Origin of the sequence: Streptomyces marianii, assembly GCF_005795905.1 — a bacterium.
Taxonomy (GTDB): Bacteria; Actinomycetota; Actinomycetes; order Streptomycetales; family Streptomycetaceae; genus Streptomyces; species Streptomyces marianii.
Window position 1 is genome coordinate 2541117 of sequence record NZ_VAWE01000001.1, and the last position, 115343, is coordinate 2656459.

Genomic DNA, 115343 nt, shown 5'->3' on the forward strand with positions numbered 1-115343 from the left:
CTCGCGTACGGGAAGTAGGCGATGGGAATGCCGCCCAGCAGCGTGAATAGACCCGCCCAGAAGGGCCGCTGTCCCCGCCAGTCGCGGAACTGCCGCTTCAGGACGCGGACAAAGTGTTCATTCTGCCCCGGTGACTCGGCGCTCATGGAAAGCTCCCTGGAACTGGCTTGCTGGAGAAAGAGGGAGGCGGGCGGACGCGGCTGCCTCGGGCATCCCCGCCCGCCCGCACTGACCCAAAGGTCAGTAGCACTCGACGCCGGAGCCGGCGCCCTTGTGCAGGCGCATACTCAGACCGCTCAGCTTGAAGGTGCCCGCCGTGGTGGCCCACGCCTTCTGCTTGACGCCGGTAAGCTTGACCTCCTCGGCCTGCTGAGCGAACCCGTTCTGCATGATGGTCGTGTCCTTGACCGCCGGGCCCTTGCCGATGCCGTCGTCGTCCGTGTGCTTGGCCGCGACGCCGATGTCGATGTTCTTGAACTCGGCGTCGGCGTCGAGCTCGGTGACATCGAGGTACAGGTTGGTCGCCTCGACGGCTTCCTTGCCCCCACCGGCGTTGAGCTTCAGGGTGATCTTGCCGAGGAGCGGCACGTCGGTGACCACCGACTGGCACATGCCTCGGATCGACGCGTTCTTGAACGACGAGATGGCCACCGGGTGGAGGACCTTCTCGTCACCCTTGGCGACGTCCTTGTAGCCCATGTCGACGCCGCCGTACTGGGCGAAGCCCCGACCGGTCAGCGAGTCGGTCGAGACCTTGAACTCCTGGCCCGACACCGCGAACGAAGCCGCCAGCGCGCCCTGGGCCAGGCCCACGCCGATCGCGGCCGTCGCGGCCACGGACGGCACCATGACGACGGCGAACCGCTTCCATCTGGTCCCACCACGAACCTGGGACATAATTTTCCTCCTTCTCGGACGTACATCTCCGGCGCGGACGTCAAGTCCGCCCTGGGATGGGAGAAGTGCTACGTCCTCGGGAAGGAGAGCGCCGTGCCTCAGGCGCGAGCCGCGTCCGAATCACCGGCGATCACCCCCGAGCGACAACCACTGGCCACGCCTTCGCGCAACCTCGATGGACAGGCCCTGCCGGCGGGGCAGGAACCCCCCTGTCCACGGCCGGCGCCTCTGCCGCCGGCCGGCTCGGTGGGGACCCAGACCGCGGTACGCGGCTGGCTGCCGGGCTGGTGCGGTGAATGGACCGAGCGTCGCCGATCGTGGTGCATTAAGCGCCGGGGCACAAGGGGGTTCGTTACTCGCTAGTAACGGACCGATAACCACGCCACGACGGGGCGATGTCGCCCGGCGACACAGGGTGCCTCAGCCGGGCGCGCCAGACAGGTGGATTGCCGCCGAAAAGCGGACAGAAGAACGCGGTTGATTTACTGCGAGTAACAGCGGCCGCGTTTACCAAGTTTTGGTAAAGCGCGGCCGCCGTTTGTCACTGTGTCGCCAAACCGGCGCGCACGCCCGACACTCCGGGCGGTGGCCCCCACCTCAGGGCGCCGCCCGGAACGGGGGCGCCGGAAACCGGTCTCCTCGACGTCAGAAGAGGACCCTCGCAAGTGCCGTGCGCGCCGCCGTCACCCGCGGGTCGTCCGGACCGATCACCTCGAACAGCTCCAGCAGCCGCAGCCGGGCGGCGTCGCGGTCCTCGCCCGCCGTGCGGCGCACGGTCTCGACGAGCCGGCCGAAGGCGTCCTGCACATGGCCCCCGGCGAGATCCAGGTCCGCCGCGGCGATCTGCGCCGGTACGTCCTCCGGACGGTCGGCGGCCTCCTGGCGCACCTTCTGCGGATCCATCTCCCGCACCCGGGAGAGCAGTTCCGCCTGCGCGAGGCCGAGCTTGGCCTCGGAGTTCGCGGGGTCGTCGGAGAGGATGTTCCGGTATGCCCGGATGGCACCGCCGAGGTCGCCGGCGTCGAGCGCGTCGACCGCGGCCTCGAGCACCGCGTCGTGCGGGCCGGGAGCGGGCGCGGCGACGGCCGCGGGCTCGTCGGCCTCCGCGTCGACGGTCAGACCGGTGAGACCGAAGCGCTGCTCGCCGACCTGGATCAGCTGGTCGAGTGTCTCTCGGATCTGGGGCTCCGGGGCCAGGCCCTGGAAGAGCGGCAGCGCCTGGCCGGCGACCACCGCGAAGACGGCCGGGATCCCCTGGATCCCGAACTGCTGCATCAGCATCTGGTTGGCTTCGACGTCGATCTTGGCGAGCACGAAGCGGCCGTTGTACTCGCCTGCCAGCCGCTCCAGCACCGGGCTCAGCTGCTTGCAGGGCTCGCACCACTCGGCCCAGAAGTCGAGGACGACCGGGACCTCCGCCGAACGCTGGAGAACGTCCCGCTCGAAGCCCGCCTCGTCGACGTCGATCACCAGGGCGGACGGGGGCACCGCACCGCCGCCGCCCTGCCGGGCGGCCTCCGCGCGCGTCTGCTCGGCCTTGGCCTTGGCCTCACCGGCCGCCTTCACCGCGGCGAGGTCGACGACGCCGCTCATGGACATGTTCCTAGGCTGCATGAGTACATCCTCCCCCCTCGGCGCGCGCGAGTGAAAAATCCGGAGCGCCGGGCCTGTGCACCGGTCGTGCGTACCGGCCCCGCGCGCCCGCGCCGGGTCCCCACCCGGCGCCGGCGACTGTCGCTTTCGCTACGAGTCGTAGCGTAACTCGTCCGGAGGGGAGCCGGGGCGCGTCCCCCGGTGAAGTGGCTCACAGCGATCCACCTACTGGCCGGTATGGTCGCCTCCATGTGCAGTCACCGTCGCCGGGCCGCGCCCCGCACCGGCCGTCCCCGCAGCGCCGAGGCGGACGCCGCCATCCTCGACGCCACCAGGGCGGCACTGGTGGAGCTGGGATGGTCGAAGCTGACGCTCGGCGACGTGGCGACCCGGGCCGGGGTGGCGAAGACGACGGTGTACCGGCGCTGGGCGGGCAAGAGCGAGCTGGTGGTGGACGCGGTCGCGGAGCTCTTCGACGAGTTGGAGCTGCCCGACCGGGGCAGCCTGGCCGCGGACATCGAGGGCGTGGTGTTGCAGTTCGCCACGCTGCTGGAACGGCCCGAGGCCAGGACGGCGCTGATGGCCGTGGTGGCGGAGTCGACGACCGACGAGCCGCTGCGCGAGCGGATCAGGGTGTCGATCGTGGACCGGCAGAAACGGCTGGTTCTGGAGGGTCGTGCCCGGGCACAGGCGCGCGGCGAGCTCCCGGAGGAGACCGACCCGGCGGCGGCCGCCCGCACCGCCGATCTGATCTTCGACGTGATCGCGGGCGCGGTCGTGCACCGGGCGCTGGTGAGCTGCGAACCCGTCGACGAGGACTGGGTCCGCCGCTTCACCGCGGTGCTGCTGGGCGGACTGGGGGCGGCGGAGTCCTGACCGGCGGCCCGCGCCACGGGCGGGCGGGATGGCTGCCGGTCGTCGGCGGTCGAGGTGGCCGCACAAGGCGGGCCGTCGACCGCCCGCCGCCGGCAGTCGGGGTGACAGCCCGCCACCGGCCGTGGAGGAGCGCTCGCCACCGCCGACCTCACCGCCACGGACCTCACCACCGCCGACCTCACCGCCACGGACCTCACCACCGCCGACCTCACCGCCACGGACCTCACCGCGCGGAACCACGGACCGGACGCCCCCGAGGTCCCGCCGCGTACCCCCGACCGGCCGGCCCGCTCCGGAGCCTCACCGAAGCCGGTGCCGTGCCTCCACCCGGGGACGTAGGCGCCGAGCCCGGGTCTACAGGGCGAAGACGCGGCGTGCGTTGCCGGACAGGAACAACTCGCGTGCTTCCTCGTCGAGTTCCAGCCGGTCCAGGTGCTCCAGGGCTTGGGCGGGGGTGATCATCGGGTAGTTCGTGCCGAAGAGGACCTTGCGGCGGCCCCGGCCGCGCAGGTAGTCCACGAGTTCGGCCGGGTAGCGGCGGGCGGTGTAGGCGCTGGTGTCGATGTAGACGTTCTCGTGTTTGTCCGCGACCGCGATCATCTCCGTCGTCCACGGGTAGCCGATGTGCCCGCAGACGATGGTCAACTCCGGGAAGTCCAGCGCCACCTGATCGACGTAGGGGATCGGCCGCCCGGTCTCCGACGGTTTGAGCGGACCGGTGTGCCCGACCTGGGTGCAGAAGGGGACGCCGAGTTCGACGCATGCCGCGTAGAGCGGGTAGTACAGCCGGTCGGTGGGCGGCAGCTCCCACAGCCACGGCACCACGCGCAGGGCCACGAACCCCAGCTCCCGAACCGCCCGCCGCAGCTCGCGCACCGCCGCCATGGGCCGGGCCAGGTCGGCGCCCGCCACCCCGCGCAGCCGTCCGCCCGCCGCGGCGACGAACCCGGCGACCTCGTCGTTGTCGATCAGCGCACCCTGCGGCCCGTACCAGGCAGCGGCCAGACCGATCTCCACGTCCGCCGCTTCCAGCGCGGCCACCGTCAGCTCCACCGGCAGCGCCTCCTCCAGGAGTCCGAGCCCGGTCCACCTCCGCAAGGACTCGAACATCTCGTGGTTGGAGTGGCGCAACGTCGGATGCTGCATCCAGGCATCGATGACCGGCACGGTTCTGGCCCCTCCTCCGAGCCGCTGTGGCGAGCAGACCCCAGCGGCTAAGCGATCGCTTACCCGGACTCTAGCGGGAACCCGGCCGGTGGACTACCCGACAGTAGGGATGTGCCGGTACCGGCCGGCCGGGCCCTGCGGGAGCCCGCGGCCTGCCCCGCACTCATTCCCCCGTGGGCGACTCGCGTTCCTCCGTCCCCGCACCGCGACCTTCCCGTCACGGCCCTGCGGAGGCGGCCGCGGCCGGACCGTAAACCCGGCGACGCCCTCCAGCGTCACCGACCGCCCCGTCCGGCCCCGACCTCCCGCAGACGAACCAGTCCTTCGACGCCCGGCCCCGGCTCAGAAGCCGGGGGGCTCGGTGTACGTGCCCCACTCGTCCCGCAGTACGTTGCAGATCTCGCCGAGGGTGGCCTCGGCACGGACGGCGTCCAGCATCGGCTCGATCATGTTCGAGCCGTCGCGGGCGGCGGCCAGCATCCTCTCCAGCGACGCCTTGACCCGGGCGTCGTCGCGACGGGCCTTGCGGTCGCCCAGGATGCGGACCTGCTCCCACTCGACCTCGTGGCTGACGCGGAGGATCTCCAGGTCGCCGGTGACGGAGCCGTGGTGGACGTTGACGCCGACGACCCGCTTGTCGCCCTTCTCCAGCGACTGCTGGTAGCGGAAGGCCGACTCGGCGATCTCGCCGGTGAACCAGCCGTCCTCGATTCCGCGCAGGATGCCGGAGGTGATGGGCCCGATGGGGTGCTTCCCGTCCGGGTGGGCGCGCAGTCCGCGCTCCTTGATCTGGTCGAAGATCTTCTCGGCGTCCGCCTCGATACGGTCGGTGAGCTGCTCCACGTACCAGGCGCCGCCCAGCGGGTCTGCCACGTTGGCGACGCCCGTCTCCTCCATCAGCACCTGCTGCGTGCGCAGGGCGATCTCGGCGGCCTGCTCCGACGGCAGCGCCAGCGTCTCGTCCAGGGCGTTGGTGTGCAGCGAGTTCGTGCCGCCGAGGACGGCCGCGAGGGCCTCGACGGCCGTGCGCACGACGTTGTTGTACGGCTGCTGGGCGGTCAGCGAGACACCGGCCGTCTGGGTGTGGAACCGCAGCCACTGCGCCTTGTCGGTCTTCGCCCCGTAGACCTCCTTCATCCAACGGGCCCAGATGCGGCGGGCCGCGCGGAACTTGGCGATCTCCTCGAAGAAGTCCAGGTGCGCGTCGAAGAAGAAGGACAGTCCGGGCGCGAAGACGTCCACGTCCAGTCCGCGGCTGAGGCCGAGTTCGACGTACCCGAAGCCGTCGGCGAGCGTGTACGCGAGCTCCTGCGCTGCCGTCGCCCCCGCCTCGCGGATGTGGTAGCCGGAGACGGAGAGCGGCTTGTACGCCGGGATGTCGCGGGCGCAGTACTCCATCAGGTCGCCGATGAGGCGCAGATGGGGCTCCGGCTCGAACAGCCACTCCTTCTGGGCGATGTACTCCTTGAAGATGTCGGTCTGGAGCGTGCCGTTCAGGACGCCCGGGTCGACACCCTGCCGCTCGGCGGCGACGAGGTACATGCAGAAGGCGGGGACGGCGGGTCCGCTGATCGTCATCGAGGTGGTGACGTCGCCGAGCGGGATGTCCTTGAAGAGGACGTCCATGTCGGCGGCGGAGTCGATGGCGACACCGCAGTGGCCGACCTCGCCGAGGGACCGCGGGTCGTCGGAGTCGCGCCCCATCAGCGTCGGCATGTCGAAGGCGACGCTGAGCCCGCCGCCACCGGCGGCCAGGATCATCTTGTACCGCTCGTTGGTCTGCTCGGCGTTGCCGAAGCCGGCGAACTGGCGGATGGTCCAGGTGCGGCCGCGGTAGCCCGTCGGGTACAGACCGCGCGTGAACGGGTACTCGCCCGGCCATCCGATCCGCTCGAAGCCGTCGTAGGTGTCGCCGGGCCGGGGCCCGTAGACCGGCTCGACCGGATCACCGGAGAGCGTGGTGAAGTCGGCGTTCCGCTTCTTCGCGGAGTCGTACCGGGCCTGCCAGCGGCGGCGGCCCTCCTCGATGGCGTCAGCGTCCATACCCACGAATTTACTAGGACGTCCTAGTAAATGTCGATGGCAGACCGCCGTACGCGTGCGTACGGCGGGGTGACTACGCCTTGACGGCCACCGGCTCCGACTCGCTGACCAGCGGCGCTACCGAGCGTGTGACATTGCGCTCGACGAAGAAGGCGACGAAGGGGATCGTCCCGGAGAGCAGCACCCACAGCAGCCTGCCGAACGGCCACTTGGCCTTGGAGCCGAGGTCGAAGGCGAAGACCAGGTAGACGATGTAGAGGACGCCGTGCGCCTGGGAGACGGCGAAGGTGATGTCCTCACCCGTGTCGAAACCGTACTTGAACACCATGGAGGTGCACAGCACGAGCAGCATGACGGCGGTGACGTAGGCCATCACCCGGTAACGGGTCAGGACGCTCTTCTTCATGGCGATGAGGGTAACGGTCCGCTTTGGGCGATCTTCGGGTGGGTCGGCCCCGGGCCGAGGCGGCCCGGCACACGTCCGCCGGGGCCGGTCAGCCCTCGTCGAAGTCGTGCGCCGCGACCCTCAGCGGCCGCAGCAGCGCGAAGATCTCCGCGCACTCCTCGGAGTCGTAGGCGCCGAGCCCGAAGTCCATCTCCATGAGGTCCCGGGTGGCCGCCTCGACGACCTCGCGCCCCTTGTCCGTGATGGAGGCCAGCGTGCCGCGGCCGTCGTTGGGGTTGGGCCGCTTGGCGACCAGACCGGATCTCACCAGGCGGTCCACGGTGTTCGTGACGGAGGTCGGGTGGACCATCAGCCGCTCACCGATCTTGGACATCGGCAGCTCCCCGGCCTTGGAGAAGGTGAGCAGCACCAGCGCCTCGTACCGGGCGAAGGTCAGCCCGTACGGCTTGACCACGGCGTCGACCTCGGCGAGCAGGATCTGGTGGGCCCGCATGATCGAGGTGATCGCGGCCATCGAGGGCACGGGGCCCCAGCGCTGCTGCCAGAGCTCGTCGGCTCGGGCGATGGGGTCGAAGGGAAGGCTGAGCGGCTTCGGCACGGCATCGACCTTACCCACTGGTCACATGCTGGTCAGCCCTGTCTCGCACTTCGGTCGTCCCCCGCCCGCGACCAGTCCGCCTCCCGCCGCGCGGCCCGCCGCGGCCGGCGCCGTGCGGCGGGCGGCGGCGGGCGCGGCGGGAGGCGGGCGGCGGCGGGCGCGGCGGGAGGCGGGCGGCGGCGGGGGGCGGGCTGGGCACCGGGGGCGACACGGTCCCGGCCGTTCGAACGGAGACCGCGTCCGAGCGGGTGGGACGGTGCCGGTCAGGCGGACAGGTGGCGTTCCACGGTCTCGACCTTGCCCGTCAGACCGTCCGTGACGCCCGGCCTGACGTCGGCCTTGAGGACGAGGGAGACGCGCGGGGCGCGTGCCTCGACCGCGGCGACGGCGCGCCTGACGACGTCCATCACCTCGTCCCACTCACCTTCGACCGAGGTGAACATCGCATCCGTGCGGTTCGGCAGTCCGGACTCGCGGACGACGCGGACCGCGTCGGCGACGTACTCGCCGACGTCCTCGCCCACGCCGAGCGGGGTGACGGAGAAGGCGACGATCACGCGTTCACCGTGCCCTCACGGCGGGCGCGGGAGGCGATGACCGCGTCCGCGGCGGCGCGCTTGAGCTTGCGGTCGGCGAAGAAGCCGCCGAACGGGACCACCGACAGGACGAAGTAGACCGCGGCCGTCCTGACGTCCCACTTGGTGCGGTTCCAGGCGTCCAGCCAGAAGAGCACGTACAGGATGAAGAGGACGCCGTGGATCGCGCCCATGACCGGGACCGCGTTGAACTCCGTCGTGCGCTTGAGTACCGAGCAGACGAGCAGGAGCAGGAAGGACACGGCCTCGGGACCGGAGACGAGCCGGAGGCGGTGGAGGGCGGAGGCGGTCTTGATGTCCACGGCGGGCACCTTCGGGGGAGGGGGCGATGGTCTTGTGAACGGACGCACAAGCGTAGCCATTCTGGCACCGCGTTTTCCCCGCCCTTTACCCGGGTGGCCTCGGGGTCGGGTCAGGGTCGTGTTCACTCCCGGGGGCCTGTCCGAACACGCGGCCCGCCCAGTACCTTCACCCCGTGGCAATGTTCCGACTTCAAGGCAGCAAAGTGCTCGCCGTCGACATGACCGGGGACTCCGTCAAGGCGAAGAACGGGTCCATGGTCGCGTACGACGGCCACATGGACTTCAAGAAACTGTCCGGCGGCGGTGAGGGCATCCGCGGCATGGTGACCCGCCGCCTCACCGGCGAGCAGATGACCATGATGGAGGTGAAGGGCCAGGGCACCTGCTATTTCGCCGATCGCGCCTCCGAGATCAATCTCGTCTCGCTGCACGGCGACAAGCTGTACGTCGAGTCGAGCAATCTCCTCTGCACGGACGGCGGGCTGCGCACCGGCACCAGCTTCACCGGACTGCGCGGCGGCGCGACCGGCAACGGACTGTTCACGACGACCGTCGAGGGCACGGGCCAGGCCGCGATCATGTCGGACGGCCCGGCCGTGGTGCTGCGCGTGACGCCCCAGTACCCGCTCTCCGTGGACCCGGGCGCCTACATCGCGCACCAGGGCGGTCTTCAGCAGCAGTTCCAGTCCGGGGTCACCTTCCGCACGCTCATGGGCGAGGGCGGCGGCGAGGCCTTCCAGATCCGGTTCGAGGGCGACGGGCTCGTGTACGTGCAGCCGAGCGAGCGGAACACCATCGGAGGGGACGTCTGATGCCGTTCCGCGAGATCAACTCGAAGATGGTCGAGGCGACGGTGGTTCCCGGCCAGAAGATGTACAGCCAGCGCGGCGCGATGCTCGCCTACAAGGGCGACGTCTCCTTCACCCCGAACATCGCCGGCGGCCAGGGCGGCCTGATGTCGATGATCGGCCGGCGGGTCGCCGACGAGGCGACGCCGCTGATGACGGTCGAGGGCTCGGGCACGGTCATGTTCGGCCACGGCGGCCACCACATCCAGGTCATCGGCCTCACCGGCGACACCCTGTACGTCGAGGCCGACCGGCTGCTGGCCTTCGACGGCACCCTGCAGCAGGGCACGATGTTCATGGGCTCGCAGGGCGGGGTCATGGGGATGGTGCGCGGCCAGGTCACCGGCCAGGGCCTGTTCACCACCACCCTGAAGGGTCACGGCGCCGTTGCCGTCATGGCACACGGCGGGGTGATCGAACTGCCGATCACACCGGGCCGGCCGGTCCACGTGGACCCTCAGGCGTACGTCGCGCACCACGGCGACGTACGGAACAAGCTCTCCACCGCGCTGGGCTGGCGCGACATGGTGGGGCGCGGCTCGGGCGAGGCGTTCCAGCTCGAACTGAGCGGCAGTGGTGCGGTGTACGTCCAGGCGTCGGAGGAGAAGCTGTGAGCACGCCGGTGATTCATGATCCGATGACGCTGCCGAGCGACGACAACGTCAACCCGTACACCTTCTGCGTGGAGCTCAAGGGCTCCCAGTGGTTCCTGCAGAAGGGGAAGATGATCGCCTACTACGGGCGGATCGACTTCAACGGGATCGGCCACGGCCGGCTGGACCGGCTGATGCGCACCAGCTTCCACTCGCCGCTGCACGCGAGCGACTGGGTGGTGGCCGAGGGCAGCGGCAAGATGCTGCTCGCGGACCGGGCCTTCGACGTCAACTCCTTCGACCTGGACGAGGGCAATCTGACGGTCCGGGCCGGGAACCTGCTGGCGTACCAGCCCTCGCTGGCCCTGAAGCAGTCGATCGTTCCCGGCTTCCTCACGCTGATCGGCACGGGGAAGTTCGTCGCGGCGTCGAACGGCCCCGTGGTCTTCATGGAGCCCCCGATCCGGGTGGACCCGCAGGCGCTGGTGGGCTGGGCGGACTGCCCTTCGCCGTGCCACCACTACGACCACGGATACATGAGCGGGGTGATGGGCGGCCTGCGGCAGCTGTCCGGGATCGGCGGTGCCTCGGGCGAGGAGCACCAGTTCGAGTTCGTCGGCGCGGGCACGGTGCTGATGCAGTCGACCGAGGCGCTCATGCCCGAACAGGCGACCGGCGCGGTCCCGCACGCGGACGGGGTACCGGGCGGCGGTCACGGCGCCGGTCAACACGGCTCCACCCCGCGCCTGCCCGGTCAGCTGGGGGACCTCCAGCGTCGCTTCGGCTTGTGAGCGGTAGGCTGCGGAGTGTGACGTCGAACGTCTGCACCCTTCTCGGGGGACTCGGGGTGCCGGATGTGACCGTCCCCGCTTTCGTCCGGATTTCAACTTCTTAGGGTAGTATCCATATATGGAGACCGAGACGGCCACGCGCTGGCTGAGCGATACGGAGCAGTGCGCCTGGCGCACCTATCTGGATGTCAACAGACTGTTGACCTACCAGATGGAAAAGGATCTGCAACCGTTCGGCCTGACCAACAACGACTACGAAATCCTCGTCAACCTCTCGGAGTCCCCCGAGCGGCGCATGAGGATGAGCGATCTGGCGGCGGCCACGCTGCAGTCCAAGAGCCGGCTCTCCCACCAGATCACCCGCATGGAGAACGCGGGCCTGGTGCGCCGGGAGAACTGCGAGTCCGACCGCCGCGGGCTGTACGCGGTACTCACCGACCAGGGCATGGAGACCATGCAGAAGGTCGCGCCGCACCACGTCGAGTCCGTGCGCCAGCACTTCATCGACCTGCTGTCCCCGGAGGCGCTCGCCGACCTCCACGAATCCCTCAAACCGGTGGCGGAGCACCTGCGGGGCCGCCGCGGCAGGGTCTGACCGGACCCGTACGAGCAGCTGACGCGGGCTCCGGCCTGGGACGCGCGGGACCCGGCCCTGTGGTCCGGACGTCCGCACGCGTGGCCCGCCGCGCCGCCTCAGCACGTGCCTTGGGGGAATGGGCACGCGCGGGGACCGGCGCGGTGCGGGTCTGCCGGACGGGCGCGCGGGGCTCGGACCCGCGCGGCCCCTTCCGGTGCGCCCAGCCGGGCTGCGGTCCGGCACCGCGACCCCCAGTCACGAAGGCCCCGCGGTCCGGTGCGGCGCCCCGCCGACGGCCGGGCGCCGTCCGCCAGTCCCACCGGACGCCGTCCGCGGACCGTGCGGGTCGTGCGGGTCGTGCGGAACTCAGGGCTCAGGACGCCAGGGGCAGGCGGAGCACGAAGAGAGCGCCGCCTTCGGCCGCCGCCGAGACCGTCAGCGTCCCCCGTGGCGCCGGGCCACGCGGTGCCGTTGCCGAAGCCGGGCCGCTCCTCGTTGTCGCCCGGGGCGGCGGGCGCCCCGGTCATGGCCTCGAGGTCCTCGCTCGCCGCGCGGACCCGGGCGCCGCGCGGCAGTGACGCGGGCGGCGATGCACCGCGAACGTCCGCCCGGCCGCCCGGCCGAGCCCCGGAACCCGCTCTCCGGGCCGCGAGGCCTCCGTCCGGCCACGTGACCGGACGGCGCCGGTCAGTCGCCCGTCAGGCCCGCGACGAGTTCGTCAGCCGCCGCGTACGGGTCCAGTTCGCCCGCGACGATGCGCTCCGCGAGAGCGCCCAGGCGACGGTCGCCGCGGAGGTCGCCGATGCGTTCGCGGAGGGCCGTGACCGCGATGGTCTCCACCTCGTGCGCGGCGCGGCGGGCGCGGCGCTCGGCGAGGACTCCGTGCTCCTCCATCCAGGCGCGGTGCTTCTCCAGGGCCTCGACGACCTCGTCGACGCCCTGGGCCCGCGCGGCGACCGTCTTCACGATGGGCGGACGCCAGTCGCCCGGCCCCCGGGACTCGCCCAGCCCGAGCATGTGGTTCAGCTCGCGGGCGGTGGCGTCGGCGCCGTCGCGGTCCGCCTTGTTGACCACGTACACGTCGCCGATCTCCAGGATCCCCGCCTTCGCTGCCTGGATGCCGTCGCCCATGCCGGGCGCCAGCAGCACCACGGACGTGTCGGCCTGGGAGGCGATCTCCACCTCCGACTGGCCGACGCCGACCGTCTCCACGAGCACCACGTCGCAGCCGGCCGCGTCGAGGACGCGGATCGCCTGCGGCGCGGCCCAGGCGAGTCCGCCGAGATGGCCGCGGGTGGCCATCGAGCGGATGTAGACCCCCGGATCGGAGGCGTGGTCGGACATCCGCACCCGGTCCCCGAGCAGCGCACCGCCGCTGAACGGGGACGACGGGTCGACGGCGAGCACTCCGACGCGCTTGCCGGCCTTCCGGTACGCGGTCACCAGCGCCGAGGTGGACGTGGACTTGCCGACCCCCGGCGAACCCGTCAGGCCCACCACGTACGCGCCGCCGGTCAGCGGCGCGAGCTCCGCCATGACCTCGCGGAGCTGCGGGGACGCCCCCTCGACGAGCGAGATCAGCCGGGCCACGGCCCGCGGCCTGCCCTCCCTCGCCTGGGCGACCAGCTGGGGGACGTCCACCATCGTGCGTGCTCCGATCTCTGGAGGTCTTACTTCGCCGGTACGCGGACGATCAGCGCGTCGCCCTGACCGCCGCCGCCGCACAGCGCCGCCGCGCCGGTCCCGCCGCCGCGCCGCTTCAGCTCCAGCGCCAGGTGCAGCACGATGCGCGCGCCGGACATGCCGATCGGGTGGCCGAGGGCGATCGCGCCGCCGTTGACGTTCACCTTTTCCGGGGATACCCCGAGGTCCTTCATCGACTGCACGGCCACGGCGGCGAACGCCTCGTTGATCTCGATGAGGTCGAGGTCCGAGACCTCTAGGCCGTCCTTCTTGAGGGCGTGCGCGATCGCGTTGGACGGCTGGGACTGCAGCGAGTTGTCCGGGCCCGCGACGTTTCCGTGGGCACCGATCTCGGCGATCCAGTCCAGACCGAGTTCCTCGGCCTTGGCCTTGCTCATCACGACCACGGCGGCGGCGCCGTCGGAGATCTGCGAGGAGGTACCGGCCGTGATCGTGCCGTCCTTGGCGAACGCGGGGCGCAGCTTGCCGAGCGACTCGACGGTGGTCTCGGCGCGGATGCCCTCGTCCTTGCTGAAGACGACCGGCTCGCCCTTGCGCTGCGGGATCTCGACGGGCGTGATCTCGGCCTCGAACAGGCCGTTCTTCTGCGCGGCCGCGGCACGCTGGTGGGACAGCGCGGCGATCTCGTCCTGCTCGGGGCGGGCGATGCCGAGGCGGGTGTTGTGCTTCTCGGTGGACTCGCCCATGGCGATGCCCTCGAACGCGTCGGTGAGGCCGTCGTGCGCCATCGCGTCGAGCATCTCGATCGCGCCGTACTTGAAGCCCTCGCGGGACTTCGGCAGCAGGTGCGGCGCGTTGGTCATGGACTCCTGGCCGCCGGCGACGACGACGTCGAATTCACCCGCACGGATCAGCTGGTCGGCGAGGGCGATCGCGTCCAGGCCGGACAGGCACACCTTGTTGATCGTGAGGGCCGGGACGCTCATGGGGATGCCGGCCTTGACGGCCGCCTGACGGGCCGGGATCTGCCCGGCGCCCGCCTGCAGCACCTGGCCCATGATCACGTACTGCACCTGGTCACCGCCGATGCCGGCCCGGTCCAGCGCGGCCTTGATGGCGAAGCCGCCCAGGTCGGCGCCGGAGAAGGACTTCAGTGAGCCGAGCAGCCGTCCCATGGGGGTACGCGCCCCGGCGACGATGACGGATGTGGTGCTGTTCGTTCCAGTCATGAGAGGGGATCCCCTTCCAGCGCGGCGGCTGAGGAGTGAACGAGGGTTTACTCGAACTGTACTGAGCGGTATGCGCTCGGGTCACCGGGCAGCCGGTGTGATCGCGCGCACGTTGCGTAACCACCGCCGGGAGCGCTGCACTGGAACCATGCTGACGCGAATCGACCACATCGGGATCGCCTGTTTCGACCTCGACAAGACCGTCGAGTTCTACCGGGCCACGTACGGCTTCGAGGTCTTCCACACGGAGGTCAACGAGGAGCAGGGCGTGCGGGAGGCCATGCTCAAGATCAATGAGACCTCGGACGGCGGCGCCTCCTACCTCCAGCTCCTGGAGCCCACCCGCGAGGACTCCGCGGTCGGGAAGTGGCTGGCCAAGAACGGCGAAGGGGTCCACCACATCGCCTTCGGCACGGCGGACGTGGACGGTGCCGCCGGCGACATCCGGAGCAAGGGCGTACGGGTGCTCTACGACGAGCCGCGCATCGGTTCGATGGGCTCCCGGATCACGTTCCTGCACCCCAAGGACTGCCACGGCGTCCTCACCGAACTGGTCACTTCCGCCGACCCCACCTCAGCGGAGCACTGACCGCCGGGATTCCCGGCCCGGTAGAGTGGGCCGCTCCGGGCCGGGGCCGGGCCGGGGCCGCGCCGCGTCCTCGTGACTGATCTGACACCATTTCCCCGGGGGGCCGTTCAGGCGAACGGTGCTCGTCTGTAGAGAGTTGCGACCAGGGGACGGATGGGACCGCGCAGTGCGGGGCTACGAACGCCAGGAGAGCCACCGAGCTGACGACGACCACCTCTCGCGGTTCGAAGCCGAGATGGACCGGCTGAAGACCGAGCGGGAGAAGGCCGTCCAGCACGCCGAGGACCTCGGATACCAGGTCGAGGTGTTGCGCGCCAAGCTCCACGAGGCGCGTCGCACCATCGCGTCCCGTCCCGCGTACGACAGCGCCGACATCGGCTACCAGGCCGAACAGCTGCTCCGGAACGCCCAGATCCAGGCCGACCAGCTGCGTTCGGACGCCGAGCGGGAGCTGCGCGAGGTCCGGGCCCAGACGCAGCGCATCCTCCAGGAGCACGCCGAGCACCAGGCCCGTCTGCAGGCCGAGTTGCACACGGAGGCGAACCAGCGCCGCCAGCGCCTCGACCAGGAGCTGGCGGAGCGCCGGCAGACCGTCGAGGCGCACGTCAACGAGAACGTGGCCTGGGCCGAACAGCTCCGCGCCCGCAGCGAGTCCCAGGCGCGCCGGCTCCTGGACGAGTCGCGCGCCGAGGCCGAGCAGGGCCTCGCCGCCGCCCGCGCCGAGGCCGCCCGGGTCGCCGAGGAGGCCCGGCAGCGGCTCAGCTCCGAGGCGGAGTCCGCCCGCGCCGAGGCGGAGGCCGTCCTCCTGCGCGCCCGCAGGGACGCCGAGCGGCTGCTGAACGCCGCCTCCAGCCAGGCCCAGGAGGCCACCAGCCACGCCGAGCAGCTGCGCTCGGCGACGACCGCCGAGTCCGACCAGGCCCGCCAGCAGGCCGCGGAGCTCAGCCGGGGCGCCGAGCAGCGGATGCAGGAGGCCGAGGACCGGCTCCGCGAGGCGCGTACGGAGGCCGAGAAGGCCGTCGCCGAGGCCAAGGAGACCGCGGCCAAACTGCTCGGGAGCGCCGAGTCGGCGAACGAGCAGCGGGCCAGGACCGCCAAGGCCGAGATCGCCCGGCTCGTCGGCGAGGCCACCAAGGAGGCCGAGAACCTCAGGAGCGAGGCCGAGCAGGCGCTGGCGGACGCCAAGGCCGAGGCGGAGAAGCTGGTCGCGGAGGCGTCGGACAAGGCCCGTACGGTCGCCGCCGAGGACTCCGCCGCCCAGCTCGCGAAGGCGGCGCGAACCGCCGAGGAGGTCCTGGACAAGGCGTCCGAGGACGCCAAGGACACCACCCGCAAGGCCGTCGAGGAGGCCGAGCGGATCCGCCGCGAGGCCGAGGCGGAGGCGGACCGGCTGCGCGCCGAGGCCCATGGCACGGCCGAGGAGCTCAAGGGCGCGGCGAAGGACGACACCAAGGAGTACCGCGCCAAGACGGTCGAACTGCAGGAGGAGGCCCGGCGGCTGCGCGGTGAGGCCGAGCAGCTGCGTTCCGAGGCCGTCGCCGAGGGCGAGCGGATCCGCGGCGAGGCGCGCCGCGAGGCCGTCCAGCAGATCGAGGAGGCGGCGAAGACCGCCGAGGACCTGCTGACGAAGGCGAAGGCCGACGCCGACGACGTGCGGTCCAAGGCCACCACGGACAGCGAGCGCGTCCGCACCGAGGCCATCGAGCGGGCCACGACCCTGCGCCGCCAGGCCGAGGAGACGCTGGAGCGCACCCGTACCGAGGCGGACCGGCTGCGCACCGAGGCCGAGGAGCAGGCCGAGGAGACGAAGGCGGCGGCCGAGCGCGCCGCCGCCGAACTGCGCGAGGAGGCCGAGCGCGGCGTCGCCGCCCGCCAGGCCGAGGCCGCGGACGAGCTGACCCGGCTGCACTCGGAGGCGGAGGCCCGTCTCGCGTCGGCCGAGGAGGCGCTGACCGAGGCGCGCGCGGAGGCCGAGCGGATCCGCCGCGAGGCCGAGGCGGAGGCCGAGCGGCTGCGCACGGAGACGGCCGAGCGCAGCCGTACGCTCCTGGAGCAGGCCGAGCGGGAGGCCGAGCGGCTGCGCACCGAGGCCGCGTCCGACGCGTCGGCTTCCCGGGCCGAGGGCGAGGCCGTCGCCGTGCGGCTGCGCACGGAGGCCGCCACGGAGGCCGAGCGGCTGAAGTCCGATGCGCAGGAGACCGCCGACCGGGTTCGTGGCGAGGCCGCAGCGGCCGCCGAACGGGTCGGTCAGGAGGCGTCCGAGGCGCTCGCCGCCGCCCAGGAGGAGGCCAACCGGCGCCGCCGCGAGGCGGAGGAGATCCTCGGCGCGGCCCGTGGCGAGGCCGACCAGGAGCGGGAACTGGCCCGCGAGCAGAGCGAGGAGCTGCTCGCCGCCGCCCGCAAGCGGGTCGAGGACGCCCAGACCGAGGCCCAGCGGCTGGTGGAGGAGGCGGACCGGCGCGCCACCGAGATGGTGTCGGCCGCCGAGCAGACCGCCCAGCAGGTGCGGGACTCCGTGTCCGGTCTGCAGGAGCAGGCCGAACAGGAGATCTCCGGGCTGCGCAGCGCCGCCGAGCACGCGGCGGAGCGCACGAGGACGGAGGCGCAGGAGGAGGCGGACCGCGTCCGCGCCGACGCCTACGCCGAGCGGGAGCGCGCCACCGAGGACGCCAACCGCGTCCGGGCGCGCGCCGACGAGGAGGCGGAAGCCGCCAAGTCGCTCGCCGAGCGGACCATGAACGAGGCGATCACCGAGTCGGACCGGGTGCGCGCCGAGACCTCGGAGTACGCCCAGCGGATGCGCACCGAGGCGGCCGACGCGCTGGCCTCCGCCGAGCAGGACGCGACACGGGCCCGGGCCGAGGCCCGTGAGGACGCCAACCGGATGCGTTCCGAGGCCGCGGCCCAGGCCGACCGGCTCGTGGCCGAGGCCACGAGCGAGTCCGACCGCGTCACGACCGAGGCGTCCGAGCTGCTGTCGCTCGCCGAGCAGGACGCGGCACGGCTGCGGGCCGAGGCCGAGCAGGTCAAGGAGGAAGGCGCGCGCCAGGCCGAGGAGCTGCGCGCGTCCGCCCGGGCGGACGGCGAACAGCTCCTGGACGAGGCCAGGAAGTCCGCGGACAAGCGCCGTGCCGACGCTGCCGAGCAGGCCGACCAGCTCATCGCCGAGGCGGGCTCCGAGGCGGAACGGCTGCGCGCCGAGGCGGCCGACACCGTGGGCACCGCCCAGCAGCGGGCGGACCGCGTCAGGGCCGAGGCGGAGCGGCTCCGCGAGGAGGCCGAGCGCGCCGCCGAGCAGATGCGCTCGGAGGCCCGCGAGGAGGCCGACCGCACACTCGACACCGCCAGGAAGGACGCGGCCAAGCGCCGCGCGGACGCGGCGGAGCAGGTCGACCAGTTGATGGCCAAGACGCAGGAGGAGGCGCTGCGCGCCACGACCGATGCGGAGTCGCAGGCGGACACCATGGTCGGCGCGGCCCGCAAGGAGGCCGACCGGCTGGTCGCGGAGGCCACCGTCGAGGGCAACTCCCTGGTCGAGAAGGCCCGTACGGACGCCGACGAGCTGCTGGTGGGGGCGCGCGGCGACGCGACCGCCATCCGGGAGCGCGCGGAGGAGCTGCGCAGGCGCGTCGAGAACGAGGTCGAGGAGCTGCACGAGCGGGCCCGCCGGGAGTCCGCCGAGCAGATGAAGGCCGCGGGCGAGCGCTGCGACCAGTTGGTGAAGGCCGCGGAGGAGCAGCAGGCCGAGGCCGGGGCGAAGGCCAAGGAACTGGTGTCGGAGGCCAATTCGGAGGCCGGCAAGGTGCGCATCGCCGCCGTGAGGAAGGCGGAGGCGCTGCTCAAGGAGGCCGAGCAGAAGAAGGCCGGGCTGGTCCGGGAGGCCGAGAAGGTCAAGGCGGACGCGGAGCGCGAGGCCGAGCGCATGATCGAGGAGGGCCAGCGGGAGCTGGACGTGCTCGTGCGCCGGCGTGAGGACATCCAGGCGGAGATCTCCCGGGTGCAGGACGTGCTGGAGGCGCTGGAGTCGTTCGAGGCTCCGGCCGGCAAGGACGGCGGGGTCAAGGCGGGGGCGTCAGCCGGGGTTACACGTTCGAGTGGCAAGTCCTCCGAGAGCTAGCCACCCGAAAGGCTGGACATTCTCCATATCAAACGGGCATCAGCTCGATGACACGCCGCTCGGGCGCCTAGGATTCCCCCTAACACCTCAGCCGGTCTCATTCGACAGGAACCCCATGAGCGACACTTCCTCCCCCTTCGGCTTCGAGCTCGTGCGGCGTGGGTACGACCGCGGTCAGGTGGACGACCGCATTACCAAACTCGTCGCCGATCGTGACAGTGCTCTCACACGTATCACCTCACTGGAAAAGCGCATCGAGGAGCTGCATCTCGAGACGCAGAATGCCCAGGCCCAGGTCAACGACGCGGAGCCGTCCTACGCGGGACTCGGTGCGCGTGTCGAGAAGATCCTCCGCCTCGCCGAGGAGGAGGCGAAGGACCTGCGTGAGGAGGCCCGGCGCGCGGCGGAACAGCACCGCGAGCTCGCCGAGGGCGCCGCCCAGCAGGTGCGCAACGACGCCGAGGCGTTCGCGGCGGATCGCAAGCAGAAGGCCGAGGACGAGGGCGTCAGGATCGTCGAGAAGGCGCAGAGCGAGGCGAACTCGCTCCGTGCCGACGCGCAGAAGGACGCGCAGTCCAAGCGCGAGGAGGCGGACGCGCTCTTCGAGGAGACCCGCGCCAAGGCCGCCCAGGCCGCCGCGGACTTCGAGACGAACCTCGCGAAGCGCCGCGAGCAGTCCGAGCGCGACCTGGCGTCGCGTCAGGCGAAGGCGGAGAAGCGCCTCGCGGAGATCGAGCACCGCGCCGAGCAGCTGCGCCTGGAGGCCGAGAAGCTGCGCACGGACGCGGAGCGCCGTGCCCGGCAGACCGTCGAGACCGCGCAGCGCCAGGCCGAGGACATCGTGGCCGACGCGAACGCGAAGGCGGACCGTATCCGCAGCGAATCGGAGCGCGAGCTGGCGGCGCTGACGAACCGTCGCGACTCCATCAACGCCCAGCTGACCAACGTCCGCGAGATGCTGGCCACGCTGACCGGCGCGGCGGTCGCCGCGACGGGTGCCCCGGCGGACGACGAGCCGGTGTCCCGCGGCGTCCCGGCGCAGCAGACCCGCTGACGGCGCAGCCCGTACGGCAGTACGCTCCACGTGCGCCCGGTGCCTTCGAAGGCACCGGGCGCACGCGTCTTCCCGGGGCCCGCACGGCGCTGCGCGGGCCGGGCCGCTGCCGGCCGTCACCGGCCGGACGGCGAGAACCGGGTGGCGGCCGCGCTGCTCGGCGGCTTCCCGGTGCTCAAGGAGCGGGACGCCTGACCTGACCGGCGCCCGCACCGGGCAGGTCGTTCACCATGGCCGGAACCGTCAGGCCCCGGATATCCTCTAACTCTTACGGGGGGCTGCGGCCGTGTGCGACCGTGCCCCGACGACCTGACCTGTCGATGGGGCTGGAGTAATGATCGAGGCAGTCGGCCTGACCAAGCGCTACGGCGCCAAGACGGCCGTGTACAACCTTTCCTTCCAGGTGCGGCCCGGTGCCGTCACCGGCTTCCTCGGGCCGAACGGCTCGGGCAAGTCGACGACGATGCGCATGATCCTCGGCCTCGACCAGCCGACGTCCGGCCATGTCACGATCGGTGGCCACCCGTTCCGGAGGCTGCCCAACGCGCCGCGTCAGGTCGGTGCGCTCCTCGACGCCAAGGCGGTCCACGGCGGGCGGAGCGCGCGCAGCCATCTGCTGTCCCTCGCCCAGCTGTCCGGCATCCCGGCCCGCAGGGTCGACGAGGTGCTCGGGGTCGTGGGCCTCCAGGACGTCGCCAAACGGCGCTCCAAGGGCTTCTCCCTCGGCATGGGGCAGCGGCTCGGCATCGCCGCGGCCCTGCTCGGCGACCCGCAGGTACTGCTCTTCGACGAGCCGGTGAACGGTCTCGACCCGGAAGGCATCCTCTGGGTGCGCAATCTGATGAAGCAGCTGGCCTCCGAGGGCCGTACCGTCTTCGTCTCCTCGCACCTGATGAGCGAAATGGCCCTCACCGCCGATCATCTGATCGTCATCGGGCGGGGCCAGCTGCTCGCGGACATGAGCGTGAAGGACTTCATCGCGCACAACTCGGCGGGCTTCGCACGGGTGCGGACGCCGCAGACCGAGCCGCAGCAGCGGGAGAAGCTGACCGGAGTCCTCACCGAGGCCGGCGGCCAGGTCATGCCGGAGCCGGACGGGGCCTTGCGGGTGACGGGCCTCACGCTCCCCGCGATCAGCGACCTGGCGCACGACGCCGACGTCCGGCTGTGGGAGCTCTCGCCGCACCAGGCGTCCCTTGAAGAGGCGTACATGCGGATGACGCAGGCCGCCGTGGACTACCGCTCCACGGACGACCGCAAGGCCGGTCTGATGCAACCGCCGCCGGTGGGATACGACCCGTCGGCGCTGATGGTCCCGGAGGTGCCGCAGCAGGGCTGGTACGCCCCGCCGCCCCCCGGGCAGAACCCGTACGCGGCCCCTCCGGCCGCACCTCCCACCGCGACTGCGGCCGTGCCGCCGGCCCCGGCCGCGTCCGCCCCGGCTCCTGCCGCCGCCCCCGCAGCCCCGACCAAGAGCAACACCGAGGACGCCCGATGACGACCCCGTACCAGCAGCAGGGCGCGTACCCTCAGGGCGCCTACCACTCCCCCATCCCCGTGCGGGCGGCGCACCTCGGCGACGCGCTCGCCTCCGAGTGGACCAAGATCCGTTCGGTCCGCTCCACGATGTGGACGCTCGGCGTGATGATCGTGCTGATGGTCGGCATCGGTCTGCTGTCGGCGATCGCCGTGTCCTCGGCGGAGCCCGAGCTGGGCGAGGAGTCCGTCCTCAGCCTCGGCTTCTTCGGCGTTCTGCTCGGCTCGATCTGCGTGATCACGCTGGGTGTGCTGACCATCGCCTCCGAGTACGGGACCGGAATGATCCGCACCACCCTGACCGCGTGCCCCAGCCGCGCCCGGGTGCTGACGGCGAAGGCGATCGTCTTCTTCCTGCTGGTCTTCGTGATCACGACCGTGACCGCCGCGATCGTCGGAGCCCTGCAGACGGCGATCGTGGACGCGGGCGTCAGCACCGGCGAGGACTGGTTCCGGGCGACGGTCGGCGTCGGGCTGTTCCTCGCCCTGCTCGGACTGCTCTCACTTGCCGTCGGAGCGCTGATCCGGCACTCCGCGGGTGCGATCACCATCATGATCGGCGTGGTCCTGCTGCCGCTGGTGCTGGCCCTGTTCATGTACGCGGAATCACTGCGGAACGTACAGGACTTCCTGCTCGAGTACTCCATCCCGAGCCAGCTGGGCGTGCTCTACGACGCGCCGGTGACGACCCAGGGCCCGCACGGCTGGGAGCCGCTGTGGATCATGCTGTGCATGGCCGGCGTGACCATGGCCGGCGCCTACCTCGCCCTCGACCGGCGCGACGTCTGACCGCCCGGCAGCCGGCCCGTCGGCGGCCGGTCCGGGCCGTTCAGTGCCGAGGCGCGTTGCGGGACCGCTGCACCCGGGAGGTGCGGCGGTCCTTCGCGTTCCAGCACGCCTTGTGCCAGTGCCGCCGGTCGTCCACGCCGCCGTACTCGGGCCAGGCCACCACGTGCGGGGTGCCGGACGGGATCTCCTGGTCGCAGCCCGGGCAGCGGTAGCGCTTGCCCGCGGCGCTCGCCCCGGCGACGTGCCGGACCCGCCAGTCGTCGCCCTGCCAGCTCTCGGACCGCTCCACACCGCCGTAGCGGTCGCTCATGTCACCGGCGCGGTCGGTCGGCTTCTCACCGCCGCGAGGGCGGTTTCTGCGCGGGGACACGTGACACCTCGGGGGCAGAGCGGACAGTTCACTCCCAAGCCTACGGTCCCGGGCGGTGGGCAGGCGTCCGCTACGGCACCGAGCACACCACCCACAGGGGCCAGTTACCGGAAAATCGCAACAACTTCTGTCGCGGCCGTGCCTTTGGCACGTGTCAGACGTTGTTGCCTGTGTGGGGGGAATGCCGCGTCGGCCGCAAGGAGGCATCAGGCGATGCGCGTTGGAGCTTTTGTACTGGCCGCCCAGTTCCCGGGCCAGGGGCATGGAGAGGCGCTGCACCGGGCCGTGCGGTCCGCCGAGGCGGCGGAGGCGGCCGGACTGGACTCGGTCTGGCTGGCCGAACACCACTTCGTGCCGTACGGGGTGTGCCCGTCGGCGGTGACCATGGCCGCGCTGCTACTCGGCCGCACGGAACGGATCCGGGTGGGCACGGCGGTGAGTGTCCTGCCGACCACCCATCCCGTGGCGCTGGGCGAGCAGGCGGCGCTGCTGCACCTCACCTCGGGAGGCCGGTTCTCCCTGGGTGTGGGCCGCGGCGGCCCCTGGGTCGATCTGGAGGTCTTCGGAACCGGCCTCGCGGCGTACGAGAAGGACTTCCCCGAGTCACTGGACCTGCTGCTGCGCTGGCTGCGGGAGGCCCGCGTGGGCAGCGAGGGGGAACGATTCGCTTTCCGCGAGGTCCCCGTCGTACCACGCCCCGACGACCTGATCGGCGAGGACGGCGACGGCCTCGCGGGCCCCGAGGTGATCGTGGCCTGCACCTCCCCCGCGTCGGTCCGGCTGGCGGGCGAGCGCGGGCTGCCGATGCTGCTCGGGATGCACTGCGGCGACGAGGAGAAGGCGGACATGGTCGCCCTCTGGCGGAGCCACGCCCTCGCGGCCGGCCACGCCCCGGAGGCGGTGGCCGCGGCCGGCCATGTGTCGGCCGGTGTGGCGCAGATCGCGGACGACCGTACGGCCGCGGAGGAGACCCTCGTCAAGGCGATGCCGGGCTGGCTCAAGCAGGGCCTCGACGCGCATGTGACGGTCGACGGACGCCGGCGCGCGATGCGTGACCCGGTCGCCTACACGGAGTTGCTGTGCCGGCTGCACCCGGTGGGCCCACCGGCGCTGGCGGCGGACCGGCTCGCGGCGACCTCCGAGCGCACCGGCATCACCCGGTTCGCGCTCCTCTCCGAGGGCTCGGGCGATCTCGCGGCGACGGAGGAGAACGTGCGGCGGCTCGGCGCCGAGGTGCTTCCGCTGCTCCGCTGAGCGGGCCGACGCGCGTGCGGGCCGCACGACCGTACGGCCCGCACGCCTCCTCCGGCCCGTCGTCCGGCGGAGGCTGCCGCCCCGGCATCCACGACGCCTCGCGCGGTGCGGAGCGGCAGCGGAAGACATCAGCAGTCGCGCAGTTCGGGCGACTGGTTGAGCAGCTGGGCCCGTACGGAAGTGAAGCGGGCGAGCCGCTCGTCCACCGAGGAGTCCAGCGGGAACACCGCGACGCGGTGGCAGTTCTGGAAAGCGAGCCGTACTCCGAAGTGCCGCTGCAGCGCACCCCGGATGGCGTCACTCGCGAGCGCGCGCAACAGCTGACCACGTGCCTGCTCGTCCGGCGGCGGCGTCTGGTTGTCGGCGAACCCTCCGCCGTCCACCTTCAGCTGAGCCACCAGAGAACTGATCATCTCCCATGCGAAGGGCAGGGAGGTCCGGACGCAGTCGACGAATGCAGCTTCGTCGACCTCGCCTCGCTCGGCCTGTTCCAACAGCGCCGGTGAGACGTCGAGCGACATGGGTTCTCCTCTCGCGACCCCGCTGAACGAGGTCTTACGGGCAGGGAAGGAGGCGACCGTTCCTGCCCGGCTGCGGCGCTGAAGACGACGCAGAGTGCACGACCGGCGACCTCCTGCTTCCACGTTATGCGCGCTGTCTGGTCCGCACCAGGAGAATGGGAACACAACCGGCCACCCACGTAAGGGCACAAGAAGGGCGACCCGTAGGGACTCGGACAGGGGCAGGGTGGGCGACAGGTGGAGGAATCGCGCACAAGGAGGTCGGTCGAGTAGCGTTGCGCACCATGCGTCTCGTCATCGCCCGCTGTTCCGTGGACTACGCCGGCCGGCTCACCGCACACCTGCCCTCCGCTCCCCGTCTGATCCTGGTCAAGGCGGACGGCAGCGTCTCCATCCACGCCGACGACCGGGCGTACAAACCGCTGAACTGGATGTCCCCGCCCTGCAGCCTCAAGGAGGGGGACGACGACGTCTGGACGGTCACCAACAAAACGGGCGAGAAACTGATCATCACGATGGAGGAGGTCCTCCACGACTCGTCCCACGAGCTGGGTGTGGACCCGGGCCTCATCAAGGACGGCGTGGAGGCACACCTCCAGGAGCTGCTGGCAGACCGTATCGAGACACTGGGCGAGGGCTACAGCCTGATCCGCCGCGAGTACCCGACGGCGATCGGTCCCGTGGACATCCTCTGCCGCGACTCCGACGGCGCGACGGTGGCGGTGGAGATCAAGCGCCGCGGCGAGATCGACGGCGTCGAGCAGCTCACCCGCTACCTGGATCTCCTGAACCGCGACCCCCATCTCGCCCCGGTACGCGGTGTGTTCGCCGCACAGGAGATCAAGCCCCAGGCGCGTGTGCTGGCGACGGACCGCGGCATCGGTTGTGTGGTGCTGGACTACGACGCCCTGCGCGGCATCGAGGACGACAAGCTGCGGCTGTTCTGACGGAGGCGCGTGTCAGCGGGCGGCCGGCGGTTGCGCGGGCCGCCCGCGACTCATGTGCGGGGGCGCGCGGCGTGGGTGTACGCGTCGATGTGGCGGCGTACGCGCGGCCGTTAGCACCGCGGGTGCGGAGCGCGTCGGTTCCGGCGGCCTTGCCGCGGCGAAGGCCGCGTACCGCCGCTCCCGGCTTCCGACGCCCTTCCGCGCGGCCGCCGGACCGAACTGAACTGAACCGGTCCGGTCCGGTCCGGTCCGAACCGCGCCGGGCGGGGCGTACCCGGGTCCGGGCCCTGACGCACCGCCCCGGTCAGGTCGACGAACTGCTGGGACCCGCCTGGCTGCTGCTGGGGCTGCTCGTCGTGGTACCCGTACCGCCGTACGTCGTAGCACCGTCCGTCGTAGCACCGTCCGTCGTACCGCCGTCGGTGGAACCGCCGTCCGTCGTACCACCGTCGGTCGTACCACCGTCCGTCGTACCACCGTCCGTCGTACCACCGTCGGTCGTACCACCGTCGGTCGTACCACCGTCAGTGGAACCACCGTCCGTCGTACCGCCGCTCGGGCCGCTGGACGTACCGCCGTCCGTCGGCGAACCCGTCGAGCCCGACGACGTGGCGCCCGTCGACGGGGAACCCCCCGTCGACGACGAGCCACCGGTCGTGCCGCCCGTCGTCGACGAGGACGAGCCACCGGTCGCCGAGCCGGTCGTGCCCGAACCACCCGTAGCGGAACCGCCGCCCGGCGCGGACGGATCGCCCGCCGAGCCGCTCTCACCGGGCCGGGCGGTGCCCGGGGCCGCCGGAGCGCCACCCGACGTACCGCCGGTGGTGCCGTCCACGGGTCGGCTCGTGGAGTTGTCGGAGGGCTCATCGGCGTTGAGGCCGTCGCTCCCCTCATCCTCGTTCGCCGACTGCTCGCTGGTCACCCGGTTCGCAGGAGTCTCCTCGTCAGAGGTCGCCCCGAGCGTCACCACCGTCCCGAGGACCACGGCCAGCAGGACGCCCGCTCCTGCCGCGACGAGATGGCGCCGGGGGCCGGAGACGACCAGCCGGCGGGCGTCGGCGACCAGGCCGGCCGGCGAGGCAGGGGTTTCACGGCGGGTCACCAGCGTCTCGACCGGTGCGGACACGGCCGCGAGGCCCTTGGCCGGAGACACCGGCCCCTCGGGGCGGACCGCCGGAGCAGCCTCGCCCTCGGACGTGCCCGTGCCGGGGAGCCTGGCCCCCTCGCGGTCGGTCACGAGTGCCAGCGCCCTCCGTCCGGCGACCGTGCCGCGCTTGTCGGACAGCGCTCCGCGCATGGCGATGGACGCCTCGAGTTCGGCACGGGCCCGGTCGAGGCTGCCCGAGCAGAGGGCCAGGACGCCGAGCTCGTGGAGGAAGTAGGCCTCCTCGGCGACCTCGCCCGCGGTCCGGGCCGCCTCCTGACCGGTGCGCAGGGCGCGCTGCCACGCCTGCCAGTGCAGTCCGGCCGCGAACGCGGGTGCGGCGCTGCGGGCCAGCAGCACGGCGGTGCCGGCGTGCCCGGTCTCCTGCACGGGCACCAGCGCGCCCAGGGCCGCGAGGATCGCGTCTGCCTCGGAGGACGCCCGCGCAGGCGTCACCGAGGGGTGCCCCGTCCACCAGGCGTAGTGCTGGGCGGCCGCGTGGGCGCGGTCGAGGGCACCCTCGCCGTAGCCGACGGCCTCGAGCTGAGCGGCGACCCCGGCCGCCAGCCGGTAGCGGGGGCCGACGGGGCTGAGCAGGGCGCAGCTGGTCAGTTCGCCGAGCGCGGCGTCCGCGTGGGTGTCGCCGACGAGGGCGGGGAGGTGGGCCTGGTGCGGGACTTCGCCGCCGAGGGCGACCGCGAACCGGAGGGTGTCCCGGGCTGACTCGCTGAGCCGGGAGGCCAGCAGCGCGGCGGGGGCGGCTCCTTCGCCGAGCGTCGGCAGCGGGACGTCGAGGCCGTCGCCGAAGACGTTGTCCCCGTCGTCGTCATCGTCGTCGCGCTCCTCCGGGACGTGGCTCAGGGCGTCGCGCTGCCTCAGCAGGGCACCGGCCTGGACGAAACGCAGGGGCAGCCCCTCCGACTCGAACCAGAGGTCGCCGGCCCAGTTGGCCTCTTCGTCGGTGAGCGGCCGGTCCACGGCCCGCTCGAGGAGCTCCAGCGCCGTGCCGCGCTCGAGCCCGGGGAGGAAGACCTCTTCGACCCGGGAGTCGGCCGAAGGCGCCGCGACGTCGGGTGTCGCGGCGAGCAGGAAGGCACATTCCGGGGTGGCGTCCAGCAGTTCATCCAGGGCGCTCCCGCCGAACTCCAGGTCGTCCACGAGGACGACGGCCCCGATCTCGCGGACGTGTTCGAGGAGCTCCGCCCGGTCGGGCCGGTACCGGGGCGCGTTGTGGACGGCGGTGAAGAGTTCGTACAGAAGCTCGGCAGGCGTGCGGTGGTATCCGGAGAGGCGGACGACGCCGTCGGGGGCGACGCCCGCGCAGTCGGCGGCCACGGTGTCGAGCAGGGCGGTGCGGCCCGATCCGGCCGGGCCGGTCAGCCGCACCGTACGGCCGTGTCCCAGGAGCCGGACGAGCCGCTCACGCACTTCCTGACGCTCCAGCAGCGGCAGCGCGGGGGCGGCCGGTCCGGGCGGGACCGGGGGCCGGCCGGTGCGCCGCAGTTCGTCGCGCTCCTCGACGGTGTGCCGGACGGGAACGGCGGGTTCCGTACCGGGGCGGCAAGGCTCGATCTCGCTGCCGTCGACCGGGTTGACGGTGAGTGCGAAGTCGCCGGCGACCACGCGCACCGTGCGTGCGGGTGGGGCCTTCTCGTGGGCGAACTCCGGTGGCACCGCGTCGCGCGGCGGCCGCTGCCGGGTGCCGCCCTCCTCGGCGCCTCGATCGCTGTCGCGGTCGTACTCGTCCGGTCCCGGATTCCTCGGGTCCATGGTCAAAGCCCCCAGATGGCGTCTCGTGCGGAAGCCCCTCCCGGCCGGTCTGCACGCTCCGCTGCCGCTTCTGGTCCGGTGCCCGCCGTGTGGGTTCGTGAAGAGGCAGGCGACCGGAGCCTAGACGCTCTGCGGGTGTCGGGGAACAGCCGGGGGGCCGCCCGCCCCAGGACGTCACGGTCTCGTGATGATTGTGCGCCCTGGCGGGTGTCGTCCGCTCAGACCCGGGGCAGGGACTCTGCGGCGATTCCGCCCTCGATGGCCAGGATGCGGTGCAGCCGGGTGGCCACGAGGAGCCGCTGCATCTGCGGTGGCACACCGCGCAGGACGAGGCGTCGGCCGCAGCGGCCGGCCCTTCGGTGCGCGCCCATGATGACCCCGAGGCCGGTGGCGTCCCAGGAGTCGAGATCGCTCAGGTCGAGCACGAGATCGCCCACTCCGTCGTCGACGGCCGAGTGCAGGACCGTTCGGGCGTCCGCCGCGCTCCGGACGTCGAGGCGGCCCCCGACGACCAGCTCGGCATGGTCGCCCCTGATGTGCATATGCGCTCCCCGAGAGTGCGTTTGTCCGTCAGGTCTGACTTGTACGTCGGTCTCCCGACTCTGCGTTCGATTGTCGCGTTCGACCGTGAGCGTTCGACCGTGAGCGTTCGACTACGTATTTCTTTGCACCAACTGACTGCCACACGGGCAGAGAAGTTGCCGTCTGTAAGCGAACCGATACCGAATTCACCCTGAGGAGTGACGGTACGCAGGGGCGTACGGCCCCCGCGCACCCGGGGTCGGAGTTCAGTGCTTGTAGAAGCCCTGCCCGCTCTTGCGCCCGATGTCACCGGCGTCCACCATCCGGCGCATCAGCTCCGGCGGCGCGAACTTCTCGTCCTGCGACTCGGTGTAGATGTTGCCGGTGGCGTGGAGCAGGATGTCGACGCCGGTCAGGTCGGCGGTGGCCAGCGGTCCCATCGCGTGGCCGAAGCCGAGCTTGCAGGCGATGTCGATGTCCTCGGCGGTCGCCACGCCCGACTCGTACAGCTTGGCGGCCTCCACGATGAGCGCCGAGATCAGACGGGTGGTCACGAAGCCCGCGACGTCGCGGTTGACGACGATGCAGGTCTTGCCCACGGACTCGGCGAACTCGCGGGCGGTGGCGAGCGTTTCGTCGCTGGTCTTGTAGCCGCGGACGAGTTCGCACAGCTGCATCATGGGAACGGGCGAGAAGAAGTGGGCGCCGACGACGCGCTCCGGCCGCTCGGTCACGGCCGCGATCTTGGTGATCGGGATGGCGGAGGTGTTGGACGCCAGCACCGCCTCGTCCCGTACGAGCTTGTCGAGCGCACGGAAGATCTCGTGCTTCACCTCGAGCTTCTCGAAGACCGCCTCGACGACGATGTCCGCGTCGGCGACCGCGTCGAGGTCCGTGGTCGTGGTGATCCGCTCCAACGCGGCCTCGGCGTCGGCCGCTTCGAGCTTCCCCTTGGCCACGAACCTGTCGTAGGACGCCTTGATGCCGTCGGTGCCGCGGGTCAGGGCCGCGTCGGTGACGTCACGCAGCACGACGTCCCAGCCCGCCTGGGCGGAGACCTGCGCGATACCGGACCCCATGAGTCCGGCCCCGATGACGGCGAGCTTCCTGGCCACTGCTGCACCCCTTAACACACGTTTACATATCGGATCTCTGCGGAGGTTAGCGGCCGCGGGCCGCCGTGTGGCGGCGAAGAGATACGCGTCACGTCTCAGATGACGGACATCACACCGGAAGTCGGGAGGGGGCCGCTCCCAATGCCGTCCCCGGCGGTGCCCGCACGGTCCCGCCGGGCCGGCCCCGGAGACGCGGCGCGTCGGACGCGCACTCAACGAGTCGCCGGGGCCGCCCCGGCGGGACCGGCACGGGGACGGGCTCGCCGCCCTGGGAGGTACGCCCCGACGGACCGCGAGGACCGCCGTCCGGGCAGGGGCGGCGCAGCGTCGCGGACACGGCCTAGGCTGGCCGCATGGTCAATCTGACGCGCATCTACACGCGCACCGGCGACAAGGGCACCACGGCGCTCGGGGACATGAGCCGCACGAGCAAGACCGATGTGCGCATCTCCGCGTACGCGGACGCCAACGAGGCCAACGCGGCCATCGGTACCGCCGTCGCGCTCGGCGGGCTCCCGGAGGAGGTCGTGAAGGTCCTCGTGCGGGTCCAGAACGACCTCTTCGACGTGGGGGCGGACCTTTCCACTCCCGTCACGGAGAACCCGCAGTACCCGCCGCTGCGCGTGGAACAGCAGTACATCGACAAGCTGGAGGCGGACTGCGACCGCTTCCTCGCCGACCTGGACAAGCTCCGCTCGTTCATCCTGCCGGGCGGCACCCCGGGCGCCGCGCTACTGCACCAGGCGTGCACGGTGGTACGGCGGGCCGAGCGATCCACCTGGGCGGCCGTGGAGGTGCACGGCGAGACGATGAACCCGCTGACGGCGACCTATCTCAACAGGCTGTCCGACCTGCTCTTCATCCTCGCCAGGACGGCGAACAAGGAGGTCGGGGACGTTCTCTGGGTGCCCGGCGGCGAGCGCTAGCCGCACTGCGCCGCGTGCGCGCCGGTACCCGGGCAGGGCGCCGCAGGGCGTGTTTCGGCATTCCCGTCGGGGCGGGGCCTCTGGCACGCACCCTCGCGGCGTCGTCGGTCGTCGGCGCAGCCCGCTGCGCTCTCCTCCCTCGCCTTGCGATCCTCCCCTCGGCCCGGAGGGCCTGGGGAGACCCCACCCCCTCGACCGGAGGGCCTGGGGAGACCCCACCCCCTCGGCCGGAGGGCCGAGGGGGACTCCATGCACCAGAGGCCCCCGCCCTGGGGCGGACGAGGCCACTTTCCAAACCTCTCAGGGCAATACGCCTAGGGCTCGGCGCGGGCCTGCTCGCGCCCCGCGTCCTCGTCCTGGGAGCCCACCGGCGCCTTCTTCGCGGCCCTCTTCGGGAAGAGCGCGTAGCTCAGCGCGAAGAGTCCGTGGAAGGCCACGATCTGCCAGCAGGTGCGCATCCAGCTCTCCAGCGAACCCGTCCTCGCGGCGTCGCCGACGTACCAGGCGGCGGCCCGCAGCAGACCGGTGGCGACGACCGCACCGACCACCGTGCCCAGCCAGACCCGGCCCTCGTGCCGGGCGCGGGCGGCGCCGTGGCGAGGGGGCTTCACCGGCGGCGGGCCGCCGCCGAGGCGGTGCGCGGCATGGCCGTCGAGCCACTTGACGGTCCGGTGGCCGTGGCCCGCGGTGTAGCCGATGTAGAGCGCGGCGAGACCGTGCCTCCAGCTCGGGTCGGCCCCGTTCCTGAGGTCGAGGGCCGTCACCACCAGCAGGACGATCTCCAGCAGCGGCTCCATGAGCAGGATGGCCAGCCCGGTCCTCGGCATCCTGAGCGGATAGCGCGCGGCGAGGCCGGCGGCCAGCAGCACCCAGAACCCGACCTCGCAGACGACGATCAGCGTGACGATCACGGTGGTTCCCCCTTCGTACCGGAACCAGGCTCCCTGACGGCGCACCCGGACGCGTCGTCGCCGGTGACGAACCGTGACTGCACCCTTCGATGTACCCGGGCTCACCCCGGACGGGGAGGCCGGGAGGCTCCCCGGCGTGTTTCATGGGGTGGTGACCATCCCCCGCCCCCATCGCGACGACGTCCTCATCTCCGTCGCCGGCCTCCTCGGCGGTCTGCTGCTGTGGTCGCTCGGTCTGCACACCACCGAGGGCGGCCGTCCGCTGTCCGGGCCGTGGGTCACACTCGTACCGCTCTTCGCCATGTCGGGTCTGGAACTGCTGCGGCGGACCATGCCGAGGACGGCGCTCCTCGCCGGCACGGTCGCGATCGTGGCGGACCAGTTCACACCGGGGAACCTCGCGACGGTCCTGATGTTCACGGACATCGTGTACGCGGCCGTCGTGTACGGCCCGCCGGCCTCGGCCCGGCGCATCCCTTACGCCACCGGGCTGATCACGGTCGGGGTGACGATCGGCTTCCTCACCTGGTTCCGGCATCCCTCCGCGCTGCTCGTCGGGGTGGTCGTGGGGCTGGTGACGTTCGGCCCGGCCGCGACCGGCGCGCTCGTGCGCGACCACCGCGAGGCCGCGGAGGCGGCACGGCTGCGCGCGGAGCAGACGGCACTGCTCGCCGAGATGGACCGGAGGGAGGCGATCACCGCCGAGCGCACCCGGATGGCCCGGGAACTGCACGACCTGGTCGCCAACCACCTCTCCGCGATCGCCATCCACTCCACCGCGGCGCTGTCCCTGGACGAGCCCGCGACGACGCGGCAGGCGCTCACCGTCATCCGGACGAACAGCGTGGAGGGCCTGGCGGAGATGCGGCGGCTGATCGGGCTGCTGCGGGACAGCGGCGACGGCGCCGAGCCCGCCGTCGCACCCACCCTGGCCGGCCTGGACGCGCTCGTGGCGCAGGCCCGCACCAACGGCGCCGCGAGCGGACTGGAGTTCATGCTGGACGACGCGATCGACGCGGATACGGCGCCTCCCGTCCCGGTGGCGCTCGCGGCCTACCGGATCGTGCAGGAGTCGCTCACGAACGCGCTGAAGCACGCGGACGCCGGCGAGGTCGCCGTCCGGCTCACCGGCACCACCGGCCGGGCGCTGACGGTGACGGTGACCAGCCCGTACGGCAGCGGGCCGGGGCCGCGCGCGCCGGGATCGGGTGCCGGGCTGGTCGGGATGCGGGAGCGGATCGCACTGCTGGGCGGTGAGTTCGAGGCGGGTCCCGAGCCCGGCCCGGCCGGCGGCCCGGCGAAGATCTGGCGGGTACGGGCGGTGCTGCCCATGGTGGACGACAAGGAGCCCTCGGCATGATCCGGGTAGTGGTCGCGGAGGACCAGATGTCCGTCAGGGCCGGTCTGGTCCTGATTCTGGGCAGCGCCCCCGACATCGAGGTGGTGGGCGAGGCCGGGGACGGCGAGGAGGCGGTACGGCTGGCTCGGGGGCTCCGGCCCGATCTGGTGCTGATGGATGTGCAGATGCCGCGACTGGACGGGGTCTCGGCGACCCGTCAGGTCGTCGCGGAGGGCCTCGCGGACGTCCTGGTGCTGACGACGTTCGACCTCGACGAGTACGTCTTCGGCGCACTGCGCGCGGGGGCCGCCGGCTTCCTGCTCAAGAACACCGAGGCGAAGGATCTGATCGAGGGGGTGCGCACGGTCGCGCGCGGCGAGGGCCTGGTCGCGCCGGCGGTGACCCGGCGGCTGCTCGCCGAGTTCGCCTCGCCGACGCCCGTGCCGTCGCCGGACGCTCCGGACACCGCCGTGCTCGACGTGCTGACGCGGCGTGAGCGCGAGGTGCTGTCCTGTCTGGGCGAGGGGCTGTCGAACGCCGAGATCGCGGTGCGGCTGCAGATGGCCGAGGCCACGGTGAAGACCCATGTCAGCAGACTGCTGGGCAAGTTGGAGCTGCGGAGCCGGGTGCAAGCGGCCGTCCTGGCCCAGGAGTTGGGGGTCTGACAGCCCCGGACACCCCACCTCGTCGCTGGTCTGGACCTCTTGACGATTGGTCCAGACCTTCCTACGCTCGCCGCACGCACACCGCGGTGAGCCCCGCGGAGTGCTCTGCACGGACCGACCCCCGACCCCGTCCGTCCGCGAACTCGAGGAGCACCCTTGAGCACGAGTACCCCCCGCACCAGAAGCAGGTTCAGGTCCAGAGCGACGGCGGGACTCACCGCCCTGCTGCTCCCCCTCGCCGCCATGGTCGGACTCGCCACACCCGCCCAGGCAGCCACCTCCGTCACCGCCGCGTACGCCAAGGTCCAGGACTGGGGCAGCGGCTTCGAGGGCAAGTGGACGGTGAGGAACACCGGCACCACCTCGATCAGCACCTGGACCGTCGAGTGGGACTTCCCCTCCGGAACCTCCGTGACCTCCGCGTGGGACGCCGACGTCACCGGCTCGGGCACCCACTGGACCGCGAAGAACAAGAGCTGGAACGGCACCCTCGCCCCCGGTGCGTCGGTGTCCTTCGGCTTCAACGGCACCGGTGCCGGCTCACCCGCCAACTGCCGGATCAACGGCGGTTCCTGCGACGGCGGCACGGTCCCCGGCGACAACCCGCCGTCCGCACCCGGGACCCCGTCCGCCGGCGGCGTCACCGCCACCTCGGTGGCGCTCAGCTGGACCGCGGCCACCGACGACAAGGGCGTCAGGAACTACGACGTCCTCCGCGACGGCACGCGCGTCGCGACCGTCACCGGCCTCACGTACACCGACACCGGGCTCACCGCGGGCACCGACTACTCGTACACGGTGCGGGCCCGCGACACCGCCGACCAGACCGGACCCGTCAGCGGCGCCCGCGCCGTGCGGACCACCGGCGGCGACCCCGGCCCCGGCCCCGGCCCCGGCCCCGGCTCGAAGATCAAGCTCGGCTACTTCACCAACTGGGGCGTCTACGGCCGCAACTACCACGTGAAGAACCTGGTGACCTCCGGCACCGCCGCCAAGATCACCCACATCAACTACGCCTTCGGCAACGTGCAGAACGGCCAGTGCACCATCGGCGACTCCTATGCCGACCACGACAAGGCCTACACCGCCGACCAGTCGGTGGACGGCGTCGCCGACACCTGGGACCAGCCGCTGCGCGGCAACTTCAACCAGCTCCGCAAGCTCAAGCAGCGCTACCCGCACATCAAGATCCTGTGGTCCTTCGGCGGCTGGACCTGGTCGGGCGGCTTCCCCCAGGCCGTCCAGAACCCGACGGCGTTCGCCAACTCCTGCTACAACCTGGTCGAGGACCCGCGCTGGGCCGACGTCTTCGACGGCATCGACCTCGACTGGGAGTACCCGAACGCCTGCGGCCTGTCCTGCGACACCAGCGGCCCCGCCGCCTTCAAGAACATGATGCAGGCCATGCGCGCCAAGTTCGGCCCGAACAACCTGGTCACGGCCGCCATCACGGCCGACGCGAGCTCCGGCGGAAAGATCGACAAAACCGACTACGCGGGCGCCGCGCAGTACTCCGACTGGTACAACGCGATGACGTACGACTTCTTCGGCGCCTTCGACGCGGACGGCCCGACCGCCCCGCACTCGCCGCTCACGCCGTACGCCGGCATACCGCAGCAGGGCTTCACCTCCGCGGAGGCGATCGCCAAACTCAGAGCCCAGGGCGTCCCGGCGGGCAAGCTGCTGCTGGGCATCGGCTTCTACGGCCGGGGCTGGACGGGTGTCACCCAGTCCGCGCCGGGCGGTTCGGCCACCGGACCCGCACCCGGCACGTACGAGCAGGGCATCGAGGACTACAAGGTCCTCAGGAACAGCTGCCCCGCCAACGGCACCGTCGCCGGGACGGCGTACGCCCACTGCGGCTCCAACTGGTGGAGCTACGACACCCCGGCGACCATCGGCGGCAAGATGAGCTGGGCGAAGAACCAGAACCTGGGAGGCGCGTTCTTCTGGGAGTTCAGCGGGGACACCGCGAACGGCGAGCTGGTGAGCGCGATCAGCGCCGCGCTGGGATAGCCGCAACGCCCGAGCGGGGGTGGTGCCCGGCACCACCCCCGCTTCCGCACGGCGCGGGGCGTCGGCGGCTCACCCCGCGCCCGCCGTTGCCCTACACCGTCACCGGATAGGACAGCAGAAGGCTCACTGCCGCCAGCAGAGCCGCCACGGTGAGCCCGAGCAGCACCCACCGGGCGCGCCCCGCCCGGGCCCGCCCGGCCACCGCGGCGAAGAACAGGACCAGGGCGAACAGCACGGCCGTCAGGACGTAGTTGTCCGATCGCTGGTTCGCCTGCCGCGCCGTCGCCGACTTGCGTTCCGCCTGGCGGAGCAGGCGGTCGGCCGCCTCGTCGGCGGCGAGCCGGTACTCCGGCATGGCGAAGGGAGTCGGTGGCGCCTCGGGGTTCGCCAGAGGACGGTTCACGAGCCAGGCGGACACGGCCGGCTTGAACTCCTTCCGGAACCGTGTGAAGAGAAAACCGGAGACGCTGTTCGGGTCCGGTGTGTACACGCCCTCGGGGCGCCTCGACGGGTCGGCGACGATCTCCTCGTTGAGCGCGGTGAGCCACTGGGTGAAGGAGATGACGTCGATGGTCAGGAGCTGGCCCGCCTCGTTGGAACGGCGTGACGACTCGGTGCGCGCCGCGGACGCCTGCGCGTAGGAGTTCGCCTGCACACCACTCCATTTGGCGCTCTGGAACCCGGCCCATGCGGTACCGACCGCGGCCAGCGCGAGGATGACCGTCAGAACGAGCTCGATCCGGTCCCGTCCGCGTCCCCCGTCCACCGGCTCGTCCCCGGCCCGGCCTCCCGTCCCGCCGCTTCCCCGGCCCGATCCGCCTTCGTCGGCGCCCTCCTCGGCACGCCCGTCCGCTGTGCTCATGGCGCGAGCCTATGTGTGCGGAGATCGGAAAACGGCCCGAACCGGACCGCAATCGTCCGGGCGGGGGTGCAACGGGCCGAGTATCACCCGGTTTCCGTAAGGACGGGAGATCGACCCCGGGGCCCGGGCCACCGCCACCACGTGCCGCGACGCACGCCGCCCCAACCAGCGACGCTCTCCGCTCAGGCCACGTTGACTCTCCCTCAGACTTCGTTCGGGGGCACCCCCCAACCAACGAGAAGGCTCTACCCAGGCAACATCGACCCTCCCCCAGACTCCGTCCAGGGGCACCCCCAACCAACGAGAAGGCTCTACCCAGGCAACATCGACCCTCCCCCAGACTCCGTCCAGGGGCACCCCCAACCAACGAGAAGGCTCTACCCAGGCAACATCGACCCTCCCCCAGACTCCGTCCAGGGGCACCCCCAACCAACGAGAAGGCTCTACCCAGGCAACATCGACCCTCCCCCAGACTCCGTCCAGGGGCACCCCCAACCAACGAGAAGGCTCTACCTAGGCAACATTGACTCGTTGGCCCGGGGGTGCCGCTTCGAGCCAGGCGAGGAAGCCGGTCAGCGCGTCCTCGCTCATCGCCAGCTCGAGACGGGTGCCGTGGTGCAGACAGCCCAGGACGACCGCGTCCGACAGCAGCGCCAGTTCCTCCTCGCCCTCGGGCAGGCGCCGGGCGACCACCTCGATCGCCGAGCGCTCCAGGGCGCGTCGCGGACGGAGGGCGTAGGAGAAGACCCGGAACCACTCGACCCGGTCGCCGTTGTAACGGGCCACGCCGTACACCCAGCCCTTGCCCGAGTGGTCGCCGTCCTCCGGGACGTTCCAGCGCAGGCTGCAGTCGAAGGTGCCGCCCGAACGCTGGATCAGTCTGCGGCGCAGACCGAAGACGAAGAGCCCGATCACCACCAGTGCGACGACCAGTCCGCTCACGAGCAGAGCGAGGAACATCTTCACCGACCTCCTCGCTTCGTCCCGTAGCGGAATACGACCTGCACCTGCATCTGCATTGCCTCAGCCGCGACCTGGTCTGGAGAAGTCCAGTCCGGGCCGCGGCTGAGAGTGGTTCATCGGCGGGGTGCGCTCAGCGCACCGCCACCGCGCGCAGCCGAACCTCGGCGCGCCGCTCGGCGGCGGCGTCGTCGTCGGCCTTGGCGCGCTCCAGCGCACGCTCGGCGCGCTGGGCGTCGATCTCGTCCGCCAGCTCGGCGATCTCCGCCAGCAGCGACAGCTTGTTGTCGGCGAACGACATGAAACCGCCGTGCACTGCGGCGACGACCGTTCCCTCGTTCGTACGGATGGTCACCGGGCCCGACTCCAGCACACCGAGCAGCGGCTGGTGACCGGGCATGACGCCGATGTCGCCGGACGTGGTGCGCGCGACGACCAGGTTGGCCTCGCCGGACCAGACCTGGCGGTCGGCGGCGACCAGCTCGACGTGCAGCTCAGCAGCCAAGGTTGGCTCCTCGGGTCACCACCCGGCGGTCATGCCGGGTGTTGGGTCATAAGTCTAATAGGGGCCCTGGCGCCGAAGCGCCCGGGGCCGTCCGGGGCCCGCCGCACGAGCGGCTGATTCAGGACCCCGGGAGGGCGTGAGAAGGGGGGCGGGACGGACCCCGCCCCCCGTCATGAGTCACGGGACTCAGGAGACGCCGAGCTCCTTGGCGTTCTTCTTGAGGTCCTCGAGACCACCGCACATGAAGAAGGCCTGCTCCGGGAAGTGGTCGAAGTCTCCGTCGCAGATCGCGTTGAACGCGGCGATCGACTCGTCCAGCGGGACGTCCGAACCGTCCACACCGGTGAACTGCTTCGCCGCGTGGGTATTCTGGGACAGGAAGCGCTCGACACGACGGGCACGGTGGACGACCAGCTTGTCCTCCTCGCCCAGCTCGTCGATACCGAGGATAGCGATGATGTCCTGGAGGTCCTTGTACTTCTGCAGGATCCCCTTGACGCGCATGGCGGTCGTGTAGTGGTCCTGCGAGATGTAACGCGGGTCCAGGATGCGGGACGTGGAGTCCAGCGGGTCCACCGCGGGGTAGATGCCCTTCTCGGAGATCGGACGGGAGAGAACCGTCGTCGCGTCGAGGTGGGCGAAGGTGGTCGCCGGCGCCGGGTCGGTCAGGTCGTCCGCGGGGACGTAGATCGCCTGCATCGAGGTGATCGAGTGACCGCGGGTCGAGGTGATGCGCTCCTGGAGGAGGCCCATCTCGTCCGCCAGGTTCGGCTGGTAACCCACCGCGGACGGCATACGGCCGAGCAGGGTGGACACCTCGGAACCCGCCTGGGTGAAGCGGAAGATGTTGTCGATGAAGAACAGCACGTCCTGCTTCTGCACATCGCGGAAGTACTCCGCCATGGTCAGACCGGCGAGGGCGACGCGCAGACGGGTGCCCGGGGGCTCGTCCATCTGGCCGAAGACCAGCGCGGTCTTGTCCAGAACGCCGGACTCCTCCATCTCGGCGATGAGGTCGTTGCCCTCACGGGTGCGCTCACCGACGCCGGCGAACACGGAAACACCCTCGTGCAGCTTCGCCACACGCATGATCATTTCCTGGATGAGGACGGTCTTGCCGACACCGGCACCACCGAACAGACCGATCTTTCCACCCTTGACGTACGGGGTGAGAAGGTCGACGACCTTCAGACCGGTCTCGAACATCTCGGTCTTCGACTCGAGGTCCTCGAACTTCGGGGCCTTGCGGTGGATCTCCCAGCGCTCGGACTCCTGGCCGTTCGCCTCGGGCTCGTTCAGCACCTCACCGAGGGTGTTGAACACCTTGCCCTTGGTGAAGTCGCCGACCGGGACGGTGATGCCCTTGCCCGTGTCGGTCACCGGGGCCTGGCGGACCAGACCGTCGGTGGGCTGCATCGAGATGGTGCGGACGACACCCTCGCCGAGGTGCTGCGCGACCTCGAGCGTCAGGGTCTTGGTGGTACCCGGGTTCGCCGGGTCCGGCACCTCGACGTTCAGCGCGTTGTAGATCTCCGGCATCGCGTCGACGGGGAACTCCACGTCGACGACCGGGCCGATGACCCGCGCGACGCGGCCAGTGGCCACGCCAGCAGGAGCGGTCGGCTCAACAGTGGTGGTCATTAGTAGTCACTCCCCGCGGTCGCGTCGGCCAGGGCGCTCGCGCCACCGACGATCTCGCTGATTTCCTGGGTGATGTCGGCCTGGCGGGCCGCGTTGGCAAGTCGGGTGTACGTGTTGATCAGATCACCCGCGTTGTCGGTCGCCGACTTCATCGCCTTTCGGCGGGACGCGTGCTCGGAAGCCGCGGCCTGCAGCAGGGCGTTGTAGATCCGGCTCTCGACGTACCGCGGAAGCAGTGCGTCGAGGACGTCCTCCGCCGACGGCTCGAAGTCGAACAGCGGAAGCAGTTCGTCCTTCCTGCCGCCCCCGGCCTCCGCCTTCGCCTCGTCGAGGCTGAGCGGCAGCAGCCGGCCGTCGATCGGCGTCTGCGTCAGCATCGAGACGAACTCGGTGAAGACGATGTGGAGCTCGTCCACGCCGCCCTCGGCCGTCTCCGTCTCGATCGCCTCGATCAGCGGCGCCGCGATGTCCTTGGCGTTGGAGTAGGAGGGGTTGTCGGTGAAGCCCGTCCACGAGTCCGCGATCTTCATCTCACGGAAGCCGTAGTAGGCCACGCCCTTGCGGCCGACGACGTAGGTGTCGACCTCCTTGCCCTCGCCGCGGAGCCGCTCGGTCAGCCGGGCGGCCGTCTTGATCGCGTTCGAGGAGTAGCCACCGGCCAGACCGCGGTCGCTCGTGAGGAGCAGGACAGCGGCACGGGCCGGGGACTCCGCCTCCGTGGTCAGCGGGTGCTTCGTGTTCGAGCCGGTCGCCACCGCCGTGACCGCGCGGGTCAGCTCGGTCGCGTACGGCGTGGAGGCCGCCACCTTGCGCTGCGCCTTGACGATGCGCGAGGCGGAGATCATCTCCATCGCCTTGGTGATCTTCTTCGTCGCGGTGACCGACTTGATACGACGCTTGTAGACCCGGAGCTGGGCTCCCATGAGTCAGGTCCCTTCCGTCGTCACTTCGAGACGTTGACGGTCGCCGGGGCGTCCTCGCCGAGCAGCTTGCCGTCGGAGGTCTCGAACTGCTTCTTGAAGTCGGCGATCGCCTCGGCGAGCTTCTCCAGCAGGTCGTCGGACATCTTGCCGCCCTCGCGGATGGAGGTCATCAGCGTCGTGTGCTCGCGGTGCAGGAACTCGAGCAGCTCGGACTCGAAGCGGCGGATGTCCTCGACCGGGACGTCGTCCATCTTGCCGGTGGTGCCGGCCCAGATGGAGACGACCTGGTTCTCCGTCGGGTACGGGGCGTACTGCGGCTGCTTCAGCAGCTCGACCATGCGCTTACCGCGCTCCAGTGCGGCCTTCGAGGCGGCGTCCAGGTCGGAACCGAAGGCGGCGAACGCCTCCAGCTCGCGGTACTGGGCGAGGTCCACACGAAGACGTCCGGAGACCTGCTTCATGGCCTTGTGCTGAGCGGAGCCACCGACACGGGAGACCGAGATACCGACGTTCAGGGCCGGGCGCTGGCCGGCGTTGAACAGGTCGGACTCCAGGAAGCACTGGCCGTCGGTGATGGAGATGACGTTGGTCGGGATGAACGCCGAGACGTCGTTGGCCTTGGTCTCGACGATCGGCAGACCGGTCATCGAGCCGGCGCCCATGTCGTCGGACAGCTTGGCGCAGCGCTCCAGCAGACGGGAGTGCAGGTAGAAGACGTCACCCGGGTAGGCCTCACGGCCCGGCGGGCGGCGCAGCAGCAGCGACACCGCGCGGTAGGCGTCGGCCTGCTTCGACAGGTCGTCGAAGACGATGAGGACGTGCTTGCCCTCGTACATCCAGTGCTGGCCGATGGCCGAACCGGTGTACGGCGCCAGGTACTTGAAGCCGGCCGGGTCGGAAGCCGGGGCGGCGACGATCGTCGTGTACTCGAGGGCACCGGCCTCCTCCAGCGCGCCGCGCACGGACGCGATGGTGGAGCCCTTCTGGCCGACGGCGACGTAGATGCAGCGGACCTGCTTCTTCGGGTCGCCGGAGCGCCAGTTGTCGCGCTGGTTGATGATCGTGTCGACGGCCAGGGCGGTCTTGCCGGTCTGGCGGTCGCCGATGATCAGCTGACGCTGACCGCGGCCGACCGGGGTCATCGCGTCGACGGCCTTGTAGCCCGTCTCCATGGGCTCGTGGACCGACTTGCGCTGCATGACCGTCGGGGCCTGCAGCTCGAGGGCGCGGCGGCCCGAGGTCTCGATCTCGCCGAGGCCGTCGATCGGGTTGCCGAGCGGGTCGACAACGCGGCCGAGGTAGCCCTCGCCGACGGCGACGGACAGGACCTCGCCGGTGCGCTGGACCGGCTGGCCCTCCTCGATGCCGCTGAACTCACCGAGGACGATGGCACCGATCTCGCGGTCCTCGAGGTTGAGGGCGAGGCCGAGGGTGCCGTCCTCGAACTTCAGCAGTTCGTTGGCCATCGTCGAGGGAAGACCCTCGACCTTCGCGATGCCGTCGCCGGCAAGGCTGACCGTACCGACCTCCTCGCGCGAGGCCGCGTCCGGCTTGTACGACTGGACAAAGTTCTCCAGCGCGTCCCGGATCTCCTCCGGCCGGATCGTGAGCTCCGCCATCTGGGTTCCCTGCTCTCCTTGTTGGGCCCGAAGTTTCTTTGGGGGTCTGGGGCTGTGTCCATGACGGCTCGCGCCGCGGGACCCCCAGGAATCCTCTGCGGCCCAACCGGGCCGCTCTAGCAATTCTGGTTTGACTTGGTGGCCGGTCAGCCCGCGAGGCGGCGCTGCGCCTCGGCGATGCGGTCCAGGACCGTCCCGTCGATCAGCTCGTCGCCGACCCGCACCGAGATCCCGCCGAGGACCTCGGGGTCCACGTCCAGGTTCAGGTGCATCTCGCGGCCGTACACGTTCGCCAGCACGGCTCCGAGGCGCTGCTTCTGCCGGTCGGACAGCGGTACCGCGGAGGTGACCACGGCGACCGTCCGGTTCCGGCGCTCGGCGGCGAGCTTGGACAGGGACTCGAGTCCCGCTTCCAGGCTACGTCCACGCGGAGCCGTGACGAGACGGGCCACGAGCCGCTCGGTGCCGACGTTGGCCTTGCCGCCGAGGAGGCTGCGGACCAGCTGCGACTTGGCGGCCGCCGTGGCGGTCCGGTCGGTCAGCGCGGCGCGCAGCTCCGGGTTGGAGGAGACGATCCGGCCGAACCGGAACAGTTCGTCCTCCACGTCGTCCAGGGCGCCGGCCTTCTGCGCGGCCGTGAGCTCGGCGGTGGCCGCCAGCTCCTCGATCACGTCCACCAGGTCGCGGGACCGCGACCAGCGGGAACGGACCATGCCGGAGACCAGGTCGACGGACTCGCCGCCCACCTGACCGCTCAGCAGTCGCGCGGCCAGCTCGGCCTTGCCCTCACCGGGCTGCGCCGGGTCGGTCAGGACCCGACGCAGCGACACCTCGCGGTCGAGCAGCGCGGTAACGGCGACCAGCTCCTCGGCGAGCTTCGCCGCGTCGACCGACGTGCTGTCGGTCAGCGCGTCGAGACGCTCGCGTGCGGCGGCCAGTGCCTCGCGGCTCGCTCCGTTCATCGGGCAGCCTCGGCCTTCTCCTCGAGCTCGTCGAGGAAGCGGTCGATGACGCGGCTCTGGCGGGCGTGGTCCTCGAGGGACTCACCGACCAGCTTGCCGGCCAGGTCGGTGGCGAGCTTGCCCACGTCCTGGCGCAGCGCGGACGCCGCGGCCTTGCGGTCGGCCTCGATCTGGGCGTGACCGGCGGCGACGATCTCCTCACGCTGCCGCTGGCCTTCCGCGCGCATCTCGGCGATGATCGCGGCGCCCTGCTCTGTGGCCTCCTGGCGCAGACGCGCGGCCTCGTGACGGGCCTCGGCGAGCTGAGCGCGGTACTGCTCGAGCACGCTCTGCGCCTCGACCTGGGCCGCCTCGGCCTTCTCCATGCCGCCTTCGATGGCCTCGCGGCGCTCTTCCAGAACCCTGTTGATGTTCGGGAGGAGCTTCTTGGCGAGGAAGAAGAAGACGATGGCGAAGGCGATCGTGCCGACGAGCAGCTCGGGGCCCGGGGGAAGGAGCGGGTTCTGCGCTCCCTCCGCCGCCAGCTGAAGGTTGGCGATCACATCAGTGCCTTTCGTCGATAAGTGGTCGGTGAGGGGCTAGATCACTGACCGTAAACGAACGGCATGACGATGCCGATGAGGGCGAGCGCCTCACAGAAGGCGAAGCCGAGGATCTGGTTGGCACGGATCAGGCCGGCGGCCTCGGGCTGACGGGCCAGGGCCTGGGTGCCGTTACCGAAGACGATGCCGACGCCGATGCCGGGGCCGATGGCGGCGAGGCCGTAGCCGATGGAGCCGAGCGAACCGGAGACAGCGGCGAGGGTCTCAGTGGCAGCCATGCTGATTCTTCCTTTTCATTTACGGACCGGTGGGGGTTGGCCACCGGACGTTCGGGGGGTGGTGCGGGCGAGGTGCGACTCAGTGGTGCTCGGCGAGAGCGCCCTGAATGTAGGAGCAGGCCAGCAGGACGAAGACGTATGCCTGGACGGCCTGGACGAAGAGCTCGAAGACGATCATGCCCATCGTCATCACGAAGGAGACGCCTGCGGCCGGGATCAGCCAGCTGTTCAGGAGGTACCAGGAGGCGACGGTGAACATCACCAGCATCAGGTGACCGGCGAACATGTTGGCGAAGAGCCGGACCGCGTGGGTGAACGGGCGGACGAGAAGGTTCGAGAAGAACTCGATGAACGACACGAGCCACTTGATCGGGCCGAGAGACGGGTCGTAACCGGTGATGTTCTTCCAGCCGCCGACGAAACCGTGGCGCTTGAAGGTCAGCGACACCCAGATCACGTAGACGATGAGCGCCAGGACCATCGGGTAGGCGATGATCGACGCCACCGGGAACTGGGCCAGCGGGACCACGGACCAGATGTTCATGATCCACGCGAAGAAGAAGATCGAGACCATCAGCGGGACGTACTTCTCGCCCTCGCGCTTCCCGATGGTCTCGTAGACGATCCCGCGGCGCACGAAGTCGTAGCCGGCCTCGCCGATCATCTGCAGCTTGCCCGGGACGACCTTCGCCCTGCCGAACGCCGCGTAGAAGAAGCCGACGACGACGAGCGTGGTGATCAGCGCGAGCAGCATCACCTTGTTGAACTCGAAGCCGCCGACGGTGGCAATCGGCTTGAAGAGGAAGGAGTGCAGGCCCGGTGCCGGAAAGCCACAGCCGTTGTCGGCCATGATGCGGCAGCTCCAGTCAAAGGCGAGCGTGGTCTGTTCAGCACTCACCGCGGGCTCCTTCGGCGTGACGCATGGGTTCGGCAACCTCGTTGTGTCGGCGCGGCGCGCAGCCGCGAGTCGGCACCGGACTGGTGTTTCGGATGTGGGGGCGGCGGTCAGGCATCGAGGCCTCGCGATCGAGCAGGCGTCAGCTCAGATGCCCGCGCCCGCAGTGCCGCAGTTGGCACCGGACGATAGCAGTTTCTCGAACGCGCACTTATCCCGGCCCTACCCGTCACGTCGACGGCCCCGTCTTCTCGCCCTTGCGGGGATCCGACGGCTCCGGTTCGACGTAGAGGATCTTGGCCTTCATGTGGGCACGGGCCTGCGCGGCCACCCAGACGAGCGTCGACGCGACGATGGAGGCCGCGAACGTCCTGGGGTTGAACAGCGTGGTGTCCTTGAAGGCGGCGACGAAGATGAACAACACGAGCAACTGGGTCGTGTAGAGCATCAGGCCCATCGCCTGGAACAGCTGCGGGAGGTGCTTCGCCGTCCTCTGCAGGACGACGATCCCGATCCCCATGAAGACGATGACCACCAGGGTGCCGACGACCGCGCCGAGGGCCCCCTTGCCGCCGGCGAGCACACCGCTGACGATCGCGGCGATCACGCCGACGGCAGCGGTGGGCACGACGGTCTGCAGGAGAGTCCGGACGTCGTTGGACGGCATGGCGGCGGCTCCGCGGGGTGGTGGGGGCACTGGTGTCGTCAAGGACGAGCGTAGATCCGGTCCGAGGTGGGTCTCGGGCACCGAGGAGACCGTCGCACTGCGGTCTCCCGGCTCTGTCTCCGGTTCTCGTGAACCGTATCACAAACTATTTGAATAGGTCTTTACCCGCTGGTGTGCCAACTCTCACACATGAGAGTGAGGCCGCGCGTGTGTGCATGACGGTGGACCACTTTGTCTGGTAATGGCCTTGATTGCTCCTGCCCATCGGCATCCCGCGGGGCGCAAGGACCGAGGGCCCCGCAGCCGCAAGGAAGGGCCGCCCGGGTGCGCCACCGGCGCACCCCGTTCATCACATTGTGTGGCCGATCGCACCACGCGTCTGTTGACGGCTACTTCCTCGCCGCCGTGAACCGCGAGCGCGCCCCGATCGCCGTCGCCCCGTTGATACCCGCAGGCACCGGGATGCGCTGCTCTTCGGGACCCACGGCGGCCGCGTCGGCGGGGTCCGGTGCCGTAGCCGACGGGACTCCCGGCGCCGTGGGCGGCGCCGGCACCACGGGGCGCGGACGGCGGCGGTAGCGCGGCGGGACGAAGGACTCCGCCCAGCGCGGCGCCCGCGGGGTGAAGCGCGGCAGCAGCAGGAGCACCAGGCCCACGAAGCTCAGCACCACGATCGCGAAGACGATCCACATCGAGGCGCTGTGCACCGAGTACAGGACCACACCGAACGCGATCAGGGCCGACCAGAAGTACATGATCAGCACCGCGCGGCTGTGCGAGTGCCCGATCTCCAGCAGCCGGTGGTGGAGATGGCCGCGGTCGGCGGCGAAGGGCGACTTGCCCTTCCAGGTCCGGCGGACGATCGCCAGCAGCAGGTCCGCCACGGGGATCGCGATGATCGTCAGCGGCAGCAGCAGCGGGATGAAGACGGGCAGTGCCGCGTGGGTCGCCTGCCGGGTGCTTCCCTCGAACAGCTTCAGCGCGTCCGGGTCCACCTGGCCGGTGACCGAGATCGCGGACGCGGCCAGGACCAGGCCGATCAGCATCGACCCCGAATCACCCATGAAGATCCGCGCCGGATGCATGTTGTGCGGCAGGAAGCCCAGGCACATGCCCATCAGGACGGATGCGAACAGCGTCGCCGGAGCCGCGGCCTCGATCCCGTAGCCGAACCAGATCCGGTACGCGTACAGGAAGAACGCCGCGGCCGCGATGCACACCATGCCCGCGGCCAGGCCGTCCAGGCCGTCCACGAAGTTCACCGCGTTGATCGTGATGACGACCAGCGCGACCGTCAGCAGCGTGCCCTGCCACTGGGTCAGGGAGACCGTCCCGACGCCCGGGATCGGCAGCCACAGGATCGTCAGACCCTGCATCACCATCACGCCCGCGGCGATCATCTGGCCGCCGAGCTTGATCAGGGCGTCGATCTCGAACTTGTCGTCCAGCACACCGATCAGCCAGATCAGCGCGGCGCCGGAGAGCAGGGCGCGCGGTTCGTTGGACAGCTCGAACACGCTGTTGAGATTGCTCAGATGGTCGGCGACGAGAAGGCCGGCGCACAGGCCGAAGAACATGGCGATGCCGCCGAGCCGCGGCGTCGGTTCGCGGTGGACGTCGCGGGCCCGGATCTCCGGCATCGCCCCGGTCGCGATGGCGAACTTCCGCACCGGTCCGGTCAGAAGGTAGGTCACCGCAGCCGTGACACAGAGCGTCAGCAGGTAATCACGCACGGGCTGCCCCAGAGGAATCGCTGGCCATCTCAGCCCCACACCCTAGCTTCGTTGGCCACATGCTTGAGGACATACGAGCGGCCCGGACGGTTCCAGGGCCCTCGCTTCTACCCTCAATACGGCGGAAATCTCCCGACCAGTTCCCGCACTTCTTCGCGAACGCGGTGGATCTCCTCGCCTTCCGCCCGCAGCGCCGTGGTGAAGAGCACGGCGATCCTCGCCATCTCGGCCTCGCCCATGCCCTGGGTGGTGACGGCCGCGGTGCCGAGGCGGATGCCGCGGCCGTCGCCGTACGGCAGCGCACAGGTGTCGAGCACCATCCCGGCGGCGGCGAGCCGCCCGCGCGCCGTGCGGCCGTCCACACCCAGCGGCGCCGGGTCCGCGGTGATCAGATGGGTGTCCGTGCCGCCGGTGGTGACCGCGAAGCCCTCCGCCTCCAGCCCTTCCGCCAGGACCTTGGCGTTGGCGACGACGTGATGGGCGTAGCCGGCGAACCCCGGGGTGGCCGCCTCGCCGAAGGCCACGGCCTTGGCGGCGATCGTGTGCATCTGGGCACCGCCCTGGGTGAAGGGGAACACCGCCCGGTCGATCCGCTCCGCCAGATGGCTGCCGCAGAGGATCATCCCGCCGCGCGGACCGCGCAGCACCTTGTGCGTCGTGGCGCACACGACGTCCGCGTACGGGACCGGACTGGGGGCCGCTCCCCCGGCGATCAGGCCCATCGGATGCGCCGCGTCGGCGATGAGGTACGCGCCCACCTCGTCGGCGATCTCCCGGAACGCGGCGTAGTCGGGGTGCCGGGGGTAGGAGATCGAGCCGCAGACGATCGCCTTCGGCCGGTGCTCCCGGGCGAGTCTGAGGATGTGCTCGTGGTCGAGCAGCCCCGACTCGGCGTCGACTCCGTACGGCACGAACGTGAACCAGCGGCCGGAGAAGTTGGCCGGTGAGCCGTGTGTGAGGTGCCCGCCGAAGGCCAGGCCCATCGCGAGGACGGTGTCCCCCGGCCGCAGCAGCGCCGCGTACGCCGCGAGGACGGCCGAGGAGCCGGAGTGGGGCTGCACGTTGGCGTGGTCGGCGCCGAAGAGGGCGGTGGCACGGTCGACCGCGATCCGCTCGGCGGCGTCGACGAGCTCGCAGCCGCCGTGGTGGCGCGCCCCTGGATAGCCCTCGGCGTACTTGTTGGCGAGTGGGGAGCCCAGGGCCGCGAGGACCGCGGGCGAGGTGAAGTTCTCCGCGGCGATCAGCTGGAGGCTGTCGGCCTGCCGGGCCATCTCGCCGAGTACGACCTCGGCGATCTCGGGGTCCCGGCGGCGCAGGACGTCGAGGTCGGCGGGCGCGGCGGGGGTGCGGGCGGGTGCGGGGGTACTGACCGGCATCGTGGTCTCCCGGCCTCACGTTGGGGTGTACGGCCCCTCCAATGTAGGCCCGGGCGGACATGGCCGCCCGGTGTCCGGCGACCTGGATCCGCCCCGCTCGGCCGTCCGGACCTCGCCACCGCTCACCGGCCCCGCGGTTGCCTTTCCGGGGACCGGCCGCCGCCCGGCGGCAGGGACGTGCGGCGTTCGGCGAGCCCGTGGCAGCGGCCCCGCCCGCCGCAGTCGCTCAGCGGCGGGCCGGTACGCCCGTCAACGCCGTCAGCACGGGGTCGAGCGCCTGGTGGATCTCGTCGCCGATGGAGCGGAAGAAGGTGATGGGCCCCCCGTACGGGTCGTAGACCTCGTCCGCCTCCGCGCTCGGCGCCAGCAGCCAGCCGCGCAGTGCCGCGGCCGCCCGCACCAGGGCCCTGGCCCGCTCGACGACACCGTCGTGGTCGGGGTCCGGCAGGGTCGCCGGGTCTATCGCCCGGACGAGCCGGGTGAACTCCTTCAGAGTGAACGTGCGCAGGCCCGCGGAGTGGCCCATGGAGATGACCTGCGCGCGGTGGTCGCGGGTGGCGGTGAGCACCAGGTCCGCCCGGATCACGTGCTCGTCGAGCAGCTCGCGCCCCGTGAAGCCGCTGGGGTCCGCGCCGAAGTCGGTGAGGACCGTCGCGGCGTTCGCCTCCATGGGTGCGCCCTCGTGGCCCCAGGTACCCGCGCTCTCCACGAGCAGCCCTCCGGCGAGGGGGTCGCCCAGCCGGTGGCTCAAGGCGTGCCGCGTCAGCCGCTCGGTGATCGGCGAGCGGCAGACGTTGCCGGTGCTGACGTGGAGGATCCGGAATGTGCCGCCGACGGCGGCCGTACCTTCTATGCCACGTCCCTCAGGGACGGTCACTGTGCCGGCCCCCGGCTGTTCGCTCCGGTCACGGTGCCACCTCGAGGTCGGGTACGACCTTGCGGAGTTCGTCCGCCTCCAGGGCGCCCACGCGCAGCAGGACCGGCACCTTGCCGGTGACGTCGACGATCGAGGACGGCACGTTGCCGGGCGTCGGGCCGCCGTCGAGGTAGACGGAGACCGAGTCGCCGAGCATGCCCTGCGCGGCGTCGCAGGTCTCGGGTGCCGGATGTCCCGTCAGGTTCGCGGACGACACGGCCATGGGGCCGACCTCGGTGAGCAGTTCGATGGCGACCGGGTGCAGCGGCATACGGATGGCGACGGTGCCGCGGGTGTCCCCGAGATCCCACTGGAGCGACGGCTGGTGCCGGGCGACGAGCGTCAGCGCACCGGGCCAGAAGGCGTCGACGAGCTCCCACGCCTGCTCGGAGAAGTCGGTGACCAGGCCGTGGAGCGTGTTCGGGGAGCCGATGAGGACCGGGGTGGGCATGTTGCGGCCCCGTCCCTTGGCCGCCAGCAGGTCGGCGACGGCCTCGGAGCCGAAGGCGTCCGCGCCGATGCCGTAGACGGTGTCGGTGGGCAGCACGACGAGCTCGCCGCGGCGGACGGCCGAGGCCGCTTCGCGCAGGCCGGTGGTGCGGTCCGTCGCGTCGTTGCAGTCGTATCGCCGAGCCATCAGCGGGCCTCCTCGTTTTCGGTCACTCGGTTCTTCCCCCGGCCGCCGGCCGGGGGGACCCCCACCGAGCCGCTCGGGCGGGCGTCGACGGCCGGTCGTGCGCGGCCCCGGGCCGGCCGGGCCCTTCTCGCGGTCTCCCTCACGGCAGCGCCTTGCGGGCCGTCGCGAAGCGCGGTCGGTTGTTCAGGTCGGGGTGGTCGGCCGCGTCCGCCCAGCCCGCCTCCTCGTTGAAGATCCAGGGCACCTGGCCGCCCTGGGTGTCGGCGTGCTCGACGACGACGAGACCGCCCGGGCGCAGCAGCCGGTGCGCGGTGCGCTCGATGCCGCGGATGGTGTCGAGGCCGTCCTCACCGGAGAAGAGAGCCATCTGGGGGTCGTGGTCACGCGCCTCGGGCGCCACGTACTCCCACTCGGTGAGGGGGATGTACGGCGGGTTGGAGATGACGAGGTCGACCTGGCCGTCGAGCTCGGGGAGAGCGGCGAGGGCGTCACCGTGGTGGACGGTGACCCGGGAGCCCTCGGCGTTCTTCCGGGTCCAGCCGATCGCGTCGTCGGACAGTTCCACGGCGTACACGCGCGAGCGCGGGACCTCCTGGGCGATGGCCAGCGCGATGGCGCCCGAGCCGGAGCACAGGTCGACGACGAGCGGCTCCACGACGTCCATGGCGCGCACCGCGTCTATGGCCCAGCCGACGACCGACTCGGTCTCGGGCCGCGGTACGAAGACGCCGGGGCCCACCTGGAGCTCCAGATAGCGGAAGAAGGCGCGCCCGGTGATGTGCTGCAGCGGCTCGCGGGCCTCGCGGCGGGCGACGGCCTCCCAGTAGCGGGCGTCGAAGTCCGCGTCCTTGACCAGATGCAGTTCGCCGCGCTTCACCCCGTGGACGAACGCGGCGAGCTCCTCCGCGTCGAAGCGCGGTGAGGGCACGCCGGCATCGGCCAGCCGCTGGGTGGCCTGGGCCACCTCGGCAAGCAGCAAGGAGCGGGGGTACCGGGGTCGTCCCCCGGGGAGCGACTGCACGCTGGTCCTCCGGGCTGGGCGGGGCTGTTCGGGGTGTCGCGGACTACGCCGCGGCGAGCTTCGCGGCGGAGTCGGCGTCGACGCAGGCCTGGATCACGGCGTCCAGTTCTCCGTCGAGCACCTGGTCCAAGTTGTACGCCTTGAAGCCGACGCGGTGGTCCGAGATGCGGTTTTCGGGGAAGTTGTACGTACGGATCTTCTCGGAGCGGTCGACCGTGCGGACCTGGCTGCGCCGGGCGTCCGCCGCCTCCTGCTCGGCCGCCTCCTGGGCCGCCGCGAGAAGCCTGGAGCGCAGGATACGCATGGCCTGCTCCTTGTTCTGGAGCTGGCTCTTCTCGTTCTGGCAGGAGGCGACGACTCCGGTCGGGATGTGCGTGATGCGCACGGCGGAGTCCGTGGTGTTGACGGACTGGCCGCCGGGGCCGGAGGAGCGGTAGACGTCGATGCGCAGATCGTTGGGGTTGATCTCCACGTCGATCTCCTCGGCCTCGGGGGTCACGAGGACACCGGCGGCGGAGGTGTGGATCCGGCCCTGGGACTCGGTCGCGGGGACCCGCTGCACCCGGTGCACCCCGCCCTCGTACTTCAGGCGCGCCCAGACGCCCTGGCCTGGCTCCGGCGTCGCGTTGCCCTTGAGCTTCACGGCGACCTGGACGTCCTTGTAGCCGCCGAGCTCGGACTCGGTGGCGTCGATGATCTCGGTCTTCCAGCCGACGCGCTCGGCGTAGCGGAGGTACATCCGCAGCAGGTCGCCGGCGAACAGCGCGGACTCGTCGCCGCCCGCGCCCGCCTTGATCTCCAGGATGACGTCCTTGTCGTCGCTGGGGTCGCGGGGCACCAGCAGCAGCCGCAGCTTCTCGGTCAGCTCCTCGCGCTGCTTCTCCAGCTGCTTCACCTCGGCGGCGAAGTCCGGGTCGTCGGCGGCGAGTTCGCGGGCCGTCTCGATGTCGTCCCCGGTCTGCTTCCAGGAGCGGTAGGTGCCGACGATCGGGGTCAGTTCGGCGTACCGCTTGTTGAGCTTGCGCGCGTGTCCCTGGTCGGCGTGGACCGAAGGGTCGGCGAGCTGCTTCTCGAGGCCGGCGTGCTCGCCGACCAGTTCCTCGACCGCTTCGAACATCGAAGGCTCCTGGTTCTCGTACGGCTGGGTGGCTGCGGGAGAGACGGCAAAGCGCCGGTCCCGGCCGCCCGCGCAGGGGCAGCCGAAGACCGGCGCAGTGGCTCGCTACTTCTTGGCGGAGCCGGCAGCCTTGCCGAAGCGGGCCTCGAAGCGGGCCACACGGCCACCGGTGTCGAGGATCTTCTGCTTGCCCGTGTAGAACGGGTGGCACTCGGAGCAGACCTCGGCGCGGATGTTGCCGGCCTGGATCGTGCTACGGGTCGTGAACGACGCGCCACAGGTGCAGCTCACCTGGGTCTCGACGTACTCGGGGTGGATGTCGCGCTTCAAGGTGTCTCCTAGATTCGGGAGGGCGCCGGGTCGCACGCGCGGGATGCGCGGACGTGAACCGGGGCCGACGTACCAGTCTGCCAGGACCGGCCGCATCTCCCAAAACCGGGGGGCGCCGCCGGGTATTCCCGGGCCTCCCGGCCTGCCGCGTCCCGCCCGGGGCCGGCGCGGCCGTGGTCCCGGTCCGCCGCCGAGCCCGATCGCGGGTGGCCGGGCCGGCTGCGGCTCGCGCCCCGGCCCCCGCCCCGCTACTTCACGATGCCCTCGGCCTGCCCGTCCGCGGTGCCCTCGGTGGCGGAGGCGGGGATGGGCAGATCGTTGCGCAGCGCGGCCCAGACCTGCTCGCCCTGTTTCTCCAGGGGCGCGACGCGGTTCGGGTCCCGCTCGTCGTAGTCCACCGGCATGGTGATCATCTGGATGTCCTCGGGGCCGAGGCCCTTGAGGCCGTTGGCGAAGCCGATGAGCTCCTGGACGGAGTCGAGCTCGGAGTCGGGAGTGATCGCCTTGGTGGCGGTGTCGGCGAGGTCGTACAGCTTCTTCGGGTTGCCGAACACGCCGATGTCCCTGACCTGCTGGATCAGCGCCTTGATGAAGGCCTGCTGCAGCTGGATCCGGCCGAGGTCGCTGCCGTTGCCGACGGCCTTGCGGGTGCGCACCAGCCCGAGGGCCTGCTCCCCGCTGAGCGTGTGCGTGCCGGGTTCGAGGTCGAGGTGGCTACTGGAGTCCCTGATCGCCTCGGTGGTGGTGACGTCCACGCCGCCGAGTTCGTCCACGAGCTCCTTGAAGCCGGTGAAGTCGACCTCCATGTAGTGGTCCATGCGGATGCCGGAGATCTTCTCGACGGTCTTCACCGCGCAGGCCGGGCCGCCGACCTCGTACGCCGTGTTGAACATGGCGCGGCGCTCGCCGGGAACGCTGCCGCCCCGGCTGTCGGTGCAGCCGGGGCGGTCGATCAGGGTGTCGCGGGGCACGGACACGACGGCGGCCTTCCTGTGGCCCTCGTATATGTGCACGATCATCGCCGTGTCGGAGCGGGCACCGCCCTCGTCCCTGCCGTACTCCCCGTTCGCGCCGGCGCGGGAGTCGGAACCGAGGACGAGGATGTCCATGGAGCCGTTGTCGACGTCGTCCGGGCGGTCGGTGCCGAGCTGGCCGCTGATGTCGACGCCCTGGATGTTGCCGTCGAGCTTGAGGTAGACCCAGCCGAGCCCCGACCCCCCGACGAGCACGAGCCCGGCCGCGGACCACGCGGCGAGCGTCGCGGCCCGGCGCCGCGCGGTGGGCGGCTTACGGCGACTGCCCGTACCGCGTATTCGGCCCTTGCTCTGGTCCGCCATGGCTCCCCAAGTCCTCGTAGGTCCCGTTACCCCCGGCCACGGTCTTCAGGCACGGTTTCATCCACCCTGTCAAGCTTTGTTACTCCACCTGTGAGACCGGCGAGGGGCAAGAAGGGTTGCACGGGCCCCTGAGAGGTCCATGAGAAGCGCATGAAGAAGGGCCTGTGCGCACCGAGGGTGATTCGGTGCGCACAGGCCCTCTGCGACCTGCGGTGGCGCTCCGGCCGGCGGCGGGGGCCGAGGGCCCCCTTCGCCGTGGACCGCCGCCGGGCGTGTGGTGGACGTCCCCTCACGCCCGGCGGCTTCCGCCGGTTCTGTCCAGGTTCGCGCCCCTGACGGGGTCAGCCGAACAGGTTGTACGCCTGCCAGCCGCTGCCCATCGCGACGCGGGCGTTGAAGCGGCCGTTGCCCTTGCCCGGGTAGAGCCAGAGCTTGCCCGCGGTGTCGCGGGTCAGGACGTCCGCGTGGCCGTCGCTGTTGACGTCGCCGGTGGTGACGATGGCGTTCATGGCGCCGAAGGCGCCGACCAGGACGGGGGCCGCCCAGGGCTTGGTGGCGACACCGGTGCCCTTGTAGAGGTAGGTTTTGCCGTCGCTCTTGCGGGCGAAGACGTCGGCCTTGCCGTCGGCGGTGAAGTCGCCGTGGCCGCGGACCATCGTGAACGTGCCCCAGCCCGAGCCGACGGCGATCGGCGCGGCGAATCCGCCGTTGCCCCTGCCGGGGTAGACGCGCAGGGTGCCGGTGGAGTCGACCGCGAGCATGTCGGGCAGCTCGTCGCCGGTGACGTCACCGGGGGCGACGATCTGCTTGTGCTTGCTCCAGCCCTTGGCGACGAGCTTGGACGCCCAGTCGCCCTGGGTGCCGCCGGGGCCGGGCACGTAGTGGTCCCAGTACACGTCGCCGTTGCCGACGCGGTACAGCAGGTCCTGGTTGTCGTCCCGGTCCAGGTCGGTCTGGACCAGCAGGCTGACGCCCTTGAAGTTGCCCAGGTTGTGGGTGCGGGCGAGGCTCGTCACCTTGGAGTGCCAGCTGAACAGGGAGTTGTCCGAGGCACGGCGGGCGAGCAGGTCCGCGGTGTGGCCGTCGCCGCTCCAGTTGGTGTCGTCCACGCGTGACTGGATCGGCGCGGAGTACGTGGTCGCCTTGGCGTACACGCCGTACTTGCCGGCGGCCGAGCAGTTCTCGTCGCCCCAGGAGACGATGCCGGCGAGCTTGCCGCCGACGACCAGCGGGCCGCCGGAGTCGCCGTTGCAGGTGGTCTCGCTGGTGGCGTCAGAGCCGGTGGGCGCGGCGCCGGCGCAGACCATGTGGCCCTTGATGAAGCCGTCCGGGTACGCGGCGGCGCACGAGGCGTCGGAGACGATGTCGGCGTCGGCGACCTTCAGCGTCTGCGAGGAGTTGTTGGGGTTGGTGGAGCTGGTGCGGCCCCAGCCGTACACCTTGCCGTCGCGGCCGGCCTGGTACAGCGCGGAGTCGGTCGGCTGCGCGAGCGGCAGCGTCCTGACCGTGGACGGCACCGGCGAGGTCAGCGTCAGCACGGCCACGTCGTTGTCGACCGTGTACGGGCTGTACTGCGGGTGGTGCCACTGGCGGTAGGCGCCGAGCAGGGTGCCGCCGTGGAGGTCCAGGGAGCCGTCGGTCTTCTGGGTCGGCATCTGGTCGGTGCCGACGACGACCGCGCCGTCCCGGTACCACTTGATGCCCTTGACGCAGTGCGCCGCGGTGGCGACCTTGGTAGGGGCGATCACGACGCCGCCGCAGAAGTAGCTGCCCTCGGCGTCGGAGAAGTGGAGCTGCGCCATCCAGGGCGCGGTGGAGATGGTGGTCGTGGAACCACCGATGATGCGGGCGCTCGGCGCGCTGCGGGTGCCCTCGGCGGCGGAGTCGGGCTGCTCGATGAGGGACCGCTCGTTCTTCGCGTCGCCCTTCATGGCCGCGACCACGCGCCCCCGCAGCTCGCCCTGCGACGGCGGGGCGGGCTTCTGCGACTCGGCGGTGATCTGCGGTGTCTCACCGGCCTCGGCCGACCCGGAGCCGGTGATCGCGATGCCGGCGCCGGTCAGCGCGACGATGGCGGCGACAGCAGGTACCGCGAGTCTCATGCGGCGCTTGTGCCGGCCACCGCGGGTGCGTATCTGCACTCGGTAACCCCTTGGGTAGACCCGGCAGAGCGCGACCGCCCCACCGGAGAAATCTCTGGTGACGGTGGGGCACAGCTGGCTTAGTGGGCAGCACGCCTCAGGAGGCCCCCCGGCCTCGGCTGGTGCCGCGCAGTGGATTCCCCCCACCCGGATCCGCCGATGATACGCGTGTCAACTGACGGTTGACCAGCGGACGGTGGGGCTCCGGAGAAACGAGACCGCCCCGTCACCTTCGGGGTGACGGGGCGGTCCGGTTGCCGATGACGCGACGTCAGTCGCCGTTGCCCGGCGCGGGCGTCGTCTTCTGGATCTGCAGCAGGAACTCGGCGTTCGACTTCGTCTGCTTCATCTTGTCGAGCAGCAGCTCGATCGCCTGCTGCTGGTCGAGTGCGTGCAGCACCCGGCGCAGCTTCCAGACGATGGCGAGCTCCTCGCCGCTGAGCAGGATCTCCTCCTTACGGGTGCCGGACGCGTCGACGTCCACCGCGGGGAAGATGCGCTTGTCGGCGAGCTTCCGGTCGAGCTTGAGCTCCATGTTGCCGGTGCCCTTGAACTCCTCGAAGATCACCTCGTCCATGCGCGAGCCGGTGTCGACCAGCGCGGTGGCCAGGATGGTCAGCGAGCCGCCGTCCTCGATGTTGCGCGCGGCGCCGAAGAAGCGCTTCGGCGGGTAGAGCGCGGTCGAGTCGACACCACCGGACAGGATGCGGCCGGAGGCCGGGGCCGCCAGGTTGTACGCACGGCCCAGCCGGGTGATGGAGTCCAGCAGGACGACCACGTCGTGGCCCAGCTCGACGAGGCGCTTGGCGCGCTCGATGGCCAGCTCGGCGACCGTGGTGTGGTCCTCGGCCGGGCGGTCGAAGGTCGAGGAGATGACCTCGCCCTTGACCGACCGCTGCATGTCGGTGACCTCTTCCGGACGCTCGTCGACGAGGACGACCATCAGGTGGCACTCGGGGTTGTTGTGGGTGATCGCGTTGGCGACCGCCTGCATGATCATGGTCTTGCCGGTCTTCGGCGGGGCCACGATCAGACCGCGCTGGCCCTTGCCGATCGGCGACACGAGGTCGATGATCCGCGTGGTCAGCACGCCCGGGTCGGTCTCCAGACGGAGCCGGTCCTGGGGGTAGAGCGGGGTCAGCTTGTTGAACTCCGGGCGGCCGCGGCCGGATTCGGGCGCCATGCCGTTGACGGAGTCCAGACGGACCAGCGCGTTGAACTTCTCGCGGCGCTCGCCCTCCTTGGGCTGCCGGACCGCGCCGGTGACGTGGTCGCCCTTGCGCAGGCCGTTCTTGCGGACCTGGGCGAGGGACACGTACACGTCGTTCGGGCCGGGCAGGTAGCCGGAGGTCCGGATGAACGCGTAGTTGTCCAGGATGTCCAGGATGCCCGCGACGGGGATCAGGACGTCGTCCTCGGCGAGCTGCGGCTCGCCGCCGAACTCCTCGCGGCCGCGACGGCCGCGGCGGTCGCGGTACCGGCCGCGGCGCCCGCGCCGGCCGCCCTGCTCGTCGTCGAAGTCGTCCTGCGGGCCGCCGCCCTGCCGCTGCTGCTGGCCGCCCTGCTGCTGGCGCTGGCCGCCGCCCTGCTGGTCGTCGCCCTTGCCGCCGCGGCGGTCGCGCTGACGGTCACGGCGGTCGCCGCGCTCACCGCGGTCGCGCCGGCCGTCGCCGCGACGGCCCTCGGCGGTCTCGGTGGCCGCCTCGGCCTTGGCCTCCGGCTGTCCCTCGGTCCTGGTCTCGGACCGGACCTCGGTCTTGAGGTCGCCCTTCGCCTCGCCCTTGGCCGCGTCGCCCTCCGGGCTGCCCGCGGGAGCGGTGGCCCGGCGGCGACGGCGCTCGCCCGCCGGGGCGTCGTCGCTGGCCGGCTGACCGGGGATGTCGATCTGCTGCTGGGCGGCGGGGGCCTCGGCCTTCGGCTCGGCGGCGGCCTCACCCGTACGGGCCTTGGAGGCGGCGCGGCGCTTCGGCTTCGTCTCGGCGGCGCCGCCGCTCGCCTCGGAGCCCTTCGCGGGGGCTCCTCCGGCGGCCTGCGCCTCCTTGATGACCTCGATCAGCTGGCTCTTGCGCATCCGCGCGGTGCCCCTGATCCCGAGGCCCGAGGCGACCTGCTGGAGCTCGGCCAGGACCATGCCCTCGAGGCCGGTGCCGGAACGGCGGCGCCGGGAGGTGGTGCCAGTGGCAGCACCTGCGGCGGGCGCGGCGGTGTCGACACTGTTGTCGGCAGTCACGCCCATCAGATCGGTGGTGTCGCTCACGAAGGGTCCTTCCCTGGAGCGGACGTCGGCCTTCTGGCTCGGCGACCGGTTGTGCTGTCCGGCGCGGTCTTCGATCTTTCTGATCGCGGACCGGAACCGGGGCGGTGGTCCGCCGGGGTACGGCGGAGGAATGTACGTGCTAGGTCCGGCCCGAGTTCCCCCTGCTCGGCCCTCTCTTCGGGAAAAGCGAGGGGTGTCGTGCCGGTTCCGGAGCGTGCTCGAAACTGCTCAGGCAGGCTGCTCAGGCAGTTGGGGAGGCTCCCGGAAGAATGGTGGTCCCGGAAAGGGACACGAAGCACCGCGCCACAAGATTGTGGGCTGCGTACTTGAGGTTAACACTACCGGCTCCAACAAACATTCCCCCTCTCCGTCACCGGCAATCCCGTGTCGCTACGAAGCGAGCGGGAGAACGCTGGCTCCCGCGGCGTCGAGGGCGAGCCTGTTCGCCGCCCAGCCCTCGCCCGCCAGCCGTGCGACCTTGTCGGCCGCACCCTCCTCGGCCAGCGCGAGCACGGTGGGGCCCGCACCGGAGATGACCGCGGGGACGCCGTCGGCGCGCAGTCGGTTCACCAGGTCCACGCTCTGCGGCATCGCAGGGGCACGGTACTCCTGGTGGAGACGGTCCTCGGTGGCGGGAAGCAGCAGCTCGGGGCGCCTGGTGAGGGCCTCGACGAGCAGCGCGGCCCGGCCCGCGTTGACGGCGGCGTCCACATGCGGGACCGTGCGCGGCAGCAGCCCGCGGGCGGTCTCGGTGAGCACCGGCCTGCTCGGCACGAAAACCACCGGAACGATGGATTCGGATGGGTCCATCCTGATCGCACGGGCCGCGCCGGCGTCGGTCCAGGCGAGGGTGAACCCGCCGAGGAGGCAGGCGGCGACGTTGTCGGGGTGACCCTCGATCTCGGTGGCGAGCTCCAGCAGCGCCGCGTCGTCGAGCCTGGCGTCGCCGCCTATGGTCACCGCCCGGGCGGCCACGATGCCCGCGCAGATGGCGGCCGAGGAGGAACCGAGCCCGCGGCCGTGCGGAATGCGGTTCGCGCAGACGACCTCCAGGCCGCGGGGCTGCCCGCCGAGCAGGTCGAAGGCCGTGCGCAGCGAGCGGACGAGGAGATGGCTCTCGTCGCGCGGCAGCGTCTCGGCCCCCTCACCGGCGATGTCGATGTGCAGCCCGGTGTCGGCGACACGGACGACGACATCGTCGTACAGGCCCAGCGACAGGCCGAAGGCGTCGAAGCCCGGTCCGAGGTTGGCGCTGGTGGCGGGCACGCGCACTCGGACGGCGGCGGCACGGAACGCGGGACCGGCCATCGATCGACGACACTCCTTGGGTTCTGATCGGTGCTGATCTCGATGATCTGTGTGATCGGGTCTGATCGGCGTGGTGATGACGTGAAGATGCGAAGACCCACGGGCCGGTGACGGCGGCGACCGCGGCATATGCGGCGGCGGGGTTGCGTACAGCCTATCCAAGGAAGGTTCCGCGGCGACACAGGGCGCACAGGAGGCGCACGATGCGTGTCGCACTCCCCTGTGTGCCTCATCGGGGCATGCCGGGCGACTTGCCGTCTACGCGCGCCACGCTCGCGAGACGCGGGCCCGGCGCACGGGAGCCCCCTCGCGGGCGCCCGCGTCCCCGCGGCACCGCCACCGGTGGCGGGCACGCGAGCCGGTGGCGGACACGGCCGCACCGACTCGTGCGGCCGCTCCCGCGCACCGCACGACGCCTCTCCCGCGCGCCCCGCGGACGGGGACGATACCGGGCGGTACCGGTTCCCACCCGGACGGGAACGCCTCAGACGAGCCCGAGCTGCCGTGCCGCCGCGGCCGCGTCCACCGGGACCGTGAGCGGCTGGGGTGCCCCGGCGACCGCCCAGTCGGGGTCCTTCAGGCCGTTGCCCGTGACCGTGCAGACGATCCGCTGGCCGGCGTCGACCTTGCCCTCCTCGGCGGCCTTGAGTAGTCCGGCCACCGAGGCGGCCGAGGCGGGCTCCACGAAGACGCCCTCGCGCGAGGCCAACAGCTTGTAGGCACGCAGGATCTGACGATCGGTCACCTCGTCGATGAAACCGCCCGACTCCTCCTTGGCCGCCAGCGCGAACTCCCAGGACGCGGGATTGCCGATCCGGATGGCGGTCGCGATCGTCGACGGGTCCTTGACGACCTCGCCACGTACGATGGGCGCGGAACCGGACGCCTGGAAGCCCCACATACGGGGGGTACGGGCCGACATCCCGTCCGCCGCGTACTCCTTGTAGCCCTTCCAGTACGCCGTGATGTTGCCGGCGTTGCCGACGGGCAGCACATGGACGTCCGGCGCGTCGCCGAGCGCGTCGACGATCTCGAAGGCCGCGGTCTTCTGGCCCTCGATCCGGACCGGGTTCACCGAATTGACCAGCGCCACGGGGTAGTTCTCGGACAGCCCCCGGGCCAGCACCAGACAGTCGTCGAAGTTGCCGTCGACCTGCAGGATCTTCGCCCCGTGGACCAGCGCCTGCCCCAGCTTGCCCATCGCGATCTTGCCCTGCGGGATCAGCACGGCGGACACCATTCCGGCGCGGCCGGCGTAGGCCGCCGCGGACGCCGAGGTGTTGCCGGTGGAGGCGCAGATGACGGCCTTCGCGCCCTCCTCCTTGGCCCTGGTGATCGCCATCGTCATCCCGCGGTCCTTGAAGGACCCGGTCGGGTTGGCGCCCTCGACCTTGAGATATACGTCACACCCCGTGGCCTCGGAGAGGGACTGCGCGAAGACGAGCGGCGTGCCGCCCTCGCCGAGCGTGACGACCGGCGTCGTGTCCGTCACCGGAAGCCGGTCGCGGTACTCCTCGATGATGCCGCGCCACTGGTGTGTGCGAGTGCTCATGGGTCCTTACTCTCCTTCAACCCGCATGATGCTGGCGACACCGCGCACGGTGTCGAGCTTGCGCAGCGCCTCGACGGTCCCCGAAAGGGCGGCGTCGGGAGCGCGGTGGGTGACGACGACGAGCGATGCCTCGCCGTCCTTGCCCGTCTGGCGCACCGTGTCGATGGATACGCCGTGCTCGGCGAAGACCGTCGCCACATGGGCGAGCACACCCGGTTTGTCGGCCACGTCGAGGCTGATGTGGTACCGCGTCACGACCTCGCCCATCGGGCTGACGGGCAGCTGCGTGTACACGGACTCACCGGGCCCCGTCGCCTCGGCGAGCTTGTTGCGGCAGACGGCGACCAGGTCGCCGAGGACGGCGGATGCGGTCGGCGAACCGCCGGCCCCGGGGCCGTAGAACATCAGCCGGCCGGCCGCCTCGGCCTCGACGAACACCGCGTTGTACGCCTCGCGGACGGAGGCCAGCGGGTGGCTCAGCGGGATCATCGCCGGGTGCACGCGGGCCGTGACCGACCGGCCGTCAGCCGCCCGCTCGCAGATCGCCAGCAGCTTGATGGTGCAGCCCATCTGCTTGGCGGAGGCGAAGTCCGCGGCGGTGACCTCGGTCATGCCCTCGCGGTACACGTCGTCGAGGCGCACCCGGGTGTGGAAGGCGATTCCGGCGAGGATCGCCGCCTTGGCGGCGGCGTCGAAGGCCTCGACGTCGGCGGTCGGGTCGGCCTCGGCGTACCCGAGGGCGGTGGCCTCGTCCAGCGCCTCGGAGTAGCCGGCGCCGGAGGTGTCCATCTTGTCGAGGATGAAGTTCGTCGTGCCGTTGACGATGCCGAGGACCCGGTTGACCTTGTCGCCCGCAAGGGACTCGCGCAGCGGCCTGATCAGCGGGATCGCACCGGCCACGGCGGCCTCGAAGTAGAGGTCCCGGCCGTGTTTCTCGGCGGCGGCGTACAGCGTGGCGCCGTCCTCCGCGAGCAGCGCCTTGTTGGCCGAGACCACCGAGGCGCCGTGCTCGAAGGCGGTGGTGATCAGCGTCCGGGCGGGCTCGATACCGCCGATGACCTCGACGACGACGTCGATGTCGCCGCGCGAGACGAGCGCCTTGGCGTCGGTGGTGATGAGCTCCTGCGCGATCCCCTCACGGACCTTGGCGGGGCGGCGGACGGCGACCCCGGCGAGCTCCACCGGGGCCCCGATCCGCGCGGCGAGGTCGCCGGCGTGCGTCGTCATGATGCGCGCCACCTCTGAGCCGACCACTCCACAGCCCAGCAGCGCCACCTTCAGCGGACGCGTACGCATCATCCGACCTCGATTCCTTCATAAAGCAGAGTGCGAACCAGTCTCACCCACCGCACGGGGCTTTCCGCCCCCCGTCCGGATTCTGAGACATATATTTCATCAGCCGACATCCAGACGCAGGAGATCTTCCTCCGTCTCACGCCGGACGATCACCTTCGCCTCACCGTCGCGCACGGCGACGACGGGCGGGCGGAGCGCGTGGTTGTAGTTGCTGGCCATGGAGCGGCAGTACGCGCCGGTCGCGGGCACCGCGATCAGGTCGCCCGGCGCCAGGTCGGCGGGCAGGAAGGCGTCCCGTACGACGATGTCGCCGCTCTCGCAGTGCTTGCCGACGACGCGGACCAGCATCGGCTCGGCGTCACTCGCCCGGGAGACGAGAGCCACGCTGTACTCGGCGTCGTACAGCGCGGTCCGGATGTTGTCGGACATGCCGCCGTCGACGCTGACGTACGTCCGCAGCCCGTCGAGCGGCTTGATCGTGCCGACCTCGTACAGCGTGAAGGCGGTCGGCCCGACGATCGCCCGGCCCGGCTCCACGGAGATGCGGGGGGTGCGCAGACCGGCCGCCTCGCACTCACGGGTGACGATCTCGCTCAGCGCCTTGGCGATCTCGTGCGGCTCGCGCGGGTCGTCGTCGGAGGTGTACGCGATGCCGAGGCCGCCGCCGAGGTCGATCTCGGGGAGCTCGACGCCGTGCTCGTCCCGGACCTCCTTCAGCAGTCCGACCACCCGGTGGGCGGCCACCTCGAAGCCGGAGGTGTCGAAGATCTGCGAGCCGATGTGCGAGTGGATGCCGATGAGCTCCAGCCCGTCGAGCCGAAGGGCCCGCCGCACCGCCTCGGCCGCCTGGCCGCCGGCGAGCGCGAGACCGAACTTCTGGTCCTCGTGCGCGGTGGCGATGAACTCGTGGGTGTGCGCCTCGACGCCGACGGTGACGCGGATCTGGACGCGCTGGCGCCTGCCGAGGGACCGGGCGATGTGCGCGACACGGACGATCTCCTGGAAGGAGTCGAGGACGATGCGCCCGACACCCGCCCGTACCGCCTTCTCGATCTCCTCCGGGGACTTGTTGTTGCCGTGGAAGGCGATGCGCTCGGCGGGCATCCCGGCGTCGAGCGCGGTCGACAGCTCGCCGCCGGAACAGACGTCGAGGTTGAGCCCCTCCTCGTTCAACCAGCGCACGACGGCGCGGGAGAGGAACGCCTTGCCCGCGTAGAAGACGTCGGCGTCCTTGCCGAAGGCATCGGCCCAGGCACGGCAGCGGGCGCGGAAGTCGGCCTCGTCGAGGAAGTAGGCTGGGGTGCCGAACTCCTCGGCGAGCCTGGTGACTTCGATGCCGGCGACAGTGACGACACCGTCGGCGGAGCGGTTCACGGTGCGCGACCAGACCTTCTCGTCCAGCACGTTGAGATCGGCCGGCGGGGCGGCGTAGTGGCCCTCGGGGAGGACGTCGGCGTAGCGGGGCCCGGCGGGGTGTGCGGAACGGCTCATTCTTCTCTCACATCTACAGGTGTTCGGGTGCGCTGATGCCGAGCAGGGCCAGGCCACCGGCCAGCACCGTCCCGGCGGCTTCGGCGAGGGCGAGCCGGGAGCGGTGGGCGGCCGAGGGTTTCTCGTCACCGAGGGGCAGCACGGTCTGCTGGAATCCGAGCAGGGCGTCGGCGGTGGCCTCGAGATGGCGCGCGACCCGGTCGGGGGCGCGCAGCCGGGCGGCGGACTCCAGGACGGCGGGATGGTCGCCCAGAGCGGTGAGGAGGGCGGAGGCGGCCGCGGTACCGCGAGCGCGACCGGACGGGAGCGGGCCTGCGATGCCGCGCACAGACCTCGGCGGGAACGGACCCTCGATGCCGCGAACAGACCTCGGCGGGAGCGGGCCTTCATACGCATCGTGCGCGAGGGGGACGTCCCCGTCGTGCGAGGCGCCCCCGTCACACGCGACGTTCCCCCCGTGCGGGACATCCCCGACGCACAAGACATCCTCGTCGTACGCGATGCCGCCGTCGTACGCGACGGGGATGCCGAGCCGGTCGGCCGCGCGCAGGAGGGCCCGGCTGCGGGAGTACGCGTATCTGACCCGGAAGAGCGCGTTCGACTCCTTCTGTACGAGCAGGGCGCCGTACGCGAGCGGCTGGTCGTGGGCGGCGGGCCGGAGCAGCGCCCAGAGGGCGGCATCACGGCCGGCATGCTCGAGGATCGCCTCGTCCTGCACGGGCAGTGCGGTGATCCGCTCGCTGCCCCCGGGCTCGACGAGGGCGGTCGCGCCCTGAGCCGCCAGCAACCGCACGACGGTGTCGGTGATCACCCGGGCGCGCAGCTCGCGGGCGGGCTCGAAGCCGAAGCGGACCCCGGAGAGGCCGTCGCCGTGCCCGTACTCAAGGCCGCGCTCGCCGATCGCACGCAGGAGCACGGCCGCCGGATTCCCGCGGAGGGTGAAGTTCAGGAAACCGGGGCCGGTGATCTCGACCCGGGCGATGCCGGGAGTGTCGGCGATCCGGGCCCTCAGCACTTCGGCGACGTCCCGGGCCTGCCGTCCGCTGGGCCCGGCGAGGCGGAGGGCGACATTGCTGGCGTAGTCGCCTCGTCCTCCGGGGCGGGGACGCTCGACCTTGATCCGCTCGGGTACGGGTGCCTGCAGGGCGCCCTCCTCGACCGCACGGCGCACGGCGCCCAGCACGGTACGTGAGAGATCTGCGGGGGTCACGGGACAAGCGTATGGGAGAGAGGGGGTGTGATCGCGAACCGGTTTCGCCATGCGGTCAGCCCCGCGTACTCCCCGCCCTCCCGGCACCATGCCTGCCGTCTAGGGACGGCGGGTCCTCCCCGTACATCAACCGCCGGACGAGCCGCACCAGCTCGGCGGGCTCGAAGGGCTTGGCGAGAAATGCGTCGACACCTGCGGCGATACCCGTGTCGACCTCCTGCTGCGTACAGGCGCTGATGATCGCGACGGGCACGCGCCTGGTCCTCGGGTCCGACCGCAGCCGCGCGGCGGTCCGCAGCCCGTCGAGCCGAGGCATCACCACGTCGAGCGTGATCACATCCGGCCGCACCTCGTGGACGACCTCCAGGCACTCGGCACCATCGGCCGCGGTCACGACCTCGAAGCCCTCCAGCTCGAGATTGACCCTGATCAGCTGCCGGATCACCCTGTTGTCGTCAACGACGAGCACCCGGCCGGACACGCCTGACACAACTCGAGAGTAGGTCCGCGAACGCACCCGCGTCCGGCTTTTCCCCACTTCTGCCCCGAACGGGGGTGCGGGGCGGGTGGATGGGCCGCACGGATGGGGCGCCCGGCAGGGGCGGGTGGATGGGCCCCATGGATGAGGCGCCCGGCAGGGGCGGCCGGAGTACGGCGCGGGTGGGGAGTACGGGTTGGGGCCCGGCAGAGGCAGCCGGAGTACGGGGTGCCCCGGACGCGGGCTTGGGCCTGGACCGGGGGGCATGGGCTTGGGCCGGGGGGCATGGGCTTGGGCCGGGACCGGGTGCCGGGCGCGTGGGCGGCCGGCCCCGGGGACGAACGGCCGGCGTCCCGCAGGGGTCTGCCGCCCCTCGGTCACGGGCTGGAAATACCTGTTCACGGGCACCCCATCAGAGCTGGTAGGGTTCTACCCGTCGCCGCCGAGAGCGGCGGACGCCCCCGTAGCTCAGGGGATAGAGCAACGGCCTCCGGAGCCGTGTGCGCAGGTTCGAATCCTGCCGGGGGCACCCTGTATGAGGTGCCCAAAGACCCCGTCACCAGCGGAAACGCTGAGAGCGGGGTCTTCGCGTATATGCAGGCGGATGCCGTCGAAGGCAGCCATTTGCCAGTGATCACGTAATGACGACGTAATGATCTTGGTGGGCTTTCCCGCAGGTCAGCGGCCGTTCCCGGGGGCCTTGAGCGTAACCGTGTGGACTATACGTGGACTGACGAACGGGAGCCCCGAACCTCTGTGGTCCGGGGCTCCCGTTCGTCGGTCATGTCGTTGTGTCAGTCCGGGGCGCCGTCCTCCCTCAGCCCCTGCATGATCCGGTCGTTCATCTCCTGCTCCTGGCCGTCGATGCACTTGGCATAGATCTTGAGCAGGACGTCCACCGAGTGACCCGCGCGAGCGGCGACCTCCGGCGCCGGGACACCGGAGTTGAGCCACTGGGAGACTCCGGCATGACGGAGGTCGTACGGCCGGAAGGCCAGGACCGACGACACCTGATGCGGCACGAGCGCCAGTTCCCGAGCCTGTTTCCATGCCCGCGAGTACGACGAGGCCGCGATCACGTTGCCCCGCTCGCTGGAGAACAGCCGGCCGTCCTCCGCCGTACCGAACTCCTTCAGATGCTCGCGGAGCAGCCGAACCAGCGGAGGAGGAATCGGCACGATGCGCACCTCACCGTCGGCTCGCTGCTTCAGGCCGCGCCGATCGTGTGCCTCGCCGGAGTCGGTCCACGCCTTTCCTGCCGTGGGACGGGTCTCCGTGAGTTCGATGCGGCCCCAGCCCGAAGCCGGAAGCGTGCAGTCGGACCGGCGAAGCCCGAGCGCCTCCCCTGGCCGCATGGCCGCGTAGTACAGGCACCCGAAGAACGCCCGCAGTCGCCGGCCACTGGCCCGGTCGTAGCCACCCACATAGGTAAGCGCGGTAAGCAGCTCCCGAGCCTGCCGAGGGTTGACCACCACACGGCGGTCAACCTCCTGCACCGGCCGTTTCCCCCGCTTGCGCCGGACCCGGCTCAGCGGATTGGACGGCAGGTGTTCGAGTTCGACCGCGTACTCCAGCGCGTTGAAGACCACTGCTCGACGTCGCCGGTAGGTCTGCGTTGCCGCAGGCTTACCGTCCAGCCTCCGGCCCAAAGCGTCGATCAGATCATGCGTACGAGTGATCTCCTGCAGCTCGCCCACCGGAAGCGAGGTCTTTTCGATCCACCGGACCGCCGCGGCGATCTCCTCAGGCCGCTCCCGCTCCCTGCGCGGCACGGGCAGAACGTAAGAGCGCAGAGCGCGCCGCAGCATCTCCGGAGAGGGCTGCCCCCGCCCAGGCTTGACCAGGGCGGGAACGACCGTTGCCAGTGCGTCGGTCATGCTGTCCCGCTGCTTGGCGGACGCCTCCGCCCACCGCGCATCCACGTACTTGACCGCCAGGTCGAGGAACGACAGCGCCGCCTTTCCACCACGCAGCGAGTCCGGCAGACCGGTCACGGTGTCGAACGGATCACCCTTGTCAGCGGCACGAAGGAGCTTTGCCCGGAAGCGGTCCGCCAGCGCCTTCGTCTTGTGCGACTCGTGGAACGGCGCACCGTCCACGGACCAACGGACGAGATACGTCGGCTTCTTCGCAGAGCGGTTGATACTGAGCTTCCAGATCACGACCTTGTACGACTTCACGAGACGGCCCCCTCCGCTCGTTCCTCCAACCAGTCGTTGAGCACGTCGCGCCGAACCCGAAGCTCCCCGTTCGGCAGGCGAATACAGGGCGGAGCGAGGCGCAGTTCCCGCCACCGATAGAAGGTGCGCCGGGAGATCCCGCCCAGTTCATCGAGCACCTGCCGCACCGTGAGCAGTTCAGCCGCCTTCGTACGGCTGTCACGCGCCATGACGACCACCGCCCTCCCGCACAGAGGCAGCCAGAAGCGCCGCTTCCGGTGAGTAGCCGCGCCCCGCGTAACGCCACTGGCCGACCGTGACGGTCGGGACGTCAGCCAGGCCGAGGGACGCCCGTTGCTGTTCCGCACGGTGCTCGGCACGGGCCCGCCGGAGAGCGGTCAGCGTCGTCGAGTAGCGGCGCGACTTGGAGGAGAAGTGGCCGCCGTACCCAAGCATGTGGGCCCAACGGCGCAGCCCGAGCGACTCGAAATCCGGCAGGCCACCGAGCCACCAACACGTGGCGATCATGCACAGCACATGCGCCCGCACGGGCAGCATGACCATGTCTCTCGCGCGGTAGATCCGGCCGTCCACCGCGCCGGCGGACTCCGCTCCCTTGGTGGCGTACTTGGCGATGTAGCCCGCCACGGTGGCCGGAGAAGCAGGCCGCTCCCCCGCGTCCCGTCGGTACGAGGTGACCGGGCGTACGTCGACCTGGGCCCCGAAGCGCAGAGCCCGCGGACCGATGACGCCCGCGCCGGGAGCGTTCAGCCGCACTCGTCCGACCACGGCCCGCACTGAGTCGACCAGGAGCGGGACAGTCGCCCAGTAGGGCGGATGCGAGTCGGAGCCGTCCGGGCCGTCGAGGCGGATCACGGCATGGAAGTGGACCAGGCCGCGCCGCTGGTACTCGGCGACCTTCGCGTACGACAGCCGGGCGACATCCCCGAACTCGGTACGAGACAGCCCGGCTCGCCGTGCGACCTCCCGCCGCAGTTCAAGCCCGAAGCGGTGCCAGAGCCGACCGGCGAACGCGTGCCAGAGGACGGCTCCCGCGTAGTCGTAGCAGCGCGGGCAGAGGGGTTCGCCGAGACGAGGGTCGTCCGCCGGGTGCCGCTCCCGGCATCCGGTCGGAGTCCCGTGCGGGCAGCGGTCCCTTTTCCGGCGAGGCCGACAGGGCAACATGCGTCCGTCACGTTCTCGGCGGGTGTGGACCGGGCCGAACCCGGGGGCGGTGAGCGTGGCGAACACCCGCGGGTGACCGCTCACGGCCTCCGGAACGTTCTTGCCGCCGACGAGACCGGCACGGACGAGTTGGTACGTGTCCGCCCGGTACAGGGCCGAGCAGGCCGGGCAGACCGTCGCCCGCCGGTTGCCGCATGCGGTGAGCAGGCGACCGCCGTAGACATCCGAGCCGTAGGAGAGCAGGGCGGCGCCGGTCGTCGTGTCGTAGACGGTTGCCGCGCCGACCAGGTGAATCGGGTTGGTGCAGCCACCGACGCGGACGATGTTCCGGCGCCATGCCGCGAACTCCGGCTCAGAAGCTCTGGTGACGAGAGCGGCAACGCTCTGCGGAATGGCGGTGGTCATCGGCGACCACCCCCGCCGCCGAACGCCTGCCCCATAACTGCCGAGATCCCTTCCGGCCGAGTCTTGGCGCTGAAGCGGAGTGTCGGGTCCGTGAGCCAGACGGCGGCCGCGTGCTCGGGACACAGCCACTGCTCGGTTCCGTCGAGTTCGACGAGGACGATCTGTTCCCGTCCGGCGCAGGTCGAGACCTGCGCGTCACGCTGCCTGAGGTCGCAGTCGGGCGACGGGGATTTGCGCGAATGATGCGCGGTGGACAAAGTGTGAGTGCTCCTTTCACTACTCATGTGGCGGATGGAGTGGGTTCCTGACGGGGTCGGGTTTGGCGACTTCGCGCCCCGTCGGGAGCCCGTCGTACGGGCGATCACTGCCGCTCCTCGGGAGGAATCCCGACGACGCTGTACGAGATCGGTCCGAAGTCGCGGCGTGCGTCGAAGTAGCCCCGGCCGATGTCCTCCGTCGGCGCTCCGAGCGGAACGGCAACGAACTCCACACCGTCGCGGCGAGCGGCGGGGTCGGAGGCATCGACCAGGACGACGACGGAGGCGTGACGGGGCACGACGACGGCCGGGTTGGCGGTCAGGAAGTCGACCAGCTCCCGCAGGCCGGCCAGGAAGGCGGCACGGTCACCGGCGCGGATGACGTAGTCGGACACAGGAAGTCCCCTTGTCTGGTCTGTAGTGGGGCGTTTCAGAAGCGGAGTTGGCCGAGGAAGCCGTTCACTCCGTCGAGGAGGGCCTGAACCACGGGCGCGGCCATGGTCCGGGCGAGCAGGAAGCCGAAGGCTCCGCAGAGCAGCGCGTCGGCCCACCTCAGGTACCGGATGCGCAGGAGGAACCAGATCAGCAGGCCGAGCAGCAGAACGGCCGACATGGACACCAGCACGGCAGGCCCCTTTCACGGTGCTTCGACGTGCAGTTCGGACAGGACGGGAGTCAGGTGCGCGTACTCGGCGGCGACGGCTTCGGCCTCCGCTTCCGTGATCAGGTGGGACCGGGCCCGCTCCCAGCCGTCGCCGGAGGCGAGGACGGCCGTACCGGCCTGTTCCGGGGTGATGGCCTGCGCCGCCTTCAGCGCGTCGGGGTTGAGGTCGCCAAGAGCCATCTCGGCCGTACCGGGGTCGGCCACGCGGTGGCACACCCGGCCGCCCAGCTGTGCCCGCAGCGCGGTGACACCGGGCCCCAGGTCGGAGCCGACGCGTTGGCCGGCGACGACGAGGAACACCCCGAGGGACGCTCCGAGTTGGGCCAGCCGGATCAGCGCCGTACCGGCCGCGTGCGCTTCGTCCTTCTCGTTTCGGCTCGCCACGAGGAACAATTCCGCGATCTCGTCGACGATCACGACGACGGGTACCGGGCGTTCCTTGCCGGACAGGCCCCAGATGTTCCGGACGCGAGCCGCCCGGCAGAGGGTCATCCGGTCAAGGGTCAGGTCGACGAGGGCGGCCAGCAGACGGACGGCTTGCTCTCGGTTCGTCGCGAGCGCGGACAACCTCGGTTCGTAGAGCGACAGTTCCATGCCGCCCTTGCAGTCGATCCCGACCAGGGCGACGGGTTGCGGGGCCAGGCCCGCCACGAGGGCATTGATCAGGGTGGACTTTCCGGAGCGGGTGGCCCCGACGATCAACCAGTGAGGCACGCGCCGCAGGTCGACCACCCATGCGGCCCCGGTCTCCAAGGCGCCCACGGTCACCCGGAGCAGATGGCCGGGCCCGCGCTGCTTCGGCACCCGAGGATCCGCCAACGGGTCGGCCGCCGAGGCGACGATCCGTACGACCCCCGGCTTCCAGGAGGTCACCCGCACCGAGTGCACCTGCCAGTTCTCCGCCATCGCGGGCGCAGCCTTGACGAAGTGCTCCGGGACCTGGCCCGGCAGCAGCCGGACGAGCAAGACGAAGCCGCTGGAAGTCGGGCGTATGAGTCCCCGCCGGGGCACGCGCGGCTGCGGCGGAGGCGCCCCTTTGCCGACGAGCCCGGACACCACGGTCAGCGCCGGCCGACGACTCACGGCGAGCCCGCAGCCGGCCATCAGAGGCCGCCAGGTCTGCACGACCCGGAAGGCCACGGCCGGGAAGCCGCATAACAGCCACCAGGCGACGGGATAGCGGCGGCGCAGCGCCGGGCCCGCCAGAAGCAGACCCGACACCAGCACTGCGGCCGCCACCAGCACCCAGCTCGGCCAGGTCGCACCGGCCGAAGTGGCGGAGGCCAGCTTCATCACTGACTGGCCCCCTTACCCGCCGGAGTAGCGGGAGCGCTCAGGGGCCGGATCTCCGCCGCTCGGAACGCGATCCCGTGCCGCCCCTCGTTCTCCCACGGCGTTGCGACCAGGTCCCGCACGGCCACCGGCATACCGAGCTGCACCCCGGCCGGCTCACCAGCCACGCTCACGTTCACGACGTCGGCCGATGTCCCCGCCATCAGGCAGAGGCCGACCTGATACATGGTCTTGCCCGTGTCGCGGTCAACGCGGAGCTGACCGGTATCCCGGTTGGCGACCCGCGGAGCCGGGGGAACGGCGCAGATGATCCCCGTGAACTTCGCGGTGTCGATCGGAAGGCTTGCCACTGTTCGGATCTCCTTGTCTTCGGCACCCGCAGGCCCATCCTGCGGGTTGCTTTACCACCCGTAGTACGGGTAGCCATAGCAAGAGTGACCACCCGTAGTACGGGTTGTCAACCGACCTAGCGATGAGCGAAGCTGTCTACGAACGTGGACAGCCGAACAAGACACGGCCACGGAGGGCCCGTATGCCGCCGAAGAACACGCAGCCGAAGTACCGGCAGATCGCCGACTACCTGCGCGAAGGCATCTTGGACGGCACCTTCCCCGCCGGCCAGCCACTCCCGTCCGAGGAGGCGTTGGCGAAGCAGTTCGGCGTGACGCGCCCCACAGTCCGTCAGGGCCTCAGCGAACTACGGGCATCCGGTCTCGTCGAAGCCATCATGGGCCGCGGCACCTTCGCCCGCTCTCCCCACAGCCGCCCCAGCCACACACGCCCGCGCGGCGTACGCCGGACCACAGACGGCCGCTACGTCGAGGCGGACGGCATCCGCTGGACAGACGCCGAGCCACCGGTAGCCACCCGCACCGACGCCCCTCTAGCCCTGGCCGATCTGCTCCGCATCCCGCCGGGCGAGCCGATGTTCACGTACGACGCCCTACAGACCGCAGACCACGGCCGCCTTCGCCAACTCCACCGCACGTACATCCCGTTCTCCGTGCTGCTCGACACGAAGTACGAGGAGGAGGCCCCTCCGCCGGCGCCGGAGCTCTACAGCGCGCTCGCAGACCTGGGCCACGAACTCCACTTCACGGAGTACGTCCGCACCCGCATGCCCCTTCCGGACCAGGCTCAAGCCCTACGACTCGCGGACGGAGTCCCACTACTGCACGTCATCCGCCTTACGCTCACCGACACGGACAAGCCTCTCGCTCTGGAGGAGTTCCACCTTCCGGGCCACGAGTTGGAGCTGTCGTTCCGGCTGTAGCACAGTCGAGTTGGCTCAGACTTTCTCTACGTCATCAAGGGCTCGCTCCGCTCGCCGCGCGCCCGGCTTGACGCCGGGCGACGCTCCTGTCTCCACCCCGCTCCGCCCGGCCGCCGGACGCGCGCGGCGCGAGCAGACATAGAGAAGACGGCTGGCATGGGGCTGGGGCGGTCGGCTCCACGGCTTTAGGCAGCCACCATGGGGCGAGCCTCGAAGATCGGGGGCCCACATCGGGCTATTGCGGGCAGGTCCAGAGACTGCCCGAGTCGCGGGAAGCTTACGGGCCCCCGATCTCTCGCCCCATGGCAGCTCCCGCCCAAAGCCGCTCCGCCGACCTCAGTGGGTCACTTGCGGATGATGCGACGCAGCTCCCGGATGACCTTGACGATGTCCTCGCGGCGGCAGCGCAGCAGCGCCACCAGGCCCAGGAGGACGAAAGTACCCCAGATCGCCAGGAAGATCATGCACCAGGGATTTTCGGACATAAGGAACAGACCTCTCTTGAGAGGCCTGTCGTCCGAGTTCACCAGGTGAGCCCGCGCGGCTCTTCGCACCGGAGCGACTAGGCACGCCTATTGCATGATCAATTCTTAGGCGAAGTAAGCGGAGCTCCAGCGTACGGCAAGGAGCCCGCTTCAGGAGCCGAACGCCGTTCCGTGCCCCATCCGTGCCCGAACGTGCGGGAAGCCAGGGGGAATCAGGGCGACAAGCGGGCACCGCAGAGCACAGCGGCCCCCAACCGAGTTACCTGGTCAGGGGCCGTTCACGTGCGGTGGGTGTGGGATTTGAACCCACGGTGACATCGCTGCCACGACGGTTTTCAAGATCGTTTACACTGTCTCCCCTATAGGCATCAGGCGACACTATGATGCTGCAATCGTTGCACTCTTTTCGCATGGTTCAACAGAACCATGCGCGGATAGTCCTGATGGAGGCAGCGACGGATATGGTGTGGTTAAATGTTTAGCTATGCCGCTTGCTTCGGATCCGTGGTACGCGAATGGCACGCTCTGGGCCGCCCTGAGCGTTTTCGTGACGGCCTTAGGTGTGGGAATTGGCGCATGGGCCACGAAGACAGCAGGGCGGTCGAAGCGGGCTGTCTGCTACTGGGCTAGCTCCCGTGTTCGAATGAAGCCTCATGATGGCGGAACTCCGCTCGCGACGGCTCTAACGGTCCAGCATGGAGGGGGTGAGCTGAGCGATCCCTATATAGTGTCTATTGCATTTTCAAATCGCGGTCGTCGTGACGTAACCAGCGACATGTTCCACAGTGGCAGTCTGCCTCGAATTAGGTTCAAGTCGCCAATCCTGGAGGTTTTCAATGTCCGATGCGCCTCGAGTAATTCGATCCCACCAACCGTGACCGCCAGTGGGCAAGATGTCGTCTTTAGCGATTTCTACCTTAAGGCGGGCGCAGAAGTCGACGTGAGCGTTCTCGTCGATGAGGAAAACCCTGTCGAGGAGGATGAACGTGGGCGGCTCGTAAAACCTGAAGTACTGGCGAATTTCACCGATGGACTCTTCGTTCCCGCCACGGATCGGAATGATCTCTCAATCCCGCGTCGCCAAGCATACTTCTTCCTGGCTTCGTTCTACATTCTGATGCTGATTGCTGCAGCATTGACTGCTTTTTTGCTCGGAAGTCTCTAGATCTGCGAGGTAGTTGTATTGCTCCGGTCCTGGTGATCTGAGCGTGGAGAGTGGCGCGGCCGAAGCCGTGGGAAGCAAACGACGGTCTCTGGGCAGTGATCGAGCTGCTGCTGCCCAAGGTTGAGCGTCGGCCCCGGCATCCGGGACGAAGGCGGCACCGGGCACGCGCACCACTGAGCTGTTGCCACCATCCGTGAACAGTTCAGCCTCGACACGCTCCATGCGGCCATCCAACCTGACATCACCAGTTGACATCAACGACAGCGGATGACCACGGCGTTGAGAGACCGAGCACGGTCACGCCCCCGGCGGTCAGGTCCCCCAAAGGCCCGTCCGATCGAACTTACAAGGCAGCTGTCACGCGCGATGTCTAGGCACACCCCGGACTGGTTGGCACAGGTGCAACGGGACGGACTGCGGTGAAGTCGTGGATCTCATAGCGGGTGGCGGAAAGCAACAACAGCCATTCATTGCAGCCTTGCCACGGATAGAGGTCGCCAGCACCTCCGCGCACCACGTGCGGTCCCTCCCCGGTGCGGGGACGTGCGTCCACCGGCGCGTCCGCGAAATGAGGGATCCACACGTCAGCGCAGATCTCGTTCGCCGACCCCATCGCCACCAACCCGAAGGCGTTCTCAGCTGCGGCAGTGCGCTCCTCGTCGGCGAAGTCGTCGAGCACCTGGCCCTCGTCCGGCCTCTCATCACCGCGGAAGGTCAGGGTGGTCGTGCCTGCCCGAGCCGCGTACTCCCACTCCGCCTCGCTGGGCAGTCGGAAGGGCAACGTCGCAAGCAGGTCGTCCAAGTCGTCCTGGAACCGGGCCGTGCTCGAAGCCGAGTCAGCGAAGCTGTCCTCATAGTCGGGTAGCCAGTGCCGTACCTGCGCGACCGTAAGCGGATGCCGAGCGATCATGAATGGCTCGACCCGCACTTCACGCACCGGCCGGGCTTGGACGGCACCAGCGAAGAACGGTTCGAGGTCGTCATCGGCGCCGTCGGCTCGCTCGATGGCACGGACCGCGTCCAGTTCCGCGTCGGACAAGCCCATCCGGAACGTCCCACCGGGAACGGCACGGAAGGCCACACCGGAGGGGGTGTGCCGCCAAGCCGGTCGGCCGGCCACGATCTCTTGAGCCCACATGGTGCCGGACGCTAGCAGTCGAGCATCACAGGTGAAGGAGGGGGCTCTAGATTCCATCGCGCAGCAGCTACAGATCACGAGGTGCCGTGCCACAACCGTGCCACATCAGACGGTCAGCCGCGGTCAACGACGGCTCGCTGCAGTCCACATACCTTGCTGAGCTGGGGACCGGCAAACCTGACTTGACCTGCGCACCCTCGACGACCCTGGCCACCAGGCTTACAAAGCAGATGTCGCTGATACCAGACCGCTACCAGCTATCCATAGTTTTGAATTCGACCTTCCCGGTGCTCATTCGGAAGTTCCCGTTGGAATACAAGGTGGGGCGAGCTTCCACATGATTCCCACTGTATTTCTCCACGTGTCGGATCTGAGCACCGCCAGGAACCGTAAAGTCGATCAGAGCAATGGCTACCCAGTAGGACAAATTGCGGTTGTTGAACAGGGGCACTGTAACGGTGGAGCCTCGTCCATCGGTGACAACTGCCCGGGCTCCGTACGACTTGAATGAACCAGTGCCGTTCTCTACTGCGCTGTAGGCACAGAGAAGGACGTAGCCCTGGAGGTCGGGACGACGGATCGTGATGGTCTCGCGTCCTGGAGCCCGGGAGTCGCCGTCCAGGGCAATGTACGGCGGGGCAAGGGGTGATCCGAGCTGCCGGTAGTAGATGACCTGATCTGTTTTGTTCGGACGCCTACCTTGCGGGGTGACGAGACTGCCAGGCACGTAGAGGGCGTATAGATCGAGGTCGGCGCCGGCTCGTCGTCGCGCTGCGCTTCCACCGTTCCATTCAAGTGTGGCCGTGACGACGAGATTTGGGTCGTCCTTGCGCATGTTGATGGTCGCCTGGCCAGCCTTGGTGAGGGCGACTCTCCCCAGGGGAACCGGAGGATGAGAGGCGGCCACCTGAGAGGCTGGAACAGTGGCTGGTGGGACGTTCGGTGCGTAGGTGGGTTGCGGCGGCACAGCGGGCCTATTCCGAGGGTGTGCGCCCGTCGCCATTGGTGATGCTTGAGTTGGGGATGGGCCTGGATCATCCACGACGATGCCAAAGTCTGAGGCGAGACCTGCCAGTCCGGTGTCCCATCCCTGGCCTACAGCCCGCACCTTCCACCCGCCTGCGCGTCTGTACAGCTCGATCAGGATGGCTACTGTCTCCCGGTCCGTGAGCGGCGGCGGTGAGAAGGTCGTCCGTGCGCCGCCACAGTCGAGAGCTGCCTGAGGGGTGTTGCTTGCGTCGAAGTGGGAGGCCTGCAGTTCGGGGTCGATGCTTGCGACGATGGCGATGCGATCAACCGTGGTAGGAACAGAGGCTAGGTCCGAGATGATGGTCTGCCCCTCAAGGGCGACACCATCCTGAGACGCATGGTTGTAGAAGACAAGATCGTCGTCGCTCCGAACCTTGCCATCCTGTCCCAGGAGAACGGCAGAGACATCGATGCCAGTAGTGGGGGAGGTAAGGGTGACGCGGCAGAGCCCTGCGGGCAGAGGCGCATTGCCGCCTTTGGGAAGAGTGGTAGTCATGCGCGACCTCTCGTGGCAATGTACACATCGTGGAGCCTCCGTCCGGGTCGTGTACGACAAACGCTGATGTTGCGCGCTTGAGCCTCAATTCGTGTCGATCACGCTCCTCGGGGGCGCACGACTGCCGCACCGGAAGGGCACCAGATAGAGCGGTGAACCATGGTCAACAGCGGACCGATCTCAGGTGAGGCGCAGCCTGCCAGCGGGACGTCCCTTCTGGTCAGAGCACGGAAGCGGCCGGAACCCCCCGTGATTCCCAAGCTCAGGTCTCGTCTACGCGACCGTTCCGATGGAAGAGGAGCCACTCAAGCCAGTCCGGCGTGACGCCAAGAGACGAGGCCCAGTCGTGCATGGCACTGACGTAGGTGACGTATCGGGTAGGCCAATGGCGGGTGCCAGCCGCCTTCCAGCTCGACCACCCAAGGGCGTTCAGCGAACGGAAAACCCGATCGTCGAGGATCAAGGCCCTTTCACATGTGGCTTCGCGATCATCTACTGCCGCGAACCACTTGGTGAAGAAGGATCGTCCCACTCCCTTCAGCACGAACTGCCGGTAGGCCCCGCTCAGGTCTCCGCTTCGGATGGCATCGCGCGTAGCCCCGAGGACTCTGGACAAGCGCGGGTCGGACAGGGCTGCTTCGGTGTACCGCGGCCCGCGTCCGTTGGTGGTGCCTGAGCCCCAGACCATGACAGCTACGAACAGGTCACGCAGGCCGTCGTCGTCATCACCAGCGAGGTCACGGAGACGGGCCAAGTCGCTCCGCTCGATGAGACGGTCACCGGCCGGCGCACCCGGGCATTCAACGCCGATATCGAGTACATGCGCTGCCCCGTACGACGCCAACCGCGGGTGCCACGGAGCAATTGTCAATTCCTGTGGATCACCGTGGGGAGCCTCAAGTGGCCCGCAGCCATTGATCGAGAACTGTGAAGTCTTCGTTGGTGAGGCCGCGGGACGACGCGATGCGGTGGAGGAAGGCCGGAGCGGGGTGGTTGGTGGACACCCAGTCCCGATCGGCGTCGGTGATCTCGTCATCGACCCAGATGAACGGGCGTCCGCCTGCCCATGCCGCCAGGGTTCGGGTCTTCCAGTGGAGCCCGAACCACTGGTCCTCGCGTTCCTGCGCGTCGGAGGGTTCCGGCCAGTGCACGACCGGCAGCGGCGGCAGGCCGAGCAGCGGTGCGATGTCGGTGTTCGCCGTCTCCTCCCACGTGGTGGCCCAGACCAACTCGCACGGCAGTGCCGCGAGGCGCGGTCCGAAGCGCGGGTCGAGCCGCATCAGGTGCGAATCTGTCGTGGTGCTTGACGGCTCGCGCTGCGAGCCGTCACCGAACGGGAGGAGAGGTCCGTCGACGTCCAGGAACAGCAGCGGGAGTTCCTTGGGCTCACTCATGCCGCAACCTCCCGCTCACGCTCGACCAGGACGCCACGTTCGAAGCGGGCGCCGCTGCGGACGAGGGCGACGAGGTGGGGTGCGGTGATCGCGCGCCAGCGGGCCTGGGCGGACTCGGCGAGCTTGAACACCATCGCCAGGGCCGCGGCCGGGCTGTCGGCGCCGCGGGTGACCTTGGTCCGCAGCTTCACCGTGCTGAAGGTCGACTCGATCGGATTCGTCGTGCGCAAATGGACCCAGTGCTCGGCCGGGAAGTCGTAGAACGCCAGGAGTTCATCGACGTCGTCGGTGATCTTCTTGACGGCCTTGGGCCACTTCGCGCCGTAGGAGCGCCCGAAGTCCTTCACCGCCTTCTCGGCGTGGTCGCGGTCCTCGGCGTTGTAGATCTCCTGCAGTGCCTTCTTCGCGCCGGGCTGGGCCGATCCCGGTAGGGCGTTGAGCACGTTGCGGGTTTTGTGAACCCAGCACCTTTGATGTCTGGCCTGCGGAAACACCTCGGTCAGCGCCCGCCACAGCCCCATGGCTCCGTCGCCGACGACGAGCTCGGGATCGCGCATGCCGCGTCGGCGGCAGTCCCGCAGGAGGTCGGCCCAGGACTCGGTCGACTCGCGCAGGCCCTCAGCGAGCGCGATCAGCTCCTTACTGCCGTCGGTACGCACGCCCATGAGGACCAGGACGCAGGAGCGGGCCTGGCCGAGGCGGACCTTGGGGTGGACGCCGTCAGCCCACACGTACACGTAGTCGGCCCCGGACAGGTCCCGCTCCTGGAAGGCGGCGTGATCGTCGCTCCACTGCTTGGTCAACCGAGTCACCGTGGCCGACGAGAGCCCAGCGGCCGAGCCGAGGAACTGCTCCATCGCGGGCACGAAGTCGCCCGAGGACAGACCGTGCAGGTAGAGCAGGGGAAGGACCTCGCTGATCTTCGGGGACTTCCGGCACCAGGGGGCGAGGATCTTCGACGAGAACCGCTTGCGCTCGCCCGTCTCGCCGTCGACCCGCTTGTCGTTCACCCGCGGCGCCTTCACCACGATCGGCCCGGCGGCGGTGGCCACCGTCCGCTCGCGGTGGTGGCCGTTACGGACCACCAGACGGCGACCCGCCTCGTCCCGCTCACCCGCCAACTCGGCTATGTACTGGTTGACTTCGGCCTCCAGGGCCGCGGCGAGCATCCGGCGGGCGCCCTCACGGACGATGTCGTCCATCAGGGAGCCGCTCTGGGTGGTGCCGTCCTCGTTGACTACGCTCAGCACGGGCGTGCCTTCCCGACCCGCGCTGCAACGCGGGCCTACTCGATGACCAGAAGTCGATCACTCGGGAAGGTACGCCCTTCGCGTTCCGCGAGGCACCCTCCCGGGTCCGATCCACAGGTCTTGAGCATTGCTCGCCACGTTCCTGGACGGAACCACACGGGCTTCTGTACACATTCGCCGTAGCGGTCAACGAGCCTCTGAAGCTGCTCCACCATGTTCCCCCTGGCCATGACGACGGCATGCCGTGGGCCGTAGCGTATGGGAAGCCGACCGTGCACACAGGCGAACGACCTCTTACACGGTCTCCTGGAACACCGACGAACACGCACCCGCGACTGTACCGACTCGCGCGCGCATGGAGCTTTCACACCGCTGGCTATGCGCCCTACCCATGGCTTGCAGGGCGCTGCACGCTGAGTGCCGGCCGAGTCTTCGAGCGGACTACCGGAGGGCGAACGGTGGGCGAGTGGAAGCAGAGCAGGTGCGGCTGGCCGACGGCGTCTGGAAGGTGTTGCCAGAACAAGACGCTGAAAGGCACCTCACGCTGCTACCTACACCAAGGTGACTGGACGAAGCGCGGGCAGGCCGAACTGAAGAAGAGGGTCAGCAAGCGCCGCAAGAAGTAGGGCACGGTCGGAGGTGAGTGTCTATCTGCGTGACAACGCCCCCGGGTAGCGGCGAACGAGCGCGGACACGTACGGACCATCGACGCAGGTGAGGAGCACACCAACCCCAGGCACAGCCGCCATCCAAGTTGCTTCGGGACGAAGAGGTCGCGTGTACGGTCCTGTCGGAGTCAGGGGTGCGACGACTCTCTATTGCCCTACCATCCGGCACACCGCATCCTCGGCGTATGCCGGTTTCTCCTGCTACTCGTGATCTTTGCCGGTCCGTCTTCGCGTCGGACGTGATAGAGCTGGCCGTTATGGCCCTGGGGACCTACACCGGGCCAGATGAGACGTGGGTTCACCAGGCTGCCATCAGGCTCAGCGAAGGAGAGCTCCACCGCCTGGCCCACTGGTTGGACGAGGCCGAGCGAAACTCGGACACCTTCCGCTGGTACGCCAGCGAGCCCGCCAACGTGTCACCCGAAATGCACCGGTTCGCGGTCGAGTTCACCAACGCGCTGATGGACAAGGATGTACCCAAGCCGCCAGGGCAGCAGTGAGCACCGTGCCAGATAGCGCGGTGACCACGGGGAACAGCGGTCACTCACCCAGCATGTCCGTCATGCCATCATGCCGCTGCGCAGCAGGTCAGCGCGCCTATCGAGCGCGGAGGACCCAAGCTTCCCAAGCTGATGTCATGCGCGGCCTGCCGTTCGTCCGGGCTGCGGCGCTGGGGCGCCGGTCCCGGCCGAGCGGCAGGCCGGGGAGCCCACCGGAGATCATCGAGAAAGCAGAGAGCCCCTGCGGCAGTGCCGAGGCACGATGTCGCAAGGGGCCCGGGTCATCTGAGTCCGGAACTACTTCAGGAGTGAGGCGAAGCCGGCGGCCGGGGTTCAGGCAGCAGGCGCCTCCCGTCGAGTAGTCATTGCCGGTTCACACGTCGGGTCACGGCGCTCCGTTTCCAGTCCTGCCCTGATGAGCCGCGCCAGCAACTCGGCCGCCTCAGGGCGAACCGCCCCGAGCTGCACCAACCCGGCACCCGAGACGTTGACGTCGGCCGCCAGGCCGGGGAAGTCGGAGTCCAGTCCGAGCAACACCAGTTGATCCGCCAGAGTGCTGGCGCTTCGCCGAGCGCGGTTCCAGCCGCGGACGTAGGGCACGCCAGGCGTCAAGTCCTCCGCGCGCTTGGCCACCACTCCTCGCCGGTCGGTCATGACGTCAGGTCCTTCCCTTGTGCTCATTGGTAGTGATCTGCTCAGCTTCAGCGCCGTCGAGGTCCGTGCCGAAGCCACTTGCCAGCGCCAGGCGCAAGAGCTCCGCGAGGCGTTCGGCCGTGTCGGGGGACACCCGGCCCAGTTCAACGAGCCCGTGCCCGAAAGCATTCAAGTCTGCGCGCAGGTACGGGAAGTCCTTCTCCAGACCTGCGCGCACGAGGACGTCCCGTAGTGCGGTAGTGGCATTTCTGGCCGCATACCATCCGTCGCTGTCGAGGGGCGACCACGTGGCGAAGTCGTGCCCGCTGGTCGGCTCATCCCGCATCGGTGGTCGTCTCCTCGAGGAGCGCAGCGACCGCCGCGTACGGCGTCGGGTACTGCTCGTCGAAGCGGTCGATCCTCGCCAGGAGTTCCGCAGAGGCCGCAAGAACCGTCGCGAGGGCGACTGGGCGCAGCGGGTTGGCCTCCGGCCGGCGCGTCGGTGCGCGGAGCCACTGGTAGCGGTCCGCGGAAAGCGGGATGGGGCCGGGCACTACGACGGCTGACCCATGGTCGAGGTACCTGTACATCGGCTGGGAGGGCGTTTCCCCTGCAAGGAAGTGCGTGAAGGTCTCGCGGCTGTTCGAGCCGAGGAAGAAGCCGACGCGCTGCGCCTTGCGGTCGACGACCGACGGTCCGAACGGCAGGCCACTGCGCAAGAGCCGGTCGAACATCTCCAGGCCGAGTCGCTGGTCTACGCTCACCACGTCGAAGAGGCGTCCCGTCGTGAGCAGGCAAGGCATTCGCGGATCATCCGCCCAGATCTGCCGACACTGCGCGCGATCGTCCGCCGCCGCTGACAGCCATTCCATGCCGCGCCTGGTCATCCTCTGCATGACGTCTCACCTTCAGTCGGACCACGTTGCGGCTCCGGTGCCGCAGCGCTTTCAGACTTCCGGTCCGGCCCCTGGCCAGGGCAGATGACGAGAGGTGACGGGGGATGACGCGTCCACACATCATGCGTCATCCCCCGTCCTCCCCCTCCCTTGCAGATGAACTCCGGTTACTGCCTGCACGAAGCGATGACCAGCACGTACATTCAGTAACAGAACCCCGAGTCGTCGCACCGGCATCACGCAGGGAGTGAAAGGCGCCTTGAAGCCGAGCAGTGTCCGCTTACATGAAGCTCGTACGGGCCGGGGCTGGAGCCAGCCACGATTAGTAAGGGAACTACGGCAGGCTGCCGCGCAGCGCGGCCACCAACTCCCGTCGGATGCCAGCGTGAAGCGCCGTATCGCCAGTTGGGAGAACGGCCACAGCGCGCCGGACGACTTCTACGGCCCGCTTCTGTGTGACGCCTTCAGCACCAGCGCGGCCGAACTCGGTTTGAGTCACGGAGAAGTCGCAGACAGCGCTCTACTCGACGCCGCCTATCCCGCCAGCCCGGATGACGCCATTCGGACGGTCGGCCAACTGTGGCGCGCCGATCTCAACCAGTACGACCCGTTACTCACCGCGGAACCGTCCCAGCCCGCGTGGAACGAAGCGTCCCTCCGATGGTTGGTCGCGCCCCAGCCCAGCATCCCCCAGCCTCGTACGGAAGGCGCGCGAGTCGGTCTCGGCGACGTGGCAGCCATAAAGACCACGGCGGACATGTTCGCCCAGCTCGATGACCAGTTCGGCGGAGACCACGCCCGTCATTCAGTCATCCAGTACCTCAACAACGATGTGGCCCCACTCCTGCGGGGCCGATACACCGAGCAGGTAGGACGGGCCCTCTTCTCCACCGTGGCGGAAGCGACTCTCCTGGCCGGCTGGATGTCCTACGACGCCTGTCACCACGGACTCGCGCAGCGGTACCTTCTCCAGGCTCTCCGGTTCGCCCAGGACGCCAACGACCGTCGGCTTGCAGGCAGCATCCTGTCCGCGATGAGCCACCAGGCGACGTTCATGGGGCGGTACGCTGAGGCCGCCACTCTCGCTCGAGCCGCCCTCATGGGCATCTCTCCGGTGGCAACGCCGACGTTGCGGGCGCAGTTCCATGCGATGGAGGCCCGAGCCCTGGCGCGCACCGGCGATGTCGCTGCGTGCGAGACCGCACTGAGCGCGGCTACCAAGGCACTCGAAAGCCGGAACAACGAGGACGAGCCGGAATGGATCAGCTACTTCGACGAAGCCGAGCTTGCCGCCGAGGCCGCGCACTGCTTCCGTGACGTGAACAGCGCCCGCCGAGCCGTCGCCCACGCCGAGAACGCCATGAGCGGCAGCCACGTGCGAAGCGACTTCTTCGCGACCATGGTCCTGGCCGACGCCCACCTACGGGCCGGGGACGTCGAGGAGGCCTGTCGCGTTGCGCTCGACGCGTTGGATCTCGGAGAACAGCTCAAGTCAGCCCGATGCACCAGCTATCTCGCCGAGTTCCGCCGCAATCTCAGCGCGGCCGGCAGAAGCAGCGCGGCACGTGAGCTTGCCGAGCAGGCCCGCGAACACAGGTTGTGGATCGCCTCGGAGCAGTACAGCTGACCATGCGGTGACTCGGGCTCGTCCCGGTCGTCCGGGTCGTCCTCAGAAGGGTTGCCACTCTTCGCGTGCCTCGCCCGTCCGCAGTGACCGCACCCGCCGGGTGAACTCGACGGCAGAGCGTTCACTCGTACCGGCCTGGCGGCCGACCCATGCCACCATCATCAGTTCTCGGAGGGGCCTTGGCCCCGAAGGGTGGACACCTGTTCGTGTCGTTATACGGCAAGCGTCAGGGTAGCTGACTGCTGTTCGTAGGCGATCGGTGCCTGCTGTCCGTTCGCCGAGTGCCGTCGCCGGGTGTTGTAGCGGGTGGTCCAGCGGAAGACCGCCAGGCGGCAGGCACGGGCCCCGTCGAAGCGGCGGGCGCCACGGAGCGTCTCGCGTTTGAGGGTCGCGTTGAACGACTCGGCGAGGGCGTTGTCCGCGCTGGTCCCGACCGCGCCCATGGACTGCTTCACCTCCAACTCGGCACATACGGCCGCGAATTCACGGGAGCTGTACTGGGCTCCGTGATCGCTGTGGAAGACGGCGCCGGCCAGGCTGCCCCGCGTCCGGACGGCGGCCCGGAGCGCGTCGGTGACCAGCGAGGTGCGCATGTGGTCGGCGACCGACCAGCCCACCAGCCGCCGCGAGAAGCAGTCGATCACGGTCGCCAGATACAGGAACTCGCCGTCGCCCACCGGCAGGTACGTGATGTCGCCGACGTACTTCGTGTTGGGTGCGCTCGCGGTGAAGTCGCGCCCCAGCAGGTCGGGCATCGCTGCGGCGGATGGTTCGGGCACGGTGGTGACCTGGCGCTTGCGCAGCCGCAGCCCGGCGATGCCGTACTTGCGCATGACCCGTCCGACGCGCTTGTGGTTCACGCGCTCGCCGTCCTCGCGCAGATCGGCGGTGATACGGGGCCGGCCGTAGGTGCCGTCCCATTCGGCGTGCACGGCCCTGATCCGCTCGGCGAGAGCGACGTCGGCCTGTTCACGCGCGGCGCGGGCCGCGCGGCCGGCCCGCCACTTGTAGAAGCTGGAGCGGGCGACCTCCAGCACCTGACACAACCGCTTCACGCCCCAGGCGCGGTGATGGTCCTCGACGAACTGGAAGCGGCTGGTCACCAGGTCATCTCTTGTGCGAAAAACTTCGTCGCCTTGCGGAGAATATCCCGTTCGGTGGCGAGTTTCTGCATCTCCTTGCGCGCTGCCGCCAGCTCCCGGCGCAGGGCCTCGTTCTCGGCCTGAAGCTCCTCGGCCGTCGGCGGGGAATCCACCGTGCTCTTCTCCGTGCTCGTCGTGCTGCCCCCGCCGCGGCGGGCCCGTTCGGCCCGCACCCAGTTACGCAGCGTCTCGCGGCTGATCCCCAGATCTTTGCCGATGCCCTCGAAGGTGTGGCTCGGGTCCGACAGGTACAGCGCGACAGCGTCCGCCTTGAACTCGGGCGAGTAGACCTTCATCACCATAAGAGATGCCTCCTACCCGGCCCCTGGCGGGGCCGGGCTCAGAGGTGTCCACCACTCGGGGACAGGTCCCGAGGTCGGCCAAGGTCTCGTAGCCCGGCCAGTTCATGAGGTCGAAGCCGTACCGGTGGACGAACTCCGCGTACTCCCTCTTCGAGTGCCACCCGTAACGGTCGTGGTAGATCGCCGTCAGGATCAGATCCCACTCACGTGGGGCCAGTGCGAAGCCGTCCAGGTCGATGAGTACCGCTTGTCCGTGCCTGTGCCGGAGGATGTTCCCGATGTTGGCATCTCCGTGGATCATGCCGAAGGGAAGGACGAAGTCCAGCCGGTCGTAGTCCTTGGAGAGCCTGGCCGCTCGCTCCTCCAGGAAGGCCCTGTCTTCCTCGGCCACACCGTCCAGTCCGTCGAGGGACGCCGTCAGCTTGGCCATCGGATCGAAGTACGGCAGGCCGAGCGACTCAGGTTCTTCCAGCCAGTGCAGGCGGCGCAGCAGATCGGCCAGCTCGCCGAGCGTCGCGTACTCCTCGTTCTCCTGGACGCTCTCCCAGAAGGTGACCACCAGGCCGCCGACGACCATCGGCTGACTCACCAAGACCGGCACTCGGGCGGCCGGGAAGTTCTCTGTCTCCAGCCACCGGGCCACGTTCACGGCCCGTTCCATCTCCGCCAGCACCGTCGGGTCGCGGGCGATGCGGACAATTACCGGTAACGAAGCGAGGCGGTAGACCGCGTTCGACCCCAGCCGCAGCAACTCGGCGCCGCGGGGGTCGAGTCCGGCCGTCTCGCAGGCCTCATGGAGGACGGGAGCCAGACCCTCCGCCGTGAACTCCGTGCCGCCGTCGACCGGTCCCCCACCGCTGCCCGAGATCATGCTTCGACGATACGGCCCGGAGTCATAGGCCGACAGGTGCCCCACGCAATAGGGGCGTAATGATCTTGCTCTGCACCTGCTGGGCCAGAGCCTCCGGCGCAGGTCAGGACCCCGGTGGAGTCCTGCTCTCACCTGGGCTCCGGAGCCGTGTGCGCAGGTTCGAATCCTGCCGGGGGCACTCCGGATCAAGGCGCTGAACAGCGGAAACGCGGTTCAGCGCCTTTCTTGTGCATACTAAAACGCACACGACCTACTCGGCGACACCCGCTTGGCCCAACAGGGCTGTGACCTGCGATTTTACGGTGCCGGGCGGATGAAAGCCCAAATGTCCAATCCCGCGTATGTCCCGCATGCGGGACATACGCGGGACGGGAAAGAGCGCAAGGCGGAGTCCTCACCGTAGGGCACCTGCCGTGAACTGCGCGTTTGCCAATAGAGACGGTCCGGAAACACACGGAGAAAGAGGCCGTTTCATTTTGGCCGACCGATGCTCGGCACGAATGTCAGCGGCCCGCCATCGCAGCGCGTGCGAGCGTCAGTACCACGAGGCGACGGGTTGCGGCATGCCGGGCGTATGAGCAGGTACGCCACCGCAGGCCAAGGCCGCTGCGCAGCCCCTGGATGGGTCCGCCTCCGTTCAGTCCCAGGTGAGTTGGCCGCTCGGCGTGTGGGCGCGTGGTGCCGGTACGGCGGCCTCGGCGTGATGGATGCGATGAGTGAGGGCGGTGTTGCGGCGCTGGGTGCGGTTGTTGGCGATCGCGCGTTCGACGGCTTCGCTCTGGCCGATGAGCATGGCTCCGTTGCGGGCGCGGGTGACGGCGGTGTAGAGCAGGTTGCGCTGGAGCAGCATCATCCCGGCCGCGCTGATCATGGGGATGATGACGTAGGGGTATTCGCTGCCCTGGGAGCGGTGGACGGTCAGCGCGTAGGCGTGGACCAACTCGTCGAGGTCGGCGAAGGGGTACGTCGCCGCCTCGCCGTCGTGGAAGGTGACGGTGAGCCGGTGGGCTTCGACGTCGACAGCTGTGATGGTGCCGCTGCTGCCGTTGAAGATTCCGGATTCGCCACGGTGGGGGTTGTTGCGGACTTGCTGCACGCGATCGCCGAGCCGGAAGGCGGCACCACCGTGATAGTGCTGCGGCTTGTCGTCGGCCGGAGGATTGAGGTGCTCCTGGAGGCGCAGGTTGAGGTCGGTCATGCCGGCGATGTTCTTCTTGCCGGGGCACAGGACCTGGATGTCCTCCGGGCGGGCCCCGAAGTGCTTCGGCATGAGCTCGCAGACCAGGTCCACCACGCGCTGGGCGGTGTGCTCGGCGGTGGGTACGGGACGATTCCAGAAGACCTTGGGGTCCTCCCTCGGCAGTTCACCGTGCAGGATGCGGTGGGCGTTGATGACGATCGCCGCGCTGTCGTCGTGCTGGCGGAAGACCTTGGTGAGCCGGGTGCGCGGGATGTCCTCGACATCGAGGAGATCGCGCAGCACGCGGCCGGGGCCGACGCTGGGAAGCTGGTCGATGTCGCCGACAAGCATCAGGTGGCAGCCGTTCCGGACGGCGGCGAACAGCCGGCGGGCCAGGGCCAGGTCGAGCATCGATGCCTCGTCGATGACCACCAGGTCGGCGGTCTCCAGAACGCCGGCGTGATCGAAGAGGGAGTCGCCGTCGGGCGGTCTGATCAGCCGGTGCACGGTCATCGCCGCCTGCCCGCAGGTCTCCTCCAGGCGTTTGGCGGCCTTTCCGGTCGGAGCGGCCAGCGCGATTACCGCACCGGCCTCGTCGGCGATGTCGACCAGAGTGCGCAGGGTATGGGTCTTGCCGCAGCCCGGTCCGCCGGTCAGGACCGAGAGAGGGCGGATCAGGGCGGTCAGGATCGCCTGGTGCTGCTCGTCGGTCAGCCCGGCCGTCTCCCGGCCCCTCAGCGCAGCCAGACGCTCGGCCCACGGAGCGAGGTCGGCCAGCGAGGAGGCGGAGCCGAGCAGGCGCCGTACGTGGAAGGCCAGTTGTGCCTCGTCCCGGTGCCGGTGCGCCAGCATGGCGATCTCGGTGTCAGCCACGGTGTCAGTTCCGTCCAGCACGGGTAGCGGCAGCGTCTCCGTGATCACCTCGCCCTGGGCACGCAGCGTCTCCAGCGCGTGACGCAGGACCGCGTCGTCGAGGATCTCCTCGGTCGCCGGATCGTCATCGGTCAGCAGCTGACGGGTACGGACGATCAGAACGCGCACTGGCTGGTGGCAGTGGCCACTGGCTCCGGCTTGGTCGAGTTCATGCAAGAGCGCGGCCTGAAGGCGTGCGTCGCTGTGCTTCGGGATGCCGACGGCGAGGGCGATCTTGTCGGCGTTGACAAAGCCGACACCGCGTACGTCCCGGCACAACCGGTAGGGGGTACGACGGACGATGTGCATCGGGTCGTCGTCGGTGTCGGCGTACGCGGTGTAGATCTTCACTGCGAGCGCCGGAGTGATCCGGAGGCCCTGCAGGAACACCATGATCTCGGCGATGGCCTTCTGCTCCTGCCAGGCCGCCGTGATCCGGCCCAGCCGGACCTGGCCGATCCCGTGCACATCGAGGAGCCGCTGTGGTTCGGCGTCGATGACCTTCAGGGTCCGCTCGCCGAAGGCGTCCACGATCGCCGAGGCGAGAATCGGCCCGATCCCGCAGATCATGCCCGAGGCGAGATAGAGACGGATCGCCCGTTCGTCGGCCGGCACCGTCCGCTCGCACCGCTCGGCTCTGAACTGCCGTCCGTGGCGAGGATGATGGACCCAGGCTCCGTGCAGCCGCAGGCTCTCCCCGGGCCGCACCCCGAAGAGCGCCTTGCCGAGGGCGGTGATGCTTTCCTCACCGCCCGTTGTGGCGGTCAGCCGCAGTACCGTGCGCTCATCGAAACTGACGTGCAGCAAGTGGTCGACCACGCCCTCGATGACTTCCGAGGCGTCCAGGGGCACTTGGTGGGGCACGCGCACCATCTCCAGAGGTACGTACGGCTGCGGATCATGTGGCGCTGCCGGGATACTGCAAGATCAGCATGCGTCCCCAGGTAGCCGTCTGTCGCGCGCTTGAGGAATTCCCTTCACCCCATCGAGTGACATCATCCAGATGGGGGGCCGCCGTGCAGCCGCCGGGGACGGGGCGCGCCCCGGACAATGCGGGCGCGTGTTCCACGAGTGATGCCTCACGAGGGCTCCGCAAGCACCGGGACGCATTGCTTCTCGGTAGGGTTTTCCTGTGAACGAACTCGCTGCCCCTGATGCCCCAACAACCGCTTACGGAGTCTTCCTTGGCACCCAGCGGGGAGAGCCGTCCGCCGCCATGTGCGAACGCTGGGCGGATGAGCACGCCGGTGATCCGGAGGAACCACGGGCACTGGTGGACGCCGGATGGCTCACGGTCCGACACGGCGAGGCCGAGGGGGCTCTGTCTCTGTTCCGGCGCGCCGCCGCCTGCGATGGCGAGTACCGCCTCGACGCCCACGTCGGCATCGTCGACCAGTTGTACGCGCTGGGCCGCGCGACGGAGGCCGAGCACACCCAGGAGGACCTACGGGCTCACCTCGACACCGAACACGCCGGGGAGGCGCGGCTGCGGGTCATCGACGACATGGTCGAGGCGCTGACTGAGGCAGGGCGGTACGAGCGGGCACTTGAGTGGTGCCAGGCGGGCCTGGACCGTATCACCGCAAACGACGACAGCCCGCAGGCGGCCGAGTACCGGCACGGGCTGCTCATCGACCGCGGCTTCCTGCGCGGCGAGTTGGGAATCGAGCTTGACGAGGACGACCTCGCCGCAGAGGCGGAGGCGAACGCCTCCTTCGCGCAGTTCCGGGAGGGGCTGCGGGATGCGCTGTCACAGGGACCGTCGGTGGACGTGCCCGAGGACGGGGAGGCGTTCGACGGGATCGTGCTGCGCTGGGTCCGCGAGGACTTCACTGCCGTCCGCGCCCGATGGCTGGAGTCGACCGCCCACTACGGCGACGACTACGACACCTACGCGGAGCGGCTGCAGCGTGAAGCCCGCGCCTACAGCGAGGCCGGCGCCGCCCGTGTCCGTATGGTCAGCGCCACCCTCGCCGAGTTCGAGGCGTACACGCACCGGCAGGGCCGTGACGCGGACGCGGCGGAGACCCGGCGTTCCTTCGGCGAGTGGTATGCCCTGACGGGACACCCCGAGCGTGTCCTGTTGTGGCCGCCGGCGCGCAACGGCCCGTGCTGGTGCGACTCGGGCCGCAAGTACAAGAAGTGCTGCGGTGCGCCCACGAAGAACTGACGCACGGTGGGAACTGCGGCAGCCGCGAGCCACCGGCAGCTGCGGACGCGACCGGTGACCTGGCAGCATGATCTGCTGTTCTGTCCCGGGAGGTTGTGGACGGTGACGGGGGTCACGGCTGACCGATCTTAATAGGGGTGCGGGCCTTCTGGCCCGGTGTGGATTGCTACATCTGCACCAGCGACAGAGGGCTGGACTCTGCGCCGGGCCGCCGAACGCTTTCCAGGTGTCACCCACGACAGCCCAGGGGTAGGCCACCCACTACCGCGAACTGGGCAAGGCAGGCATGACCGACCGGTCCTCACGCCCTCATCACAGCCCGCGCCGGACTCCGACCCGCACCGAACGGCGCATCATCAGGTGTCCGCGTGCTGCGCCGCTGGGGCCCGGCCCGCATCGCCTACCTCCTCGGGCTGAACCCCGCGACCGTTCACCGGGTCCTCACCCGCTACCGCCTCGCCCGCCTGACCCACGTGAGGAGGCACCCGCAGCGTGCCACCGCGGCCGGACAGCGTTAAGATCAACCCATGCCAATTCTGTATAGGTCTACCTGAACGGAAACGAGAAAGCTGTGGCTGGACAGATCGACAAGCCGGAGCGGCTGCTGGACCGTGATCACGAGTGGTCCCTCCTGAACGACTTCCTCACCGATCCGTCCCCCGAGCTGCGGCTGGCCATCGTCTCGGGGCGGCGGCGGAACGGGAAGTCGTTCCTGCTGGAGGCGCTCACGGAGGCGGTGGGCGGGCTGTACCTGACTGCCGTGCAGGAGGAGGGTCGGGTGCCCGCGCTCCACCGGTTCACCGAGGCGATCGCCGCGCACGCGGGGGTGCGGCCCGGGGCGATGCGGCTGGACGACTGGCGGGATGCGCTCACCGCCGCGCTGGAGGTGGTGAACCGGGCCTCAGGTGCACCGCTGATCGTCATCGACGAGCTGCCGTATCTGATGCAGCACTCCCCGGAGATCCCCGGGTTCCTGCAACTGCTGTACGACCAGTCGCAGTCCGGCAAGGCACCCGGCGGCCGAATCGTGCTGTGCGGGTCAGCGATGAGCGTGATGTCCGAGCTGCTGTCCGGCACCAAGCCGTTGCGCGGCCGGGCAGTGCTGGACCTGCACCTGCCGGCCTTCGACTACCGCACCGCCCGCGCCCACTGGGGGATCGAGGATCCGGCGGTGGCGCTGCAGGTCGACGCCGTGCTCGGCGGTGCCCCCGGCTACCGGCCGCTGGCTGCCGGGCCCGTGCCGCAGGGCGAGGCGGAGTTCGGCCCCTGGGTGGAACGCACCCTGCTGGACCCGGGGCGGGCCCTGTACTCACGGGTGGAGGCGGAATTCCTGCTGCGCGAGGACCCACGAATCACCCACCGCACGCTGTACTACGACGTGCTGTCCGCCGTGGCCCGGGGCGCCTCGACCCCGGCGAAGGTCGGCTCCATGCTGGAGCGCTCCCGTTCCGCCATGGTCGCTCCGCTGGAGGTGCTCGAGTCCACCGGCTGCATCCGCAAGGAGCAGGACCTGCTCAAGGCCCGGCACCCGGTCATCAGCGTGGCGGACCCAGTGATCCGCTTCAACCAGCTGATCACACTGCCAACGGTGGACCTGGTGGAGCGCAGGCGCGGAGCCCAGGTGTGGCAGTCGTCCCGGCCGACGTATCACTCGAAGATTCTGGGCCCGCACTTCGAGGAGACAGCGCGCGAATGGGCCCGCTCCTTCGCCATCGACGAAACAGGGCTGTCGCTCGGCGCGGTGGGCACGGCGGAGATCGCGGATCCGGCCGCCCGGACCAAGCACGAGGTCGACCTGCTCGCCATGGCCCCCGGCGAGCGCCCTCAGAATCCGCGAGCCGCCATCGCACTGATCGGAGAGGCCAAGGCCACCGTCCAACCCCGAGGACTCAAGGACCTCGAACGCCTCGAGCACATCCGGGCCCTCCTCGCAGACCAGGGGCACCGGTCCGATGACGCGCCCCTCGCCCTGTTCTCCCTGCACGGTTTCCATCCCGACGTCATCGACGCCGCCGGACACCGCCGCGATGTCCTGCTGGTCGACATCGGGGCACTGTACGGCGACGGACCCATCCACGGCCTGACATGAATCAGCCAGGGTTGCGTGACTCACGGGGCACCATGAGCCCAGCCCTGGTGATCGACCGGCTCGGGATCGACACCGACCGGCAAACAAAGGCGCGACCGCCATCCCAAATGGGACATTTCATTACCGCGGGACATGCGCGGGACAGCGAGGCTAACATTCCGTCAGATAGCCCGCTGAACTGCTAGTACTCCACCCGTAGATGGTTATGTGCCTTGGGCTTGGGGCTGTCTGCCGCTGGTGAGGAAACTCGGGTGGCCACGGCGCGCTATCTGGGTAAGGTCGGGCAATGCCCGAGCTGAAGCGGCTGCATGCCGGTCATGCCCCGGCGGTCCTGGCCTTCGAGCTGGCGAACCGCGCCTACTTCGCCGCCTCGGTCCCCGACCGCGGCGACGACTTCTTCGACCAGTTCACCGACCGGTACAACGCCTTGCTGGCTGAGCAGGAGGCCGGCATCTGTGCCTTCCACGTGCTCGTCGCCGAGGACGGCTCGGTATTCGGCAGGTTCAACCTGGTCGACATCGAAGACCACACTGCGGAACTCGGCTACCGGGTCGCGCAGCATGTTGCCGGCCGTGGCGTGGCGACCGCGACCGTCCGGGAACTGTGCCGACTGGCGGCGGCCCAGCACGGGCTGCGCACACTGCGGGCGGCCACTGCCCGCCAGAATGCCGCGTCCCAGAAGGTGTTGACCAAAGCCGGGTTCGTCCCTGTCGGCCCGGCAGAGCCGGGCCACCTCGGCGGTGAGCCAGGCACCTGGTATCAGCGCGACCTGGTGTTCCAGCCGGACAGTGCGATCTTGCCGGGGGACCGGCTGAGGGACGGGGACGGCCACCGCTGATCATCGGTGTGTCAATCCCCTGGTTTCGTAGAGACCTCTCCTATGCGGCCTGGCACCTCTGGTCGCTCTTCTTGCGTGCTTCGGTGATGCTCCGTTCGAACTCCTCCGGCGGCAGGCCGCCGGCCGCGCTGTGCCTGCGTCGCGGGTTGTAGAACCCGGTGATCCAGGTGGCGATCTTCAGGCGGGCCTCGGTGCGGGTGGCGAACCGGTGCCGGTGGATGTACTCGACCTTGATCAGCGAGTTGAACGACTCCGCGGCGGCGTTGTCCAGCGCCGACCCCACCCGCCCCATGGACTGCACCACGCCCAGGAGGTCACACAGGGTGTTGTACGCCTCTGACGTGTACTCACTTCCCCTGTCGCTGTGGAAGATCGTCCCGTCCCTTCGGCCACCGCGCGTCGCGGTGGCCATCTTCAACGACGCCCCGACCAAGGCCGCGTCATGGTGCTCGCCCATGGCGTAGCCGAGGCAACGGCGCGAGAACGCGTCGATGACCGTGGCTAGATAGATCTTGCCCTCGCCGGTCTCGATCTCCGTCATATCGCCGTACCAGAGAACGTCCGGGGCCACCGCGTCGAAACGGCGATTCACCAGGTCAGGGGCAGCCTCCCGCTTGCCCTGCCGGGTCAGCGACCGCCGCCTGGGCGGCTTGCGGCCCTGCAGACCGAGCCCGGCCATGATCTCCGCGACCGTGTTCACCGACACCTGCCAGCCCTCCGCCCACAGATCCAAAGTGATCCTCGGCGAGCCGTAGGTGCCGCCGGACTCCGTGAAGAAGTGGATGATCCGCTCCTCCAGCCTCGCCCTCCTGACCACGCGTTCCGTCGGCTCGTCGGGGCGCCGGCGCCACTTGTAGAACCAAGCCTCGCTCACCCCGACCACCCGGCAGGACACCCGGTGCGGGACGCCATGCCCGACCCTCTGGCTACCGATGAAGGCGACCACCGCCTCCGGAGCGTTCTCGGTCACTTCACCCAGAGGGCCATGCATCGCTTGAAGACATCACGCTCCATCTCCAGCTCCCGGATCCGCTTGCTCTTCTCCCCGATCTCCCGGCACAGCCGCTCCAGCTCGGCCCGCTCAGCCTCCCGCACCCGACCGCCACCGCCACTGGCGGCAGTCGGTTGTACGGGCCGGTCCGAGGACGTCGTCCCGTTGCGCCGCCACCGCGACACCCAGCTGTGCAGCGTGCCCGGGTTGATGCCGAGCTCCTCGGCGACCTCGCCGACCGGCCTCCCGGTCTCAACCACGATGCGCACCGCACCCTCACGGAACTCAGCGTCGTACGGCGGCTTCTTCTTGGACCCCATGAACCCCAACTTCCCCTGCAATCACGGGCTCCACGCTACGAGGGGATGGTCACCGGTTCAGGCTCCCTGGCCGTCGAGATCCAGCCTTATCAGCGCCAGCGCCTCGGCGACCTCCGCGGTCAGCTCGTCCGCGGGGCCGTAGACGACGTTCAGGTCGGCGTGCAGCGGTTCGAGGACGACCACGGCGTCGGCGGCCCGGCCCTGGGCGAGCAGCAGCATGCCGATGTCACGGCGGAGTTCGACGGCTTCCTCGCTGACGTCGCTGTCCACGGAACGGACGACGGCCAGTACCGCTTCCAGCGCCGTGAGCGCCTCCGTCACCTGGCCGAGTTCGGCGCGGCAGCGGGCGGCCTGGGCACGGCAGGCGCGGGCCTGCTCACTCGTGGGCCCCGCGATGCGCCCGTACGCGTCGGCGAGCGCCGTGAACTCGGGCAGGGCGGCCCGGTAGTCCCCGCCGAGCAGCCGGATCGCCGCCCGCTGGGTGCGCAGCTCCAGCACCTGCCGGTTCTCGGTGCCGAGGGCGCGGGCGGCCGGTTCGATCACCTCGCTCAGCACCTCCGCGGCCTGCGTGAACCGCTCCTCCTCGAGGAGGGCGTCGGAGTGCGCGTAGGCGTCCTTGATGTCCGCCCTGAGTCCGTCCGGTACGGGGACGGGCGCGGGGGGCTGCTCCCCCGAGGGCGTCGGGGCGGCCGCCGGCCGGGGCCGGGAGCGGGGCGCGTACGGGTGGCGGAACAGCCCGGTCGGGTCCGGGGCGCCGGCCGGGCCCGTCTCGCCGGGCGACGGGTCCTGGCCGGCCCGCGGGAGGAAGGGCAGCAGCCGCTCGTACACCTCCTGGACGTCGGCGGGCCGCGCCTCCGGGGCCTTGCGGAGCAGGTGCAGGACGAGTTCCTCCAGCGCGGCCGGGACCTCGGGGCGCAGCCGCCGCAGCGGGGTGGGGGCCTCGGCGACGTGCTGGTACATGAGCGCGTACTCGCTGTCCGCCTGGAACAGGGCACGGCCGGCGAGCAGTTCGTGCAGGACGCAGCCGAGCGCGTACAGGTCCGTCCGCGGGGTGACGCGCCCGCCGCGGACCTGCTCGGGCGCCATGTACTGGGACGTTCCGACCGGGCTCCCGGTCGCGGTCAGCTTGGTGGCGTCGGTGCGCAGGATGGCCGCGATGCCGAAGTCCAGGACCTTCACGGTCCCGTCGCGGGCGACGAGGACGTTGCCCGGCTTGAGGTCCCGGTGGATCACGGGGACCTCGTGGGCGTGCGACAGCACGGTGGCCACCTGCGCCGCCACGGCCACGGCCCAGCTCACCGGCAGCGGCCGGGCCGGGTCCACGTAGGCGGACAGCGGGGCGCCCTCGACCAGCTCCATGACGAGGAACAGGTGCTCGTGGGTGTCGTCGAGGACGGCGTCGTAGACCTGCGGCACACCGGGGTGCCGGATGCGGGCCGTGATCCGGGCCTCGCGCCGGAATCGCTTGGCGAGCTCGTCCGCCAGCTGCGGCGAGGTGACGGCCTGGGACCGGATGAGCTTCACCGCCACGGGCCGGTCCAGCACGGAGTCGTAGCCGCGCCAGACGTCGCCCATGCCGCCGTGGCTGAGCTCCTCCAGGAGTTCGTAGCGTCCGTCGATGATCCGCTGCGGCACCGTGCCCCCGCCCCGTGGTGTTGCTGTCGCCGACGTGCTACCCGAGGTGGTGTCGGCCGGCCCGACATGTCGGAACCAGTGTGGTGGGCGTGGCGATCTTCCGTCCAGGGAAGCGTACGAGGTCTGTCACATCTGGCCGAGAACCGTCTGTGCGTCGAGGTTTCGCCTGTCGTATTCCGCCCACACGACCTTGCCGGGCGCCGCGCAGAGCCGTGGGCCCCAGCCCCATCGGTCGGCGAGGGCGGCGACGAGGAGCAGACCGCGCCCGTCGGTACGGTCGGGGCCGGGGAAGTGCTCCGCGGGTTCCGGGAGCCGCTCGCCGCGGGTGTCGGCCACCTCGATCCGCACGGTGGAGAGCGGCTGTACGAGCACGGTGAGCCGCACCAGGAAGTCCCGGCCCGGTACCCGGCCGTGGTGGACGGCGTTCGCGCTGAGCTCGGCCACCAGGAGAGTCACGGCGTCATGCTCCTCGGTGCCGTACGGGAGCCCCCAGGCGTGCAGCCGCTCCGCGCACAGCCGGCGGGCGAGCCGGGCGCCACGGGGCGTGGAGGTGAAGCGCATCTCGAAGTGGTGTGCGGACGTGGTTGGTTGGGTGGGGTGAGCAGTGCTGGTGGGGTTGTTCGTCATGGCTCCACGCTGAGCCGTGGTGGCGTAGCGTGACCATGGGTGACGCGCCGTCGCGTTCCGCTTGTACGCGGGCGGGCGGTGCGGTGTACGCGCGCGGAAGGGTGGCGGCGGTGCGGGACGATGACGCGGGGGCCGGACGGGAGCCGGTGGAGCCGCTCGGGGCGGCGGAACCGGCGGGACAGCGGCCGGAGGACGAGCCCGGGCAGGGTGTGGTCACGGCGTTCGGGCGGCAGTTGAAGTTGTTCCGGACCCGGGCCGGGCTGGAGCGGGCGGAGTTCGGGAAGCTGGTGGGATACGCGGCGCAGTCGGTCGCCTCGTTCGAGCAGGGGCGGCGTATCCCGCCGTCCAGGTTCATCGACCGCGCGGACGAGGTACTGGACGCGGGGGGTGTACTCAAGGCGCTGAAGGAGGAGGTGGCGCGGGCGCAGTATCCGGCCTTCTTCCGGGACGCGGCGAGGCTTGAGGCGGAGGCCCTTGAGTTGTTCCTGTACGCGACGCAGGCCGTGCCTGGGCTGCTGCAAACGGAGGAGTACACGCGCGCGCTTCTCGCTATGCGGCGACCACTGTTGGATGAGGCCACCATCGAACAGCGCGTTGCCTCTCGGGCAGCCAGACAGGACATCTTCGGCCGATGGCCTGCCCCACTGATGAGTTTCGTCATCGATGAGGCAGTGCTGCGGCGCCCATATGGTGGGACAGTTGTGCTGCGCGGTGTGTTGGAACAGATTCTTCTCATCGGGCAGAAGCGCAATGTCGAGATCCAGGTCATGCCTGTCAGCCGCGAGGACAACGCGGGGGTCGACGGGCCGTTCACTCTGATCACGACCAGGACCGGTGACCACGTGGCGTACCTGGAGGTCCAGGGGCGCAGCATCCTGCTCACAGATCGCAACGAGGTCCGCTCTGTGGCGGCGCGTCATGGGATCATCCGATCGCAGGCGCTCACGCCTCAGGAGACCACGGAACTCGTCGAGAAGTTGCTGGGAGAGCTATGAACACGGCACGAACTTCACCCAAGGAACCGGAACTCCTGTGGCGGAAGAGCAGCTACAGCAGCGGCGAGGGCGGTCAGTGCGTGGAGGTCGCCTGGCGGAAGAGCAGCTACAGCGGTGCTGAGGGCGGCGAGTGCGTCGAGGTGGCCGCCACCCCCGGCACCGTGCACGTCCGCGACTCCAAGCAGCTCGGCGGGCCCGTGCTGAGCGTGAGCCCCCAGGCATGGGCCGGGCTCGTGGAGTTGGCGGCCGAGCAGACGGCCTGACACGGAAGGGGGCCTCGTACACCGGCGAGGTGTACGAGGCCCCCGACTCATGCCGAGGGCGGCTACGCCGCGTCGTCCACACCCTCCTCGCGGCGGATCATCCGCCACGCGGCGCGGCGTGCACTGCGGTCCAGGCTGGACTTGAAGTTCCGGTCCGCACCGAAGTACTGGCGGCCGAGACCGGCGATGGAGTCGACGTGGTCGGCCATCTTGTCCGCGAAGACCTTGTCGAAGACCTTGCCGAAGTTGTCCTCGTCGTTGACGACGGCCGCGGCCCGGACCTTGGCGTCGGCCTTGGCCTCCTCGAAGGGCCGGATGACGTCCTGTTCGGTGAAGTCCGTGCCGAACTTGGCGTTGAACCTCTCGATCAGCTCGGACAGGAGCGACTTCTCGGCCTCCTTGGCTCCGCCCGGCCCCTCGCCGAAGCCGGGCATCGTCGCGGGCCCTTCCGGGCTGAGGGAGACGTCATGCTCGCCGGTCTTCTGCACACGCAGATGGCTGAGGTCGACTTCGCCGATGTCCACCCCGCCGTCCGTGCGTCCGCGCAGCCGGGTGAGGAGGTAGCGGCCGTAGAGGTGGAGCCGCTCCAGGTCGGGATCGTGGTAGGGCACGATCTGGGCGAGGAAGCCGTACTTGCGCACGTAGTCGTGGAGGTCGGCGCGGAAGTCCTCGGCCGTCCTGACGTCGTCCTCGTCCTCGTCGTCGCGCAGGGCCTCGTAGCGGGTGACGGCCGGGGAGAGCAGGCGGTAGAGCTCGGCGTGCAGCTTCTCCCACTTGGCCGGTGATCCGGCGGCCTTCTCCTTCGCCTCGAACCAGGCGGCGGCGAACTCGTCCATCTCGGTCTCGGAGATGATCGGCGCGGACATGACCCGGCTCTGGGCGGTGTAGAGGAGGTTGGGATCCGAGGGGAGGGTGTTCGCCTCCTCGAAGTACGGGCGGAACGCCTCCTTGATGTCCTCGGCCTCGTTGGTGAAGTCCAGGACGGCGAGGTCGGCCTGCGCCTTGCGCTCGGCGGTCCGGTTCAGTCGGGAGAGGGTCTGGACGGCGGCGATACCGGTCAGCTTCTTGTTGACGTACATGGTCGTCAACAGGGGCTGGTCGAAGCCGGTCTGGTACTTCTCCGCGACGACCAGGATCCGGTACTCCTGCTGCCCCTTCGCCCCGGCCCTCACCGCCTTGTCATCGCCGCGCGTGTAGCCGAAGGCCTTGGGAAGGGCGGTCTCGGACAGACCTCCGTTCTCCTTGGGCTCGGTGGTCTCCTCGCCGTCGATGGTGAGGGAGCCGGAGAAGGCGACCAGGACCCCAAGGTCCGGATACCTGGTGTGGTAGTCGCGGTCCCTGATGTAGCTCTTGATGGCCCGGGCCATCTGGACGGCGGAGTGCCGGGAGGCGGTCACCACCATGGACTTGGCGCGCCCGCCGAGCCGCCCCCGGGTGTGGGCCACGAAGTGCTCGACGATCACCTGGGCGTGCTGGGAGACGGTCGAGTCGTGGGTGAGCACGTACCGGGCGAGCAGCGAGTTCGCCTTCGCGGGGTCCACCTCGCGCTCGTCCGTGTTCTGGTTCACCAGCTTCCAGTACGTGTTGTACGTGACGTAGTTGCGCAGCGGGTCGAGGATGAAGCCCTCCTCGATGGCCTGGCGCATGGAGTACGTGTGGAAGGGGCGGTAGGCGGCCTTGCCGTCCACCTGGTCCGGGGTTCCGAAGAGTTCGAGGGTCTTCGACTTCGGGGTGGCGGTGAAGGCGAAGTAGGAGAGGTTCGCGGCCCGGGACCGCTCCAACGCCTTCTTCTTCAGCTTGTCGGTGACCGTCACGCTGGTCGCGCCGGCGTCCTCGGAGTCGGAGTCGAGGCCGAGTTCACGCAGGGCGGCGCGGACGGAGGTCGCCGCGTCGCCGGACTGGGAGGAGTGGGCCTCGTCGATGACGATCGCGAAGGTGGTGCCCTTGATCTCGGTCGGGTTGCGCTGGAGGTAGTCCAGGAGCGCGGGGAACGAGTGCAGGGTGACGGTGACGATCTTGCCGGTGTCTCGGGAGAGCGCGCGGGCGAGCTGCTCGCTCTTGGCGCCCTGCTTCTCGTCGATCTTGACGACCAGGCCGTCGGTCTGGGAGAAGCTGCCGACCGTCTCACGAAGCTGGGCGTCCAGGTTCCGGCGGTCGGTGATGACGATGACCTTGTCGAATACGGGCGCCCCGGGCTTGATGAACCCCGCGGCCAGGGCCTCGGTGTTCAACGTGCGGGGGTCGTTGTCCGCGTGCAGGTCGGAGAGGCGGTGGACGAGCCAGCCGATGGTGTTGGACTTGCCGGAGCCGGCCGAGGCCATGATCAGGTAGTTCTGACCGGCGCCGTGGGTGGCGGCGTGCGCGGTCAGCTTCTTGACCACGTCCCACTGGTGGTAGCGGGGGAAGATCGTGGTGCGGGTGGTGCCGCCGCCGGGAGTCTTGGTCTTCTGCTGGTGCGCGAACCGCTGGAGGAGGTCAAGCCAGTTGTCCCGCTCCCAGACCTGCTCCCAGAGGTAGGAGGTCGCGTACCGGCCGAAGGCGGTGGGGGCGGGGTTTCCGGCGCCGCCGGGGCGGCCGGGGCCCTCGGAGCCGGTGTTGAAGGGCAGAAAGCGGGTGTTCTTGCCCTTGAGGGTGGTCGCGACGAAGGCCAGGTCGGGGTCTATGGCGAAGTTCGCGACGACCCGGCGGGTGAAGATCAGCTCGGTGGGGTCGCGGTCGGTCCGGTACTGCTCCTTGGCATGCTCGACGCCCTGTCCGGTGAGCGGGTTCTTCAGCTCGGCGGTGGCGACGGGGATGCCGTTCAGGAACAGCGTCAGGTCGAGCCGGTTGTTCCAGTCGAGCTGCTTGGTGGCGTAGGGCAGCTCGCGGACGACGGTGAGGCGGTTGGCGCGGTAGCCGTCGAGGACGGAGGGATCGGCGACCAGGTTTGGCTTGAAGTAGGTGACGCGGAGGCGTACGCCGCGGTCCTTGACTCCGTTGCGGAGGACGTGGAGGAGGCCGTCGTTGGCAATGGCCTGGTCGAGGCGGCGGGCGAAGCCGCGCTCGGCCTCTTTGGGATCGCCGTAGACGGTGCGGAGTTCGTGCCACTCCTCGGCCTGGGTCCTGCGGAGGAACTCGAAGAGTTCGCCCGTGTCCAGCCCGAGGTCGGGCTGGTACCCGGTGGGGCTCGCCTCGCGCCAGCCGCGCTCGGTCATGGCGGCGACTATCGCGTCGCCGAACGCGGACTCACTGTGGACCGGGCCGGGGCTCATGCGGTGATTCCCTCCGTGACGTTGCGTCCGCTGGCGGTGGAGACGTCGAACTGGCCGGTTACGGCGGCGGTGATGAGGGCTTGGCGGCGCTCGGCAAGAAGCTGCAATTGATGGTTGAGGACTCGGGTAAGTTCGTCCCTGTGGCGCCGGGTCCGACCAGTCACCCGAAGAAGTTCCTCCTGTCCCTGTTGGTCGGTCGGCCAGGCCAGTCGGAAATTGCCCAGGTCCTCCATGCCCAACGTGGGCTGCGCAGTATCCGAACCAGTCACGTCATGGGCCTGACGGAGGAACGAGGGAGTAGACAACCAGCTGGCGAGGAGCTCCGACGGTACGTCACTCCTGGGGCGCAACGACGCCACCGCACGGGCAACATTTGCTCCCGCGAGATCCGGCGGCACAACTGCAGAGCGCCCCATGGTCCCGACCACGCTGAGTAGAACGTCACCCGGCTTCGTCACGGTTCGGGCGTACTGTGCAGAAAGCTCGGCAGGGATCCTCGCCAGCGAGTCGCCACGACCTGGAAGGTCGAGCAAATCATTGACGCGAATAAACCGCACTCCCGTGTCGTCGAATTGTGGCACCAACACCCCGTAGCGCGGCTTCACGGCCATAAGATACTTGAGACGGGTCGGCACATGAGAGCTATCGCCGAAGGCAGCGTCAAGCGCAGAGCCAGTGCGCTCTTCCGCCAACTGAATCTGACGCTGCCGAAGTTTGACCAGTAGATCGATGCGGGAGGTCTCGGCGTCGAGGAAGTCGGCGATGCGGCGCTGCTCGTCCAGAGCGGGAAGCTGCACCGGCAAATCCCGCAGAAAAGTGTCTGGAACTCTCTGCTGACCAGCGACACCGTACATTTCTGACGCACCAAGCTTCAGGAAGCTGTGCGTGTTGACCACATAAAGAAGGAAGCGGGCATCGATCTGTGCCCCGGGACGAAGCACATGGAGCTCGGTGGTTCCGGCCCCGACACCACCAAGAAGACCGCTAATCAGTACGGCACGACCCGCTTCGAAGGTCGGAGTAATCTTCGGAACCAGGACGTCGCCATCTTGAAACCGCGTGTACCCCATGACTACTGACGACTTGCGGCGGCGCTGCGAAATGTCCAGCCGACTTCCCGGCCACACCGCTTCCATAGGGAGGAATGTCAGCTCACCCGAGTCCGACAGACGGTCGAATGCATTAGTGAGCGGATTCACCTGAACCAGATGGCGGAGCCGTACAGTTGTCATTCCGTCACCTCCCCCAACAGCGCCTGAATCTCCGCCTCCAGCGACTTCAGCTCCGCGTCGATCTCCGCCAGCGGCCTCGGCGGTTCGTACACGTAGAAGTGCCGCGTGAACGGGATCTCATAGCCGATCTTCGTCTTCGCGTGGTCGATCCACGCGTCCGGGACGTGTGGGTGGACCTCGCGCTTCAGGTACTCCTCGACGTCCTCGCCCAGCGGGACGTTCTCGTAGTCGCGCAGCTCCGTGTCCGGCTCCGGCTCGCCCTTGACCTTCTGCACCTCGCCCTCGGGGTCGCGGACGCCCACCGCCTCCCGCAGCGCCTTCGCGAACGGCGCACCCGTCGGCCACAGCAGACCGGCCGCGACCACCGCGTCCTTCAGAGCCACCAGCGCCTCGGACTTGGTCGCCCACGACGAGCCCAGCAGCGTACGCACGGCGGCCACGAACGCCTCCGCGTCCGCCAGCTTCTGGACCGGCTTGGCCGCCGCCAGAGCCGTCAGCGTCTCCTCCGTGACCTCGAAGCGGAGCTTGAGCGGGCGTTCGACCGTGATGCGCTGGTAGCCGAAGGCGCTGTTGTCGAAGACCTTGACCTTGGCGTGGAGCTCGTGGTCCGGGTCGGCCGCGGCCTGGACGGCCTCCCCGTACAGACGGGTCACGTCCTTGATGTGCTGCGTGCCCAGCTCCTTGCGCTTGTCGCCGAGCGACTTGCGCATCTTCTGGAACTGGTCGCGCGCGTCCAGCAGGACGACCTTGCCCTTGTGGTCGGGGGACTTGCGGTTGGTGAGGATCCAGAAGTACGTGGAGATGCCCGTGTTGTAGAAGAGCTGGTCCGGGAGGGCGACGATCGCCTCCAGCCAGTCGTTCTCCAGGATCCAGCGGCGGATCTCGGACTCACCCGAGCCGGCCGCGCCGGTGAAGAGCGGGGAGCCGTTGAAGACGATGGCGATGCGGGAGCCGCCACCGCCCCTGGCGTCCACCGGCTTCATCATCGAGATCATGTGCTGGAGGAAGAGGAGCGAGCCGTCGTTGATGCGGGGCAGCCCCGCGGCGAAGCGGCCGGCCTCGCCCATGTGCTTGTGCTCGTACTCGACCTCGTCCTTGACCTTCTTCCACTCCACGCCGAACGGCGGGTTGGCCAGGATGTAGTCGAACCTGTCGCGGCGGTGGGCGGGGTCGCTGAAGGAGTTGCCGAACGCGATGTGCTCCGGATCCTGCCCCTTGATCATCAGGTCGGACCGGCAGATGGCCCAGGACTCGGGGTTGAGCTCCTGGCCGTACACCTCCACCGTGGCGTCCGGGTTCAGGGACCGGATGTGCTCCTCGGCGGCCGACAGCATGCCGCCGGTGCCGCACGCCGGGTCCATGACCGTGCGGACCACGCCCGGCACCTGAAGCGCGTCGCCGTCGGGCGCGATCAGCAGGTTGACCATCAGCTTGATGACCTCGCGGGGGGTGAAGTGCTCACCGGCCGTCTCGTTGGACTGCTCCGCGAAGCGCCGGATCAGCTCCTCGAAGATGTAGCCCATGTTGTGGTTGGGCACGACCTCCGGGTGAAGGTCCAGGTCGGTGAACTTGCCGATGACCTTGTAGAGGAGGTCGGCGCCGTCGAGCCGCTTGATCTGCTGGGCGAACTCGTACTTGTCGAGGACCTCGCGGGCGTTGTCCGAGAAGGCGCCGACATAGATCTGGAGGTTCTTCGCCGCGTTCTGCGGGTCCGCGGCGATCTTCTTCAGGGTCAGGTCGCTCCTGTTGTAGAAGGAGTGGCCGGAGGCCTTGCGCAGCCAGTAGTCCGGGTCGATGTCCTCCTGGTCCCTGTACCGGGCGGCGGTGTCCACGACCTTCTCCCGGGTCGGTTCCAGGACGCACTCCAGCCGGCGCAGCACCGTGAACGGCAGGATGACCTTGCCGTAGTCGGACTGCTTGTAGTCGCCGCGCAGGAGGTCGGCGACGGACCAGGCGTGGTTCGCCAGTTCCGTGTGCTTACTGCTGTTCAAGGGGTTCCCCGGTTTCCTTCCGGACCGTCCCGCCCAACCGGAGCGGGTGCGGACAAGTGTGGTGGATGGGTGCGAAGTTCGGGTGCGGTTCAGGCCGGTTCGGTGTCGGCCGACGGCCCGGCCGTGACCGAAGGCGGGCCCTCGGTCGGGAGCAGCGCGCCGCCCGTGAGGCCGTCCGCCAGCAGGGCCGCCGTCTCCTCCGCGAGGCGCGCGGCCTGCCGTGCCCGGGCGCGCAGTCGATGGACGTGCCGGAAGGCCTCGCCGTAGCGGCGCTGCTCGTCCAGCGGGAGCAGCGGGACCCGGAGCCGGCCCGGGGCGACGTGCAGGACGGTGCTGCCGGTGGAGGCCCCGGCGACGTTCTCCGCCGAGCCGACGAATCCGGCCAGGAACCAGGAGTCCAGGCGCGCCGGGTCGGGTCGCAGGAGGTGGATCTGGGGGCCGAGGAGCGCGCCGGCGTCCCTCTCGTCGGCCACGCGGGCCATCGGCCCGGCACCGCCGGCGATCGCCCGTACGAGGACGTCTCCGGCGGCGATCACGGGCGCGGTCGCGGTCGCCGGACCCAGCTCCGCCGGATCGCCGGTCGGGCCCGTCCCCCGGGCGATGTCGGCGCCGGTGAGGACCGGCGCAGCCGCGGAGGCTCCTTCTTCCGGCTCCGGGCCTTTGGTGTCCGGGACGGTGCGGAGCAGGGCCAGCGCCCCGCCCCGGGCGAGGTCGGAGGCGGTGGCCGTACGCCACTCCCGGACCGAGCCGCCGGGTGCCGTCCAGCCGGTGAGGTCGGCCGCGTCGAGGAGGGCGCGGGCGGCCTCGGTCAGCTCGCGGCGGCCGGTCTCCGTACGGGCGGACAACTCTGCGGGATCGACCTCCGTACGCGAGATACGGACCTGGCGGGCCGGGGTGAGGTCGACGAGGTCGTCGAGGAGGTCGACGACCGGCACCGTGCGGGCGGTGCCGGGATCGGCCGTGAACCGGTCCGGGTCGGCGGTGAACGCCCCCCACTGGGCGAGCGTCCGGGCCGTCAGACCGGCCCAGTCGACGGAGACCCGGGAGGCACCCGTACGCGGCCCGCCCGGCGTCCGTTCCCCGGCCTCCGACGCGGACGCACCCGCCGTGTCGACGAACAGCACCGACCTGCGCTCCGGGCCGCCCGGCTCGGGCCGTTGCAGCACCCACAGGTGCAGGCCCACGTGCAGGGGCGGCGCGGCCCCGGCCGGGAGGGCCAGGACGGCCCGCACGGCACCGCCGCGCACCAGCTCCGCCCGGACCCGGCGCCCGGAGGCGCGGGAGGCGGTGGCGGGCGGCAGGATGAGCACGGCCCAACCGCCCGGGACGAGGTGGGCGAGGCAGTGCTGCACCCAGGCGAGCTCGGATTCGGAACGGCCCGGTACGCCGTACGCCCAGCGCGGGTCGTAGGCGAGCTCGTCGTGACCCCAGTCGCGGTCCCCGTAGGGCGGGTTGCACACCACCGCGTCCGCCGTCAGGCCGTCGAAGGCGTCCGCGCGCAGGCTGTCGCCGATGCGCATGGTGACCTCGGCGCGCGGCGCGGCGAGGCGCAGCCCGACCGCGGCGCGCTGCGCCTGCACGGGCACGGAGTCCTGGCCGAGGAGTTCGGTGGTGCCGCGCCCGGCGGCGGCCGCCAGGAGCGCGCCGCTGCCGCAGGCCGGGTCCAGGACGCGCGCGACCCCGGCCGGGAGCAGTGCCGCGACGAGCTGTGCCAAGGGCTCCGGAGTCCCGTAGACGCCGGTCGCGGCACTGTCCTCGAGTTCCCTTTCCGCGAGCACCGTGAGCGCGGCCGGACCGCCGGCCTCGCGTACGCAGCGAAGGAGCGCGCGCAGCGTGGTGCCGTCGGGCACGGAGAAGAGGGGGCTTGCGGGCGCCGGACCGGGGAGCGAGGCCAGGAGTCCGGCCACCTCCTCGGAGGCGCGAGCGGCGAGTTCGGCGTCCGTGAGGTCGGCGAGCGCCGCCGTCTCGTCCGGGGAGCGGCGGGCGAGCGTGAGGACGAAGGCGATACGGCCGGTCGTGCTGTCCGGGTCGGACGTCTGGAGGCGGACCGCGGTGCGCAGTTCCTCCCGGGGGTCGGCCACCTGCGTGTGACCGCGTGAGCCGAGCCATGCCCGGACGGCTCCGAGGTCGTAGAGCGGGCTGGTGTCGGTGCCGCCGGTCGGAGCGGGGAAGTCGGCGTGGCGCCTGCGCCAGTTGCTGACGGTGGCCCGGGTGACGCCGGCGATGCGGGAGATCTCCGCGGCTGTCACATGGGCTGTTGTCTCGGGCATGGCCGGGCAACACCTCTCCTCGGTACGGACAGCTCACAGACTACACCACAGCCCAAACGTCAATTCATGTTTGACAGTGCTTTCATGGCGCCTACTCGGGGTCACCGTGACCGTCACCGCAGTCCAGCTCCGGTCCGGCAGCGGCATCGTCGCCCGGTGCAGACGCGGTCGACACCGTCAGGCGATCGGCCTCCTCGACCAGCAGCGACTCGCGGATGAGCGGCTCGACCGCGCGCCCCCGCCACGTGGTCCAGGACCGCTCGATGCGCTCCAGGGCAAGATCGCCCCGGCCGCGCTCGAGCCCCGAATCCGCGGTCTGTCGCCGCCCGCCTACCGATTCAGCCGAACAGCCGTCGGTGCACCTGAACACCGATCTGCTGCGCCGGCAGGCGCACGCGCCCGGCCCCGGGACCACAGGCCCGCGATCCGTACACCAGTTGGGCTTGAGCGGCGCCGCCTAGGCTCCGGCGGCATGAAGGCTCTCGTCCTGTCCGGGGGGGCGGGCACGCGCCTGCGGCCCTTCACCCACACGTCTCCCAAGCAGTTGGTGCCGGTAGCCAACAAGCCGGTCCTCTACTACGTCCTCGAGGACATCGCTCAGGCCGGCATCACCGAGGTCGGCATCGTCGTCGGGGAGACGGCCAACGAGATCCGCAAGGCCGTCGGGAGCGGCGACAGATTCGGGCTCCGCGTCACCTACCTTCCGCAGGAGGCGCCCCTGGGCCTGGCTCACGCCGTCCTCATCGCCCGCGACTATCTCGGCGAGGAGGACTTCGTCATGTATCTCGGGGACAACTTCGTGGTCGGCGGCATCGCGGAGCTCGTCGACAAGTTCCGCGCGGAGCGCCCTGACGCCCAGATCCTGCTCACCCGTGTCTCCGACCCGTCCAGCTTCGGCGTGGCGGAGACCGGCTGGGACGGCCGCGTCGTCGCGCTGGAGGAGAAGCCGAGGCACCCCCGCAGTGATCTCGCTGTGGTCGGGATCTACTTGTTCACGCCGGTCGTGCACGAGGCGGTTCGCACCCTCACACCGTCACGGCGGGGCGAGCTGGAGATCACGGACGCCCTCCAGTGGCTTCTCGACAAACCCTACGACGTGCGGTCCACCACCATCTCCGGCTATTGGAAGGACACGGGAAACGTCGCGGACATGCTGGAGGTGAACCGATCCGTGCTGGACGGGATCGAGCCGGGCACGGAGGGCCAGGTCGACGCGGCCAGCGAACTGGTGGGGCGGGTACGGATCGAGGCGGGAGCGCAGATCCGGGCGTCGCGCATCGTGGGGCCCGCCATCATCGGGGCCGGGACGGTGGTGACGGAATCGTACGTCGGGCCCTACACGTCAATCGCGGAGAACTGCGCGATCGAGGACAGCGAGATCGAGTTCTCCATCATGCTGGGCGACTCCCGGCTCACGGGCACGCGCCGGGTCCAGCACTCGCTCCTGGGGCGGAACGTGACCGTCGCTCCGGCCCCCCGCGTACCCGCGGGTTCCCGTCTCATCCTCGGTGACGACAGCAGGGTGGAGATCTCCTCATGACCACAAGAATCCTGGTGACCGGCGGCGCCGGCTTCATCGGCTCGCATTACGTCCGCACCTTGCTCGGCCCACGCGGTGACGGCTCGGTCAGGGTAACGGTGCTGGACAGCCTGACCTATGCGGGAAATCCGGCCAACCTCGATCCCATACGTGGCGACGAGCGGTTCGCCTTCGTGCACGGTGACATCTGCGATACCCCGCTCGTCGATCGGCTGATCGCCGACCACGACCAGATCGTTCACTTCGCAGCCGAGTCACACGTCGACCGCTCGGTGCTGGGGGCGGCGGAATTCGTACGCACGAACGTGATGGGTATGCAAACGCTGCTGGCGGCAGCCCTGCGCCACGCTCCCAGGGTCTTCGTCCACATTTCCACGGACGAGGTGTACGGCTCCGTCGATGTCGGTGCCAGCACGGAGACCGATCCGCTGCGCCCCGGCTCCGCGTACGCGGCCACGAAGGCGTCGAGCGACCTGCTGGCGCTGTCGTACCACCACACGCACGGGCTGGACATCCGGATCACCCGGTGCTCGAACAACTATGGCACCCATCAGCATCCGGAGAAGGTCATTCCACGTTTTGTGACGACCCTGCTGAGCGGTCACCGGGTGCCGCTCTACGGCGACGGCGGCAACCTACGGAACTGGCTGCACGTCCAGGACCACGTCGACGCGGTCGAACTGGTCAGGAAGGGCGGCTCCCCGGGCGAGATCTACAACATCGGCGGCGGCACGGAGCTGTCCAACAAGGAGCTGACGGCTCTGCTGCTGGACGCGGTGGGCGCCGGCTGGGACTCCGTGGAGTTCGTCGCCGACCGCAAGGGGCACGACCGGCGCTACGCCGTCGACCACGGGAAAATCACCGCGCTGCTCGGGTATCGGCCACGCCGGGACTTCCGGGACTCGCTCGCCGAGACAGTGGCCTGGTACCGCGACCACCGCTCCTGGTGGGCACCGCTCACCGGATCCTGAGCCGACGACCCCTCCGCCGCCCGTGACCGAGGTCAGATCCAGCCGGACATACTGGCGATGCGTACCGCGTCGAGCCGGTTGCGCGCGTCCATCTTCCGGACGGTGGCCGCCAGATAGTTGCGGACCGTCCCGGGAGAGAGCGACAGCTTGACGGCGATTTCGTTGATGTCGTCCCCCGCGGCGGCGAGCTGGAGTATCTCCAACTCCCGCTCCGTGAGCGGGCATCCGGTGTTGCCCCAGGCAGCGAGCGTCAGTTCGGTGTCGAAAACGCGGCGGCCCTCGTGCACGCTGCGTATGGCATCGCTGAGATGCGCCGGGGGGGAGCTCTTCAGCACCAGGCCGCCGAGGCCGGATGCCAGCGACCGCCGCACCGTGGCCAGCCGGGCGAATCGCGCGGTGAGCAGTGTGCGGCAGTCCGGAAGGTGCTCCTGAATCGCCATGGCGGCGAGGAGACTCTCCCGCTCGTGCATGTCGACATCAATGACCGTCACGTCGGGACTGCGCTCCAGAACCGTCCGGATCAACTCGCTGTCGACGCCTGTGGAAGCGACGACTTTGATGTCCGATTCACGCTCCATTAGGAGAACCAGCGCGGCACGGACCATTTCCAGCTCTTCAGCAATCACGACACGGATCGTCATGCATTTCCTTCCCCCGGTTTCCGATGGGACTCCGCCCCTTCGCGATGCCGTTTCGACCACAATGGCATCGCGATTGAAGTGGATTCCCTGTAGCAAACGAGTCGGGGTGTCGCAGCGATCAGCCCTCGACGGACCGGCCCACCCTCCCGGTCTGTACTTTCACTTCGGGAACACCCAGGCGGACTCGCCCGGGAGTGAACGGGCAGGCGAGTTTGGCCCTGAGTCCCGCAACCGGGTGCTACTCATCTACTTCCCCGTCTTCTCTCGGCAAGGAACTGGCGTGGTCTCTGCCAACCGAGCCTGCGTACGACTATAAGAGGTTATTCGGGGAGTGGCTATGGGCGCCTGTGTGGCCGGTGAAAATATGGCGGTATCGCGGCCATGGAGTGACCGCGATTCGTGCCACTCTGGGGGCATGACCGAGACGCCGTCCCGCATGCTCCGGCTGCTGTCCCTCCTCCAGAACAGCCGGGACTGGCCGGGGCGCAAGTTGGCGGAGCGGCTCGGGGTCAGCCCGCGGACGCTGCGCCGGGACGTGGAACGGTTGCGGGATCTCGGCTACCCGGTTCAGGCGAACCCGGGCGTCGGCGGGGGCTACCGGCTGGAGGCGGGCGCCATCCTGCCTCCACTGCTCCTTGACGACGACGAGGCGGTCGCCATCGCGGTCGGGTTGCGGACGGCCGCGGGGGGAAGCGTGGCGGACATCGAGGACACCTCGATCCGTGCGCTGGCCAAACTGGAGCAGGTGCTGCCCAAGCGGCTGCGCAGCCGGGTCAACGCCCTTCAGATGTACACCGTTCCCATGTTCACAGTGGCGCCGACCGTGCGCCCCGAGTCCCTGACGTCGGTGGCCCAGGCATGCCGCGACCAGGAGCGGCTGAGGTTCACCTACCGCAAGCGCGACGGTGAGACGAGCAGCCGTCTGGTGGAGCCGTACCGCCTGGTCCACGTGAACCGTAAGTGGTACGTGCTGTCCTGGGACTTGGGACGACAGGACTGGCGCACCTTCCGCGTGGACCGCATGGAATCGCTGCTGTCGACGGGGGTCCGTTTCCAGCAGCGCGAGTTGCCTGCCGAGGACGCGGCGGCCTATGTGGCCCAGTCGATCACGTCCTCGTTGGCCGGCTACCGGGCACTGGTCACCCTGCACGCGCCGGTCGAGGTGGTGGCGGAGCGGATCCGCCCGCGCGACGGAATCCTCACGGAGGTCGACGACCGGACGTGCCGGCTGCGTTCGGCCGCCGACTCGCTGGAGTGGCTGGCGCTCACCATCGGGATGTTCGGCATCGAGTTCGAGGTGCATGAACCACCTGAACTGATCGACTACGTAAAGGAGTTGTCGGAGCGTCTGGCCCGGGCTGCGTCGCCGGGGCCCGACCGCTCGGTGGCGGTGGCACCGGCGAGGGACACTCCGATCAGCGGGCCAGCAGCCGGGTGAGCAGGGTGCCCAGCCGCTTCTGGGCCTCCGCTCCCGGCGCCACCGCCGTCCGCCAGGCGACCACGCCGTCCGGACGTATCAGGCCGGCTCCCGCCCGGCCGATCCCGTAAGTCCGCGTCAGTTCGCCGGCGGGGTCGGTGACATCGCGGCCGACGAGATGGATGTCGAGACGGATGCCCAGATCCGCGGCGGCGCGGGCGGCCGCCTGTGCCCACGCGCCGCCCTCCGGTGCCGCCAGGAGCACCCAGCGGTCGCCGAACAACTCGACGGTGGAACGCCGTGTCCCGTCCTGTTCGATCCAGAGGTGGGGCGCGCGGAAGCCGGGGCGGCCGGACGGGCGTCGCGGGTCCTCGGTCGGCTCGGAGTCGTCGTCCTCGGCGGCGACGGCGGCGGAGCGGTAGCGGAAGCCCAGGACGACCTGCGCCGTGCCGCGTTCCTCGGGAACGCTGCCGAGCAGGTGGGGGGCCATGCGCTGGGCGTAGATGGCGAGTGACTCGTCGACGACGAGGCGGGCCACGAGCGACCGCTCCGCCCCGTAGCTGTCGAGGAGCCCCTCGCCCGCCTCCCCGCGCAGCACGGCGGCCAGCTTCCAGGCCACGTCGAACCCGTCGCCTATGGCGGTGTTGCCGCCCATTCCCCCGGTGGGCGGCGTGACCTTGGCGGCGTCGCCGACCAGCAGCACCGGCCCTTCGCGCCACCGGTCGGCGATGTACGCCGCCATGTCCCATGCCTGGATGTCGAGGATGTCCGGCACGAGCCCGGGTGCGTCGACGGCCAGCCGGATCAGCTCGGTGCAGCGCTGCGGTGTGTAGTCATCCGGCGTCTCGCCGCGTTCGGGGTCGTAGCGGACGTAGAAGGTGTGCCGGTCGGGCCGGTCGGTGGGGCCGAACGTACCGGTGAAGTGCGGGTGCTGCAGGTAGTACCAGCCGGTGGAGCCGGGCGGCACGACGGCGGTGAGGTCTGCCTCGAAGATGACGCCCATGAAGTGGTCCAGGGTGCCGTGGCCGTGCCGGGTGATGCCCAGGCTCTCCCGGATCGCGCTACGGGGTCCGTCGGCGGCGACCAGGTAGCGGGCACCCACGGTGCTCTCCGCTCCCGTGCTCAGGTCGCGCAGACGGGCGGTGACACCGTCGTCGCCCGCCTGGAAGGAGGTCAGCTCGGTGGCGAACCTGATGTCCGCGCCATGCTTGACGGCGTGGGACAGCAGGACGGGCTCCACTCGGTCCTGGGGGGCGAGCGCCCAGGGCATGGGTGTGCACTGCTCCGTCGCACCGACCAGTTCCTCGAAGCTCTCCGCGAAGCTGCGCAGGACGCGGCCACCCACGCGCTCCACGACCTTGATCGTGAAGTCGCCCCGGGCACCGCGGATGTCGTCCGTGGCCAGGATGTCGTCGGCCACGCCGCCGAAGCGGAACAGCTCCATGGTGCGCGGGTTCTGGCCGGCCGCCTTGGGCAGGAGCGAGGTGGTGGCGTGCCGCTCCGCCAACAGGACCCGCACGCCCCGGCGGGCCAGGAACAGTGCGGTGGACAGTCCTCCGAGACCGCCGCCCACCACGAGGACGTCGACATCCGGCTTCGTCAAGGTCACCTCAAGCCTCCTGGGTTCGCGGCGTCCGTGGCCGCACACCCAGCGTCGGGCGCCCCACTCGAAACGGTCACGAGACCCGGTGGAGCGCCGAACGGAAAACGGCTCGGCGAGCGGGACAATCGCGGCCATGAAGTGTCCTCATTGGGGGCTACGGTACTCAACGTGAAGTCGAGTGACCGAAACCAATTACAGTGCACGCTTTGTCCGCTCCATGTGACCACTGGGGGCGTTCTGTGAACACGCAACCGACATGGGCCATCGAAACGTCCGGCCTCGTCAAGATCTTCAACGGGACGAGGGCGGTGGACGGCCTGGATCTCAACGTCCCGGCCGGTCTCGTCTACGGGATCCTGGGGCCGAACGGCTCCGGCAAGTCCACCACCATCCGCATGCTGGCGACGCTGCTGCGCCCGGACGACGGTAAGGCCCGGGTCTTCGGTCACGACGTGACGAGCGAACCCGACACGGTCCGCCGCAGGATCAGTGTCACCGGCCAGTACGCCTCCGTCGACGAGGGCCTGACCGGTACGGAGAACCTCGTCATGATGGGCCGGCTCCAGGGCTACTCCTGGGCCCGGGCCAGGGAGCGCGCCACCGAACTGATCAACGGCTTCGGGCTCGGCGACGCCCGCGACCGGCTCCTGAAGACCTACTCCGGTGGTATGCGGCGGCGGCTCGACATCGCCGCGAGCATCGTCGTCACCCCCGACCTGCTCTTCCTGGACGAACCGACCACAGGTCTCGACCCGCGCAGCCGGAACCAGGTCTGGGACATCGTCCGGGCTCTGGTGGACGCCGGCACGACGGTGCTGCTGACCACGCAGTATCTCGACGAGGCGGACCAACTGGCCGACCGCGTCGCGGTCATCGACCACGGCCGGGTGATCGCGGAGGGAACCACCGGGGAGCTGAAGTCCTCGCTGGGGTCGAACGTCCTGCGGCTGCGCCTGCACGACGCCCGGTCGCGCGCCGAGGCGGAACGGCTGCTGAGCGCGGAACTGGGAGTCACGGTCCACCGCGACTCCGACCCCACGGCGCTGACCGCGCGGATCGACGACCCCCGGCAGGGCATGCGGGCCCTGGCCGAGCTGTCGCGTACGCCGCTCGAGGTACGCAGCTTCTCCCTCGGCCAGTCCAGTCTCGACGAGGTGTTCCTGGCCCTGACCGGCCACCCGGCCGAGGACCGGCGCACCGGGGAAGCGGCGGAAGAGGAGAAGGCGGCATGACCACATCCCCCGGCACCGTGGAATCCACGACCGCTGTGAGCGGCCGGCTGCGGACGGTGCTGTCCGCAGGTGAACGCCCGGCCCGCGCGACGGCGGTGTCCGCCACCATGACCCATCTGTGGCGGGCGATGATGGCGTTCAAACACTTCCCGGTGCAGCTGATCGACATCGTCCTGATGCCGCTGATCTTCCTGCTGATGTTCACGTACCTGTTCGGCGGGGCGTTCGCGGACTCCACCGAGGAGTACCTGCAGTTCTACCTTCCGGGTGTGACAGTACAGGCGGTCGTCATGATGACGGTCTACACCGGCACCTCGCTCAACACGGACATCCACAAAGGCGTCTTCGACCGTTTCCGGACGCTCCCCTTCTGGCAGCCGGCGACGCTCGCGGGCAGTCTCCTCGGTGACGTGCTCCGGTACGTCGTCGCCCTGGCGACCACGGTGTCCCTCGGCCTGCTGCTGGGCTTCCGCCCCGACGGCGGCTTCCTCGGCGTGGTCGGCGCGATCCTGGTGCTCATCGTCTTCGGGTTCAGCGTGAGCTG

106 protein-coding genes, 1 tRNA gene and 2 pseudogenes (2 of these 109 cut by a window edge) are annotated in these 115343 nt (G+C 69.9%); 33 read left to right on the forward strand and 76 right to left on the reverse strand.

Translation table 11 applies throughout. From position 1 onward, the window contains the following. The 3 genes from FEF34_RS11335 to FEF34_RS11350 form a co-directional block, all read right to left on the reverse strand. Positions 1-146, reverse strand: partial view of a DUF6114 domain-containing protein gene (locus FEF34_RS11335; protein WP_138053066.1) — the beginning only. 412 nt of this gene lie to the left of the window's left edge; 146 of the gene's 558 nt are visible here — the first part of the coding sequence; it begins with the start codon at positions 144-146; its stop codon lies off the left edge, out of view. A 94-nt stretch (positions 147-240) separates the two neighbouring features. Beyond that, a complete protein-coding gene (locus FEF34_RS11340) occupies positions 241-900 on the reverse strand; it encodes a DUF6230 family protein (RefSeq protein ID WP_138053067.1) in 660 nt (219 codons plus the stop codon). Between the two features lie 642 nt (positions 901-1542). Continuing rightward, positions 1543-2511 (reverse strand): tetratricopeptide repeat protein, encoded by a 969-nt coding sequence (locus tag FEF34_RS11350; protein ID WP_171052913.1) that lies wholly within the window; start codon positions 2509-2511, stop codon positions 1543-1545. A 216-nt stretch (positions 2512-2727) separates the two neighbouring features. Here FEF34_RS11350 and FEF34_RS11355 point away from each other — a divergent pair, with 216 nt between their 5' ends. Then, complete coding sequence (locus FEF34_RS11355; protein WP_138057411.1) at positions 2728-3366, forward strand: TetR/AcrR family transcriptional regulator; 639 nt, start codon at positions 2728-2730, stop codon at positions 3364-3366. A 354-nt stretch (positions 3367-3720) separates the two neighbouring features. Here FEF34_RS11355 and FEF34_RS11365 read toward each other — a convergent pair whose 3' ends face one another. The 6 genes from FEF34_RS11365 to FEF34_RS11390 all read right to left on the reverse strand — a co-directional run bounded on the left by FEF34_RS11365 (position 3721) and on the right by FEF34_RS11390 (position 8478). Continuing rightward, the gene (locus FEF34_RS11365; protein WP_138053069.1) at positions 3721-4533 is read right to left on the reverse strand and encodes an amidohydrolase family protein; all 813 of its coding nucleotides are present in this window, start codon (positions 4531-4533) and stop codon (positions 3721-3723) included. Between the two features lie 342 nt (positions 4534-4875). Then, the gene (locus tag FEF34_RS11370; protein ID WP_138053070.1) at positions 4876-6576 is read right to left on the reverse strand and encodes an acyl-CoA mutase large subunit family protein; all 1701 of its coding nucleotides are present in this window, start codon (positions 6574-6576) and stop codon (positions 4876-4878) included. 73 nt (positions 6577-6649) lie between these two features. Beyond that, positions 6650-6982, reverse strand: coding sequence for a DUF3817 domain-containing protein (locus tag FEF34_RS11375; RefSeq protein WP_138053071.1), 333 nt, complete (start codon positions 6980-6982; stop codon positions 6650-6652). Between the two features lie 88 nt (positions 6983-7070). Continuing rightward, positions 7071-7580, reverse strand: coding sequence for a MarR family winged helix-turn-helix transcriptional regulator (locus FEF34_RS11380; RefSeq protein ID WP_138057412.1), 510 nt, complete (start codon positions 7578-7580; stop codon positions 7071-7073). Between the two features lie 263 nt (positions 7581-7843). Beyond that, positions 7844-8137 carry an MTH1187 family thiamine-binding protein gene (locus tag FEF34_RS11385; protein ID WP_138053072.1) on the reverse strand — a complete coding sequence of 98 codons (294 nt, stop codon included), beginning with the start codon at positions 8135-8137 and terminating at the stop codon, positions 7844-7846. Next, a complete protein-coding gene (locus tag FEF34_RS11390; protein ID WP_138053073.1) occupies positions 8134-8478 on the reverse strand; it encodes a DUF3817 domain-containing protein in 345 nt (114 codons plus the stop codon). The genes FEF34_RS11385 and FEF34_RS11390 overlap by 4 nt, the downstream gene beginning before the upstream one ends. Positions 8479-8657: 179 nt before the next feature. Here FEF34_RS11390 and FEF34_RS11395 point away from each other — a divergent pair, with 179 nt between their 5' ends. The 4 genes from FEF34_RS11395 (at position 8658) to FEF34_RS11410 (ending at position 11305) form a co-directional block, all read left to right on the forward strand. Beyond that, entirely contained in the window at positions 8658-9290 is a 633-nt protein-coding gene (locus FEF34_RS11395; protein ID WP_138057413.1) for an AIM24 family protein, read from the forward strand. Beyond that, positions 9290-9940, forward strand: a complete 651-nt coding sequence (locus FEF34_RS11400) for an AIM24 family protein (protein WP_138053074.1) — start codon at positions 9290-9292, stop codon at positions 9938-9940. Before FEF34_RS11395 ends, FEF34_RS11400 begins: the two co-directional genes overlap by 1 nt. Further along, the gene (locus FEF34_RS11405) at positions 9937-10710 is read left to right on the forward strand and encodes an AIM24 family protein (RefSeq protein ID WP_138053075.1); all 774 of its coding nucleotides are present in this window, start codon (positions 9937-9939) and stop codon (positions 10708-10710) included. The genes FEF34_RS11400 and FEF34_RS11405 overlap by 4 nt, the downstream gene beginning before the upstream one ends. Positions 10711-10828: 118 nt before the next feature. Beyond that, a complete protein-coding gene (locus tag FEF34_RS11410; protein WP_138053076.1) occupies positions 10829-11305 on the forward strand; it encodes a MarR family winged helix-turn-helix transcriptional regulator in 477 nt (158 codons plus the stop codon). A gap of 669 nt (positions 11306-11974) precedes the next feature. On the opposite strand, the gene meaB is transcribed toward FEF34_RS11410, so the two are convergent. Together meaB and FEF34_RS11420 are read right to left on the reverse strand one after the other, a co-directional pair. Continuing rightward, complete coding sequence (gene meaB / locus FEF34_RS11415; RefSeq protein ID WP_138053077.1) at positions 11975-12931, reverse strand: methylmalonyl Co-A mutase-associated GTPase MeaB; 957 nt, start codon at positions 12929-12931, stop codon at positions 11975-11977. A 26-nt stretch (positions 12932-12957) separates the two neighbouring features. Next, on the reverse strand, positions 12958-14160 hold the full coding sequence (locus tag FEF34_RS11420; protein WP_138053078.1) for an acetyl-CoA C-acetyltransferase: 1203 nt from the start codon (positions 14158-14160) through the stop codon (positions 12958-12960). Between the two features lie 148 nt (positions 14161-14308). Between FEF34_RS11420 and mce the strand changes: the two genes are divergently transcribed. The 6 genes from mce (at position 14309) to FEF34_RS11445 (ending at position 22245) form a co-directional block, all read left to right on the forward strand. Beyond that, entirely contained in the window at positions 14309-14749 is a 441-nt protein-coding gene (mce, locus tag FEF34_RS11425; RefSeq protein ID WP_138053079.1) for a methylmalonyl-CoA epimerase, read from the forward strand. 166 nt (positions 14750-14915) lie between these two features. After that, positions 14916-18866 carry a polarized growth protein Scy gene (scy, locus tag FEF34_RS11430; protein ID WP_138053080.1) on the forward strand — a complete coding sequence of 1317 codons (3951 nt, stop codon included), beginning with the start codon at positions 14916-14918 and terminating at the stop codon, positions 18864-18866. A gap of 115 nt (positions 18867-18981) precedes the next feature. Next, positions 18982-19920, forward strand: coding sequence for a coiled-coil domain-containing protein (locus FEF34_RS11435; protein ID WP_138053081.1), 939 nt, complete (start codon positions 18982-18984; stop codon positions 19918-19920). 39 nt (positions 19921-19959) lie between these two features. Further along, positions 19960-20115 carry a hypothetical protein gene (locus FEF34_RS41190; RefSeq protein WP_171052914.1) on the forward strand — a complete coding sequence of 52 codons (156 nt, stop codon included), beginning with the start codon at positions 19960-19962 and terminating at the stop codon, positions 20113-20115. A gap of 139 nt (positions 20116-20254) precedes the next feature. Then, complete coding sequence (locus FEF34_RS11440; RefSeq protein WP_138053082.1) at positions 20255-21418, forward strand: ABC transporter ATP-binding protein; 1164 nt, start codon at positions 20255-20257, stop codon at positions 21416-21418. Then, positions 21415-22245, forward strand: coding sequence for an ABC transporter permease subunit (locus tag FEF34_RS11445; RefSeq protein WP_138053083.1), 831 nt, complete (start codon positions 21415-21417; stop codon positions 22243-22245). Before FEF34_RS11440 ends, FEF34_RS11445 begins: the two co-directional genes overlap by 4 nt. Positions 22246-22285: 40 nt before the next feature. Here FEF34_RS11445 and FEF34_RS11450 read toward each other — a convergent pair whose 3' ends face one another. Next, positions 22286-22615 (reverse strand): ATP/GTP-binding protein, encoded by a 330-nt coding sequence (locus FEF34_RS11450; RefSeq protein ID WP_138053084.1) that lies wholly within the window; start codon positions 22613-22615, stop codon positions 22286-22288. Positions 22616-22828: 213 nt separating this feature from the next. Here FEF34_RS11450 and FEF34_RS11455 point away from each other — a divergent pair, with 213 nt between their 5' ends. Then, positions 22829-23869 carry an LLM class flavin-dependent oxidoreductase gene (locus tag FEF34_RS11455; protein ID WP_138053085.1) on the forward strand — a complete coding sequence of 347 codons (1041 nt, stop codon included), beginning with the start codon at positions 22829-22831 and terminating at the stop codon, positions 23867-23869. A 128-nt stretch (positions 23870-23997) separates the two neighbouring features. Here the strand turns inward: FEF34_RS11455 and FEF34_RS11460 are convergent, their stop codons facing one another. Continuing rightward, positions 23998-24390, reverse strand: coding sequence for an SCO5389 family protein (locus FEF34_RS11460; RefSeq protein ID WP_138053086.1), 393 nt, complete (start codon positions 24388-24390; stop codon positions 23998-24000). A 284-nt stretch (positions 24391-24674) separates the two neighbouring features. Between FEF34_RS11460 and nucS the strand changes: the two genes are divergently transcribed. Next, a complete protein-coding gene (gene nucS, locus FEF34_RS11465; RefSeq protein WP_199800660.1) occupies positions 24675-25337 on the forward strand; it encodes an endonuclease NucS in 663 nt (220 codons plus the stop codon). 304 nt (positions 25338-25641) lie between these two features. On the opposite strand, the gene FEF34_RS11470 is transcribed toward nucS, so the two are convergent. The 3 genes from FEF34_RS11470 to FEF34_RS11480 all read right to left on the reverse strand — a co-directional run bounded on the left by FEF34_RS11470 (position 25642) and on the right by FEF34_RS11480 (position 29888). Further along, positions 25642-28251 carry an ATP-binding protein gene (locus FEF34_RS11470; protein WP_138053088.1) on the reverse strand — a complete coding sequence of 870 codons (2610 nt, stop codon included), beginning with the start codon at positions 28249-28251 and terminating at the stop codon, positions 25642-25644. A 218-nt stretch (positions 28252-28469) separates the two neighbouring features. Then, entirely contained in the window at positions 28470-28793 is a 324-nt protein-coding gene (locus tag FEF34_RS11475) for an STAS domain-containing protein (RefSeq protein ID WP_138053089.1), read from the reverse strand. Between the two features lie 246 nt (positions 28794-29039). Further along, positions 29040-29888, reverse strand: a complete 849-nt coding sequence (locus FEF34_RS11480) for a 3-hydroxyacyl-CoA dehydrogenase family protein (protein WP_138053090.1) — start codon at positions 29886-29888, stop codon at positions 29040-29042. A 353-nt stretch (positions 29889-30241) separates the two neighbouring features. On the opposite strand from FEF34_RS11480, the gene FEF34_RS11485 reads away from it, so the two are divergent. Further along, the gene (locus tag FEF34_RS11485) at positions 30242-30814 is read left to right on the forward strand and encodes a cob(I)yrinic acid a,c-diamide adenosyltransferase (RefSeq protein ID WP_138053091.1); all 573 of its coding nucleotides are present in this window, start codon (positions 30242-30244) and stop codon (positions 30812-30814) included. A gap of 314 nt (positions 30815-31128) precedes the next feature. Here the strand turns inward: FEF34_RS11485 and FEF34_RS11490 are convergent, their stop codons facing one another. Then, positions 31129-31725 (reverse strand): hypothetical protein, encoded by a 597-nt coding sequence (locus tag FEF34_RS11490; RefSeq protein ID WP_138053092.1) that lies wholly within the window; start codon positions 31723-31725, stop codon positions 31129-31131. A 148-nt stretch (positions 31726-31873) separates the two neighbouring features. Between FEF34_RS11490 and FEF34_RS11495 the strand changes: the two genes are divergently transcribed. The 3 genes from FEF34_RS11495 to FEF34_RS11505 all read left to right on the forward strand — a co-directional run bounded on the left by FEF34_RS11495 (position 31874) and on the right by FEF34_RS11505 (position 35745). Then, complete coding sequence (locus FEF34_RS11495) at positions 31874-33085, forward strand: sensor histidine kinase (RefSeq protein WP_138057414.1); 1212 nt, start codon at positions 31874-31876, stop codon at positions 33083-33085. Next, positions 33082-33729 carry a response regulator gene (locus FEF34_RS11500; protein WP_138053093.1) on the forward strand — a complete coding sequence of 216 codons (648 nt, stop codon included), beginning with the start codon at positions 33082-33084 and terminating at the stop codon, positions 33727-33729. Before FEF34_RS11495 ends, FEF34_RS11500 begins: the two co-directional genes overlap by 4 nt. A gap of 156 nt (positions 33730-33885) precedes the next feature. Next, positions 33886-35745, forward strand: coding sequence for a glycoside hydrolase family 18 chitinase (locus FEF34_RS11505; RefSeq protein ID WP_138053094.1), 1860 nt, complete (start codon positions 33886-33888; stop codon positions 35743-35745). Positions 35746-35836: 91 nt separating this feature from the next. Here the strand turns inward: FEF34_RS11505 and FEF34_RS11510 are convergent, their stop codons facing one another. From FEF34_RS11510 to FEF34_RS11640, 27 genes are all read right to left on the reverse strand, one after another. Further along, positions 35837-36607, reverse strand: coding sequence for a hypothetical protein (locus FEF34_RS11510; RefSeq protein ID WP_138053095.1), 771 nt, complete (start codon positions 36605-36607; stop codon positions 35837-35839). Positions 36608-37120: 513 nt separating this feature from the next. Continuing rightward, entirely contained in the window at positions 37121-37567 is a 447-nt protein-coding gene (locus FEF34_RS11515; RefSeq protein ID WP_138057415.1) for a DUF2550 domain-containing protein, read from the reverse strand. A gap of 133 nt (positions 37568-37700) precedes the next feature. Beyond that, positions 37701-38072, reverse strand: coding sequence for a F0F1 ATP synthase subunit epsilon (locus tag FEF34_RS11520; protein WP_138053096.1), 372 nt, complete (start codon positions 38070-38072; stop codon positions 37701-37703). 186 nt (positions 38073-38258) lie between these two features. After that, positions 38259-39713: a F0F1 ATP synthase subunit beta gene (atpD, locus tag FEF34_RS11525; RefSeq protein ID WP_138053097.1), complete on the reverse strand. Its 1455-nt coding sequence runs from the start codon at positions 39711-39713 to the stop codon at positions 38259-38261. Then, complete coding sequence (locus FEF34_RS11530; protein ID WP_138053098.1) at positions 39713-40636, reverse strand: F0F1 ATP synthase subunit gamma; 924 nt, start codon at positions 40634-40636, stop codon at positions 39713-39715. Before FEF34_RS11530 ends, atpD begins: the two co-directional genes overlap by 1 nt. A gap of 20 nt (positions 40637-40656) precedes the next feature. Further along, positions 40657-42255, reverse strand: coding sequence for a F0F1 ATP synthase subunit alpha (gene atpA, locus FEF34_RS11535; RefSeq protein ID WP_138053099.1), 1599 nt, complete (start codon positions 42253-42255; stop codon positions 40657-40659). Positions 42256-42401: 146 nt separating this feature from the next. Further along, entirely contained in the window at positions 42402-43217 is an 816-nt protein-coding gene (locus tag FEF34_RS11540; protein WP_138053100.1) for a F0F1 ATP synthase subunit delta, read from the reverse strand. Next, positions 43214-43759, reverse strand: coding sequence for a F0F1 ATP synthase subunit B (locus FEF34_RS11545; protein ID WP_108907367.1), 546 nt, complete (start codon positions 43757-43759; stop codon positions 43214-43216). Before FEF34_RS11545 ends, FEF34_RS11540 begins: the two co-directional genes overlap by 4 nt. A 41-nt stretch (positions 43760-43800) precedes the next feature. After that, positions 43801-44037: an ATP synthase F0 subunit C gene (gene atpE, locus FEF34_RS11550; protein WP_138053101.1), complete on the reverse strand. Its 237-nt coding sequence runs from the start codon at positions 44035-44037 to the stop codon at positions 43801-43803. A 79-nt stretch (positions 44038-44116) separates the two neighbouring features. After that, entirely contained in the window at positions 44117-44887 is a 771-nt protein-coding gene (gene atpB, locus FEF34_RS11555; RefSeq protein ID WP_138057416.1) for a F0F1 ATP synthase subunit A, read from the reverse strand. 274 nt (positions 44888-45161) lie between these two features. Further along, positions 45162-45599 (reverse strand): hypothetical protein, encoded by a 438-nt coding sequence (locus FEF34_RS11560; RefSeq protein ID WP_138053102.1) that lies wholly within the window; start codon positions 45597-45599, stop codon positions 45162-45164. Positions 45600-45988: 389 nt separating this feature from the next. Then, positions 45989-47332 (reverse strand): MraY family glycosyltransferase, encoded by a 1344-nt coding sequence (locus FEF34_RS11565; protein ID WP_138053103.1) that lies wholly within the window; start codon positions 47330-47332, stop codon positions 45989-45991. A gap of 113 nt (positions 47333-47445) precedes the next feature. After that, complete coding sequence (locus FEF34_RS11570) at positions 47446-48708, reverse strand: serine hydroxymethyltransferase (RefSeq protein WP_138053104.1); 1263 nt, start codon at positions 48706-48708, stop codon at positions 47446-47448. 226 nt (positions 48709-48934) lie between these two features. Beyond that, positions 48935-49585 (reverse strand): arsenate reductase/protein-tyrosine-phosphatase family protein, encoded by a 651-nt coding sequence (locus FEF34_RS11575; RefSeq protein WP_138053105.1) that lies wholly within the window; start codon positions 49583-49585, stop codon positions 48935-48937. Between the two features lie 28 nt (positions 49586-49613). After that, positions 49614-50261 (reverse strand): L-threonylcarbamoyladenylate synthase, encoded by a 648-nt coding sequence (locus FEF34_RS11580; RefSeq protein WP_138053106.1) that lies wholly within the window; start codon positions 50259-50261, stop codon positions 49614-49616. A gap of 139 nt (positions 50262-50400) precedes the next feature. Next, entirely contained in the window at positions 50401-51282 is an 882-nt protein-coding gene (gene prmC / locus FEF34_RS11585) for a peptide chain release factor N(5)-glutamine methyltransferase (protein ID WP_171052915.1), read from the reverse strand. 43 nt (positions 51283-51325) lie between these two features. Continuing rightward, complete coding sequence (gene prfA / locus FEF34_RS11590; protein WP_138053107.1) at positions 51326-52399, reverse strand: peptide chain release factor 1; 1074 nt, start codon at positions 52397-52399, stop codon at positions 51326-51328. Positions 52400-52504: 105 nt separating this feature from the next. Beyond that, a complete protein-coding gene (gene rpmE / locus FEF34_RS11595; RefSeq protein WP_138053108.1) occupies positions 52505-52729 on the reverse strand; it encodes a 50S ribosomal protein L31 in 225 nt (74 codons plus the stop codon). A 248-nt stretch (positions 52730-52977) separates the two neighbouring features. Then, a complete protein-coding gene (locus FEF34_RS11600; RefSeq protein ID WP_138053109.1) occupies positions 52978-54066 on the reverse strand; it encodes an LCP family protein in 1089 nt (362 codons plus the stop codon). A gap of 341 nt (positions 54067-54407) precedes the next feature. Then, positions 54408-56168: a trypsin-like serine protease gene (locus tag FEF34_RS11605; protein WP_138053110.1), complete on the reverse strand. Its 1761-nt coding sequence runs from the start codon at positions 56166-56168 to the stop codon at positions 54408-54410. Between the two features lie 310 nt (positions 56169-56478). Then, entirely contained in the window at positions 56479-58464 is a 1986-nt protein-coding gene (gene rho / locus FEF34_RS11610; protein WP_138053111.1) for a transcription termination factor Rho, read from the reverse strand. Positions 58465-58854: 390 nt separating this feature from the next. Next, on the reverse strand, positions 58855-59772 hold the full coding sequence (gene thrB, locus FEF34_RS11615; RefSeq protein ID WP_138053112.1) for a homoserine kinase: 918 nt from the start codon (positions 59770-59772) through the stop codon (positions 58855-58857). A 484-nt stretch (positions 59773-60256) separates the two neighbouring features. Then, on the reverse strand, positions 60257-61324 hold the full coding sequence (gene thrC, locus FEF34_RS11620) for a threonine synthase (protein WP_138053113.1): 1068 nt from the start codon (positions 61322-61324) through the stop codon (positions 60257-60259). Between the two features lie 6 nt (positions 61325-61330). Continuing rightward, positions 61331-62623 (reverse strand): homoserine dehydrogenase, encoded by a 1293-nt coding sequence (locus tag FEF34_RS11625; protein ID WP_138053114.1) that lies wholly within the window; start codon positions 62621-62623, stop codon positions 61331-61333. A 96-nt stretch (positions 62624-62719) separates the two neighbouring features. Then, on the reverse strand, positions 62720-64111 hold the full coding sequence (gene lysA, locus FEF34_RS11630) for a diaminopimelate decarboxylase (protein ID WP_138053115.1): 1392 nt from the start codon (positions 64109-64111) through the stop codon (positions 62720-62722). Between the two features lie 13 nt (positions 64112-64124). Further along, a complete protein-coding gene (gene nrtL / locus FEF34_RS11635; RefSeq protein ID WP_138053116.1) occupies positions 64125-65321 on the reverse strand; it encodes an ArgS-related anticodon-binding protein NrtL in 1197 nt (398 codons plus the stop codon). A 55-nt stretch (positions 65322-65376) separates the two neighbouring features. After that, complete coding sequence (locus FEF34_RS11640) at positions 65377-65802, reverse strand: response regulator (protein ID WP_138057418.1); 426 nt, start codon at positions 65800-65802, stop codon at positions 65377-65379. 454 nt (positions 65803-66256) lie between these two features. Between FEF34_RS11640 and FEF34_RS11645 the strand changes: the two genes are divergently transcribed. After that, a tRNA-Arg gene (locus FEF34_RS11645) sits at positions 66257-66328 on the forward strand. 274 nt (positions 66329-66602) lie between these two features. On the opposite strand, the pseudogene FEF34_RS11650 reads toward FEF34_RS11645, so the two are convergent. The 8 genes and pseudogenes from FEF34_RS11650 to FEF34_RS11685 all read right to left on the reverse strand — a co-directional run. Further along, a pseudogene (locus FEF34_RS11650) lies at positions 66603-67979 on the reverse strand (tyrosine-type recombinase/integrase); the annotation flags it as partial. After that, positions 67976-68188 carry a helix-turn-helix transcriptional regulator gene (locus tag FEF34_RS11655; RefSeq protein ID WP_138053118.1) on the reverse strand — a complete coding sequence of 71 codons (213 nt, stop codon included), beginning with the start codon at positions 68186-68188 and terminating at the stop codon, positions 67976-67978. The pseudogene FEF34_RS11650 and the gene FEF34_RS11655, both read right to left, overlap by 4 nt. Beyond that, on the reverse strand, positions 68178-69548 hold the full coding sequence (locus tag FEF34_RS11660) for a replication initiator (protein ID WP_138053119.1): 1371 nt from the start codon (positions 69546-69548) through the stop codon (positions 68178-68180). Before FEF34_RS11660 ends, FEF34_RS11655 begins: the two co-directional genes overlap by 11 nt. Then, positions 69545-69805 (reverse strand): hypothetical protein, encoded by a 261-nt coding sequence (locus FEF34_RS11665; protein WP_138053120.1) that lies wholly within the window; start codon positions 69803-69805, stop codon positions 69545-69547. Before FEF34_RS11665 ends, FEF34_RS11660 begins: the two co-directional genes overlap by 4 nt. 104 nt (positions 69806-69909) lie before the next feature. Then, positions 69910-70200, reverse strand: a complete 291-nt coding sequence (locus tag FEF34_RS11670; RefSeq protein WP_138053121.1) for a hypothetical protein — start codon at positions 70198-70200, stop codon at positions 69910-69912. 35 nt (positions 70201-70235) lie between these two features. Further along, on the reverse strand, positions 70236-70430 hold the full coding sequence (locus tag FEF34_RS11675) for a hypothetical protein (RefSeq protein ID WP_138053122.1): 195 nt from the start codon (positions 70428-70430) through the stop codon (positions 70236-70238). Between the two features lie 12 nt (positions 70431-70442). After that, entirely contained in the window at positions 70443-71762 is a 1320-nt protein-coding gene (locus FEF34_RS11680; protein WP_138053123.1) for an FtsK/SpoIIIE domain-containing protein, read from the reverse strand. Further along, positions 71762-72112, reverse strand: a complete 351-nt coding sequence (locus FEF34_RS11685) for an SCO3933 family regulatory protein (RefSeq protein ID WP_138053124.1) — start codon at positions 72110-72112, stop codon at positions 71762-71764. The genes FEF34_RS11680 and FEF34_RS11685 overlap by 1 nt, the downstream gene beginning before the upstream one ends. A gap of 182 nt (positions 72113-72294) precedes the next feature. On the opposite strand from FEF34_RS11685, the gene FEF34_RS11690 reads away from it, so the two are divergent. Continuing rightward, positions 72295-73035, forward strand: coding sequence for a GntR family transcriptional regulator (locus FEF34_RS11690; protein ID WP_138053125.1), 741 nt, complete (start codon positions 72295-72297; stop codon positions 73033-73035). A gap of 344 nt (positions 73036-73379) precedes the next feature. Here FEF34_RS11690 and FEF34_RS41195 read toward each other — a convergent pair whose 3' ends face one another. Beyond that, on the reverse strand, positions 73380-73520 hold the full coding sequence (locus tag FEF34_RS41195; protein WP_171052917.1) for a hypothetical protein: 141 nt from the start codon (positions 73518-73520) through the stop codon (positions 73380-73382). 874 nt (positions 73521-74394) lie between these two features. Here FEF34_RS41195 and FEF34_RS11695 point away from each other — a divergent pair. Further along, complete coding sequence (locus FEF34_RS11695) at positions 74395-74685, forward strand: hypothetical protein (protein ID WP_138053126.1); 291 nt, start codon at positions 74395-74397, stop codon at positions 74683-74685. Here the strand turns inward: FEF34_RS11695 and FEF34_RS44200 are convergent. The 6 genes from FEF34_RS44200 to FEF34_RS11725 form a co-directional block, all read right to left on the reverse strand. Continuing rightward, entirely contained in the window at positions 74587-74940 is a 354-nt protein-coding gene (locus tag FEF34_RS44200; protein ID WP_407698271.1) for a DUF6959 family protein, read from the reverse strand. The two genes, FEF34_RS11695 and FEF34_RS44200, sit on opposite strands and share 99 nt — an antisense overlap. 115 nt (positions 74941-75055) lie before the next feature. Next, positions 75056-75730 (reverse strand): formylglycine-generating enzyme family protein, encoded by a 675-nt coding sequence (locus tag FEF34_RS11705; protein ID WP_199800661.1) that lies wholly within the window; start codon positions 75728-75730, stop codon positions 75056-75058. A 343-nt stretch (positions 75731-76073) separates the two neighbouring features. Further along, the gene (locus tag FEF34_RS11710) at positions 76074-77348 is read right to left on the reverse strand and encodes a TerD family protein (protein ID WP_138053127.1); all 1275 of its coding nucleotides are present in this window, start codon (positions 77346-77348) and stop codon (positions 76074-76076) included. A gap of 262 nt (positions 77349-77610) precedes the next feature. Continuing rightward, positions 77611-78219 (reverse strand): 8-oxoguanine DNA glycosylase OGG fold protein, encoded by a 609-nt coding sequence (locus FEF34_RS42785; RefSeq protein WP_325063630.1) that lies wholly within the window; start codon positions 78217-78219, stop codon positions 77611-77613. Between the two features lie 25 nt (positions 78220-78244). Then, positions 78245-78742 (reverse strand): HAD domain-containing protein, encoded by a 498-nt coding sequence (locus tag FEF34_RS11720; protein WP_138051381.1) that lies wholly within the window; start codon positions 78740-78742, stop codon positions 78245-78247. Further along, a complete protein-coding gene (locus tag FEF34_RS11725) occupies positions 78739-79992 on the reverse strand; it encodes an IS256 family transposase (RefSeq protein WP_138053128.1) in 1254 nt (417 codons plus the stop codon). Before FEF34_RS11725 ends, FEF34_RS11720 begins: the two co-directional genes overlap by 4 nt. Positions 79993-80845: 853 nt before the next feature. Here FEF34_RS11725 and FEF34_RS11735 point away from each other — a divergent pair. Continuing rightward, complete coding sequence (locus tag FEF34_RS11735) at positions 80846-81160, forward strand: hypothetical protein (protein WP_138053130.1); 315 nt, start codon at positions 80846-80848, stop codon at positions 81158-81160. A 333-nt stretch (positions 81161-81493) separates the two neighbouring features. On the opposite strand, the gene FEF34_RS11740 is transcribed toward FEF34_RS11735, so the two are convergent. Genes FEF34_RS11740 through FEF34_RS11750 form a run of 3 tightly spaced genes read right to left on the reverse strand, consistent with a single transcriptional unit; the run spans position 81494 to position 82689 of the window. Next, entirely contained in the window at positions 81494-81814 is a 321-nt protein-coding gene (locus tag FEF34_RS11740) for a hypothetical protein (RefSeq protein ID WP_138053131.1), read from the reverse strand. Positions 81815-81818: 4 nt separating this feature from the next. Next, positions 81819-82139 carry a hypothetical protein gene (locus FEF34_RS11745; protein ID WP_138053132.1) on the reverse strand — a complete coding sequence of 107 codons (321 nt, stop codon included), beginning with the start codon at positions 82137-82139 and terminating at the stop codon, positions 81819-81821. Then, positions 82129-82689 (reverse strand): bifunctional DNA primase/polymerase, encoded by a 561-nt coding sequence (locus tag FEF34_RS11750; RefSeq protein ID WP_171052918.1) that lies wholly within the window; start codon positions 82687-82689, stop codon positions 82129-82131. The genes FEF34_RS11745 and FEF34_RS11750 overlap by 11 nt, the downstream gene beginning before the upstream one ends. A gap of 385 nt (positions 82690-83074) precedes the next feature. On the opposite strand from FEF34_RS11750, the gene FEF34_RS11755 reads away from it, so the two are divergent. Next, entirely contained in the window at positions 83075-84316 is a 1242-nt protein-coding gene (locus tag FEF34_RS11755; protein WP_171052919.1) for a hypothetical protein, read from the forward strand. A 212-nt stretch (positions 84317-84528) separates the two neighbouring features. Here FEF34_RS11755 and FEF34_RS11765 read toward each other — a convergent pair. From FEF34_RS11765 to recD2, 3 genes are all read right to left on the reverse strand, one after another. After that, positions 84529-85754 (reverse strand): IS3 family transposase gene (locus tag FEF34_RS11765; RefSeq protein ID WP_407698349.1). Its coding sequence is split into 2 segments (ribosomal slippage): positions 84529-85434 and positions 85437-85754, totalling 1224 coding nucleotides; the frame shifts between segments, so codons are not numbered across the junction. Then, positions 85636-86631: an aminoglycoside phosphotransferase family protein gene (locus tag FEF34_RS11770; RefSeq protein ID WP_234042360.1), complete on the reverse strand. Its 996-nt coding sequence runs from the start codon at positions 86629-86631 to the stop codon at positions 85636-85638. Before FEF34_RS11770 ends, FEF34_RS11765 begins: the two co-directional genes overlap by 119 nt. A 637-nt stretch (positions 86632-87268) precedes the next feature. Further along, complete coding sequence (gene recD2 / locus FEF34_RS11775; RefSeq protein ID WP_171052920.1) at positions 87269-89587, reverse strand: SF1B family DNA helicase RecD2; 2319 nt, start codon at positions 89585-89587, stop codon at positions 87269-87271. Positions 89588-89855: 268 nt separating this feature from the next. Here recD2 and FEF34_RS42015 point away from each other — a divergent pair, with 268 nt between their 5' ends. From FEF34_RS42015 to FEF34_RS11795, 4 genes and pseudogenes are all read left to right on the forward strand, one after another. Next, positions 89856-90893, forward strand: a complete 1038-nt coding sequence (locus tag FEF34_RS42015) for an SEC-C metal-binding domain-containing protein (RefSeq protein WP_199800662.1) — start codon at positions 89856-89858, stop codon at positions 90891-90893. Between the two features lie 186 nt (positions 90894-91079). Next, positions 91080-91375 (forward strand): annotated as a pseudogene (locus FEF34_RS11785) (helix-turn-helix domain-containing protein); the annotation flags it as partial. An 89-nt stretch (positions 91376-91464) separates the two neighbouring features. Further along, complete coding sequence (locus FEF34_RS11790) at positions 91465-92982, forward strand: AAA family ATPase (protein ID WP_138053136.1); 1518 nt, start codon at positions 91465-91467, stop codon at positions 92980-92982. A 286-nt stretch (positions 92983-93268) separates the two neighbouring features. After that, the gene (locus FEF34_RS11795; protein WP_138053137.1) at positions 93269-93820 is read left to right on the forward strand and encodes a GNAT family N-acetyltransferase; all 552 of its coding nucleotides are present in this window, start codon (positions 93269-93271) and stop codon (positions 93818-93820) included. Between the two features lie 40 nt (positions 93821-93860). On the opposite strand, the gene FEF34_RS11800 is transcribed toward FEF34_RS11795, so the two are convergent. From FEF34_RS11800 to FEF34_RS11815, 4 genes are all read right to left on the reverse strand, one after another. Further along, complete coding sequence (locus FEF34_RS11800; protein ID WP_199800663.1) at positions 93861-94790, reverse strand: IS3 family transposase; 930 nt, start codon at positions 94788-94790, stop codon at positions 93861-93863. Further along, positions 94787-95131, reverse strand: coding sequence for a transposase (locus tag FEF34_RS11805; protein WP_138053139.1), 345 nt, complete (start codon positions 95129-95131; stop codon positions 94787-94789). Before FEF34_RS11805 ends, FEF34_RS11800 begins: the two co-directional genes overlap by 4 nt. Positions 95132-95188: 57 nt before the next feature. Further along, positions 95189-96766: a serine/threonine-protein kinase gene (locus tag FEF34_RS11810; RefSeq protein WP_138053140.1), complete on the reverse strand. Its 1578-nt coding sequence runs from the start codon at positions 96764-96766 to the stop codon at positions 95189-95191. 126 nt (positions 96767-96892) lie between these two features. Beyond that, on the reverse strand, positions 96893-97393 hold the full coding sequence (locus FEF34_RS11815) for an ATP-binding protein (protein WP_138053141.1): 501 nt from the start codon (positions 97391-97393) through the stop codon (positions 96893-96895). 110 nt (positions 97394-97503) lie between these two features. Between FEF34_RS11815 and FEF34_RS11820 the strand changes: the two genes are divergently transcribed. After that, a complete protein-coding gene (locus FEF34_RS11820; protein ID WP_407698272.1) occupies positions 97504-98388 on the forward strand; it encodes a helix-turn-helix domain-containing protein in 885 nt (294 codons plus the stop codon). Continuing rightward, on the forward strand, positions 98385-98651 hold the full coding sequence (locus FEF34_RS11825) for a DUF397 domain-containing protein (RefSeq protein WP_138053142.1): 267 nt from the start codon (positions 98385-98387) through the stop codon (positions 98649-98651). Before FEF34_RS11820 ends, FEF34_RS11825 begins: the two co-directional genes overlap by 4 nt. Before the next feature lie 62 nt (positions 98652-98713). Here FEF34_RS11825 and FEF34_RS11830 read toward each other — a convergent pair whose 3' ends face one another. The 5 genes from FEF34_RS11830 to FEF34_RS11850 form a co-directional block, all read right to left on the reverse strand. Further along, entirely contained in the window at positions 98714-101902 is a 3189-nt protein-coding gene (locus tag FEF34_RS11830) for a type I restriction endonuclease subunit R (protein ID WP_138053143.1), read from the reverse strand. Further along, positions 101899-103134: a restriction endonuclease subunit S gene (locus tag FEF34_RS11835; RefSeq protein ID WP_138053144.1), complete on the reverse strand. Its 1236-nt coding sequence runs from the start codon at positions 103132-103134 to the stop codon at positions 101899-101901. The genes FEF34_RS11830 and FEF34_RS11835 overlap by 4 nt, the downstream gene beginning before the upstream one ends. Then, a complete protein-coding gene (locus FEF34_RS11840) occupies positions 103131-105125 on the reverse strand; it encodes a type I restriction-modification system subunit M (protein WP_138053145.1) in 1995 nt (664 codons plus the stop codon). Before FEF34_RS11840 ends, FEF34_RS11835 begins: the two co-directional genes overlap by 4 nt. Positions 105126-105214: 89 nt before the next feature. Beyond that, positions 105215-107395 (reverse strand): N-6 DNA methylase, encoded by a 2181-nt coding sequence (locus FEF34_RS11845; protein WP_171052921.1) that lies wholly within the window; start codon positions 107393-107395, stop codon positions 105215-105217. 91 nt (positions 107396-107486) lie between these two features. Further along, positions 107487-107765: a DUF234 domain-containing protein gene (locus FEF34_RS11850; protein ID WP_138053146.1), complete on the reverse strand. Its 279-nt coding sequence runs from the start codon at positions 107763-107765 to the stop codon at positions 107487-107489. 102 nt (positions 107766-107867) lie between these two features. On the opposite strand from FEF34_RS11850, the gene FEF34_RS11855 reads away from it, so the two are divergent. Further along, positions 107868-108935 carry a glucose-1-phosphate thymidylyltransferase gene (locus FEF34_RS11855; RefSeq protein WP_138053147.1) on the forward strand — a complete coding sequence of 356 codons (1068 nt, stop codon included), beginning with the start codon at positions 107868-107870 and terminating at the stop codon, positions 108933-108935. After that, positions 108932-109906 (forward strand): dTDP-glucose 4,6-dehydratase, encoded by a 975-nt coding sequence (gene rfbB, locus FEF34_RS11860; protein ID WP_138053148.1) that lies wholly within the window; start codon positions 108932-108934, stop codon positions 109904-109906. Before FEF34_RS11855 ends, rfbB begins: the two co-directional genes overlap by 4 nt. 32 nt (positions 109907-109938) lie before the next feature. Here rfbB and FEF34_RS11865 read toward each other — a convergent pair whose 3' ends face one another. Beyond that, positions 109939-110547: a response regulator transcription factor gene (locus FEF34_RS11865; protein ID WP_138053149.1), complete on the reverse strand. Its 609-nt coding sequence runs from the start codon at positions 110545-110547 to the stop codon at positions 109939-109941. A gap of 415 nt (positions 110548-110962) precedes the next feature. Between FEF34_RS11865 and FEF34_RS11870 the strand changes: the two genes are divergently transcribed. Continuing rightward, positions 110963-111985 (forward strand): helix-turn-helix transcriptional regulator, encoded by a 1023-nt coding sequence (locus FEF34_RS11870; protein ID WP_138053150.1) that lies wholly within the window; start codon positions 110963-110965, stop codon positions 111983-111985. Here the strand turns inward: FEF34_RS11870 and rdmE are convergent. After that, on the reverse strand, positions 111963-113573 hold the full coding sequence (rdmE, locus tag FEF34_RS11875) for an aklavinone 12-hydroxylase RdmE (RefSeq protein ID WP_234042361.1): 1611 nt from the start codon (positions 113571-113573) through the stop codon (positions 111963-111965). The genes FEF34_RS11870 and rdmE overlap by 23 nt on opposite strands. A 233-nt stretch (positions 113574-113806) precedes the next feature. Here rdmE and drrA point away from each other — a divergent pair, with 233 nt between their 5' ends. After that, positions 113807-114799, forward strand: a complete 993-nt coding sequence (gene drrA / locus FEF34_RS11880) for a daunorubicin/doxorubicin transporter ATP-binding protein DrrA (RefSeq protein WP_138053151.1) — start codon at positions 113807-113809, stop codon at positions 114797-114799. After that, positions 114796-115343 carry the 5' portion of a daunorubicin/doxorubicin ABC transporter permease DrrB gene (gene drrB / locus FEF34_RS11885; RefSeq protein WP_138053152.1) on the forward strand. Its footprint extends 304 nt past the window's final position, so only the first 548 of its 852 coding nucleotides appear in the window; its start codon is at positions 114796-114798; its stop codon lies off the right edge, out of view. Before drrA ends, drrB begins: the two co-directional genes overlap by 4 nt.

Excerpts from the sequence above, each read along its gene's own strand:
- FEF34_RS11350 (WP_171052913.1), bottom strand. The coding sequence starts at position 2,511 with ATGCAGCCTAGGAACATGTCCATGAGCGGCGTCGTCGACCTCGCCGCG.
- FEF34_RS11440 (WP_138053082.1), top strand. The coding sequence starts at position 20,255 with ATGATCGAGGCAGTCGGCCTGACCAAGCGCTACGGCGCCAAGACGGCC.
- FEF34_RS11750 (WP_171052918.1), bottom strand. The coding sequence starts at position 82,689 with ATGCAGAGGATGACCAGGCGCGGCATGGAATGGCTGTCAGCGGCGGCG.
- FEF34_RS11710 (WP_138053127.1), bottom strand. The coding sequence starts at position 77,348 with ATGACTACCACTCTTCCCAAAGGCGGCAATGCGCCTCTGCCCGCAGGG.
- FEF34_RS41195 (WP_171052917.1), bottom strand. The coding sequence starts at position 73,520 with ATGTCCGAAAATCCCTGGTGCATGATCTTCCTGGCGATCTGGGGTACT.
- FEF34_RS11420 (WP_138053078.1), bottom strand. The coding sequence starts at position 14,160 with ATGACTGGAACGAACAGCACCACATCCGTCATCGTCGCCGGGGCGCGT.
- FEF34_RS11570 (WP_138053104.1), bottom strand. The coding sequence starts at position 48,708 with ATGCCGGTCAGTACCCCCGCACCCGCCCGCACCCCCGCCGCGCCCGCC.
- FEF34_RS11745 (WP_138053132.1), bottom strand. The coding sequence starts at position 82,139 with ATGCGGGATGAGCCGACCAGCGGGCACGACTTCGCCACGTGGTCGCCC.
- FEF34_RS11830 (WP_138053143.1), bottom strand. The coding sequence starts at position 101,902 with ATGAGCCCCGGCCCGGTCCACAGTGAGTCCGCGTTCGGCGACGCGATA.
- thrC (WP_138053113.1), bottom strand. The coding sequence starts at position 61,324 with ATGAGCACTCGCACACACCAGTGGCGCGGCATCATCGAGGAGTACCGC.
- FEF34_RS11540 (WP_138053100.1), bottom strand. The coding sequence starts at position 43,217 with ATGAACGGAGCGAGCCGCGAGGCACTGGCCGCCGCACGCGAGCGTCTC.
- rfbB (WP_138053148.1), top strand. The coding sequence starts at position 108,932 with ATGACCACAAGAATCCTGGTGACCGGCGGCGCCGGCTTCATCGGCTCG.
- FEF34_RS11795 (WP_138053137.1), top strand. The coding sequence starts at position 93,269 with ATGCCCGAGCTGAAGCGGCTGCATGCCGGTCATGCCCCGGCGGTCCTG.
- FEF34_RS11530 (WP_138053098.1), bottom strand. The coding sequence starts at position 40,636 with ATGGGAGCCCAGCTCCGGGTCTACAAGCGTCGTATCAAGTCGGTCACC.
- FEF34_RS11375 (WP_138053071.1), bottom strand. The coding sequence starts at position 6,982 with ATGAAGAAGAGCGTCCTGACCCGTTACCGGGTGATGGCCTACGTCACC.
- thrB (WP_138053112.1), bottom strand. The coding sequence starts at position 59,772 with ATGGCCGGTCCCGCGTTCCGTGCCGCCGCCGTCCGAGTGCGCGTGCCC.
- FEF34_RS11560 (WP_138053102.1), bottom strand. The coding sequence starts at position 45,599 with ATGCCGTCCAACGACGTCCGGACTCTCCTGCAGACCGTCGTGCCCACC.
- FEF34_RS11855 (WP_138053147.1), top strand. The coding sequence starts at position 107,868 with ATGAAGGCTCTCGTCCTGTCCGGGGGGGCGGGCACGCGCCTGCGGCCC.
- FEF34_RS44200 (WP_407698271.1), bottom strand. The coding sequence starts at position 74,940 with ATGTCAACTGGTGATGTCAGGTTGGATGGCCGCATGGAGCGTGTCGAG.
- FEF34_RS11400 (WP_138053074.1), top strand. The coding sequence starts at position 9,290 with ATGCCGTTCCGCGAGATCAACTCGAAGATGGTCGAGGCGACGGTGGTT.
- FEF34_RS11395 (WP_138057413.1), top strand. The coding sequence starts at position 8,658 with ATGTTCCGACTTCAAGGCAGCAAAGTGCTCGCCGTCGACATGACCGGG.
- FEF34_RS11600 (WP_138053109.1), bottom strand. The coding sequence starts at position 54,066 with ATGGCGGACCAGAGCAAGGGCCGAATACGCGGTACGGGCAGTCGCCGT.
- lysA (WP_138053115.1), bottom strand. The coding sequence starts at position 64,111 with ATGAGCCGTTCCGCACACCCCGCCGGGCCCCGCTACGCCGACGTCCTC.
- FEF34_RS11410 (WP_138053076.1), top strand. The coding sequence starts at position 10,829 with ATGGAGACCGAGACGGCCACGCGCTGGCTGAGCGATACGGAGCAGTGC.
- FEF34_RS11485 (WP_138053091.1), top strand. The coding sequence starts at position 30,242 with ATGGTCAATCTGACGCGCATCTACACGCGCACCGGCGACAAGGGCACC.
- FEF34_RS11475 (WP_138053089.1), bottom strand. The coding sequence starts at position 28,793 with ATGCACATCAGGGGCGACCATGCCGAGCTGGTCGTCGGGGGCCGCCTC.
- nucS (WP_199800660.1), top strand. The coding sequence starts at position 24,675 with ATGCGTCTCGTCATCGCCCGCTGTTCCGTGGACTACGCCGGCCGGCTC.
- FEF34_RS11580 (WP_138053106.1), bottom strand. The coding sequence starts at position 50,261 with ATGGCTCGGCGATACGACTGCAACGACGCGACGGACCGCACCACCGGC.
- FEF34_RS11655 (WP_138053118.1), bottom strand. The coding sequence starts at position 68,188 with ATGGCGCGTGACAGCCGTACGAAGGCGGCTGAACTGCTCACGGTGCGG.
- prfA (WP_138053107.1), bottom strand. The coding sequence starts at position 52,399 with ATGTTCGAAGCGGTCGAGGAACTGGTCGGCGAGCACGCCGGCCTCGAG.
- FEF34_RS11720 (WP_138051381.1), bottom strand. The coding sequence starts at position 78,742 with ATGAGTGAGCCCAAGGAACTCCCGCTGCTGTTCCTGGACGTCGACGGA.
- atpE (WP_138053101.1), bottom strand. The coding sequence starts at position 44,037 with ATGGCTGCCACTGAGACCCTCGCCGCTGTCTCCGGTTCGCTCGGCTCC.
- FEF34_RS11500 (WP_138053093.1), top strand. The coding sequence starts at position 33,082 with ATGATCCGGGTAGTGGTCGCGGAGGACCAGATGTCCGTCAGGGCCGGT.
- FEF34_RS11370 (WP_138053070.1), bottom strand. The coding sequence starts at position 6,576 with ATGGACGCTGACGCCATCGAGGAGGGCCGCCGCCGCTGGCAGGCCCGG.
- meaB (WP_138053077.1), bottom strand. The coding sequence starts at position 12,931 with ATGGTGGACGTCCCCCAGCTGGTCGCCCAGGCGAGGGAGGGCAGGCCG.
- FEF34_RS11705 (WP_199800661.1), bottom strand. The coding sequence starts at position 75,730 with ATGGGCTTGTCCGACGCGGAACTGGACGCGGTCCGTGCCATCGAGCGA.
- FEF34_RS11680 (WP_138053123.1), bottom strand. The coding sequence starts at position 71,762 with ATGAAGCTGGCCTCCGCCACTTCGGCCGGTGCGACCTGGCCGAGCTGG.
- FEF34_RS11825 (WP_138053142.1), top strand. The coding sequence starts at position 98,385 with ATGAACACGGCACGAACTTCACCCAAGGAACCGGAACTCCTGTGGCGG.
- FEF34_RS11605 (WP_138053110.1), bottom strand. The coding sequence starts at position 56,168 with ATGAGACTCGCGGTACCTGCTGTCGCCGCCATCGTCGCGCTGACCGGC.
- FEF34_RS11740 (WP_138053131.1), bottom strand. The coding sequence starts at position 81,814 with ATGACCGACCGGCGAGGAGTGGTGGCCAAGCGCGCGGAGGACTTGACG.
- FEF34_RS11625 (WP_138053114.1), bottom strand. The coding sequence starts at position 62,623 with ATGATGCGTACGCGTCCGCTGAAGGTGGCGCTGCTGGGCTGTGGAGTG.
- FEF34_RS11355 (WP_138057411.1), top strand. The coding sequence starts at position 2,728 with ATGGTCGCCTCCATGTGCAGTCACCGTCGCCGGGCCGCGCCCCGCACC.
- FEF34_RS11690 (WP_138053125.1), top strand. The coding sequence starts at position 72,295 with ATGCCGCCGAAGAACACGCAGCCGAAGTACCGGCAGATCGCCGACTAC.
- FEF34_RS11445 (WP_138053083.1), top strand. The coding sequence starts at position 21,415 with ATGACGACCCCGTACCAGCAGCAGGGCGCGTACCCTCAGGGCGCCTAC.
- FEF34_RS11770 (WP_234042360.1), bottom strand. The coding sequence starts at position 86,631 with ATGATCTCGGGCAGCGGTGGGGGACCGGTCGACGGCGGCACGGAGTTC.
- FEF34_RS11805 (WP_138053139.1), bottom strand. The coding sequence starts at position 95,131 with ATGGGGTCCAAGAAGAAGCCGCCGTACGACGCTGAGTTCCGTGAGGGT.
- FEF34_RS11735 (WP_138053130.1), top strand. The coding sequence starts at position 80,846 with ATGCCGGTTTCTCCTGCTACTCGTGATCTTTGCCGGTCCGTCTTCGCG.
- FEF34_RS11510 (WP_138053095.1), bottom strand. The coding sequence starts at position 36,607 with ATGAGCACAGCGGACGGGCGTGCCGAGGAGGGCGCCGACGAAGGCGGA.
- atpA (WP_138053099.1), bottom strand. The coding sequence starts at position 42,255 with ATGGCGGAGCTCACGATCCGGCCGGAGGAGATCCGGGACGCGCTGGAG.
- atpD (WP_138053097.1), bottom strand. The coding sequence starts at position 39,713 with ATGACCACCACTGTTGAGCCGACCGCTCCTGCTGGCGTGGCCACTGGC.
- FEF34_RS11845 (WP_171052921.1), bottom strand. The coding sequence starts at position 107,395 with ATGCCCGAGACAACAGCCCATGTGACAGCCGCGGAGATCTCCCGCATC.
- FEF34_RS11660 (WP_138053119.1), bottom strand. The coding sequence starts at position 69,548 with ATGACCACCGCCATTCCGCAGAGCGTTGCCGCTCTCGTCACCAGAGCT.
- atpB (WP_138057416.1), bottom strand. The coding sequence starts at position 44,887 with ATGGCCGACAACGGCTGTGGCTTTCCGGCACCGGGCCTGCACTCCTTC.
- FEF34_RS11815 (WP_138053141.1), bottom strand. The coding sequence starts at position 97,393 with ATGACGAACAACCCCACCAGCACTGCTCACCCCACCCAACCAACCACG.
- FEF34_RS11470 (WP_138053088.1), bottom strand. The coding sequence starts at position 28,251 with ATGGACCCGAGGAATCCGGGACCGGACGAGTACGACCGCGACAGCGAT.
- mce (WP_138053079.1), top strand. The coding sequence starts at position 14,309 with ATGCTGACGCGAATCGACCACATCGGGATCGCCTGTTTCGACCTCGAC.
- FEF34_RS11435 (WP_138053081.1), top strand. The coding sequence starts at position 18,982 with ATGAGCGACACTTCCTCCCCCTTCGGCTTCGAGCTCGTGCGGCGTGGG.
- FEF34_RS11870 (WP_138053150.1), top strand. The coding sequence starts at position 110,963 with ATGACCGAGACGCCGTCCCGCATGCTCCGGCTGCTGTCCCTCCTCCAG.
- FEF34_RS11460 (WP_138053086.1), bottom strand. The coding sequence starts at position 24,390 with ATGTCGCTCGACGTCTCACCGGCGCTGTTGGAACAGGCCGAGCGAGGC.
- FEF34_RS11865 (WP_138053149.1), bottom strand. The coding sequence starts at position 110,547 with ATGACGATCCGTGTCGTGATTGCTGAAGAGCTGGAAATGGTCCGTGCC.
- FEF34_RS11515 (WP_138057415.1), bottom strand. The coding sequence starts at position 37,567 with ATGTTCCTCGCTCTGCTCGTGAGCGGACTGGTCGTCGCACTGGTGGTG.
- FEF34_RS11455 (WP_138053085.1), top strand. The coding sequence starts at position 22,829 with ATGCGCGTTGGAGCTTTTGTACTGGCCGCCCAGTTCCCGGGCCAGGGG.
- FEF34_RS11835 (WP_138053144.1), bottom strand. The coding sequence starts at position 103,134 with ATGACAACTGTACGGCTCCGCCATCTGGTTCAGGTGAATCCGCTCACT.